The sequence below is a fragment of the Methanoculleus sp. genome, assembly GCF_036677455.1.
Classification (GTDB): domain Archaea; phylum Halobacteriota; class Methanomicrobia; order Methanomicrobiales; family Methanoculleaceae; genus Methanoculleus.
Genome location: NZ_JAVBWL010000007.1, coordinates 167,284 through 252,259, shown reverse-complemented (window position 1 = coordinate 252,259; position 84,976 = coordinate 167,284). Strand labels below are relative to the sequence as shown.

Below are 84,976 nucleotides of genomic sequence, written 5' to 3'. Positions count from 1 at the left end.
ATGCACGGTGATGCGGCAGAACCGGTCTCGCTCAGGGACGCTATAACGGCGGCGGAGGTCTCCCGCCGGGAAAAGAAGAAGAACCCGGCGGTGGCCGCGGGGCTCTCGTTTCTCTTCAACGGCCTTGGCCAGGCCTACAACGGCCAGTTCGCACGGGGCGTCCTGGTGCTGTTCGGGAGCCTCTTCGGCCTCTTCCTCCTGATCGTGCCGGGCGTGGCAGTCTGGCTCTGGGGCGTCTACGATGCCTACCGGACGGCGAAAGGAATGAACGAGGGGCTCGTCCCCTACCAGGAGACGAGTCCGCTCGCGATCATTGCGTTCGTCGTCGTCTGGGCGGTGACGATCTTCGTACTCTCGGCAGCGTCGGCGATGCTGCTCGTCGCGATGGGGCTGCAGGGGATGGTGTAGGCAATGCGGCGAAAGGAGAAGGAGATCACCGACCCGGCCCTCCTCTCCGCGGTCCTCCGCGAGGTGTTCGTCTGCAGGATCGGGCTTGCCGACGGCGATGAGCCCTACGTGGTGCCGGTGAACTTCGTCTACGCCGAAAGAAGCCTTTACCTCCATTCGGCATGCGAGGGGAGAAAGATCGATATCCTCGCGCGGAACAACCGGGTCTGCTTTGAGGCCGAGACCGGCGTGGAACTCGTGCGTGCCGAGAGGGCCTGCGACTTTTCGATGCGGTATATCTCCGTCATCGGGACCGGCACGGCGTCGTTCGTCACGAACCCGGGCGAGAAGAGCCGGGTCCTCGACCGGTTCATGGAGAAGTACGCCGGGGGCGGGGACTGGTCCTATCCCGGGGCGGCGCTCCGGGGGGTGGTCGTGATCCGCGTCGACGTGGAGACACTGACCGGGGAATCGTCCGGCTATACGGGAGAGGAGGTGCGTCGCTTTCTTGCCGGGGAGCCGGAGGGGTCGTGAGCGGCCGGACGTCATTCATATGTCACGGGGCAGCATCCCGATATCCTCTAAATCACCCGATTTTCAGACTTGTTAGCACAATACGAAATATTCATATTACCCGATCGACAACAGAAAACCCATGTTGCGTATCCCGGCGAACCGTCTCTTCTGCATCGCCCTCCTGCTCATGATCGTCCCGGTCGCCGTGTCCGGCGCATCGGTCGCCCGGACGCTCTCTACGACCGAGCCGGGGGCCGGGGAGGTCTTCGAGGTCTCGCTCTCGCTCGAAGGGATGGCCCTCGGCGGGGTGGTCGAGACCCTGCCTGCCGGCTACGCCTTCGCGGGGACCGACCACCCTGACGACCGGGTCCTCGTCCGGGGGCAGCAGGCCGGGTTTGCGGTGATGAACGAGACCCGGATCACCTACTCTGTCCGGGCCCCGGCAACCGGGAGCGGGGATCTCACCGGGACATGGGAGGACTTCCTCGGTGAGTCTGACGGCGCCGTCGCTGCCTCGCACGTCGCGGTGGACGGCATCGAGACCGTGGCGGAGAGCGGCGGAGCGTATCCCGCCCTCCCCGCGGCGCAGGAGGCCGCCTCACCGTTTGCGGCCGGAGCGGCGGTCGCCGGCCTCCTCATCGCGGCAGGGTGGGGTGGTCGCCGATGAGACGCTGGCCCCTCCTCGCCTTCGCGCTCCTCCTCCTGCTCGTCGCCGCCCCGGCGGCGGCAGAGAGTATCCCCGGCGACGCCGACGGCGACGGATTGCTCACTTCCGCAGAGTATGTCGGTGCAGCGCTCACCTACCTCGATTCGGCCTATATGGGCGGGGCGGGAGACCTCAGCCGGACCGATGTCCGGGACGCCGCCTGGGTCTACACCCACTGGGACGGGAAACCCCTCGAAGTCACCGACTCGACCGGGCAGACGGTGACCCTCTACCGTCCCCTGCGCCGGGTGGTGACCTTCAGCGGCGAGTCCCTTGAGACGCTGCGCTCGATAGGGTTTGATATGGAAAACGTCGTCGCCGTCGATAAATACAGCCACGGAAAGGAGACTTTCTTCCCCGAGTGCCGGGGTACGGTAAACGTCGGGTCGATCTGGTCCCCCGATATGGAGAAGGTTCTCACCGTCCGGCCGGACGCCGTCTTCCTCTACGCGACGATCAGCACCGCGGCATGCGACGATATCCAGAAGCGGCTCGAGGCGAGCAGCCCCGGCGTTCGGGTCTTCCGGTTCGACTGCTTCAAGCCCGCGACCTACCCGGGCGAGATCCGCACGATCGCCACGATCGCCGGCCGCGAGGACGAAGGCGAAGCGTTTGCGTCCTTCTACGAATCGACGATGGACCGGATCCGGGACGGCACGGCCGATATCCCGGACGATGAGAAGACCCGGGTCTACTTCGAGTACTGGTTCGATTACACGACTGTTGCGGCCAGTGCGGGGTACAACGAGAAGACCCGGATAGCCGGCGGAATGAACCCCTTCGCCACCGGGACCGCCGAGTATCCCGTCGTCGACCCCGAGGCAATCCTCGTCGCGGACCCGGAGGTCATCGTGAAACTGGCCGGGCAGGGCCTGGCCGCCGGCGGGTATGCCGGGCACGACATCGCCGCGCTCGACGCCACCCGGGCTGGCATGCTCGGCCGGCCCGGCTGGTCGGGCATCTCTGCGGTGAAGGACGACCGCGTCCACGTCATCCACTCCGACATCCTCGGCGGCGCCCAGCACTTCATCGGGACCGCCTATCTCGCGAAGTGGTTCTACCCCGACCGGTTCGCCGATCTCGACCCGCACGCCATCCACCAGCGATACCTCACCGAGTTCCAGGGTATCGACTTCGACCTCGCGTCGGAGGGGACGTTCGTCTACCCATGACCGGTGGAGCCATGGAACAGAACGTCGTCATCCAGACCGGGTATGCCCGGCTGAAGAAGACCCGGGCCCTCTTCATCGGCGGCCTCCTTGCCGCCCTCCTCATCCTCATCGGCGTCGCGGTCACGCTCGGGTCCGCCGACTTCACCGTGGGCGAGTCCTACCTCGCGATCCTGGCCGGCCTCTTCCCCGGGGTCTTCAGCGCCCCGGATCTCACGAAGACCATCATCTGGGACTACCGTCTCCACCGGGTGCTCTTCGCGGTCCTGGCCGGGTTCGGACTCGCTATAGCGGGCTCGGTGATGCAGGGCATCCTCCGGAACCCGCTCGCGAGCCCGTTCACCCTCGGGATCGCCTCGGCCGCCACCACCGGCGCCTCGATCGCGATCGTCCTCGGTGCCGGGGTCGTCGGTGGGGAATACCTCGTCATCGCGAACGCCTTCCTCTTCGCCCTGCTTGCCGCGCTCGCCATCTACGGGATGGCCCGCTACCGGGGGATCGGCTCTGAGACGATGGTCCTTGCCGGTATCGCCGTCATGTACCTCTTCTCGGCGGTGACGTCGCTCCTCCAGTACGTCGGCAGCGCAGAGCAGCTCCAGGCGGTGGTCTTCTGGACGTTCGGCTCGGTCGACAAGTCTACCTGGCCGAAACTCGGGATCGTCAGTCTCGTCCTCGCCTGCACCGTCCCCTACCTCCTCTACCGGGCCTGGGACCTCAACGCCCTCGCCGAAGGGGACGAGGTGGCGGCCAGTCTCGGGGTGCCCGTGGAGCGTTCGATGATCCTCTTCATGGTGATCGCCTCCCTGATCACCGCGGTGATCATCTGCTTCACCGGAACGATTGGGTTTATCGGGCTCGTCGCCCCGCACATCACCCGGATGGTCATCGGCGGGGATTTCCGCACGCTTCTCCCGGCTTCCGGCCTCGTGGGGGCGCTTCTCCTTCTTGCCGCCGACAGCATCGCGCGGAGCGTCCTTGCGCCGCAGATCCTCCCCGTCGGGATCGTGACCGCGTTCCTCGGCGTGCCGTTCTTCATCTACCTCTTTCTCCGGCGGAGGGATGCCTGATGACATCGCGGCTCTCGGTCGAAGACCTCTCGTTTGCCTACCGTGACCGGGAGGTGCTTCGTGGGATCACCTTCCCGGTCGCCGCCGGCGAGGTCCTCGGCCTCGTCGGGCCGAATGGGTGCGGGAAGACGACCCTCATCCGGTGTGTCGACGGCATGCTCACTCCGCGGGGGGGAAGAGTGCTTCTTTCGGGCCGGGAGATCCGCACGATGCACCGCCGCGAGGTCGCCCGGGCGATGGCCTACGTGCCGCAGTCGGCCGGGAACCATACGTCGTCGACGGTCTTTGAGACGGTTCTGATGGGGAGGCGGCCGTACCTGAACTGGACGGTGAGTCCTGAGGACGAGGAGAAGGTGGCGGAGGCGCTCGACCTCCTCGACCTCCGGGGCCTCGCCCTCCGGCAGGTCGGACAGCTCTCTGGCGGGGAGCGCCAGCGGGTGATGATCGCCCGGGCGCTTGTGCAGGAGACCGGGGTGATCCTCCTCGACGAACCGACGAGCAACCTGGATGTCTGCCACCAGATGGCCGCCATGGAGGTCCTCTCCGGGCTTGCTGAAGAGAGGGGGCTTGCCGTCGTCATCGCGCTCCATGACCTGAACCTCGCCGCCACCTACTGCCACCGCCTGCTCGTTCTCTCGGCCGGGTCGGTCTACGGCTACGGGGCGCCGGAAGAGGTGCTCACGGAGGAGATGCTCCGGACAGTCTACGGCATCAAGGCGGTCGTCAAACGGGACCTTTCGGCACCCTACATGGTCCCGGTCCGGTCAGGAAGGCTGGGGGAGGGGGTATAAGACCCCCTCTCATCCCTTCAGGATCGATAATGCTTTTTTTGATTCCATGACCGGGTGCATCTCCCCGTAGCCGAGGTCGCCCCAGGGAAGACTGAGCCTCATGAGGGCGACGGGATCGTCCGTCTCGATCAGCCGGAAGACCGTGTTCCCCACGAGGTCGACCCACTCGTTGATCACGGTCACCCCTTCCGGTATCTCCTCCCTGGCCCGCGCCTCCATGATCTCGGCCGTCTTCCCGGGCTCCCAGGTGAATATGTTTATGAACTGCATGCTCCTCCCCCCTCGTTGCCGCATCCCGACACACCAGGATAGACGGTCGACGTCATGATTCCGAAGTATAAAAATCTTGTGCAGGGCGGACCTACGCCGACCGCTCCTTCACGGCGGCACCGATGAACATGGCGGTGACGGCGGAGATCACGAGGAGCACGATCATGTTCTGGTCGGCCGTGCCCACGACCACGACGAGAAGGATGGCGGTCAGGGGTGCCCCGAGCGCCAGGGTGATGGCGGCGACCTCGATACAGAGCACGAAGATAGAGACCGGTATGCCCGGAAAGAGCAGGTTCAGGGCGAGCCCTACAAGCGTGGACGAGAAGATGACCGGGAAGATCGGGCCGCCGAGATACCCGCTCTTAAACGAGAGCGCAAGCAGGAGGATCTTCAGGATTGCCATGAAAAGAAGCATTTCAACCCCGAACCGGGCAGGGTCGGCGAGGATCCCGCCGATCTGTCCCTCCCCGGAGAAGAGTATTTCAGGGATGAAGTAGCCGATGCACGCGATGATCACCCCTGCGGCGAGGACCCTGAGGATGACCGCATCCCCAAACACCCTCTCCATGACCGATCCTGCGGCCTGCATGGAGAGCCCCATAAAGACCGCGAGCAGCGCCCCGAGGATGCCGAGGGCGACCGCGTAGAGGATGTAGGCGAGGTTCAGTCCGCCGATCGGCTCAAACGGGATGCTCCGGGCGAACGAGGGGAGCCCGAGGAGCAGGTAGAAGAGGTAGCCGATGGTGCCGGCGAGCAGGTTCCAGGTGAGGAGCCGGAAGGCGTCCTTACTGCCGCCGACCTGGAACTCGGTGGCGAATATCCCCGTGAAGAGGACGTTACCGACGATGCCGTTGAAGGCCGAGGCGAGGGCTGCGACGTCAAACCCGAGTGCGGCGGCCGGGGAGCCGATCTTCAGTCTATCCCGGGTGTAGGACGATATGTAGCCGATGAGGACGGTGATGACCCCTTCGGGGCCGACGCTTGCCCCGGAGAGGAGAGAGAAGAGCGAAGAGAGGAAGGCGCCGGGGAAGGTCCGATAGTCAGGTTTCTCACCCCCGCCCTTGAGCGACTCCGTGAACCCGCCGTGGATCACGGTCGGTGCGCGGAGGTATCTCCGGCAGAGGCCGACAAGGAGCGAGAACGTGAGGACACCGACGGGGATCGCCCAGCGGGGTGGTTTCAGGACGCCCTCCTCGAACCAGATGAGGTGGTTGAGCAGCCCGTAGATCTCCAGGTAGACGACGGTGAAGACAATGGCGACTATGGCGATGAGGACGACCTGCCATAGCCTGAGAGTTCCACCATCGGCCGGCGTTTCGCGCGGCGCCGGACCGCCTGCGGATGCGGGTATGGGAGGCACGATGCCGCCAGTTCATCCTTTTGCGTAATCATCCTTGCGGTTGCCCCCCCGGCGCTCTGCCCTGGCGGCGAGGAGGCAGGCTCCCGAGCCTGCCGGAAAGAGATGTTGCCGCCCGGGAAACTCTCCCGTTTCGGATTATCTCCGCCTGGGCCGCGTCTCGACCCGCTCCGTCGTGACGACCTCCGGCGGCGGGGTTTCCGTTTGCTTCACGGCCTCCACCTCCTCCCGGCTCGGCGGCGTCATGGCCCCGGCCGACTGGATCAGGCCAAAGTCCGCTTCCCGGGGCCAGTTGTCCTCGTCGAAGCCCTGCTCGTCGTCCAGCCGCTGTTTGTCGATGTTCACGACGAAGTTATCGTCCCCGGGACGGTAGATCACGGCCTCTGGCGGGACGGCGAATCGCTTTGCCCCCACACCGAGCATGCCCCCATACTTGAGCACCAGGTACTGCACCTTTCCCTCGGGGAAGGAGATTCGCATGTCCGATATCCCCCCGAGGTCGTCTCCCTGCGGGTTGATCACTTTTTTATCCAGGATATCGTCGGCCGACATAAACCACTCTTCCCCGGCTGTCCGTGTCCTGCGTTCCAGAACTACCTCTGAACGTTCCTGCATCTTCTTCATCTCCATCGCCTCCTGAGATCCGGATGGGTACCCCCGCCTCAGGTGGCGTGCAGTGAGTGCCGGGCCTCCTTAAAATGATTGTGCCCGTACGCAACAGATTCACCGAATCCGACCCTGCCTGATAGGGAGCAGGTGAACTCCTGAGGCCTTTTTCGAGAAGGTTAGTGCTTATTTGTTGAAAGGGGCCTGCTGCGGACTCAGGAACAAATGGATGGGATTATGTACTGCGTGCGTTAATCCCCTCTTCATGGAGCCTACTGTCAGACTGGATCTCACCACGATCCTCGAGGCAACAGGCGAGTTGCAACACTTTCTCGACCTGGGCGCTGCCCGCCTGCGGGCGAAAGGGCCGTTATCGGAAGAAGCATCCGAGGAGTTGATCTTCTCGCTGGCCGACGAACTTGAGGACCACCTCCGGGAGATGCGCAGTCGGCAGGGGTCCGCCAGCATCAGCGACCTCCGGACCTGGACCCGGGCCTGGATCGACGAGCGGCAGGAGGCGGGTCCGGAGGGACCTCGTAGAACCGCACCGTGACGAGGGCGGCTTCCCGACCCCATGATTTATCAGCCCCTGCGCCAATGCGGCCCCGATGCCTCACTTCGACCTCTTCTTCAAGACCGAAGCACTGCGGCAGAGGCTTGAACCGCACCTGCGGCTCATCCCGCCGCTCTTTGAGTTCACGGTTCGGACCGGCACCCCGGAAGTCCGCTACTTCGACCAGAAGGACCCGATGTGGAAAGGGTTCCCCTTCCCGGTCCCCGATGGGACCGTCTATGTCTTCGATGATGCGATCCCCGCCCGCGCCCTCGGGGGCGGGATGCAGAACCGAGCGAGCATCCGCGTCACGCGCGAGGATACGGATGATGAGGCGCTCATCCTCCGGATCTGGCACGAAATCCTGCACGCGATCGGGCAACCGGCAGATGATATGGCCAGACGGGCGGGCGAGTGGCAGAGTCTCTCCGAACGGGTGATGTGGGCAGCCTGGCAGTCGATCTCCCGGCCGGTCGACGTGCCGTTCTGGCACCGGAAGTTCTATTCGTGGCTGACGGAGCGGGCGGCGAGCGGGGCGGGAGGAAGGTAGATCCGCGGGCTCGCCGCCCCGGCGCTTCCGGAGGGGTGGGCGGCCGGAACGCGGCTATCGGGAACCAGCCTGCCGGCAAATCCTATATGCAGGCGAAACCAACCTAGAAGAATGAGATCTATCGCGATTTCATTCACAGTCATGCTTCTTCTTGGCCTGTCGCTGATCTCGGCCGGTTGCATGCAGAGCGGGTCCGGTGCCGCTCTCTCGACACCGGAGAACACCACCGTACCGGAGGTGCAGTACACCTCGAACGAGACGCTCGTCGCCTTCGTCGAGAGCGCGGTTGCCTATGTGAAAGAGAACGGCAAAGAGGCCGCACTTGCCGAGTTCAACGACCCGAACGGGTCATTCGTTCAAGGCGAGCTCTACATCTACGCGTACGACTTCAACGGCACCACCCTCGCCCACCCGGTCAACCCGGAGAAGGTCGGCGTCAACCGCTTAAACGAGACCGAGGGGGGCGTGGGGATCTTCCTTGCGGAGATGAACGATGCGGTCAGGAACGGGGACGGTTTCCACCGGATCGCATACATCAACCCCACGCGTGACCGGACGCTTGAGTCGAAACTAGCGTACGCGGTGCAGGTGGATGAGGACTGGTGGCTTGGCTCCGGAATATACACGGGACCCCTCGATCTGCCTGCGGCGGCCCTCGCCGGTTATCCGGAGATGATCGGGACCTGGAGAGCGGACGACGGAGCCGTGTACTTCCTGAACGAGACGGTCGAGAAGGTGCCCGCCGGCGAGAACACGTGGGTGGTCACCGCGCAGGACGGCCGGGTCATCAACGGGTTCAAGGTCTTCTCCCTGCCGGACGGAACGGTGAAGAACCAGACGTTTGTAGGCATATTTGATCCCAACAAAGAGACCATATCGTTCATCGACCAGCCGGGAGGGTGGGCGACGGGGTCCCTGGCCGATCCGGATACCCTCTTCATCGCCTGGACGAACCCGGGCGGTGATACGGCAACGGTGGCGGGCGCCCTGACCCTGCACCGGGACAATACCGCATAATATCCTCTAATTTTTGGTACAGCAAACCCGGGACCGGGCCCTTCAAAGTCTCCCTGTGGATACACCGTTCAGGTCTTCCCGCGTGCTCTCTATCGGGACGGCGGAGATCCCATCTCTTCATCCGGGCCCTCCGGCAGGATTGCACCGGATCTTCGATTCTCTGCATACTTCATTCTCTGTCCTCTCCAATATCGGACGTAATGCCCGAGCAAGCCCAAATTCCCGTAACGCTTCATTTATCCGGATTTTTCGGGAGTTTTCCCGCAATAGGCGGTGATACATTTCGAAATCCTCAAAATGCCGGAAGAAAATCTGTACTGGTTGACGGATGACCCTTGAACTCCTGATTATCCTGCTGTACCTCGCATCGATGCTTGCCATCGGTTTCATCGTCCAGCGCCGCGGCGGCGTCGAGACGTCGAAGGGGTACCTGGTCGCCAACAGAAATGTCGGCCCCCTCCTCATCGGCGGGACGCTGTTTGCCACATTCTGGGGCGGCGGGACGCTTCTTGGCGGCTCCGGTGCGGCCTACGGGGGGCACCTGCTCGCCACCATCGCGGACCCGTGGGCCTCGGGTATCACGCTCCTTCTGATGGCGGCCTTCTTCGTGACCATCTTGCGGCAGATGAAGATCGCGTCTCTCAGCGAGATGTATTACCTGCGGTACGGGGCGCGGGGAGCATATCTCGCCTCCTTCCTCTCCGTCCCCACGCTCATCTTCTGGACCTCGGTGCAGATCCTCGCCATCAGCAAGATCCTCACCGTCCTCGTCGGCCTTCCCGGCAACGAGAGCGCCTTCGTCGCGGGGCTGATCGTGATCACCTACACCTACCTCGGCGGCATGCTCGCCGTCATCATCACCGACAACATCCAGATGGTGCTCATCCTTCTCGGGCTCGTCGTCCTGATACCGACGGGCGTCGCATACGCCGGCGGGATGGATGTGATCGCGGCAAACACCCCGACCGACTTCTGGTCGATGCTCCCCAGCAACAACTCTCCGAGCGGCCTCGGCTGGACGGTCACCGGCGTCATGGCCTGGCTTGCCGCGTGGTGCGGCATGGGGCTCGGCAGCCTCGCGTCGCTCGACATCTCGCAGCGGGTCTTCTGCGTCCGTGACGACCGGACGGCAAGAAGAGGCCTTTTCCTCGGCGCCATACTGTACTGGGTTGCCGGCATCGGTCCGATCTTCATCGGCCTGCTCGGGATCGTGATGGTCAGCACCGGCCTGATCGACGGGGCTATTCTTGCCGAGGACCCCGAACTGCTCGTGCCTTTCCTTGCAAAGACGCTGCTCCCTCCCTGGATGATGGCCATCTTCATCGCTTCCCTGATGGCGGCGATCATGTCCACGGCGAGCTCCGCGATCTTCGCGGCGGCCGCTGCGATCTCGACCGTCTTCCTTCGCGGCTCGGTCTCCGACGGCGTCACGGACAATAAAGCCGTGCTACGGCTCACCCGATCGCTCGTCGTCGGTATCGGACTCTTCAGCATCGGGATCAGTTTCGTTGCGCCCGGCCTCTACGACCTGATGATCTTCGGGTTCACCCTGCTCTTCGCCTGCCTCTTCTGGGCGCTCGTCTGCGGGCTCTTCTGGAAGCGGGCGAACGCACCCGGCGCCATCGCCTCGATGGCGGGCGGCTTCCTCACGACGATCGCGGGAGCCGTCATCCTCTCGGTGCAGCGGGGAACGCTGACCCTCGTCCCTCCGGACAACGAGTGGACGATCTTCTTCACCTTCGGCCCGACGCTCGTCTCCGGGAGCGCGATGTATGTCGTCTCGATGCTGACGCAGAAGACGCATCCGCCCGTCCCGCTGAAGGATACGGACGGTGCCGTCCTCAAATGGCCGGAACTCGAGACGACGGGCGTCGTGACGGAGAGGGGGTATCCTGTGGCCGTTGCCCCGGCGGCGGCCGGCGAGGAGGAGTGAGGGTTTTTTCCTCGCTTTGTGGCCGCGACGATACCAAAACCCTTATTTTCGCAAATGCGGTACGCTCTCTGTGAAACACCTTCTCGTGACCCTTCTCCTGATCGCCTGTCTCGGAGCCGCCGGGTGCTCCGCCCCCGCCGGGACGGTGGTCCCCGATGCCGTATCGCAGGCCCCGGACGATGGATTCGCCCTCAACGAGTCCGTCCGGCCGGGCGACGACTTCTACGCTTACGTGAACGATGCATGGATTGCAGAGCACCCCATTCCGGCCGACAAACAGTATTACACGACCCTCACTGAGATCCAGGACCGGGTGGACGACGATCTCCATGCTCTTCTTCTGAACGCTTCGGCCCTCACGGCGCAGGACGCGAACCGGAACACGGCCCTCATCGGGCAGTTCTACCGATCCGCAATGGATACCGGGACGATCGAGCAGGAAGGGCTTGACGGGCTCTCCGAACTTCTTTCGGCGATCGATGCGATCGATTCCCGTACCGATCTGGCCGAAACCACGATCGTTCTCCTGGAAGAAGGGTTTTTTCCGGTATACTTCTACGGGGCGGGAGCCAACCCCGAGAACAGCACCGAGATGGTCCCCTACCTCTACCAGGGGGGGCTCGGCCTGCCGGACCGGGATTACTACCTCCGGAACGACACGGAGAGCCTCGAGATACAGGAGGCCTACCGGGAGCACATAGCCCGGGTGCTGGCGCTCGGCGGCGAACCGGACGAACAGGCTCGCGCCGGCGCGGACACTGTCTATGCGATGGAAGTGGCCCTTGCCGCGGCCCATCTCAGCGCGGTGGAGAACCGCGACCTGCAGAAGACCACGAACGTCTATACGCTTGCCGAACTCGAGGAGCGGTATCCCGCGATCGGGTGGGAGACCCTTGCCGCCATCCCGGGCTCCGGGCCGGTGAGCCGGGTGCACGTCTACCAGCCGGGCTACGCGGAGGGGCTCGGTACCCTGCTCGAGAAGGCCCCGGTCGAGGACTGGAAGGTTTACCTGCGCTACCGGCTCATCGACCAGGCGTCCCCCTACCTCAACGCATCGTTTGAAGAGGAACATTTCGCCTTCTACGAGACGACGCTCAACGGCGTCCCGGAGATGAAACCGCGGTGGCAGCGCGTCGTCAATACGGAGAGCGAACTCCTCGGTGACCTGGTGGGCCAGGCATACGTCGCCGAATACGTGGACCCCCGGACCCGCGATATGGCGTCGGATATCTTCCACGCCATCCGGGAGACTTTCGATGAGCGGCTCGCAGACCTCACCTGGATGAGCGAACCGACGAAGGCCGCGGCCCGCGAGAAGCTTGCCGCCATGGGGGAGAAGATCGCGTATCCCGACCAACGGACCGACTACACCAATCTGAACCTCTCCAACTCGTACATGGGCAACGTCCGCGCTGCTGAGGCCCACTCCTTCATCCACGGGCCTGAAGGGCTTGAACGGATAGGCGGGCCGGTCGACCGGGGTGTCTGGTTTATGCCCCCGCAGACGGTCAACGCCTACTACGACCCGGCCAGAAACGAGATGGTCTTCCCTGCGGGTATCCTCCAGCCGCCGATCTTCGATCCCGATAGAGACCCCGCTTTCAACTACGCGGCTCTCGGCTGGGTGATCGGGCACGAGATGACGCACGGCTTCGACGACATGGGCCGGCAGTATGATAAGGACGGGAACCTGAAGGACTGGTGGACAAAAGAGGATGCCGCGAACTTCAATAACCAGACGGCGCTGCTCGTGGCCGAGTACGATGCGTTCGAGGCCCTCCCCGGCCTCTACGTCAACGGGAACCTCACCCTCGGCGAGAACATCGCCGACTTCGGGGGCCTGACGCTCGCCTACCACGCCTGGAAGAAGACGGAGAACCTCTCGGACGGCCCCGAAGCGGACCGGCGGTTCTTCCTCGCGGCGCCGCGTATCTGGAGTGCGAACGACCGGGAGGACTCACTCCGGAACCAGGTGCTGACCGATCCCCATTCCCCGAAGAAGTTCCGGACAAACGGTGTCCTCTTCAACATCCCGGAGTTCTATGAGGCATTCCCGGAGATCCAGCCCGGCGATGCGCTCTATCGGGAGGCCCGGGAGAGGCCGGTCATCTGGTGAAGAAACCCCTTTTTTATGAATAATGCCGGAGAAATGATGATCAATGAAACTGCCGTACGGGAACCTGTTCGGGAGGAAGAGTGTGGCAGAGAACCCGGTGATCTCGCCGGGCGAGTTCTCGCAGAAGCTTGCATACTCCCGGGCCGAGGCGGAGCAGATCCTCAAGACGGCAGAGGACGACCTCGCGACCCTGAAGGGGGTGAAGTGGAGTCTTCGTTATACGTCGCCCATCCTCGGAGCGGCGGTCCTGCTCAATCTGGGGCTTTTACTCGCGTATACCCGGGAGTATTACCTCTACTGGATCATGGCGTCCTTCATATTCCTGATGATCAATCCCTTCCTCCTCCTGCTCCCGACCAACACCGGCGACCTGAAGTCCTACGTCAGGTACTTCAACGATCTCAGGAACCGCGAGAGGAAGAGCCTTGAAGCGATCATCTCATGGGAGAGTCTCGAGAGGAGCGCCGCCGTCCCTGCCGATGCGATAGAGATGCTCAGACAACTCACAGAGCAGAGGAGCTCTCTCTATGAACTCGGCTGGAACCTCTTCTTCATCAACTGCCAGCCCCTCGCCCCGGGCTTTCTCGTGCTCTTTGCCCTCTCCTCGGTCTTCGCACTTCTCGGCTGGATCCTGAACGGCGCGTTCGCGCCGTACTCCGCTGTGATCGTCGTCATCCAGTCCGCCGCCATCATCGTCTTCTACGGCGCGATCGTGTATGTACAGCCGTATTCGCGCGGCTTCTTTGCAGGGATTCTCGGTATGCAGTCACGCATCAAAGAGCGATATAACGAGGCCTGGAGCCAGGGGCTGAAGTACGCGCTCACTGTTGCCGTCGTGACCACTGTTGCCGGGATCATCTCCATCGCGGCGATCGTCCTCCCCGGGATGACCTACGCCAGTTTCATATCAGCCGAGGCCGAGACCGAGCTCGGGGCCGGTATGTTTGCCCTCATCTTTCTGACGCAGACGATCATCGTGCGGCACCTCCAGGGAGATTACAGCCGGTCGCTCGTTCATTCCCTCCTATCGTCCCGGATCGAGACGATTCGCGAGGAGGTGCTCCCGGCCCTTGAAGACCTCGCATCGGCGTCGCGGAGCGGCGCCGTGACCCCCGGGATGGCAGAAGACCTCGAGAGGATAACCCTGGACATGGCCCGATGCCGGGCGCTCAAGATCGACTATGCGTCGCTCTTCGGTTACTTCCCTGTCTGTATGGTGACGCCGGACGTCGGTGCCATCATGCGTGTCACCGAGACGGTGGCTGGCGACCGCGGAAGGATCAGGGCCGGCGAGGCGGCGGCGTAATCCCCGGGGTCGATAGGGGACGCCGCGTCACGGCAGTTCGGGACGCGCGGCCGAATTGATCCTGGAACCAGGTGATGGTCCCGGATATCCTTTGTTCTCATGGTTTCCGGGAATGAGTGAAAAACGGAATTTTGGGTCTCCGCGCACCGTCTAATTCTTTGTGGAACTCGAGTTCTTTCCGATGTTAAGGTAGACGAATATGGTGCTGATTGCCGTGATGATATAGCCTACAAGCAGCGCGGAGATTATAGTTCCTTCCCCGAGGCCTTCCAGGGTACCAAAGGAAACATACGAGATCAATCCCGCAGTGCAGCAGAGTGTCGTGTCGAAGGCAATCTTCGTGTATCCAAATTTTTTGCCGGCTTTATCTGCAATGATCTTCACAATTGCATCGGCGGGATAGACGAACGTCTTTGAAGAGACCTCCAGGTAGACCCCGAGGGCCAGGGCGACGCAGCCGGCGAGCAGCGTGACGATCTGTCCGGCATACACGGTAGGCTCAACGAAGAAGAGCAGGTGCATGCTGAGATCGATCGAGGCGCCGAGGAGCAGGCCCACGAAGATCTGGAGGATCTGTATCTTCGGGAAATCCTTTCCAAGTATCAGTATCTCGAGGAGTAAGAAGAAGACGCCGAGTAAGAAGGCGAATGTACCGATAGAGATGGGAAATATCAGGCAGAGGACGTACGGGATGCTCGAGATCGGCGATGTCCCGAGGTATGACTTTGTGATGAGGCTTATGCCGAAGCCCATGAAGAAGAGTCCGGCGACCAGGAGGGCATATTGTTTAATTGTTGTTCTGGTGATCATGGTTAAAGGTTTATATAAATGGGATTTGCGCGACGATATAGGTTGGCGGTGTCGGAGCCTTCACGGGGCTGTATCGGCCGCCCGGTCGACTGGTGGGGATACCCTTCCCGGCGCAGTCCGCTCCGTGGGTGTATCTTGAGCCGATCACGCCCTCGCGAGCGGGCCTGCGCTCCGAGGGAACAGTTCCGGTCGTGGGGTGGAGAGCACGGGTAAAGGGGGTCACGAGCAGCGAGACCCGGGAGGCACCATGCCGTCGGTCTCATCGAGCGGACCGGGACTGCCCCCGGGCCGGCGGAGCACGATGATGAGGGAAGGGGTCCGATCGTCGTGCCGCCGGGGATGCATGCTACCGCATGGAGGGAATAAGATAAACGATCCCCGGACACAGATCTCCCATACATCCACCATGTCGACGGAGATAAAATCTTCACCCCTGAAGACCACAGCGGGGGACGAAGCAGATGCAATCGTGCAGATGGCCCGGCGAATGGCGGCCGCAATGACGAAGGGCGAACTCGGATTGATCCTCGCCGGGGAAGTCGGCCGCTACTCGCTCGGTGATCTCCAGATCCTCGGGGGAAGGTTATACGCGGAGATGATCCGGTTGCCCGAGCCTTACCGGAGCAAGGTCCGCCCCTACATCACCGAGCAGTTATTCGGCGCTCACCACCAGCTTCTCGCCATGCATCGTTCGGGCAGATTCCTCTCCATGACCGAACCGATAACCGATCGTGAAACGTTCCTTAAGTTCTGCGACATGATCTCCGACGGGTGCTTCCGGTATGATGAAACCACAGAACGGATCCCATTTCGTTTTACGCCCCGGCACCGAGCCTTTTACTACCTGATCTCGGCTTTTACGATGTTCGTGCTCGACCGGCCGGGCCATCCGGTGGGGACGCCGTTTCCGGGAGGGTTCCGGGTCGAGGAGCGTAACGGTTCATTCTACTGTCTCATCCGCGACCATGAAAAGGAGGTCCCGTTCTCGATCTGCAACTTCTGCCCTGCCCTGCAGACCGAGGACGGGTAACTCCGGATCTCCTGTGCAGATGCAATCGCCCCATCCCCAAATCTCGATCGAAACCGGAGCAGAGTTGATCCCTGTATGAACTCATCACCCGTCGTTGACAGCATCCTCTCGGCGCGTTACTTCCGGAGAGGAGAAAAGACGTTCGAAGACATCTGCCGCCGCGTAGCATCGGCACTTGCCGATGAAGAGGCCGAGAAAGCCGCCTTTTTTGAGGCGATGACTTCCCTGAGGTTTCTTCCGAACTCCCCCACCCTCATGAACGCCGGAACCGAACTCGGGCAGCTCTCCGCCTGCTTCACCCTTCCGGTCCCGGACTCCATCGAGGGGATATTCGACGCCATAAAACTGGGGGCGATCATCCACAAGACCGGTGGTGGAACCGGATACAACTTCTCCCATATCCGGCCGGAAGGCTCTCCTGTCCGGTCAACCGACGGGGTTGCGTCAGGGCCGGTGTCTTTCATGCGGGTCTTCAACGCGGCAACCGATGCCATCAAACAGGGGGGGCGCCGTCGCGGGGCAAACATGGGGATCCTCAACGTCTGGCATCCCGACATCTTACCGTTCATCGCCGCAAAGCAGACAGAGGGTGAGCTCTCCAACTTCAACATCTCCGTGATGGTGAACGATGAGTTCATGAACCTTGTAGCGGCGTGTCGGTTCGATGAGGTCTGGCTCACCCGCCCCTACTTGGGCGTAGCGGTTACGGTCGGCCGGATCTGGACCGCCATCGTCGAAGGAATCTGGAAGAATGGCGAGCCTGGGATCCTCTTCTACGATGAGATAAACCGGCACAATCCTACCCCGCAACTCGGTGAGATCGATACGACAAATCCGTGTGGTGAACAGCCGCTTCTCCCCTATGAGAGTTGTGTCCTCGGGAGTATCAACCTGGCCGCCTGCATACGCGGGGGAGCACTCGACGAAGAGATGCTCGCGAGCACCGCCCGTATGGCCGTTCGGTTCCTCGATAAGGTCATCGACAGGAACGTCTACCCGATACCGCAGATCGAGGAGGCGACGAAGAGAACCCGGAAGATCGGTCTCGGTGTTATGGGCGTCCACGATGCCCTGCTCATGCTTGGCCTTGCGTACGATTCTGCTGAGGGAAGGGGCTGGTGCGAGCATACCATGCAGTTCATAACCGAAACGGCAGTCGACGAGTCGCACCGGCTCGCGGGAGAGCGAGGGACGTTCCCCGGGTGGAAGGGGAGCGTCTGGAAGGATTGTCCTGTCCGCAACGCCTCGATGACGACCATTGCCCCTACGGGAACCATATCGCTTCTTGCGGGCTGCTCCAGCGGCATAGAGCCGGTCTTTTCGTTTGCATACACCCGGAAAAATACAGTGGGGAAGACATTCATCATCGTGAACCCGGTCTTCCGGGACGCTCTTGTCCGGACTCTCGCGGAGATGAATCTTACCGGAGACGAGCAGGCAGAGAAAGAAGACGAGGTCATCGCCCACGTTCATGAGACCGGGACGATCCAGGATCTGCTCTGGCTCCCGCAAGAGTTTCGTGCGCTGTTCAAGACGGCTTTCGACATCTCCTGGCGGGATCATGTGCGGATGCAGGCAGTCTTCCAGAAGCATGTCCATGCCTCGATCAGTAAGACGATCAACATGCCCGGCTCCGCCACAAAAAACGACTGCGAAGAGGCGCTCCTCATGGCGTGGAACCTCGGGCTGAAGGGCATCACCATCTACCGGACGGGGAGCCGGGAGACGGTTGTTCTCGCCCTCAAAGAGCCCGCGAAGGTGAACTGCATCTCTGCCATCGAAAACCCTTCATCCGAAGGCCACTCGTGTGCCGATGTCGTCGGGCGGTGCATCGATCTCCCGGCAAAAAATCAGAGCATCACCACGTTGCAGGACCGGGAGATCGAAAAGACCGGAGAACAGCGGCTTTGTCCCGAATGCCGCGAACCGCTTGACTTCGGCGAGGGATGCAACCAGGGGATCTGCAAGCATTGCGGCTGGAGTGGGTGCAGTTGATGTACGCTCCGCCTATGAAGATCTGCAATCAATGTGGGTATATAAATCGGGATCCGACACCCTCGGGTCGAGGGTGGGAAGCCCCGCCCGAGAGCGCGGGGTAGTTCACTCGAAGCCTTCTTGGTTGGTACAACGATACGGGGAGATTTATAAGAAAGAAAAAAGAAATAGAACCAGCCAGAGACGTAGCGAGGTAACACTGTATGCCGACGAGCAAGAAACAAATGGAGAAACTGAATAAAGCGAAGAAGGCCAAGGCAGAAGAACTCGCGCAGCAGGCGGCTGCGGGTAGCGAGGCCGCCAAGAAGAAACTGAAGAAACTCGAGAAGAAGATCAAGTGAGCCGCCCGGGTTTTTCAACTGTTTTTATTTTTAAGTGTTAATCGAACGAACATTCTCTACAAGCCGCACTAGACTCGTATTCTGTATGAATCTAGCCGTTCTAAAGAGTCTTTGAACCTTCGCTACACCCGGATCAGGGCACTCACCTCGGGGTATCTGAACGACATCTCGGACTGGATGAGTGAGACAGCTTTCTTGGACAACCTCATTCACATTGAACCTGATTTTATCGCTGGTGATGGATGCATACCCTACCTCCTCATTTATAGTGCCTATCAGTATCTATCAAAATGTAACAAACTGATAGATACTGATAATACGGATCGAAGTGATAGATAAAGTTTAATCATGAAACCTCCCCGCACGCCGGAATACTCTCCGGCAGATATCGAAAAAGCCTGGGAGTATGCGGATACTAAAGAAGTAATCAACGCGGTTTTCAAATACAACCAACAATATCTGCACTGGGAAGAGTTGAAATGGCGCAAACTCCCGGTAGATCCCCTCTCTGTCTGGATACTGATGAAGACCTTCAGAGAGAGGAGTATGAAATACGTAACGTTCAATGATCTTCAGCTCAAATACAGTCTTCTGGATGATTTTCTCGAAAAACTTCATTTCCTTGACAAGTCGGCAGCGGGAAGCATCTCATCCGGCCTCGATTCACTGCCTCAGGATCGGAACCAGGTCATCATCAACTCTTTGATGGAAGAGGCGATTGCATCGAGTCAGATCGAGGGAGCCGCAGTCACGAGGACGATTGCAAAAAAGATGCTTCGTGAAAAGAGGAAACCCGCCACGAAAGACGAGAGGATGATCCTGAATAACTACATCACGATGAAGAGGATCACTCAGATAAAAGATGAAAATTTAACCCCGGAACTGATCTTAGAGATCCATAAGACCATCACCTGGGATACGCTTGAGGATCCGGGCGACGAAGGGAGATTCAGGGATAACAACGAGATCAGGGTCTTTGATATGCGGGGCAATGTCTTGCACACGCCCCCCGATTTCGCGTTGATCGAAGGACTCATTAAGAAACTCTGTGACTTTGCAAATAATGACGGCGGGCAGTTCATCCATCCTGTGATCAAAGGCATTATCCTGCATTTCTTGATCGGATATATACATCCGTTCAATGACGGAAACGGCCGGACTGCACGAAGTGTCTTTTACTGGTATATGCTCCGGAGGGATTACTGGCTTTTTAAATATATGGCGGTATCGAGAGCGATAAAAGACACGCAGGGGCAATATAACCTCGCCTACCAGTATACCGAGAGTGATGAGAACGATCTCACATATTTCATCCGCTACAACCTCGTAGCAGTAAAAACCGCGGTCGACAATATCCAGAAGTACATCGAGAAGAAGCAGAGCGAGAGCAAGCAGGCATTAATTATTCTTCGGCAGAGCGAAGGGCTCAGCCTTCGTCAGGCAGAGATCATCAAATCGCTCATAAAAAAACCGGATAAGCCGATCACGATCAAGGAGATCGTCGAGACATATCGTGTGGCGTATGGGACGGCGAGAAGCGATCTCTTCCATCTCGAAGAACTGGGGTATCTCGCGAAGCAGAAATCGGGCAGGGAGTACATCTTCATATTCAGGGGGTTGAAAGAGTGACCCCCTACACCTTCACCGAATCGGAAGTCGAAGAGGCCGCCCTTGCGTGGCTCGCCGGTTTCGGCTACCTGTTCCTCTCTGGGTCCAGTATTTCACTAAACTATTTGAGTCAGCCCTCAGAAGACCAAGCGACCCGAGGCGTGTTGGCGCTGCCGGGCGGTCCCAGGGGGATGAGTCCGCGTGTTGCAGCAATAGGTGCCTCATCAGATCTCGCCGCAGTGAAAAATCGTTGAACTACTCAGTTTCGGATATCGGCGGTTCCAGCCTGCTGATATCTTTCAGATACCTATGGTAATCAAAGTACATGGGAGTTGTATCTTGGACCTTCGCTCGCGCTCTCTTAAAGCCGAATTGCTCGTAAAAAGGTTCCCTCCCCGATTTCGCGTCCACGGTAATGATTCTGCAGCCAGTGTATTTTGATAGTTTTACCACGACACTGGTCGCTTTGGTGACCATATGCATGCCGATTCCTCTGCCTGTATAATCATCGTGTGTTGCAAGTCTTGCTATTTTTATCGCAGGGTACCTTCTGGCTTCAAATCTCCTGTCACCGTCTTCGCCCGTTATCGCATCTGCAAATATGCTGTCGTTTACCAACGTGAAATATCCAACCAGAGTACCGTGATAATAGGAAAGTCTTGTCGATGCCAATCTTTCCTGCTGGTAATACAGCGCATCGTCGCGGAGAAACTCATTCAAGTCATTATCCGAACATCGAAAAGAATGGAGATCCGATCCCTCCGAAAGGAAATCGAAGTACAGTTCGTTTAGAGGGATCTTCATACAATATATACTGCTAAAGTTGCTCTTTCTCGGCCAACCGAACCGCTACCCGCATCATTTCACGCCCACGTTGCGGCAGCTCTTCGTGGCCTTCCATATACCGGTGAAAACGCAATGCATCCTCCCCGGTCAATTCCAGTCCAAGTTCCAACGGTTTTGCCATGATTCCAACGCCTCCTCACGGGACAACTATGATATGGACAGTGGGTCGTTAGCTTGAAAAATATCATATTTTACCCACTGTTGACATGCCTACTGTTAGTTTTCGGGCATATATATGTTTTGAGTTGTCATAAAACTCGCGCCGATTATCGGCGCCGCTGGTGTTACAGGCATGGGTGCTAATTCTATAATTTATAGGTACTATCCATTCTTCCTTCAACATTCGATACAAATTGAGGGAAACCATCCATCTGTTGCAGAATCTCTTTCTGGAGGAGGAATTCAAGGTTGATTCTGTCATCTTTCAGGCCCGTTCCGGTAATGTACAGCGAATTCCCATTTTTAGCGACATGCAACGTATCCGGAGTGCAGTAAACCTTCACAACAGGTTCTGAAGGCACTTCAATCATTAGATTCTGTATGGGTACGTGTTCATCTAAGAGCATGAAGTTAAAATGTGCATTACTATCATCATATTCGAGTGGCGGATGGATAATAAACCTATATTGAACAGAATATGTTCCTTGATTGAAATTTTCCATCTTATACATCCCCACCTCGTTTTTCAATGCTAGACTACTTATTGCGTTGTGAACAGTTGATGGGATGGCTACAGTCGTTCGAACATCGCCCTTAAAATTTTTGGCGTATCCTATCGTGTCCTCTGGGCCGGAAACACTAACATGTTCGATGTATGGCTGGTTCAGGGATTCAAAAGAAAGTGGAACTCCCAGTACCGGAAAAGCATTCTGTAGACTCCTGGTTCCTTCACATTATAGGTATACGTTTCGATGAATGTGCCGTTCCAGAAGAGCTTCGCGTTGTACGTTTCAACGATTAGATTATCTTTACTCAGATCTTCACTAACAGAAATTTCATGATCACTACTCGTAACCGCGGTCGTCGAAGTAGGGTTCTCTAGACTGTGTGGAACCTCTACAGTATTCTGCGTACATCCACATGTTAATAGTACGATAAGAAGTGCCAGCAATATATATTGAGGGGCTACTCTCATAAATGACCAAAGTCCAAGCGAAGATATTAACTTTTCGAAAAATTACGGACCCATAGCAGCTTTTTCGGTAACATTTGCCCGGTGTTTTCTACTACTGTTTTAATAATTGGCATTAATACGATTCGTACTGTAAAATACGGCTTATCTCTTCTCGGTATTTTTCCTTGCTGCAATACATACTGTAATGCGGTATTTTCAAAATTCTGTAATCATCCGTGAGGTTTCTCACGAGGACCTCATGGACCACATTGCCAAAGGCGATAATAGTAGGGTCACGGGCACCTAAATGTTCTATTTCCTTCCGAAATAGTTCTACATTCTCTATCTCAAACTGTTTGTGTGTTCTCAAGTAACTCCTGACTTTTCCAGATACTTTCTGATCAAAATCTTTGATGATATCTGTCATGTATGCGCCCCAGAAGGGAGAATTCCTCAATGCATACCGGATCTTAAAATCCATCGCTTCAGGCCTTGGATCATGAAAATTTGCCAGTGGGTTTTGCATAGGCCCACGCGATATATTCAACCCGACCAGAATGATATCCGGGTTCACTTGCTCTAAGAGAGCGGGGTTGTGCTTTATATCAAAAACCCTCAGATCGCCCATATTAGATTTTGGCCTTTCCCCCGCATCAGCCCATATTGCCCAGCTAGAGCACCACCCATACTTCTCTTTGATGGATTCGAATTTTTCGTAACTAACCATACATGAGGACATGCCTGCTTCTGGTTGTTAATATTTGCCCTAATCCTTAGTGTCGCTCTGTGGAATTTAGCTCATAAAAAGTAATCGCCGCGCTGGGCTTGTTTGAGGGTGTCAAGAAAAAGCGGTTAAAAATTAAATAAGGTCCAAATCAGCCACCACAACGCAGCAATTTCTTTCACCATCCTTCACCAGTGCCCGGATCGCCTCCTGGAACATGAGCGGGATGCACTCGAGCGAAGGGCTGAGTTACGGGCTATCCCTGCGGATTGCCTTCCGGAAAAAGGTGGGTGGAGGTGGCACACGGGTAAGAAAGGTGTAGTTGACGTAATGCTACATGAAGAGTAGTGAGGCAGACAACAAATATGGCGACAATACCTGTCCCCACGGGTGCTCTGCAAAAAATTGCTAATGCGAGGAGAGGGATTCGAACCCGCGAACTCCTTCGAGAGTCGATCTTGAGTCGACCGCCTTTGACCGCTTGGCTACCCTCGCGCCTGTACTAATAGCACCTCCAAAGTAATGAGCTTGATGGCGGCCTGCCGCCGCTCACCCCTCATCCGGCACCTGCCGCCGGACGAACGCCCCGACCCGCTCGATCGCCGCCGCACCCTCAGGGAGGACTCCCGCAAACATCTGCCAGCAGTGAAACATCCCCTCCGCGTAGTCGAACGTCACGGGAACCCCCTGCAGTTCCGCGGTGCTCGCAAACGCGCGAATCCCGTCGATCAGCACCCCGCCGCCCCCTGCCTGGACCAGCAGCGGCGGCAACCCCTCAAGATCCGCGTAGAGCGGCGACGCCAGCGGGTCGACGGGGTCGTGGGCGGCCAGGTAGTCGTCCCGCATCTCGGCAAGGTACTCAGGGCTGAGCCAGTCCGTCTCCCGGTTGAAGATCACCGACTCCCCGAGGAAGAGCATATCGACCGCCGGAGAGAGCAGGACGCCTGCCGCCGGCATCGGAAGCCCTTCGTCCCGGGCGGCAAGAAGCATCGCAAGGACGAGCGTCCCCCCGGCCGATATCCCGACCGGCACCACTCGTCGAGGGGTGTAGCCCTCCCCGAGCAGGTGCCGGTAGACGGCAAGGCAGTCCTCCACCGCCGCCGGGAAAGGGTGCTCCGGCGCGAGCCGGTAGTCGACCGATATGACCTCGGCACGGCACGCATCCGCAAGCCGGGCGCAGATATCGAAGTATTCGGCCGTCGAGCCGCTCCTAAACCCCCCGCCGTGGAAGAAAAGGACCGTCCGATCGGCTCGTGTTGCAGGCGTCGTCAGCCGGTATGCGGGGATGCCCGGCAGCGGCTCCACCTCCGGCCGCCGGCGGTCGGCCGGGATAGGGACCCCGGCTTTCAGGGCAGCAAGAACCTCATCGACCTTCATCCTGTCTTCCTCACATGAAGTCCGCAAGCCCCAGTTGCCGTTCCGGGGGCTGGCCGAAGGTGGACTCGATCTGCATGAAGAGCACCTCCACCCGCTGCTTCGTATACTCCGATACCGCGTAGGTCGCGCAGATGTTGCGCGACATCTCCAGGTACTTCTTCACCGAGCCCTCGTGGACCGTCGGGATGACGTTCCCGCCGCAGCGGGTGCACTTCCCCGCAAGCGGCATCCGCCGGTACTTCGCGTTGCACTTCATGCACCGCACCTTCTGCTTCGAGAACGCGTTGAGATTGCCCTGGAGATCCCGGATGAAGTGGGTGTTCAAGACCCGCTCCGCAACGTCGTCGGCATCCACTGCCCGGATCCTCTCTGCGAGGTCGAGTTCCGCCTCGAGTTTATCGAGCATCGACCCGAGTTTTGTGTAGGTGGACTCGAGCGGCCCCGCCGAGATGTCCGAGGTCGGGTGGGTGAAGAGGAACCCCTCGACCTGAGCCGGGGTCCCGAGCCGCCGCTCCACCCGGTCGACGTATTTGTCGAGGTCCTTCGGGTGAGCGTAGGCGAGGCAGCCGTTGTAGACCTCGATCGGATAGTGGTCGCAGACATCGACGTTCAGGCTCTCCTTGTCGACCTCCGCCGGGTCAATCCGGGTGGTCAGGACGAGCGGTGCGTCCATCGTCCCCCCCCGCGTATCGGGGAGGTAGGCCCGGGAGAAGTTGATCAGCCCGTCGAGGAGGAGCATCACGCAGTCCTCGTCCCCGTCGCACTGCCCGCAGAAGATGCCGTTCGCGACAAGGGTGTGGTTATCCGCAACCGTCAGGCAGTAGACCCGGTCTTCGAGCGCCTGGACGGTCTCGCGGCTCGCGATCTCGTCGCTGATGACGAACCCTCCCTCCTCCACCGGGACCCGGTCACCGATCTTCACCTCGAGCGCCGGGATCTTGCGCAGGTAATCGGTATCCCAGACCAGCATCGCGTGGTCGGGGGTGACCGTGAGGACCTTCCCCCGCCTCGTCGAGAAGAGGATGAGGTGCTTAGGAGCCCGGTGGACCGAGACGGAGGTGACCTTCTTGATGCTGACCGACCCTCGCGGATCGATGCTTCTCACGTAGAACGGCTGCCGGGGGTCGGAGTAGAACGTCCCCACGTGGTCCAGCCCCGGTTTTGAGAGATCGAAACTCTCCACCACGAACTGCCGGATCGGCATCGTCGCCCACTCCCGGCCGTTATAGACGGTTATCTCTGTCTCGCCTGCAAAACAGTTCCGCCGTTTCGCCGCGTGGAAGAACGGGTGGCCGTACCCGACCGGGGCCTTCGAGAACCCGATCAACCGGACGAGGACCCCGGCACTGGTGTGCGGGGCGAGCCCCATCAGGAGCTGGCCCACGAGGTCGAGCGGTTTTTCCGCCCTGTAGAACGGTTCGAGCCCGTAGAACCTCACCAGAAGGTCGTCGACGAACTTCGCCACCCGGACCAGCCACTCGCCGCAGTCCTCCGATACCAAGATATCCTGGTGGCGGAGTTCCAGCACCTGGTCGGCGCTGGCGAGCTCCCGGCCGTAGATGTCGTGGGTGTAGCCGAGCTCCCGGAGCCTCTCGATCGGGACCCCGACCTCGTCCGGCCGGAAGTGGGTCAGAGGAAGGTCGATCATGTCGTAGCGGACAGTCCCGTCCTTGAAGACATAAAGATTCTGCAACGCCCGGAGGATGCCCTTCTCGATCGGCTCCACCGGCCGTTCGCGGGATATCAGCCCTTTCACGCCTTTCAAGAGCGATATCGACGATTCACGCACCCCAACCCGCTCGAGAGCCGCAGCATACTCGGTCTTGAGGTTGATCGAGACCTTCTGGAGGCAGACCGTCGGCACGTTGCATCGGGGGCAGAGGGCCTGCCCGACGTCCTTCCCGCACTTCGGGCAGCGGAAGACCGGAACCGTGTGCGCACCGCACTCGCAGAGGTTCCTGTAGGTGAAGGTGCCGCAGGCGGGGCAGCGCCGTTCGCCGACCTCCACCTCGACCACCCCGCCGTCCGTGTTGGACCGGGGCCGGGATGCGCAGGCCGCCTGGAACGACCGGCGCGAACCGCCGTCGTCCCCGATGGGGAAGAGCGAGTGGGGCGGCGGTTTCATCTCCCGCGGCTTCGACTTCCCCGGCCGTCCCATCCGGCCGCCGATCCGGGTGCCCGCCCTTGAGCGGACCAGAAAGCCCGAGAGGTGCATCACGAGGTCGAGCGAGTTCTCCATCGGGGCATCCCGCCACGCCGGCCTTCTCTCGAGGTGCAGTGTCAGGCCGAGGCAGGCGAGCAGCACCAGGTGCTCGTGGATGGCGATCCGGTCGCCCGAAAGAACGTGCGGCACCAGGAGTTCCTCGAGGATCGCCTTCACTTCCGGGGTATTCGGGAGCATCAGCACCCCGTCCTCGACCCTGCCGTCGGCGCTGACCCGGTCCGCGAGGAGGGCGATATCGGCCGGAGCGACGTCGTCCCACATGCAGGTGTAGTCGGGGTGGAGGGGAGCCCCGTCGAGCGCGAACTCGATCGCCTCGAGCTCATTCTCCGGGTGGCGGGGACCACCCTCGAGCATCCACCACTCCTCGCAGTAACTCGGGGGCATCAGCGGATGGTTGTTCTCCATGAACTCCCCGAAGCTGATCAGGATCTCCCCGACGTCCAGGATCTCATCCACCTGGCCGGCGAGTCGCCGGGCCTCCGCCGTGTCGTCGACCCGGAGCACCTCCCCACTCCGGAGTTTGACCGTCGGCCCCTGGATCGAGTCCACCGGCACGATTCCCGCCGCCTTCCCCGGCCGCTCGACCTTCATCTGGGTCCCGACCGCCAGGAAATCCCCGAGGATGTGCATCGTCGCCGGGTTCAGGCCGGCGGCCGCAAACCCGGTGTTCCTTGCCCGGCCGAGGCGGAGCCGGAACCCGCCCTTCCGCATCGGGTAGGAGAAGACCGGTCGGCCGCCGATCAGGTCGCGGATGTATTTGTCCTTCGGCTTGATCGCGGCGGATGGATCGTCGTCGCTCTTCGGGCCGCCGCTGATCATCTCCTCGATCCAGTCCCAGCCCTCCATCTTCATCTTACGGACGTTCTTTAAGATCTTCGGGGCCTTCAAAGCCAGCCCTTCCGCGACGACGAGCGCCATCCCGCCCCGGACGGTGTTCGTCTCCACCCGCTCCAGGTTCCGGTAGCCGCTCACCTCCTGCTGCTCGGTCGGCTCGCCGTCGATGCAGACCGGGCAGTTCTCGATGATCATCCGGAGCTCCTTCTCGCTCGGGAGGTACTGCAGGCTCATGATACCGTTGTACTGCCGGATCTCCTCGATGTAGCGTTCCACCTCTTCGGGGCGGGGGATGTAGCGGCCGATCCCGAGCGCCTGCCGCACGTAGTCGCCCACCAGCACCGAGAGTGCCTGCGCCGTCCCTCCGGCGCTCCGGATTGGCCCCGCGTAGTAGATCTTCAAGTACTCGGTCCCGTCGTCGTTCTTCCCCAGGTTGACTTTGCCGATCCCCTCCGTCGGGGCGGCCACCACCCCCTCGGTCAGGAGCGCCATCGCCCCCCGGATGGCGTGATCGAGGATCTCCTCTGTCGTGGTCTCGCCGAACTTCCGTGCCACGAAATCGTCGCCTATCTTGAGCGCCGCCTCTTCTCGGGACATCGTTTCTTCGAGTTCCCGGATCCGTGCCGCTATCCCCGGGTAGCCGAGGAGCGCCTCCACGCGGTCGGCGAGGTCGCTTGCTATCGGGATCTCGAGTTCAGTCCTCGGATCGAGTCCGCGGGTCCGTGCGGCAGCGGCGATCTCCATCGCGGAGTCAAGCCCGGCCTCGAGGTCTTCGAAGTACCGGGCAGTAGCGGGTGAGACCTCCATGCATGATGTATGGTCCCTTCACGCATTTAGAGGGCTCGCTCCGGGCCGACAGACCCTCTCTCCGGCGGATCCATTCGAGGCCGGATGGCTAGAGGATCCCGGCGATCTTGATTATTCGCTCCCGGATCCCCTCCGGCGGGAGCATCTCGTCCACCTTCCCGGTCTCGAACGCCGCACGGGGCATGGCGTGGATGGCGCAGGTCCGGAGGGTCTGTGCAAGGGTGGTGCCTCCGATAGCCTTGACATGGCGGATCCCCTCGACGCCGTCGCTCCCCATCCCCGAGAGGATCACCCCGACGAGCCGGTCGTTGCCGATCTGCTGAAGCGATCGCATGGCGACGTCGATCGAGGGCCGGACGAACCGGACCTTCTCGTCGTTGAAGAGGTGGATGGTCCGGTTCTCCAGGAGTTCCAGGTGAAGGTCGCCCGGGGCCACGTAAATGGTGCCGTGCTCCACCGTCTCGCCGTCCTCACCAACCTTGACGTTCATCCGGGAGATCTCGGCAAGATGCCTGCACAGCGCACTGTTGATGTGGTGCGGCATATGCTGGACGATGATGATGGTGGCGTCGATGAGGGGAAACCGTGAGAAGATCGTCTCCAGCGTTCGCGGGCCGCCGGTCGACGAACCGATGACCACGATCGTCCGTCTTTGGCTGGCGGTTTCGGGGTTCTCCATCTGTTCCCACCTCTCACGCGAGATAGTTGAGGTAGCCCTTCACGATGGTCACGATCTCGTCCGCTTCGAAGGGTTTCGTGATGTAATCGATGACGTGCTCCGTGAGCGGCTCCAGCTCCGAGTCGGGGACATCCTTTGCGGTGAGCATCGCAATGATATTCCCGTCGGCCAGGCCCCGGGCGATCATCTCCTCGATCGTCTCCCATCCGTCCTTTCCGGGCATCATGACATCCATCAGGATGACGCCTTTGAACCCCTTCTCCAGTTCTGCGATGCACGCGTCCCCGCTCTCCGCAGTGACGACATCGATCCCCTCCGGTTTAAAGAGTTCCTCCATCACCTCGTGGATGAAGACGTCGTCATCGACGACCATAATCTGCCGGCACGACACTTCCGCCACCTGTCTGGCACACGTGGTGCCTCTGGTAGTTCTCTCTCACCCGGGAGGGTTATAAGTCTATGGATTACGTTCACGGGGTTTCTATCGCTTCAAGAGAGAATAGGATGGTGGATCCCTCTCCTTCTCCGGCACTCTCAGCCCATATGCGGCCTTTGTGCCGCTCGATGATCCGCTTGCAGATGGCGAGGCCGAGGCCCGGGGATTCGAGGTCGTGCCGGGAAGGGTCGGCCTTGTAGAACTCGATGAACGCGCGCTCGAGCTGCTCACGGGTCATACCGATGCCGGTATCCCTGACCGCGACGATCACGACCCCTCCCTCCCGGGCGGCGTCGATACTGATGGTCCCGGTCCCGTTCTGCATGTACTTGACGGCGTTGGCGATCAGATTGTCGAAGATCTCGCCGAGGAGGACCCTGTCGGCCCGGACCGTGACCCCCGCCGGGACATTGTTCTCGAGGGTTATGGCTCTCGCTCTGAACGGGATCTCGTAGTTTCGCAGGACCTTGTTCAACTCGGCACGCAGGTTCAGCGGTTCGAGGTCGAGTTCGATGTACAGGGAGTTCATGCGGGCCAGTTTCAGGGTCTTCTCGACCAGGTCCTTCATGTAGGTGACGTTGTGGGCGGTGATCTCAAGGAGGCGCCTGAGCTCCGGGTCCTGTTCCCGTTGCAGGATCCGGGGCATGAGGGCGACCAGGGGGGTCAGGGGCGTCTTGAGGTCGTGACCGAGCTGCGATATGAACTCGTCCTTCTGGGTGAGGAGTTTCTCCACATCGGCGGTCCGTTCCCTGACCATCGCGTCGAGATCCTTGTTGACGACAGAGAGCTGGCTCCGCAGCACCTCGAGCTCCTGGTTCTTTGCCTGGAGATTTCCAGCAAATCCCTTGAGCGCCTCCTCCGCCTGCACCCGCTGGGTGATCGCAAACCCGAGCTGCAGCATCAAGCACGACCCGTCCGTATCGATGAACGGGTAGGCGTGGACCTCGTAGGTCTCTCCATTTGTGTGGTCCCACTCCCACCGTTGCGGGCTCCTGAGGGTAAAGACCAGCGCCCCGTGGCAGGGGGTGCATGGCCTGCGGGAACCCTGCTGCACCTCGTAGCAGGTCCGGCCCCCGGGGTCGCCGAAGGTCTCCCGGAACGCCCGGTTCGTGAACCGGAAGGTGTGGTCCTCCCTTTGCAGGGTGACGTAGGCAGGGAGGGTATCCAGGATCGAGATGAGTCGGCGGTGTTCGGCGTTCAGGGCCTCTTCCGCCTCTCTGTACCGGGTGATCTCAGAGACCTGGCAGGATATGACGCCGTCGTTACGGCAGAGCCCCGAGAGGGCGAACCAGTGGGAGGCGCCGTCCCGGCCGACAAACCGCGTCTCGACGGCTGTGGACCGCCCTCCCGGTATCGTCGTCGCAAAGAACCGTTCGCGGTCGTCAGCGTAAGGCCAGATCCTCGATACCGGCATGCCCTGAAGGTCCTCCCTCGCGTAGCCCAGGACCCCGGTGAAGGTCCGGTTTGCGTCCTTTATCATCCGGTCCTCGCGCCCCAGAAGGAGTGCGCCGCCGGGTACCGCTTCCAGGCCTTCCCGGCGGCAGGCTCTCTCCCGGGTCGAGTAGCCGATGGTTGCGGCGAGTGCCGCGAGCGCGATCATGGCAACGAAGGGAGGGAGTGCCACGAAGAGGGGCGCGGTCGGGTCGGGGTATGCGCGGAGCGATATGACGCCGAGCGCGGCGAGCCCGAGCACGGTGGCGGCGGCGATTCCCTTCTCGCGGTAGCGATAGCCGGCGAGTACGGCGAAGATGAAGAGGGGGGACCAGAAGAAGAAGCTGGTGCCCGGGGACTCTGTGAGGAGGGCGGCAATGGCTGCTGTAAGCGCAATGCCGGCAATCAGAGCCGCCCGGTTTCTTCCCGGACCCCCATCCCGCACGAACCGGGAGAGGGTCGTCGCCGTATCTTCTGCCATCAGACCGTATTGATCTGATGGCTACGGGATCATTTATTGTTCGCGGATTGTCCGCCGCACCGTTCGCCCTCAAGCGCCTCGGTGAGCGGGACGCCGCCCGTCTCCCCCATCTTCCAGAGGAGGAGGACGGCGCGCTCCTGCGTCTTCGGGTCCGGGCTCTTCATCAGGCGGAGGAGCGGCTCGACCGCCGGCTCGCCGATCCTGCAGAGGGCCATCGCGGCATACGGCTGGAGGTCCGGATCGGCGCTCTCGATGACGCCGACGAGGGGTTCAACGGCGGCGGCGCCGATCCCCGCGAGAGCAGCCGCGCCGTATCGCCGGAAGTCCCGGTCCTCTCCGGCACGCATTGCCGTGAGGAGGGGGTCGACTGCCCCTTCGCCGATCTGCATCAGCGCGCGGGCGGCATACCATCGGAGGTCGTTGTCGCCGGTGAGCATTGCGGCGATCAGCGGCTCGATCGCCGCCTCCCCCTTCGCCCCGAGTTCAGCGGCCGCCGCACGGCGCACCTCAAGAGGGCCCCGCCGGAGGTCGGCGATCAGGTCATCGATCCGGGTCTCGTCAGTCATGGACTTCAGGTTAACCTTCGCTGATGTTATGCCTTCCTGATGCTGCCAAGCGCCGCCCGGGCAGTATCGCGCACCTCTGCCTGCCCGTCGTCGAGCGACTCGATCAGGGCGTCGACCGAACCGGGGTCGCCGATCTCCCCGAGGGCGCTCACCGCTCCGGCACGGAGACGCCAGTCGCCATCATCGAGCGCCGCGATGAGCGAGTCGACGGCCGGTCGCCCGATCCGACCGAAGGCGGCGATTACCCCGGAACGGAGTTCCTCGTCGTCTGTCCGGAGCGCCGAAAGAAGGAAGGGGACGGCGGGTTCGCCGATATCCCCGAGCGCTCCTGCGGCCCGCTGCCGTACCCCCTCTTCAGGGTCTCGGAGGGCACCGATGAGGGCCGTAACGGCGCTCTCTCCTCTGATGCTCCCGAGCGCCAGCGCCGCTCCCCCCCGGACCCGTTCTTCCCCGTCGTGAAGGGCGGCGATGAGCACCTCTTGCGCGGCCTCGCCGATGGCCCCGAGCGCAAGGGCGGCCCTGCTCCGAACGTAGGCGTCCTCATCGTTGAGCGCCTCCACCAGCGCCGGAATGGCCTCCGGGTCGCCGATGTCGCCGAGAGCGACCGCGGCCATCCACCTGGCGTCGACGTCCTCGCTCTGGAGGCTCTCGATGAGGGGCTCGACGGCCGGTGAGCCCAGTTTGCCGAGCGCCTCCGTTGCCTTCCACCGGACACCGCTCTCCGGGTCATGGAGGAGGGCGGCGAGCGGCCCGACTGCGGCCGGGACACGGGCATCGCCGAGGCACCCGGCCGCCTGGTAACGTTTCTCCGGGTCGCGGCTTTCAAGCCGGGCGATCAACCGTCGCGTATCGCGGTCGCACGTGGGGGCTCCGGGACCGGGCTCGCCGATACGAAGGTGCAGGCCGCCCCGCCGCCTCTCCGAGACCTCGAAGAGGTATCCGAGGAGGTATCCGACGGCGACGAGCATCCCTGCGTTCACGATCGCCCCCGGACCGGGAGGTCCCGAGAGTAGGTATTCGACGGCGAGATGAAGCACGGCGAGCAGGATCCCCATGTATACTGCGCGCCTCTTGTACCAGAACGTGGCGAGGACGAGCACCAGATAGAAGAACGGGAGATACGGGACTTCGGTGCCGAAGAAGAGGCCCAGGAGAAGAGCGAGTGCCGTGACGAGGGCGATGATCGCAGGCCTGCCCCATACCGGCGAGCCTCCTGACGGACCTGCGGCGTTCATCCTAGAATGGAGATGCGGCCCACGCCCATAAAGAGTTTGTGTGGCGGTCTTCCCGCCTCAATGCTGCTCTGCAGCCACGGCTTTCGCCTTCCCGCCGCCGGCGTCCTTGAGTTTTGCAAGCGACGCCTCGATGAACGCAGGGATATCGTCAGGTTGCCTGCTCGAGACCAGGTTGCCGTCGACCACCACCTCGCGGTCGATATACTCCGCACCGGCGTTCTTGATGTCCTGGGCGACGGACTTCCAACCGGTGATCTTCCGGCCGCGGAGCACCTGTGCATTGATCAGGAGCTGGGGCGCGTGGCATATCGAGAGGACCGGTTTACCGCTCGTAACGAACTTCCGCACGAACTCCACGGGCGCGTCGTGGGCACGGAGTTTGTCGGGCGAGTAGCCGCCCGGTATGAAGAGCGCGTCGAAGTCGTCCACCGAGACGTCCGATGCGGCCCGGTCGATGGTGACCTCTGCCAACTCTCTCTTCCCGTGCACGGTCTCTCCTGCGGTGAGACCGACGTGGACGAGGTCATGACCCGCTTCCCGGAACGCCTTCGCGGGCTCCGTATACTCGACATCCTCAAACATATTCGTGATCAGGACTGCTATTCTGCTCATCACCATTCCTCCCCGGGCCCGGAGGCCCGACCCCCGGTCAGGGGGTTTTGAGTGATATAATGCTACCGGAGACACGGCAGGTCGGGTCCCATCTGCCCGTCCCGCCCACGGTTGCGGTCTTCGTCTTCTCGATGGAGTGCTCGCTATACTTTTTATAGCACGGCGCTGAACTGAATTTATATGGTCGTGCCGACCCGGAACCCGGAAGAGGTCCCGTTCACTGAAAGGGCCTCTCCGATAGACTGGTACACCCTCTCCGCAGAGGATATCGGGCAGAAACTCGGTACCGGCCCGTCCGGGCTCTCCATGGAAGAAGTCGAGGGGCGACTGCAGCGCTATGGGGAGAACGTCCTCCGTGAAGAGGCCCGGGAGACCCGCCTCCAGGTCTTCCTGCGGCAGTTCAAGAGCGTCCTGATCGCCATCCTGCTCATCGCGGTAGCAATCTCGTTCTTCGTCGGCGCATACATCGATGCCGTCGCTATCCTGATCATCGTCTTCTTGAACGCGCTCCTCGGGTTCTCGCAGGAGTGGCAGGCCGGCGAAGCGATCGAGGCGTTGAAGAAGATGCTCGTCCAGCACGCCGTGGTCATCCGCGACGGGAGACAGGAGGAGATCGACGCGTCGGGGATCGTGCCCGGGGATCTCGTCCTCCTTGATATGGGGGAGCGGGTGCCCGCCGACCTCGTCATCATCGAGGCGACCTCGCTCGAGGTGGACGAGGCGCCGCTGACGGGTGAGTCGTCGCCCGTGGACAAGGCGCCGGGGGTGCTCCCCTCCGGGACCCCCCTTGCCGAGCGGAGCAACATGGCGTTCTCGGGCACGACGGTCGTCAACGGACGCGGACAGGGTGTGGTCGTCGCCACCGGGATGGAGACGGAGTTCGGCAGGATAGCCGGCCTCTCCCAGCGAGTCGAGGACGAACCAACGCCCCTCGCCCGGCAGATGGACCGCCTCGGTCGCGACCTCGGGTTGATCGCGATCGCTATCGCGGTGATCGCGGTCGTCGTCGGTCTTCTGCAACAGCGGGAGTTCCTGGAGATGTTCCTCATCGGCGTCTCACTCGCGGTGGCGGTGATCCCGGAGGGGCTCCCGGCGGTCGTGACGCTCACGCTCGCCCTTGGCATCAAGAGCATGATGCGGAAGAACTGCCTGATCCGTCACCTTCCGGCATCGGAGACCCTCGGCGCGGTCTCGGTGGTCTGCACCGACAAGACGGGGACGCTCACCCGGAACGAGATGGCGGTCGTCCGGGTGAGGACGCCTGATGCCGAGGTCGCGGTGACCGGGACCGGCTACGCCCCGGAGGGAGAGTTCCTCGTTGAGGAAAAACCCATCGACCCCCTCGGGGAACCGGGGCTGCGGCAGTTCCTCCGCACCGTCCTCCTCTGCAACCACGCCACCCTCACTCTTGAGGAGGGGGGGTGGCGGATCCTCGGTACGCCGACCGAGGGGGCGCTCGTGGTCGCGGCGGCCAAAGCCGGCCTCTCCCGTGAGGATGCCCCGGAGGCAGCAGAAGAGTTCTCGTTCAACTCCACCCGGAAGCGGATGACGATCATCTACCCCGAAGAGAAAGGGGATGTCGCCCACGTGAAAGGGGCGCCGGAGGTTCTCCTCTCCCGTTCGTCCCGGGTGCTCCTTGAGGGATCGGTGGTGCCGCTCACGGAGGACCTTCGCGATTCCCTCCTCGCGGAGATCGAGGCGTATGCCTCCGGCGGGCTCCGGGTGCTCGGGGCGGCCTGCCGCCCGCTCCCCGCCGGTATCGAGTGGACCGAAGATGCGGTGGAGGAGGACCTTATCTTCCTTGGGTTTGCCGGGATCGTCGATCCCCCGCGCCCCGAGGCGGCGGAGGCGATACGACTCTCTCGGAGCGCCGGGATAGACGTGATCATGATCACGGGAGACAACCCGCTGACCGCCTACGCCATCGCCCGGGATCTCGGCCTGTCAAGTGAGGGGGCGCTGACCGGGGCCGATCTCGAGGCGATGACCGACGATGAGCTCGAAGCCCGCCTCCGGACGACGAAGGTCCTCTCCCGGGTCACGGCGGAGCACAAACTCCGGGTGATCGATGTCCTCTCCCGGGAGAAGGCGGTCATCGCCATGACCGGCGACGGCGTCAACGATGCTCCGGCGTTGAAGAAGGCGAGCATCGGGATCGCCATGGGCATCAAGGGGACGGATGTAGCGAAGGAGTCGAGCGACATGGTGCTCGTGGACGACAACTTCGCAAGCATCGTCGCCGGCGTCGAGGAGGGAAGGCGGGAGTACGACAACATCGCCCGGTTCACCCGCTACCTCCTCTCCTCCAACGTCGGGGAGCTCGTCGCGATCGTCGGCGGGCTTCTCCTCGGGCTGCCGCTGGTCCTCATCCCCATCCAGATCCTCTGGATCAACCTGGTCACCGACGGCCTCACCGCCATCGCGCTCGGTCTCGAGCCCGCCGAGCGGGACGTCATGCAGAGGCGGCCGCGGGACCCGGGCGAGTCCATCCTCACGCGGAACGCCTACCTCGTCATCCTCATCCTCGGGGTCTGGCTCGGTCTCCTGACCATCTATGTCTTCTCCGGCCTCTACGAGGTCGACATCGGCCGGGCACGGACGATGGCTTTTTCCGGCCTCGTCATCTTCGAGCTCTACAACGTGCTGAACTTCCGGTCGTTCCGGTTCCCCCTCCACGGGATCGGGTTCTTCACGAACCCCACCCTGATCCTCGCGATCCTCGGGACCCTCGCCCTCCAGGCCCTGGTGGTCTACGTCCCGATCCTGCAGATCTTCCTCGGGACGGCGCCGCTGGCCCTCGCCGACTGGGGCCTGCTCGCCCTGCTCGGCCTGCCGATACTGCTCGCGGGAGAGGCTTACAAGATTCTCAGGCTGCGGCTCGGGGAAGAGGCGCCCGCGTCGGCCTGAACGGCTCCTCCCTTCCACCGCACCCCTGCCGGTCCCTACCATTGAGCGGTGGAAGCACCGGACTCTTTCCTCCCGATGGGCGATAGATATCGGCATGATTATAGGCGGGTTATTCTAAACAGAATCCTACTATCGGTATTCAGGGATCCCATGACTGTCAGAACCTTTCATGCAGCACAGACCGCCACAGGTCGTCCCAGCCGTCACCGGGGTGACGAAAGATGATCGTCACCCCCGAACTGATCGCCGTCGTGGTCTTCATCATCACCTACGCGCTCATCATCGACGAGCGGATCCACCGAGCGGTGGTCGCGATGGTCGGCGCATCGGTCGTCGTCTTCCTCCACATCGTCCCCTGGGAGATGATCCCGGAGTACATCGACCTCGGGACCATCTTCCTCCTGATCGGGATGATGATCATCGTCAACACCGCCCGCGGTAGCGGTCTCTTCGAGTACATCGCCATCAAGACGGCGAAACTTGCAAATGGGAGCCCGATGCGGGTGCTGTTGCTCTTCTCGCTCGTGACCGCCATTACGAGCGCTTTCCTCGATAACGTCACGACGGTCCTCCTCATCACCCCGATGCTGCTCTACGTCGCAAGCGTCATGAAGACCGGCCCCATGCCCTTCCTCATCGCCGAGATCTTCGCCTCGAACATCGGCGGGGCGGCGACGCTCATCGGCGACCCCCCGAACATCATGATCGGCTCGGCCGCCGGCCTGACGTTCAACGAGTTCATCGTCAACATGGCGCCGATGATGGTGATCAACCTCGCCGTCGTCATGGGAATGCTCGCCCTTATCTACCGAAAGGACCTCCACGTCTCGCCCGACGAACGGGAGGGCATCGAGAAGACATTTGCGGAGTTGAAGGAGCGTGAGGCGATCCGGGACTGGCCGCTCTTCAAGAAGTCGGTCATCGTCATCGCCCTCGTCATCGGGATGTTCTTCGTCCACAACCAGCTCGGCCTCGAACCCGCCCTCGTCGCCCTGATCGGCGCGTCGATCCTCCTCTTCTGGAGCAGGCAGTCCCCGGAGGAGATCTTTGAGAAGATCGAGTGGCCGGCCCTCTTCTTCTTCGGCGGGCTCTTCGTCGTCGTCGGCGCCCTCGTCGAGACCGGCGTCATCGCGAGCGTCGCGGAGTTCGTGGTCGAGAACGTCCACTCGGAGGGAGAGGCCATCCTGATCATCGCCTGGTTCTCGGCGTTCGCCTCGGCCATCGTGGATAACATCCCCCTCACCGCCACCCTGATCCCCCTGATCCAGGGTATGAGCGGGGCGATGGACATCTACCCGCTCTGGTGGGCGCTCTCGCTCGGTGCATGCCTCGGCGGGAACGGCACGGTCATCGGCGCGTCGGCAAACGTCGTCGTGCTCGGGATAGCCGCACGGAACGGTTACAACATATCGTTCGTGGAGTTCCTGAAGATAGGGATGCTCGTCCTTCTGGTCACGGTCGCGATCGGGACGGGGTTCCTCTGGCTCAACTTCGTCATCCTTTAAGCCGCATCTACCCGGTCGGCGGGGTTCTGGGTTCCCGGGTCGCCTCGACCTCCTGAATCCGGCCGACCAGCCATTTGTACGCGGTCGCGGCCGCTTCCCGGGCCGAGGTGCTCGGGTCCTCCTTCCGCATCCGGTCGAGCGGCTCCTTCGCCTTCGGGTCGGCGATCGTCCCGAGGGAGAGGGCTGCCTCGGTCCGAACAAACTCGTCGGGGTCGCCAAGGGCCCGGATCAGCCCGTCAATGTCCCGGCCGTCGCGCATCGTGTTGATATCGTCCAGTGTCGTCATAACAATCCTGACGTGCACGTCCCCGGTGTATATATGCCTTTTCGGGAGGGCGCCGGCAGCTCATCCGCGCCCTCCCGGATCTCGCCGAAGCGCCCGGCGGGCCTACCTATCAAGGCGCCAGCCTTCCACACCCTTCTTCTCCGCAAGTTTCGCGGCAACCTGCGAGTGGGCAAGCGACGCGGCCCGCCGGACATTCATATCCGGGTCCGTGAACTTCAGGTGCTCCAGCACCTCGATCGCCCGTTCGTCGCCGACGGAGCCGAGGGCTTCGGCCGCCGTCAGCCGCATGATATCGTCCGGGTCTGACAATACCCCTATCAGCCCGTCGATATCCCGTCTCCGTCGCATCGTGTCGATATCCTTCCTCTGCGTCATAAGCATCCTCGTTTGCCAGATAAGACGCATCTACGGCACGTGGCATTAAGAATATTGCGGAGAGGCATCGCGCAGGAAGCTCCGGGCCGGCTTGCCAAAAAAAAGGTTAGTATGTCGCGAGATACCGATCGAGCTCCCAGGGGTGGACCGCCGTCCGGAAGGCATCCCATTCGGCGTTCGCAACATTCGTGAGCGCCTCGACGACGTGGGGGCCGAGCGCCTTGCAGATGAGGTCGTCGGCGAGCAGGGCCTGGTGGGCCTCGGCGAGGCTCGCGGGCAGGGTCTCGATCCCGTTGTGGTCCCGCTCGGTGGGCGTCATGTGGAAGATGTTCTTGTGAACATCGTGCGGGGGCTCGATCCGGTTCCGGACGCCCTCCATCCCGGCGGCCAGCATCGCGGTGAAGGCGAGGTAGGGGTTACAGGTGGGGTCGGGGCTCCGGAACTCGACCCGGGTGCTGTTGCCGCGGGGCGCCGGGACCCGGACCAGGGCCGACCGGTTGCTCGCGCTCCAGCTGATGTAGCAGGGGGCTTCGTAGCCGGGGACGAGCCGTTTGTAGGAGTTGACCGTCGGGTTCGCGACCCGGGTGATCGCCGGCGCGTGTTTGAGCAGCCCGCCGATGAAGTGCATGCAGGTCTCCGAGAGCTGAAGGGGTGCGTCGGGGTCGTAGAACGCGTTCTTCCCGTCTTTCGCGAGCGAGCAGTTGACGTGCATCCCGCTCCCGTTGATGCCGTAGATCGGCTTTGCCATGAACGACGCGTGCAGGCTGCGCATCAGCGCCATCGTCTTGGCTGCGAACTTGAAGGTGATGACGTTGTCGGCGGTGTGGAGCGCATCGCTGTACTTGAAATCGATCTCGTGCTGGCTCTCGGCGACCTCGTGGTGGGACGCCTCGATCTCGAACCCCATCTCGATGAGCGCGAGAATCGCCTCGCGCCGGAGATCCTCTGCGAGGTCGGTCGGCGCGAGGTCGAAATAGCCGCCGACGTCCTGGAACTGCGTCGTCGGTCGCCCGTCGACCATCCGGAAGAGGAAGAACTCCAGCTCCGGTCCGGTGTTGAAGACGTAGCCGTCTTTTGCGGCGTCCTCCATCGCCCGCCGGAGCACGTGGCGCGGGTCGCCCTCGAAGGGTTTGCCGTCAGGTTTGCAGACGTCGCAGATGAACCGGGCGACACTCTTCTCCCGGGGACGCCAGGGCAGGAGGGTGTAGGTGGAGAGGTCAGGTTTGAGGATCATGTCGGACTCCTCGATCCGGACAAACCCCTCGATCGATGACCCGTCGAACCCGATGCCGTCAGTGAGTGCTTTCCCGACCTGCTTCGCCGGGATAGCGACGTTCTTCGGCATGCCGAGGAGGTCGGTGAACTGCAGTCTGAGGAATCGGACTTTGTCCTGTTCGATTCTCTCGAGCATCGCCGAGATGTTGTCAGGTGACATATGGAAGGAAACTTCCTTCCAATAATATTTATACTTAGTGGATATATAGTGATCGGAGCGTTCCCCTACCCCCTGGAGGTGGAGGGGGCGGGTCGACCGTGATGGAAATGTGTGGCATAATTGGCGTAATGGATAGAACGCGCCGGACGATGGACGGTTCCGGCATCCGACAGGCCCTCTCCATGATGAACGAGCGTGGCAGCGGCGAGGGGGCGGGGTACGTCGCCTACGGCATCTACCCCGACTACAGCGACTGCTATGCCCTCCACGTCTTCTTCGACAACCCTCGCGAGAGCAAACCGGTCCTCGATGCGGCGCTTGCACAGTGGGGGACGGTCGAGCACGACGAGCCAATCCCCACCCGCGATCAGTTGCGTCTCCGGGCGGTCCACACGCCCTGGCGTTACTTCTTCAGACCCGACCGCTCCCTCGCACTGCCGGGGAGCGCGACCCCGGAAGACGACATCGTCAGCGCTCTCGTGATGCGGGTCAACGCCGCCCGCCAGGGCGCCCTCGTCTTCTCCTCCGGCAAGAACGTCGGCGTCTTCAAGGCCGGGGGCTGGCCCGAGGACGTGGCGGACTTCTACCGGATCGAGGACTACGAGGGCTACATCTGGCTCGCGCACAACCGTTATCCGACGAACACCCCCGGCTGGTGGGGCGGGGCGCACCCGTTCAATCTCCTCGACTGGAGCGTCGTCCACAACGGCGAGATCACCTCCTACGGGACCAACCGGCGCTACATCGAGAGCTTCGGCTACACCTGCACGATGTTCACGGACACCGAGGTCGTCGCTTACCTGATCGACCTCCTGGTGCGGCGGCACGAACTTGACGTCGACCTCGCCGTCCGGGCGCTCGCCCCTCCCTTCTGGAAGGAGATCGACCGGATGCCCGGAGCGGACCGGGAATGGAATTCCGCTATCCGGCTTGCCTACGCACCGGCGATGATGAACGGGCCGTTCGCCATCGTGGCCGCAAACCACGAGATGATGGTCGGGTTCACCGACCGGAGCAAGCTCCGGCCGATGGTCGTCGGCGAGTGCGGCGACCGCCTCTACATATCAAGCGAGGAGGCGGCGATCCGGGCGATAGAACCCTGCGTCGAGTCGATCAGGATGCCGGCCGCGGGAGAGCCGGTGATCGGGAGGGTCGTCGCATGATCGGAAGCCTCCCTCCCCGCTACCGGATCAGCATCGACCCTGTCCGATGCATGGAGTGCGGGCGGTGCATCGAGAACTGCTCCTACGGCGTCTACCGGCGGGACTACGACCGGATCCTGGTCAACTCCCGGAACTGCACCGCCTGTCACCGCTGCATCGCCTGCTGCCCCCGGGACGCGATCATACTCGAAGAGCAGCCCTGCGACTACCGGAGCCACCCGCTCTGGACCCGCGACGCCCGGGAAGCGATCTACAACCAGGCCCGGACGGGAAAGATCGTCCTCGCCGGGATGGGTAACGCCCTCGACTACCCGGTCATCTTCGACCGTCTGGTGCTCGACGCCTGCCAGGTCACGAACCCCAGCCTCGACCCGCTCCGCGAGCCGATCGAACTGGTGACCCATCTCGGCAAGAAGCCGGCGAGGCTCGATCTCCGGCGGCGGGAGGGCGGCGACGTCGAACTCCGGACGCGGCTCACCCCGAACCTCCGTCTCGAGACCCCGATCATGATCGGGCACATGAGCTACGGGGCGATCAGCCTCAACGCCCAGGTGGCCATGGCCCGGGCGGCGAAAGAGGCCGGGACGTTCATGGGCACCGGGGAAGGCGGTCTGCATTCGGCGATCTACCCCTACCAGGACCGGATGATCGTCCAGGTCGCCTCCGGGCGGTTCGGCGTGAACATCGATTACCTGGAGCGCGGCGCCGCGATCGAGATCAAGATCGGCCAGGGCGCAAAGCCCGGTATCGGCGGGCACCTCCCCGGCGAGAAGGTCTGCGAGGGGATCTCCAGGACGAGGATGATCCCGGAGGGGAGCGACGCGATCAGCCCGGCGCCGCACCACGACATCTACAGCATCGAGGACCTCGCCCAGCTCGTCCGGGGCCTCAAGGAGGCGACGGAGTGGAAGAAGCCGGTCTTCGTGAAGATCGCGGCTGTCCATAACGCGGCCGCGATCGCCGCCGGGATTGCGCGATCACCCGCCGACGCCGTCGTCATCGACGGGTTCCGGGGCGGGACGGGTGCGGCGCCGAAGGTCTTCCGCGACCATGTGGGCATCCCGATCGAGGCGGCGGTCGCGAGCGTCGATGCGAAACTCCGCGACCAGGGGATCCGGAACGATATCTCGGTCATCGCGAGCGGCGGCATCCGGGGGAGCGCCGATGTCGCGAAGGCGATCGCTCTCGGCGCCGATGCGGTCTACATCGGGACAGCAGCCCTTGTGGCGATGGGGTGCCGGGTCTGCGGGAACTGTTACCGGGGCCTCTGTCCCTGGGGGATCGCCACCCAGCGCCCGGACCTGGTTGAGCGCCTGGACCCGGATATCGCGGCAAAGCAGGTGGCGAACCTTATCCGTGCGTGGACGCTCGAACTCGCCGAACTGCTGGGCGCTGCCGGGATCAACAGCATCGAGAGCCTGCGGGGCAACCGTGACCGGCTCCGGGGGTATATGCTGGATGAGAGCCTGATGCAGGTGCTCGACGTCAGGCAGGTGGGGGCGTGAGGTCAGAGAGTGACGTGAAATCGCGGAAGAGTAACAATCAGGAGGCCATGATGCCGAGAAGGGTCACATGGAGAGATACGGCGCCGCCATCTGCCGGACGCCGGTTAGAGAGGCGGTCCTCCGCACCATCCGCACGGTCCTTGTGAGTTTCACCGAGATCGAGGCCGGGTACGTCTTCGGTTCGTTCTGCAGGGAGGATTTTGGCGACGTGGATGTAGCAGTCCTGGTCTTCGGGGCAGGATGATCCCGGGACATAGGGTTAATATAGTATCGCATATACCGGCCGTGCGCTCTGTCTGACCTGGGGCGGATGTTTCATCGTGCGTATGTCCCGCACACTGTGAAAATAGCCGGGTTGGATTGGAGCCAGTCAGAGGATGTGACAGATATGCAAAAAATGTTGCTGAGGGGCAGTATCCTGTTAAGTATTCTCATCGTCACGTGCGCATTCGCCGTGACGGCAGTGCCGGTGGGGCCGCCGCAGATCCCGGGAGGCCCCGTCGCTTCAGGCATGGAGAATATCATCATACCCGGGACGGTCCTGACATACGATGCGTCGATCTCCAGGATCACGACCGACCAGTATGGCATACCGAGCCAGTCCCCTGTCGCATCCTTCGACTGGGTCGTGAAGGTTGAGGAGGCGTCAGGAGGTCGCTATGCGGGAACTGCGGAGCTCATCCCGCGCAGCCACGCAATAACTGGCGGGGTGTACCGGTGGTCGTACACGGAGGGTCAGCAGAATCCCGATTGGTTTGGACCCCCGCTCTGGGTTGACCCGGGAGCCCCGGCAGAATCCGCGGGAACGTATGGAAAAGGTACCTGGCAACTCCTTGGGGACCCCATGGGCCTGAAGATGCCCAACCCCCTCACCGGCGTCGAACAATCCGTGAACCAGATGCAGACGACGGGCCCGGGGAGCCTGCGGTATATATCGTATGACACCGATTACGGGACAGTCCTCCTGTATACCGAGAAGACGGACCAGTACTTCATGTCCTTCTGGTTCCGGTCCCTGAATGAGGGCGGCCTGACCGGGCCGTTCGGAGGGATAGTCCCGTAACGCACCGGGTCATCCCGGCGCCTGCGGCGGACCGCCGATATCCCCGGGCGACTTCGCGAAAGGGCAATATACGGTTTAAGGGGAGGGGCGGGCGGCACGGAGCGCCGGCCCCCCTTCACGACGTCGCGACCTCGACGCACTCTTTCCGCGTCCCGATCCGGGCGAGCGCCCCGCACATCCCGGGAACGTAGGCGAGGGCTTTGCCCGAATCCACCATGATCGATGCGAACTCGTCCATCCGGGGCGAGACGACCATACAGGTGTCCGGGATCACCCGAGCGCCGCTCTTCTCGATAGCGGCGACGAGGTCCGGGTTCGCCTTTGCAACCCCGCGGGCCGCAAAGATGTAGAAGGGTTTTGTCGTCCTCTTCCCCTGGAGGAGGTCCGCGATCTCCCGGAGTTCGTCCGGCGAGCAGTGCGGGCACCCGACCGCGACCGCCTCGACCTCGGTCTCCACAAAGAGGTCCTCGACCTCGTCCGCGGTCACCGTCACCCGGTCGAGGTCATCGGTCTCAAACGAGAAGACCCGGGCTTCCGGGGTGATCTTATCGACGTGGAAGAGGGCGACCGCGCCGGTCGCCGCCATTGCGGCGCCGAGGGCCTTGAGACTGTCGCGGGCGGGCCGGATACCCGTGAATATCGGGATCCGGTTCCCGACCTTCTTGCCCGCCACGTGGCCGATCGCGCCCCAGTGGTCGGCGTGGAGGCCCTCCCCGCCCTCGACCTCGACGACGACCTGTGGCCGCCGGTTTGCGACGATATGGAGGCCGTAGTACGGCGTCTTCCCGATGATCGCCGCCGCAAGGGCGCTCGGCCCGCCTTCCCGGTTGGTCCGGGCGCCGAGGACCGAGTTCGCGTAGGCGACCGCCGAGGACTCCGACCAGGCCAGGTGCTCCCCGTACTCCGTGATGCGGAGGTAGTAGGGCGTGCAGGTGCACTCGAGTTTGATCCCGAGTTTCCGGTAGGCCTCGACGACCTCCGCCTGGTGGCCGGCGAACTCCTCGCCGATCCCGAACTCCTGCCACCCCTCCTGCGGCATCCCGATGGGGTTCAAGACCGTCGGGACCGCCACCCGGGCGTCGAGGCTCTGGAGCCAGGCGAGCCCCCACTTCCCTATGGTCTTGTAGGATGCACCGCTCACCTGGGCGCTCGCGATCGGGACGAGTTTCTCGGCCTCGTAGACCCCTCCGAGCGCGACCAGGATCTCCATCATCTTCTGGCGTGTCTCACCGAACTCTCCGGCGAGCACCCTCTCGTCATCCTTCTCCAGATACATGGTTATGGCCACTCCGCTCTCTTGAATTCGTGCTCCTTCCCCATAACCATCGTGGCATCGACCCCGACCTTCACGTTCGTCCCGTCGCCAAGGCGCGTCGGGTCGAGCGACGAGCCCCGGACGCCGGTGATGACCATGATGTCGGTATCGCCCCGGACCCGGGTCGCGATAGCGTATTCGACGTCGTGGGGATCGTGGATATCGATATCCTCGTCGACCACCACGACGTGCTTCAAGGAGGTGTGGGCGGCAAACGCCGCCATGATGGCGTTCTTCGCGTCACCTTGCGTGTTCTTCCTGATCTGCACCACCCCATGGAGGTAGCCGGCCCCGCCTTTTGTGAGGAGGACGTCTCTTGCCGTCGTCACCTCGTTGACCGCGCGGTAGATCTTCGGTTCATAGGGGGCTCCCATCAGGAGTTTGTGTTCGTCGCCGGCGGGCAGGATGCCGTGGTAGATGGGGTCCTCCTTGCAGTACATCCGGGTGAACTCGATCACGTGCTGCTGCCGCACCGGGTCGTAGGTCCCGGTGATATCGACGAACGGTCCTTCCGCCGCCGTCTCCGCACTGATGTAGCCTTCGAGGACGATCTCGGCGTCGGGAACCCGGACGCCGTTCTCACACTCATGGACGGCGAGTTCCCCGCCCATCAGTTCCGCCGCGTAGGCGAGTTCTTTCCCCTGCGGGACCCGGGTGCAGGCAGCAAACGTCACGAGCGGATGGGTGCCGACGGTGACGGCGACCGGGAGTTTCTCGCCCCGGGCCAGGGCTGCTTTCAGCAGCGTGTGGGTGTGCCTCCCCTCCACCAGGCGGGCGACGACCCTTCGGTCATCGAGAACCATCATCCGGTGAATGGAGGCGTTCTCGGCGCCGTCATAGCGCGAGAAGACGATCCCGGACGTGAAGTAGCGCCCGGCGTCCCCCGGGAAATGCTTCATGACCGGGAGGCGGGAGAGGTCGACAGGAACACCGCCCTTGAGCCGGCCCGCATCCACCACCCGACCGCTGTAGGTCGCGGCCGCGAGGTGTTTGACCAGGTCCTGCTCGTTTACGCCGAGCGCTGCGGCAAGCGACCGCCGGTCGGAGAGAAGGTTCATCACCGCACGGTGGCCGTCGAGGTCGTGGAAGAAGAGGATCTTCTCGGTCCGGCTCGAGAGCCGCGGTGCCTCGTAGATGGTCGAGCAGGTCCTCTCGATATCCTCGACCATGCCCTGTTCCCGCATCATCGCTATGAAATCACGCATCGTATCCATTCCATCGGGCTCCAAGGTTGTGCTCCACCCCCATGTGGTCGAGCACCCGGGCCACCACCATATCGACCAGGTCGTCGATGGTCTCCGGGTGCTGGTAGAAGGGGGGGCTTGCGACCATCACGGTCGCGCCGGCATCGTCGGCAGCAAGCATATTCTTCAGGTGAATCCGGGAGAGCGGCATCTCCCGGAGGAGGAGGAGGAGGGGGCGCCGCTCCTTGAGGCAGACGTCCGCGGCCCGTCCGATCAGGTTGTCGGCGAGGCCGTTGCTGACCCCTGCAAGCGTCTTCATACTGCAGGGTACGACCGCCATCCCGTCGTAGCGAAACGAGCCGCTCGCGATATCGGCCGCGAGGTTGCTGTTCTCGGCGTATATGGCGTCAAACCCGGTGAGGTCCACACCCTCGATCCCGGCGATCTGCCGGGCGGTCTCGGATATGACGATATGCACCGTTGCCTCTTCACAGAGCACCTCGAGCAGGCGACGTGCGTAGATGACCCCGCTTGCCCCGGTGACCCCGACAACGAATTCCTTCTTCATTGCTCTCCATCTCTTATGTCACTATGAGTTTATCCTGCTTTGTCGCCCGCTTCACCCGGAGGACCTCCATCGCCGCTTGTTCCACCGCGTGGCGGTGCTCTCGGGTGGTGTAGATGCCGAGGCGCCACTGCTGACGCCGGGTGTCGTTTAAGGTGTTGATGAGGGGCGAGACCTCCTCGATATCCACCATCGTGTGGCTGTTCCTGACCCGGACCTCCATCGAGAGGGTGCCCGGGAGCCGGGGGATGTCCACGAGGACCTCATCCCCCGGAACCCCCGCGGTCTCGGCGATGGCGAGCGCAAGGCTCCGTTCCCGGGCGGGACCCAGGTCCTGCTGGAGGGCCGCGGCGTTCACCCGGTCTTCGCCGACGTAGAGCGCCCGTTTGTAGAGGTCCCGGGCGTAGACCCGGCAGGCAAGGTCGCGGGTGATCGGGTGAGGCGAGTGCTTCAGCCGCTCCATGCAGGCGGCATCGTCCATCCCGACGAGTTCGTGCGCATCCGCACCCGGGACGTTCTGCACCTCCTCGCGGAGGGCGTGGACGAACATGCTCGTCGCGATCCTGCTCACGTGGTGGAAGTAGACCGCCGGGCGCATCAGGGTCCGGGCGATGAGGAGCGACTCGGCGGCGTTGATCCCGCCTTCGGAGAGAGCGATGCCGGACCCGGTGAGGATCGCGCACCGGATCAGCCGGTGGGCGTCGACCGTCCCGTAGGGCACGCCGGTGTAGTGGGCGTCCCGCATCAGGTAGTCCATCCGGTCGACGTCCAGGCTCCCGTGGATGATGCTTGCGAGGCGGTGCCTGCCTTCGACGACGGCGCAGACCTCGGCGGGATCGATCCCCTCCGCTTCGAGGGTTCCGGCGATCGTTCCCTCCCTGACGAGGCGGTCGATCTGGTGGTGGCTCCTCCCCGTGAACTCTTCCATCACCGGTTCGGTGACGTGGGAGAAGGGGCCGTGGCCGATGTCGTGGAGGAGGGCGGCCGTCGCAACAAGCCTCGTCTCGACGTCGTCAAGCCCGAGCTCGCTCGCCATGAGGCCCGATAGGTGCATCGTCCCGAGCGAGTGCTCAAAGCGGGTATGGTTTGCGCCGGGGTAGACGAGGTTCGCAAAGCCAAGCTGGGAGACGTGGCGGAGCCGCTGGACGACCTCTGAGTCCAGCAACCGGAGCGCGAGCGCATCCGCCTCGACGTAGCCGTGCACCGGATCTTTGATGATCTTCATCAGTTCCGTTAAGGTTCTTGATAGATAACTGATAAAGGTATGGAGCGATGATCACCTTCCTCTCGGGCGGAACCGGAACGCCCGCGCTCATCCGGGGCGCCCGGCAGATCCTCTACGACAGCGAGATCACCGTGATCGCGAATACCGCCGAGGATCTCCGGGTCTCAGGGAGCCACGCTGCGCCGGACATCGACACCGCCATCTTCCTCTTTGCGGGTATCCTCGATACCGGCCGGTGGTGGGGGATCAAGGGGGACACCTACGCCACCCACAACTACCTCCCGAAGGTGGCGGGCGGCGAACCCTTCCCGGTCGGCGACCGCGCCCGGGCCGTCCAGATCGCCCGGGCGGCCCTCCTCGAAAAGGGCTTCACCCTGACGGAGACGGTGCAGGCGCAGTCCCGGGCCCTCAGCATCGGGGCGACCATCCTCCCGGTGACCGACGACGATGCCGCCCTCTTTGTCGATACCGGCACCGAACGCCTGCCGCTCTATGAATACTGGATGGCCGCCGATGCCGCGACGGAAGTGCGGGAACTCATCCGCACGGCCTCCCGGCCGCCCGCGATCACGGACGAGGTGCGGGCGGCGGTCGAGGCGAGCGACGCCGTGGTGATCGGCCCGGGGAACCCCGCCCGGAGCATCCTCCCTATCCTCGACTGCGCCGGCATGCGCCGCCTCCTCCGCGATACGTTCGTCGTCGCGGTCTCTCCCTTCCGGGGGGGCGGTGCGCCGGACCCGAAGGACGCCGCCCTCATGTATGCCGTCGGCGAACCCCCGACCGCTCCCGCGGTCGCCCGGCTCTACGGGGATATCGTCGACGTCTTTGTCCAGGATATCCACGACCCCGATGGTGTCCCGGGTTCGCTCCGCCTGGAGACCCGCCTCCTGCACGAGCGGCAGGCAGAATCACTCGCCTGGGACATCATGGCGGTCATACGCCACGCGGTTTCGTGAGAAGGGAACCCACGTTTTCCGGCTCGATTAACAAAATTCATATACGGTTGCATATGATACGCTGATCAACCAATGATAACCTTCCTCTCGGGCGGAACCGGGACCCCGAAGCTCCTCCGCGGCATGCAGGAGTTGCTGGACGAGCGCGAGATCGCGGTCATCGTCAACACGGCCGAGGACACGTGGCTCTCCGGCAACCACCTCTCCCCCGACCTTGATACGGTCATGTACCTCTTTGCGGGTATCCTCGATACCGGCCGGTGGTGGGGGATCCGTGACGACACCTACATCACCCACGACCTCCTCGCGAGGCTCGGCGTCGAAGAGTTCATCGCCGTCGGGGACCAGGACCGGGCGGTCCACGTTGCGCGTGGGGAGATGCTCCGGGGCGGGATGCGGCTCACCGAGGCGACAGCGGCGCTCTGTGGAAAACTGGGCGTCAAGGCCACCGTCCTCCCGATGACCGACTCCGTCGTGACGACCTATGTCCGCACCCGCCGGGGCGAGATGCACTTCCAGGAGTACTGGGTGAAGCACCGGGGGGAGGTGGCGATCGAGGGCGTTTCGCGGCGGTTCCGGGAGCCGCCGGTCGCGACCGCCGAGGTTATCCGGGCGATCGAGGCGAGCGATGCCGTGGTGATCGGACCGAGCAACCCGGTCACGAGCATATCGCCGATCCTCGAGTGCGCCGGGGTGAGAGAGGCGCTCCGCCAGCAGCACGTCATCGCCATCAGCCCCTTCATCGGCGACGCGCCGGTCAGCGGCCCGGCGGCGGCCCTGATGCGGGCCTTCGGAAAAGAGGCCTCATCCGCCGGTACCTGTGGTCTCTACGAGGATTTTGTGGATCTCTTCATCCAGGACACCCGGGACCCGGTCGGGCTTCCAGGGGCTCTCCGCCTGGACACCCTCATGGTCAACCGGGGGAAGAGCCTGGATCTCGCCAGGAACATCCTGACGCTGGTCTACGGGTGCTGAAGAGCCCGCTTACTTTTCCTTCTGCCGGTAGTCCTGTATCGCCGCATGGAGCGCGTCCGCCGCGAGGTTCGAGCAGTGCATCTTCCGGGGGGGCAATCCCTCGAGTTCGGTCGCCACGTCGTCGCGGGTGATCTTCAGCGCTTCATCGAGCGTCTTTCCTCGTGCCATGTCGGTCACCATGCTGCTCGTGGCGATCGCCGATCCGCACCCGAACGTCCGGAACTTGATATCATCGATGACGTCGTCCTTGACTCTGATGAAGATCTCCATGATGTCCCCGCAGACGGGGTTGCCGACCTTGCCGTAACCGTCCGGGTTCTCGATCACCCCGACGTTGTGCGGGTTCATGAAGTGCTCCATCACCTTCTGGCTGTAGCCGATCTGGTCTGCCATGTTCTCTACCTATAACGGTGTAATAGCCCGCAGGCGTTTAACTTTTGGGGTTGAAGGGGCGAAGCGGGAAGTCCCCACCGTTCAGGGTGGGGATGACACGGAAACTTCCTGCGAAAGTTTCCTGTCAGGCACAACCGGTTAGGTTGTGCCGTGTACTTCAGATGGTGAACTACACCCTCTGGAGTAACCTTCGTGCTCTGTCACAGACAAAGAAACGAGGACGGAAGATCGGCAACCTCCGGTTCAAGAGCGCATCCCGGTACCGGACGCTCAATTACAATCAGTCCGGGTTCAAGATCGACCGTGAGCATAGTTCGATCACGTTCTCGAAGATCGGAATAATCCCCTTCGTCATGCATCGACCGTACTCGGGAGTTGTGAAAGGTGTCCTGATCACCCGTTCCGGTGGCAAATGGTACGTCATCATCCAGGCGGAGCAGGAAGTTTCCGAACCGAAGAGGGAGGGACGATCGGTTGGGATCGATCTCGGGTTGGATTCATTTGCGGTCGATAGCGATGGCGCAGTAATCGAGAACCCCCGGTTCTATGAGCACTCACGTGACCAGATCAAGAAGTTGCAGCAGAGCGTTGCTCGGAAGCAGCGTTTTTCGCAGAACTGGAAGAAGGCAAAAGGGAAACTTGAAAAGGCATATGACCATATCGCGAACCAGAAGAACGATTCCCTGCACAAACTTTCCCGTCGGTACGTTGACACCTATGCAACGATCTGTGGTGCAAGTATTGGCCATGAAGCAGGAAGCCCAGCCCTTCAGGGCGGGGTAGTTCACCTGTTTCTCCGGCGGCCCTGACGATCCGGGGCACCTCCTCCGGGCTGTTCCCGCGGCCGGGTCTCGCGACCATCGATCCGTGCGCCTCGTCGTGAGCGAGCCCGATGGCGACCGTGAGCACCCGCCGTCTGCGAGCCGGTGCATCCCGGCCTGATGAAGGGTGCCTGGCAGTAAGTCCCCCGGGCATCCACGTAGCCTTCGGTATCCATCCGATCACTTTGCTTCGACCGGGGCCACCCTTCCCTTGCGCATGATGATGGTCGTCACGCCCGAGGTGACATGCTCCTCCTCGATGGTATGCCCGCTCTCACCGGCCCAGGACCTGACCATCTCGACAAGGTCGGGTTTGTCGGTGGTCACCTGCAGAACCTGCCCCTCGCTCAGTGTCTCCATCTCCGTCTCGATCGAGAGCATGGGCGCCTGGCAGATGCCGACGCAGCTCACCGTTTTATCAGCGTACATCATGTTGATCACCTACTTCATCTTCCGGATGTAGAACCGCATGACCCCGTCATCTCGAACTTCACGATCTCGTGGACCACCCGGTTTGCCCGGCGCCGGATGTCCTCCTCTGCGGCAGGGCCGTCTCCTGTTCCGTCTCTCCACCTTCGTGGGTGCGTGGAAGTCCGGGTGCCTGACGTGTCAGCGTTACACTCCCGGTCACACCGGATCACGCACCCTCCCTTATAAGCATTCCCGGGGGAGGGGCGTCGATGGGAGGGGCGGGGCCGGGTGGGACCGAAGAGAGAGCAGGAGCCGTGCCCGGGTAGCGGGGCCCGTGAAGTCGCCCCGGGGACGGCCCCGGGCGTTCAGTGGGGCGGGGGCGGTGCCCGGAGATACCCGGCGGGAAGTGCTCCGGACCCCGCCCTCGAAGATGCGCCCCTGCGCCCGGGCCACCCGCGGGGTGCGCTCTCCCTCCTCACCACAAACCCGCAGACGGTCCCCGATATAGATGGTTCCGGTAGCGATCCCGGTTCGGGCCGCTTTAGAGGGGACGATCGGCAGGCTCAGGCTCAACCCCCGTCACTGCAATGCACCGGAGTTATCTGCATATTTTCTCGTATTTTACGATTTCTCCTCATTTTACTGGTCTAATGTTAAAAAAGGTCGAGATTTTGCTCTATTTTCAATTTGTGCTTGTTATCACCGAAAATCTTAAAAAAGTCAAACGATAAGAAGATCCTTAATGTTCGTTCCGACCAAGTGTTTCTTTACGAAAGGTGTGGGCGTCCACAAAGACAAACTGGCATCGTTTGAACTGGCTCTCAGGGAGGCGGGTATCGAGAAGTACAATCTGGTCTACGTCTCAAGTATCTTCCCCCCGAACTGCCAGCTGGTCTCGCCGGAGGAAGGCTTGAAGGAACTCTCCCCGGGCAGCATCGTCTACGTCGTCATGGCCCGCGCCGAGACCAACGAGCCGAGCAGGCTCGCTTCCGCCGCCATCGGCCACGCGATGCCGAAGGAGAGCAACACCTACGGCTACCTCTCCGAGCACCACGCCTTCGGCGAGACGGCGGAGGTCTCGGGCGAATACGCCGAGGACCTTGCCGCGACCATGCTTGCGACGACGCTCGGCATCGAGTTCGATCCCGACCAGGCGTGGCAGGAGCGGGAACAGATCTACAAGGCGAGCGGCCGGATCATCAACACGACCCACACCTGCCAGGCGGCGGAAGGGGTCATGGACGGCCGCTGGACGACGGTCATCGCCGCAGCAGTCTTCCTCTGATCCTGCCCCTCGCCGGGCACCTCGTTTTTTCTCGTATCGCACCAATCCGGCTCCCCGGCCGAAGCGCTCTCCGGCGTTCGAGCGCAAGACAAAATACCTCCCGGGGCCCACACTGTACCCAGGTTTTCAGCATGCGTATACCAATAGGGGCCGTAACCCCAACAACCGAATCTGCCGAGATCATCGGCTGGGTGCACGAGGTCCGCGATCTCGGAGGGCTCGCGTTCTTCCTGATCCGCGACCGGACCGGCATCATCCAGGTGACCATCCCGAAGAAGAAGGTCTCAGCGGAGATCCTGGAAGTCGCCCGGAACGTCTCAAAAGAGTCTGTGGTCAGGGTCCGGGGCAGGGTCAAAGCGATCGAGAAAGCCCCCGGCGGGCGCGAGATCGTCCCGGACGAACTTGAGATCATCAGCCTCGCAGAGAGCCCGCTCCCGCTCGACGTCGCCGAGAAGGTGCCCGCCGAGATGGACACCCGGCTTGATTCCCGGTTCCTGGACGCGAGAAAACCGCGCGTCCGCGCCATCTTCTTCATCCGCTCGGCGGTGACCTCTTCCGCGACCGCGTTCCTCGCTTCCCGGGGCTGCATCAACATCACCACCCCGAAGATCGTCGCCGCCGCGACCGAGGGCGGCACCGAACTCTTCCCGATCGCCTACTTCGAGAAGGAGGCGTTCCTGAACCAGAGCCCGCAGCTCTACAAGCAGATGATGATGGCTGCCGGGTTCGAGAGCGTCTTCGAGCTCGGCCCCATCTTCCGCGCCGAGGAGCACAACACCGTCCGGCACCTCAACGAGGCGACGAGCCTCGATGTCGAGGTCTCGTTTGCCGACCACAACGACGTTATGGAACTCCTCGAAGACCTGATCGTCCACGTCTACGACTACGTCGCAGAGCACTGTGCCGAGCACCTTGCCGAGCTCGGCGTCGACCTCAAGACCCCGGCACAGCCGTTCCCCCGGATACCGTATACGGAGGCGATCGAGATAGCAAACCGCACCATCGAGGAGAAACTCACCTTCGGCGACGACCTCTCCCCGGCGGCCGAGCGGGCGATCGGCGATACGGTCGGGCAGCACTACTTCATCGTCGACTGGCCGACCGATATCAGGCCTTACTACGCGATGCCCTACCCGGACAGGCCGGAGTTCTGCAAGGCGTTCGACATGATGCACCCCCGGATGGAGCTCTCCTCCGGGGCCCAGCGTATCCACGATTACGACCTCCTCGTGGAGCGGATCCGCGCGAAGGGCCTCTCCCCGGAGAGTTTCGAGTTCTACCTGAAGACATTCCGCTACGGCATGCCCCCGCACGCCGGGTGGGGGCTCGGCATCGAGCGCTTGGTGATGACGATGCTCGACCTCCAGAATATCCGCGAGGCGGTGCTCTTCCCGCGTGACCGGCACAGACTGACCCCATGATGCTCGTGAACAAATGTCTCCCGACCACCGTGGTCGGGAGTTACCCGGTGGTGAAAGGCTCCGGGCTTCTCGCCCGCATGGACCCGCTCAAGCACGCGGTAGAGACAGCGGTCGCCGACCAGATCAGTGCCGGGATCGATATCATCTCCGACGGCCAGGTCCGGGGCGACATGATCCGCGCCTTCACCTCCCACCTCGCCGGCATCCGCGGGTCGTCGGTCGTCGGGAAGGTCCAGCCTGCCCGGGGGCCCATAACGCTCGCGGACACGAGGTATGCCCTCTCACAGCACCCGCGGGTGAAGGGGATCCTCACCGGCCCGAGCACGCTTGCCTACGGGCTCTCGATCGAGACGACGTTCTACCGGAACAAGGACGAACTGGTCCAGGACCTTGCTCAGGTGCTCGCGGTCGAGGCGGGCCACCTCCAGGACGCCGGGGTCACGCTCCTACAGATCGACGAGCCGATCTTCTCCACGGGCGCGGCGAACCTTGCCGTCGGCCGCGAGGCGGTGAACGCGATCGCGGGGCAGCTCAAGGTCCCCGTCTGCCTCCACGTCTGCGGAAACCTCGGGGCAGTCATCGACGACGTCCTCAAGGCGAACGTTGCCGTATTCGACTTTGAGTTCGCGAACAACCCCGAAAATCTTGAGATCCTCTCCGAAAAGGACCTGCGCGGCCGAATGGTCGGCTACGGTTGCGTGGACTCCGCCGACCCCACTGTCGAGAGCGTCGAGACGATCGCGAAAAGGATCGAGGCAGGCATCGACGTCTTCTCGCCGGAGGCGATGCTCGTCGATCCCGACTGCGGCCTCCGGATGCAGACGCGGGATGCGGCACTCGGGAAACTGAAGAATATGGTTGTTGCGGCAGGGCTCGTCCGGGCCGGGCACCCGGACTGAGCCGTTAACCGTCCGACGGCGGGCCCCGGCCTAGACTACCCGTGAGGTCGTCGAGAGTTCAAGGCCTCGTGCGACGATGTGGTAGGGGATCACTCGCTGTGGGACGTCTGAGCCTTTGATCTTCTCGATGGCGAGCGTCCGCTCGACCTCATTGCCGTGGACCTGGTGCCTCAGGGTGATGAAGATGTCGGCGGCACGCATCATCCGCGCCTCCTCAAGGGGGCTGTGGAGACCGGTGTAGAGGAGGTGGACGATGGTTGCTCCCGAATCAACGACCTTGCGGGTGTCATGCAGGACAAAATCGGTGGCCGTGTCAACCCCCCAGACGGCGATCAGCGTGGAGAGGGAGTCCACGACGATCCGCTCTCCCTGCATCGCCCCGGCGAGCGTTGCGGCATCCATCCCCCGTGCGTCGATCATACCCTCGGCCGGTACGGCGTCGAGCATCAGGTAGGTGCCTCTTCCCGCCCGCCAGAACTGCTGTGCCAGGAGTTCAAGGCCGCTCAGGGGAGATCCGGAGATAACGACACGCGTCGCCAGCGGAAAACCCCCGTCGAGTGCAAGGTCAAGGCCCGCGATCCCTGTCGAACGTCTGGTGGTGTCTGCCACGTCTCTACCTCGGGTATCTCTCGGGACTATCTATGCACGGTCCTTTTCTTAAAACTACTCCTCGAGTACGGCCTTATGCACCGCCGGCGGTGCAGTACTCCTCCCGGAGGCGCTTCCTGAGGAGTTTCCACCCGTTCACCCGGGGGATCTCGCCGGTGAAGATGATCCGGCGGGGAACCTTGTAACCCGCGAGGCGTTCGCGGGCGAAGGCGATGATCTCATCAGGCGTCACACCGTCTCCGGAGGTGACCACCACGGCCACCGGCACCTCGCCCCGGTGCTCGTCGGCGCACCCGAAGACCGCCGCGTCACGGACGTCCGGGTGCTGGATGAGGACGTCCTCGACCTCGGTCGGGTAGACCTTCCAGCCCGACATGACGATCATGTCCTTCTTCCGGTCGGTGATGTAGAGCATTCCTTCGGTGTCCAGGTGGCCGACGTCGCCGGTCAGGAACCAGCCGTCGGGGAGGAATACGGCGCGAGTCTCTTCCGGCATCTGCCAGTAGCCGAGCGCGACCGCCGGCCCCCGGAGGGCGATCTCGCCGTCCTCGCCGGGCGGCAGTTCCCGTGCGGGATCGTTCGCATCGACGATCTTCACCTCGGAGAAACCGACCGGGGTGCCGACGCTCTTGAACTCGTCGGCGGTCGCGTAGTGTTCGGGGCGGATGGCGGTCCCGGTCCCGACGACGATCGTCTCGGAGAGGCCGTAGGCGTTGACGATCGGGACCCTGAACCGTTCGTTGAAGGGTTTCCAGACGCCGGGCGTCAGGGGGCCGCCGCCGCTGATCATCGCCCGGGCGGTGGCGAGCGCCGCCTCAGTCCCCGGCGGGGTCTGGATGAGGGAGTGGATCACCGGCGGCATGCCGGCGACGATCGTGGCCCGGTAGTCCCGGGCGAGGTCGAGGTAGCGGTCAAGGTCGAACCGTTCCATGACGACATAGGTCCCCCCGGCCCGGAGGGTGGCAAGCCCCCAGCTCACCCCGACGTGCCCCATCGGGTAGATCCCGAGGTAGACGTCGTCGGCGGTGATCCGGAGGACGTCACGCTCGGCATCCATCGCCGCGATCCAGTTCCCGTGGGTGAGCATGGCACCTTTGGGCTTTCCCGTGGTGCCGGAGGTGTACTGGATCTGGCAGAGGTCGTCGAACCGGCAGTGGGCGGCACGGAGGTCCGCCGGGGTCCGGAGGAGATCGGTCCAGGAGGTAGCGCCGTCGGCCTTCCCCCCGACAGCGATGACCTGCCGGAGCGCCGGAGCCCGGTCCCGGATGCGGCCGACGAGGGCCGCACCTTCTGTGTCGGTGATGACGGCGACGGCCCCCGCGTCGCGTACGGCGTAGAGGACCTCGCTTTCCCGGTAAACCCGGTTTGTCGGGACGGCGACGGCGCCGATACGCCAGAGGGCGAGGTAGCCGATGAGGTACTCCGCCGAACTGTCCAGGTAGATGCAGACCCGTTCCCCGCGCCCGATGCCGAGGTCGAGGAGGCCGTTTCCGACCCGGCAGACCCGGTCAAGGAGGTCGGCGCGGGTATAGGACTCTCCCCGGGAGGGGACGATGAGGGCGGTCTTGCTCGGATTGCAGGCGTTGGCATCGAGGAATGTGGTGCAGTTCGGCATGGGAGGGCTCCGCGCGGCATGCATGCGCTTTGATGTACGTTGTTGTATACAGTTCCGTAAATAGATTGTCCCGGGATGGATCGCGGGGCGGACTCCCGAAAGAGATCGCAAAACCCAAATCTCCTCGCGAAAAGAGGTTCATCTGATGATCGCTCTTCTTCGATACCTGGACCCGGCAAGGACCGGGCTGATCGCTCTCCTTCTGCTCACCGCTCTCACATCACCCGCGTGCGCCGGCCTCTATACCGACTCGTGCGGGATGGTCTGGACGGACGCCTCCCTCCCCTTTGAGCGGGAGAACGAGACGGCCTACAACGAGGAACTGATGGCGTCCTACGCGCCGATCATGGCGAACCTGACGGGAGAGGTCCCCGACTTCACCGATATGACCTGGAGCGATGCCTTCCGCGAGACGTGCGCCTACATGGAGGAGCGCTACGCCTTCACGGAGTGGCGCGGCGTCGACTGGGACGCGCTGTATGCGACCTACGCGCCGAAGATCGCGGATGCCGAGAAGAGCCGCGATGCCGCCGCGTATTACCGCACGCTCCGGGAGTTCTCCGACGCCATCCCGGACGGGCACGTCATGGTCGCCGCCCGCGATGATTTCGGGGCGAAGCATGCCGATATCGGTGGGGGTTACGGGCTTGCCGTCGCGAGGCTTGATTCCGGAGCGGTGATCGTGACCTACGTCGCGGAGGGGAGCGATGTGGAGCGGGCGGGGATCCGGTTCGGCGACGAGGTGGTCTCCTGGAACGGCCGGCCGGTCGGGGAGGCGATCAACGCGACCTCGATCATCTGGGCCCCGGTCAAGCCCTCGACCGCGGAAGGGATCCTCCTCCATAAGCAGCGGTTCCTGACCCGGGCGCCGGTCGGGACCGGGGCAACCATCGGGATTGCCGGCCCGGAGGACTCCGTCCCCTGCACGGTCAACCTGACCGCGGCGGACGATGGCTACGAGACCCTCGCCCGGACGAGCATCTTCCTCGGCCGCGAGGTGAACGACGGTGCGGCCGGGTCGTCGTCGGCGCTCAAAGCGATGATCGCGAACGAGACCGTGACCGCCCGGACCCTCCCCGGAGGCATCGCCTACGTCGCGGTCTACGAGGAGTCCTATGACGTCTACCAGCCCTTCAAGGCGGCGGTGGAGAACGCGATCGCGGACGGGGCGCCCGGCATCGTCATCGACCTCCGGTTCAACCGGGGCGGGGACGACAACCTGGCCGCCGCCTACGCCGGGTGGTTCGTGGACCGGCCGGTCTTCTACGAGTACGGCACCACCTACGACCCCGGGACCGGGGAGCAGGCGGTCCTCTGGGAGTCCTGGAGCAAGCCCCGACCCGACCGTTACGCGGGCCCGGTCGCCCTCCTCGTCAGCCCCTACACTATCAGCTCGGGCGAGGGCCTCCCGAAGGTCTTTCTCGAGACCGGGACGGGGACGATCGTCTCGTGGTACGGGACGAACGGGGCGTTCGGGATGGAGTCCCTCGGCCCGGTGCTCCCCCTCGGGGTCATGACGGCCTTCCCGACGGGTGCGTCGCTCGACGAGTACGGCAGGATCCAGGTGGACAGCAACGCGTCCCTGGCCGGCGGGGTCGCCCCGACGGTGCGGGTGCCGATGGATGAGGATACCCTGGCGCGAGCGATGGCCGGGGAGGACGTCCAGCTCGCCTACGCGGTCGACTGGATCTGGACGCAGGCGGAGGAGACGACCGCGGTGCCGACACAGGCGGCGGCACCAGGGTGGGCGGTCGTGCTCGGGGCGCTTGCGGTTGTTGCGGTCTGGTTCGGAAGGCGGTGATGGCGGGGGTAGCCCCCTCACCGCGATGCATAACAGAGACCGTTCAGCCCGCGCAAAAAAAGTTCTCCGGGGTCCCCCCCGGAAGGCTGCTCACTGGTATTCCGGCGGCTGGACGTCCTTCGGGAGTCCGCCCTTGAAGTGCTGCTGGATCTTCTGGTAGTACTGCCGCAGCCGCTCGTTCATCGTCGCGTGCACCTTCTCCTGTGCCCGGTCAAAGTGCGACTGATTCACGAAGGAGGCTTCCTCCCGCATGGCAAGCATGGCCGCCTCCCGGCCGAGCGCCTCGAGGTCCGATCCGACGAACCCCTCGGTATCGGTCGCGACCTTCTTGAGGAGCCGGTCCCGTGCGGGGTCGTCGAGGGTTATGTTCTGCTGGGCGAGGAGGTCGACGAGTTTCTTCCTCCGGAGATGGCGCCCGAGCCCCTCGTCTTCGCCTGCCGGAATCACGGCACGGTGGCCCCGCACATCCTCGACGCTCACACGGTGGTTCGCTCCCACGGCCAGGATCAGGTCCTCGATCCCGTTCTCGGTCAGCCCCTCCGTCATCTCCACGAGATCCTCGATCGTCGAGCCCTCGAGCGGCATATGCCGGGTGTGGATCGCGAGAATCCTCTCCCGGTCCTCCCGCCCGGGCTCGCCGATGTAGACGAGCCGGTCGAACCGCCCGGGACGGAGCAGCGCCGGGTCGACGATATCCGGCCGGTTCGTCGCTCCCATAACCACCACGCCCCGGAGTTCCTCGAGGCCGTCGATCTCGGTGAGGATCTGGTTCAAGACGCTCTCGATGACGTGCGACTCGCCGCCGCCGCCCCGGGCAGGGGCGAGGGCGTCCAGTTCATCGAAGAAGATGATGGACGGCGCCACCTGCCTGGCCTTCTTGAAGATCTCACGGACCGCCCGCTCGCTCTCGCCAACCCACTTCGAGAGGAGCTGGGGGCCCTTGACGGGGACGAAGTTCGCCCCGGTCTCGCTTGCGACCGCCTTCGCGATCAGGGTCTTCCCGGTCCCCGGCGGTCCGTAGAGGAGGACCCCCTTCGGCGGCTCGATCCCGAGGTTCTCGAACCGCTCCCGCTGGGTGAGCGGGTACTCTACCGCCTCGCGGATATCCTGCTTCGCCTCTTCAAGGCCGCCTACGTCCTCCCAGGCGGTGTGGGGCACCTCGAGGAGGATCTCCCGCATGGCGCTCGGGCCCACTTCGCGGAGCGCGTCGCGGAAGTCCCTGGTCTGCACCTCCATCTTCTCCAGGGTCTCCGGCGGGATCTCTTCGGCCTCCAGGTCGATCTCGGGGAGGTAACGCCTGAGCGCCTTGATCGCCGCCTCACGGGCGAGGGCGGCAAGGTCCGCCCCGACAAACCCGTGGGTCTGCTGGGCGATGGAGGTGATCGTCACATCGTCTGCGAGCGGCATGCCGCGGGTGTGGATGTGGAGCACCTGGGTCCGGTCGTCCTCAGACGGAACCCCGATCTCGATCTCCCGGTCGAACCGGCCGGGCCGGCGAAGGGCGGGATCGATGGCGTCGAGCCGGTTCGTGGCCCCGATCACCACGACCTGCCCCCGTTCCTCGAGCCCGTCCATCATCGTCAGGAGCTGGGCCACCACGCGCCGCTCAACCTCCCCGGTCACCTCCTCGCGCCGGGGGGCGATCGAGTCGAGCTCGTCGATGAAGATGATGGCAGGAGCATGCTGCCGTGCGTCCTCAAAGACCTCTCTGAGCCGCTGCTCGGACTCGCCGTAATACTTCGAGATCACCTCCGGCCCCGCTATAGAGATGAAGTGGGCGCCACTCTCGCTTGCGACCGCCTTCGCGATCAGGGTCTTTCCCGTCCCCGGCGGCCCGTAGAGGAGGACCCCCTTCGGGGGCTCGATCCCGAGCTTCCGGAAGATCTCCGGGTGGCGCATGGGGAGTTCGATCGTCTCGCGGACCCGCTGCAGTTCCCCCTTCAGGCCGCCGATATCTTCGTAGCTGATCCTTTTGACGCCCTCAAACCCGGCGGCCGGCTTCTCGGAGAACTCGATCTTCGTGTTCTTGGTGATGATGACCGCATTCTCCGGTTCGACCACCACGGCCTTGAACGCGACGAGCTGGGGCTGCATGAACGGGAGCCCCGCCTGGATCGGCACGGAATCGTTCTTCACGATCGGAAAGTCGATCAGTTTGTTGACGACGTTGCCGTAGTTGATGGGGAGCTGTTTGGGGAGGTCTTCCGGGGGTGCCAGCACCACCCGTTTCGCCTCGACCTCCTCGTCCAGCGTCTTTATCTTCACCCGGTCCCCGATGCTGGCGCCGGTGTTGAGCCGGGTAAAATTATCGATCCGGACCTTACCCTGGTGCCAGTCGTTCACCATGGCACGCCAGACCTTGGCCACGGTGCGACGCTTTCCCTCGATAGCAACGAGGTCTCCGGGGCTGAGCCTGAGCTGCAGCATGGTGTCTGGGTCAAGCCGTGCCTTGCCCGCCCCCTGATCCTCCGGATAAGCGCTATCTACCTTCAAGTATATCTCGGGCATTACCTCTAGTTCTTATATTTCGGGGATTTATAAGTACTGGAGGCGCATGAACACACTTCTCTTCGACCCGTTCAACGGGGCCGCGGGCGACATGATCATCGGTTCTCTCCTCGATCTGGGGGCGGATGAGGGGCTTGTGCGGGCAGCGATGCGTTCCGTCGTCGGCGAACCGACAATAGAACGGGTAGACCGTTCCGGCATCCGGGCCGTCCAGGTGAGAGCGCATGCTCCGGTCGATCATCGCACCCTCGAGGAGGTGCTCGACCGGGTGGCGGAAAGCGACGCTCCCGCCCCTGCACGGGAGATGGCCCGGCGGGTCTTTCTCCGGATACACCGGGCCGAGGAGAGCATTCACGGGATCGGGACACATTTTCACGAGGTGGGTGCGGACGACGCCATCGCTGATGTGGTGGGGGCCTGCACCGCCCTGTACTCCCTCTCCCCCGACGGGGTCGCCGTCCTCCCGGTCGCCCTCGGGAGGGGGTTTGCGGTCGGGTCACACGGCACCTTCCCGATCCCGGCTCCCGCGACCGTGGCGATCCTTGCCGCATCGGATCTCAAGACCGCCCCCGGTGAGGAGGAACGGGAGCTCTGCACCCCGACGGGGGCCGCTCTCCTCGCCGAGTTCTCGACGGTCCGGCCGGAGGACCTCGGTCCTGTGGGTATCCGGGCGGTCGGCTACGGGGCGGGGAGCAGGAACCCGCCGGGAAGGCCGAACGTCCTCCGGTCGATGCTCGTCGGGACGGAGGGTCGGGCTCACGGCGATCGGGTCGACATCCTCGAGACGAATGTCGACGACGTCACGGGGGAGGCCCTCGCCTACACGCTTGGCCGCCTGATGGAGGAAGGGGCACGGGACGCAAGTGCTACCCCCATCGTGATGAAGAAGGGGCGGAGCGGCCACCTCGTCCGGGTCGTCTGCCGTCCCGACGCGACCGACCGCCTCGTAGGGGCGATGGCCGCGGAACTCGGGACGCTCGGCATCCGCTGTATCCCGATGGTCCACCGGGCGGTCGCCGAGCGGACGATCGAACCGGTCACGGTGACGATCCGCGGCCGGGAGTACACGATCGACGTCAAGTGCGGCTGGTCGGGAGGGAGGATCACCTCCTTTAAGGCGGAGTATGAGCAGGCGGCGGCGTGCGCGAGAGACCTCGATATCCCGTTCCGGGAGGTTGCCGGAACGGTCGAAGCGGCGGCACGAGCACGCTTCATCGAGCGGGGTGTGCTCGCGCCATGAAACCGGAACGGGTCAGCACGGGGAGCCTGCCCCTCGACGACCTGCTGGGCGGCGGGCTTGAGCGGCGGACGATCACCCAGATCTACGGCGAACCCGCGAGCGGTAAGAGCACCCTCTGCCTGATGGCGGTGGTGGCCTCCCTCCGGGCGGGAAACTCGGTCATCTACATCGACACCGAAGGGTTCTCGGTGGAGCGGTTCAAGCAGATCGCCGGGGAGAACGCCGGTCAGCTCGCAAACCGGCTCTACCTCTTCGAGCCGATCGATTTTGCCCAGCAGGGGACGATGATAGCCGATGCGGAAGGACTGCTCCGGAAGAGCGACGGCGCCCCCGTCGACCTCCTGGTGATGGATTCGGCGACCGCCCTCTACCGGACCGAACTCGACCTCGGGCGGGAGGCGGTCCGGAAACTCTCGCACCACATGATCAGGCTTCTCGGCCTTGCGAAGAAGTACGACATCCCGGTCCTGATCACCAACCAGATCTATATGGATGTGGAGCGGGACCGGGTCGCAGGCCTCGGGGGGACGGCGCTTGAGCATATATCAAAAGCCATCATCCGGCTTGAAAAGAAGGACAGCATCCGGCGGGCGATGCTCCGGAAGCACCGGTCCCGGCCGGAAGGGCTCTCGTTTGATTTTGTGATCACCAAAAACGGTATCAGAACTGTATAAAACCCTCGAAGACCATCTCGGCGGGGCCTTCCATGGTGACGGCCTCGCCGAAGCGGATGACCAGCGGGCCGCCTTTTGTCTCGACCTGCACCGTCTCCCCGGCCTTGCCGAGGTGGCGGGCGACCGCCGCCGCCGCGGTTGCGCCGGTCCCACAGCTAAAGGTCTCATCCTCGACGCCGCGCTCGAACGTCCGGATCCGGAGCGTCCCGTCGCCGGCAACCTCGACGAAGTTGACGTTCGCGCCCTCGGGGAAGGTGGGGTGGTTCCGGATGGCCGGGCCGGCCGTGGCGATATCGACCGTGCCGATCTCTTTTACGAAGACCACGGCGTGGGGGACCCCGGTGTTTACGGCGTAGACGGTGAATCCCCGGATCTCCTCTTTGTATTCGCCGTTCCCGGTTGCCGGGATGGCGCTCCGCTCAAACGCAGGCGCCGGCATCGTGATCGTCGCGGTGAACTCGTCGTCCGTGTAGCCTGCCGAGACCCGGACGACCCCGGCCCCGGTCTCGATCGTGCAGGACTCCTTGACGTAGCCGGCGTCGTAGGCGTACTTCGCGAGGCACCGGATGCCGTTCCCGCACATCGCGGCCTCGCTCTCGTCGGGCTGGAAGAGCCTCATCCGGGCATCGGCTTTATCGGACGCCTGGAGGAAGAGGACCCCGTCGGCACCGATGCCGAACCTGCGGTCGCAGTAGAGTGCCGCGAACCCTCCCTTCATCTCCTCGGGGATGGCTTCCTGTTCGAATTCGTCGATCAGAATAAAGTCGTTGCCGTTTCCCTGCAGTTTGGTAAACCCGAGTTCCATATCCATAGTGTGGCCTCTCTATCGTAGGTATTGGGGGCGGCGGGTGATAAACGGTGGTGCCCGGGTGGATGGAGGCGGGGCCGCCGCTTCTGTCGCGGGTGGCCGTCGGCAGTCGCACCACTCCCGTCCGGGTTGTACTGGTGAACAGTTCCTGCCCTTGTGCAGTCACCGGGGCTCCTCTGGGTAGTTGTACCGATTTACCAGGAGGGCGTATCCGCCGTCGTCGGTCTGGATGACCGAGACGGCGCTGCCGATCAGCTCGAATGTGGTGTTCAGCTCCGTATTCCACTCCTGCATCCCATCAGAGTTGAGTTTCATGATGTGTGGGACGCCTACCTGGCCGGGGAGGATCAGAAACCGGGGTGCGGAACGGTACGTTATAGTGCCGTATACATATCCTCCAGCAGCCGTTCTGACGATCGGCATCGACGCATTGAGTGTTCTTTCCTCGATCACACTCCCGGCCCGGTCGAACACAACCTCCTCCAGCGTCACGTCGTTGTAGATGACGGCGCATCCGCCCCCCGGCGCCTCGTTCATGAAGGCGACGGTGTTGTACTGTGACGGGCTCCCGAGCGTCGCATCCCGGATCAGATCGCCCGAGGAATCCAGCCGGAGCAGCCACACATCGGAGCCGTTCCGATCCGGAAGATAGGTCGTGCCGCCCACCAGGTACTCGCCGTCGGATGTCTGGATGATGGTCTTTGCACCGTCCTGGTCGTCGGTCCCGTAGGTCTTGCGCCACTCTTCCGTCAGGTTTCGATCCCTTTTAAGCACAAGGAGGTCTTTGCCGTCGGCCCCGGCGGCGACAAATCCACCGTCGGCGGTCCCGATGACCGACCGCAGGGTGCTATCGGCCTCGGCGTCGCTCTCCAGGATCTTCCCCGCCGGATCGAGGAGCAGGGTCCCTGATTCACCCACTGCGACGATGATGCCCCTGTCGGTCTCAGCAACGGAGAAGATCGGGCCCCCTCCGCCGGTGGCGTTCCAGACGGAGGAACCGTTGCCGTCGAGTCTGAAGACCCCATAGGACTGGTCCTCGCGCCAGGGCAGGACCTCTCCGCCGACGATATACCCGCCGTCGGCGGTCTGGACGATGCTCGATGCGCTATCGTCGCCTCCGGTATCGATGACCGTCTGCCACTGCTCCGTCCCTCCAGCGTCGACCTTGAAGACCATGATGTCGCGGCCTACCCCATACTCCGGCACAAGGCATCCCACTGTGAGCACCATCAGAAGACTGAGTGTGGCCATCAGAATGCCGATTCCGTTAAATGCAGTTGGTTTCATATTCACGTTGTTCCAATGGGCTGCCCGTTTCACCTTTGCTCCAGGAATGAGCAGCAATTGAGTGCCGGGAACTCGGAATTGTTGCGCGGGTAGCCTGGACGTACCCGCGCTCTGCCACGCACCAGATGGTCACCAACGAAACGCCGATCATCAGGCAGCGACCCTGGAAGGTTGTGGATTTCCTCCCGTTGCATCACAGAGACTCATCCACCTTGAGGAATCCATTCGAGGACCCAGGATCAACTCCGGCGGGGAGGTGAATATCGTGAACTTCACCGGGATCTGCTCAATTCCCATCACCCTTGCCCGCTCATCGAGCATCGCATACACTGCCTCTATCGAGGAGACGTTCTCCGGCGGGGGCGGACCGTTCCAGATACTCACCCGGAGATACCCGTCGACGTCGTAGCCGAAACCGATGATGGACCCGTTGGGGTAGAGGTAGCGTTCTCGTATCTGCCCTCCCATGGCGGTGGCGAAGTCCGGGAGAGATACGCTTTTTCCGCCTTTCGAGCAGGGGAGCCCGCCGAGCGTGACGGTAAAGGGCTCTTGCTGGTTCAGGCTGGCTTTGAGGGGGTTAACGTCCAGTTCGGTGAATACTGATTGAGCGGATTGGAATTTTCCGGTGGACGTTGCCGGCTCCTGATCCCACAGATACAATCCCGTGACGAGGCTAACTACAAGGATGACAAACAGTATCGGGACCGAATAGTTACTCATGGGTGTACATCCTCAGCCTTGCAGGCGCAGCCTGCGGCACGTATAGTTGAGAACTCAACGTTCTTTTATACCTCTTTTCTGTTACGATCATCTACACATCAAGGCGTTTCGACCCTTTTGCCTCTGAAGCAGGTCGCAACCGGCCGGGGTCTATGGTGAGATGGTCGATAGGAGAGCCTGATAGGGGAGATCTGGTACCAGGGAGCCTCGCCTGCTGGTATTCGGCGGATTCCGGATAACCTCTCTCCCCAGGAGCTTCCTTTCACGGCCACGTCGTCAGCACCACGTAATACGCCCCCTCGTACTCCAGGTGCGGGTAGACCCATGTCTCCCGGTCGGGGCCGTAGGCGTCCTGGAGCGCTCTGCTCTCCGCGTACGAGACGTTCGTCCCCCCGATGAAACGCCGATCGCTGGAGCCCCACTCCCACGCTGACGGGTTCCGCTCCTCACCGCGGATGACCGCGTCGAGTGCCGGGTGGTCGGCAAAATCCTGCTCGGTCAGGGGGACGATCCTGTTCTCTCCCGGCTCCGCCTGCTCCATGACGTAGAGCATCGGCTGCCCGCCGGAACTCTCGTGAGCGTAGAGAGTGAGGGCGTCGGCGAGCATGAGGCCGAGCGCGATGGCGACGATGATCCCCGCTGTTTTGAGCAGGTTCCTGGATTTCGGATTTTTATCTTCTTCCATTCTCATTGCACCTGTTTCGACCCAATCTAGTGTATCAGGGTACGAATGTAGTAATACGCACCGTTGTACTCAAGGTACGGTGGATTTTTTGCATCGATACCGAACGACTCAATGAGTACAAGATGTTCTGTACCCGTTACCGGAGCTCTCCCAATCGTGCGTTCGTCGGGATCGTCATTGGGGCTGCCCTCCAGTTTCCACGGGTGGGGATCTCTGTTATCTCCCCGGATCACCGAATCGAGCGCCGGAAACTGTTCTAAATCCTGGTCGGTCAGGTGAATGATGGAGGCGTTTTCCAGATGCTCTCCCCTGACTTCCCGCACATCCAGATCCTGCGGAAGGCCATCGACTCCCGTGATCAGGGCAACGAGGGTGGTACATGTGAGCGCGACCGTCGCGACAAGGAGGGCAGCGCCGATGAACGCAAGGACTCCCATTATAATCAGACGTCTGTTGAATTTCGATTCCATATAACCGCCCTCATCTCCTTCATCGGATTCTGCCGGAAGGGGATCGTCCTATTTCCATACCAGTGGTTCCCATTCATTTTTCTAACACGCGTTTTGCTTCAGATTTCCGTACCCAAACCTACAGAGGCAGGATAATATCTTTTTCAACGGGAAGAGCGGTGCATTCATGGTCTCACAAGCCCGCTAAAGCAGAGATATTCAGCTTTCTTTCGAGTATAGTCGATGTGAGCGAAAATCGCCCTTCTCCAGGTTTGGGTGAGGAAAGCGATACGCTCATCAATCCCGAACCCATCTGCCCGGATTCTAGAGAGGTGCTATATGGTCTCCCAGCAGGATCCCAGACCGTCAGGATGAAGACAGCTATTTTCTCGTCGTTGGGCTCATCGTTCCGGATGTCCCTCCACGTAGCTGTGAAGGTGCTCCCTCCGATCCCGGTCTCAACGAAAGGAACCGGGTTAGAAAACGACATGTTTCTCCCGGGGTCGGCAGAAGCATCGCCGAGATAAAAGGTACCATGGGAGATATTGTCCAGAAAGACAATTCTGCCGCCCAAAGTGGTAGTATTCACCGCAACGTCCTCCCAAGCATACGACATCACATACGCCAGAGCACCGGCAAGACCTACCATCAAGACGATGACACACACTATTTTCCTGTTCATAATGACCACCACTGCGGTTCAAAAATAGTGCATCCATGCACTCCCTTTCAGGCAAAGTCAAGGTCGCCGATATAGGGACCCCCAACAGCCATCGTCGTATCAAACCAGTCGTGTGTCTCACACCACAGTTCATACTGGGCATCGCCGCTGCCCTGTGAATTGAAGGTCACGCTGATTGTACCGCTGGTCGCCCAGTCAACCCTTTTTTCGGTAGTGTGCGCCACGCCCAGGGCGTCCCATACCGTCAGACGGTAGATTGCCCCCTGGCCGTCATTGTCCCGGTCGTTAACATTGCTGTACGTCGCCGTGAAGGTGTTCTGCCCTGCCGGAGCAGTGACGGATCCCACACCGGCCACGTTTGCCGTATTGCCGTCGCCATCGGTAGACATGCTTCCCAGATGAGCTGTGGCCAGAATCCCGATGTCGCCCGTATTCTCCTCCACTGGCATTTCAGAATCGGCTTGAGCCGCAGAAACTGTCCCGGCGGATACCGATATAAAGAGCATCAGCACTGCCAGCATTGACAGAAGCCCGTTTCCTTTCTTCATCATCTGTTACCTCCGTTTTCGGTTCCCGGAGGCACACGCGCACTTTTAAGTCCGCAGAGTGCGTACACTCTCATTGCCTCCAGGCACGCGGGACGTTCACCCGACCATCGGCAAACCGGCTGGGTGAACCTCCGCACTGGTGCAGGCGCCGCCTGCGGCGCCCATAAGTGTTCACTTATCGGTTTTGAGATATACCTTTTCTGGGACAAACACCAATTCGACACGCGACTTTTCTGGAAAATAACAGGGATAACGCCCCGGGATCGCCATAGACAACACCGCCTGCATGAGACCCTCGCAGGAGAATTCCCTCTCAATAGGGGATGCAGGGCTGGTATGAGCAGTATTGTTCCAGCAGATTCGGTGCTGAAGTCCCCTCCTCGTGCGTTGCGCGCAGGCCGTCCCGGTACGCCCGCACCGCACTAATTTCTTCAGATATAGTGGCTCCAGGCACGGTACGGTCGTGTTGGTTCTCAAATATGTTTGTCTTCAGGAAAAGTGAGGGTAGAGACGAGAATAGAATTGGTGTTTGTCCCAGAAAACTCATAAAGTGCGGATCACAACTATCCATCATGGCATCAGCAAAGAGAAAATGTATGGCTTTTGCCCTGTTGCTCGTCGTATCCTTCCTTGCCGTGCCCCTCGTATCGGCAATGAAGTGATGGATACATGGTTCAGACGTTAGCCGTATACACTCCTTCGCGGGGGGAGACTCAGCGCGTTCTGCGGCAGCAGCGATGACCAGACGAATAATATCTGGATTCATGTAGACATCGACCCGAATAGAAGTTATGTGGGCCAGGATATGTGAACATTGGATGATGTATACGGCGAGAAAGTTTCATCAGAGAGATCATACACCTTCAACGTCTACCAGTATTAGGCCAGGCAGACTTCTCCGGCTGTTCACCCTCTCGGTCCTTTTTTTAGTGCTGCTGGTAACGGTTGCCGATGCCACCGAATATACGGTCCGGCCTTCAAGAAACGTCGGAAAAGAGCCCGGCATGTCCGCATCTGGCGAAAAGGTGCAGGAGATCGACCCGATCCCGCTCTGGCTCTTCCTGTTGCTGTCTGTCTTCCCCCAGCTGGCAGCGGCCCCGATCGAGACCCTCCTTCCCCTGAAGGCTGTCGGATACCTCGGGTATAAGCGGATTCGCAGGGATAATGCCCTCGACAACCCGCGGAGGCTTGAGCTCCTCAATTTCATCAAGGCAAATCCGGGGCTGCATTTCAGGGAGTTGCTGAGAAAGATGTCCGTAGCAAGAGGGACGCTTGACTACCACGTCAGGGTCATGGTCTCCGAGGGCCTTTTGAAGGCAGTGCCGGAGAAGGGAAGAATTCATTATTTTTCTGCCGATTCACGATACTCGGCCGAGGAGGAGACCCTTATTGTCGCGATGGAGAACGACAGCCTGAGAGGAATCATAACACGGATCTACCTGAAGCAGGGTGCACGCACCGATGAACTCGCAGAGGAATCGGGCCTCTCCAAAGCCACGGTATATAAGCACGTTAAGCACCTGGAAACCCTGGGGATTGTACGATCGGAGAGGACGGGGCGGTCTGTGCGGTATACCCTCACTGACAACTACTCCCGAATCCTGATGGAGCGTGCGCATACCCGCAGTCCCGAACTCATCAGCGTCCCGGCGGAGCATGCCGGGTGAGTCGGCCTTTCAAACGGGTGCCCGCATCACGGAAGGGTATTGGGGGCATGCCCTCGCCGTAAAGAACTTTTTGCGTTCCCTGTCTCCCTGGATTTGACGGCGATCGTCATAACGCCTGGTCCTCGTTGCGGCGAGCAGGTTCGCGCGCTCTGCCTGCAGCCGGTAGCCGGATGAAGTGCTGGAGTATCAGGCTCCGATGCCTCTAGGCCCGATCTTTTCCCTGAACCGGAGCCTTCGAGCGCCCGGATGAGTAGCTGATTGTCACAGAAAAGGTATATGGGGGGACGCCGACGTCTCCATCGGTGATACCGCGTACGGTATCCCGCGGGGGCCGGGGACCTCGATCGGCGTCGTGTCCCGGCTCCCACCACGTGCCCGGAGGGCAATAGGGCTGTTGGCATCCGGATGGGATAGCCGTTGGGGTTCCGCGGCCTTCCCGGGTAAGCATAAAGGAGGAATGGAACCATGAATTTGAAATCTCTTCCCGGAATCGTGACGGTGCTTCTCCTCCTGGCCTGTGCGGCAGCATCGGCGGGGTGTACCGGGACAAATGTGAGTGAGAACGAATCGGCTGCACCGGCATCGCCGGAGGCGACGGCGTCGCCCCGGGAGACACCGGCCCAATCGTCGCCGAACGGCCTGATCGGCGAGGAGGAAGCGCGTTCGCTTGCCATGACCGCACTAGAACAGGAGATCTCCGGGGCCCGGATCAAACGGGTGGCTGCCGAGCCGTATGATGTACAGAATTACGGAGACATCTGGCGGTTCCGGGTGAAAGCGGAAGATGACCCCGACCCGGAAGGCGATATCAGGGTATGGATCGATGCCCTTACTGGAGAGATGGTATATTTCCAGGATGGCCGCGACTATTTCCGGGCCACCGATCCCGCAATCACGCTCGACGAGGCGGAGAGGATTGCCGAGGCGTATCTTCGGGACCGAAACGAGAGTTCGGATGTCGTGAAGACCTTCGCCGTACTCTCTACAGCAGATACACCGCTCGGAGAGCGGAACGGGCCGTATCATTTCGTGTATCGGCGCTCGATCGACGATGTCCTCTGCCTGTATGATAAGATTACCCTTGAAATTGATTCAATCGACGGCCGCGTTGTTTCCTACTATAAAATCTGGAGAGTATCAGACAATGACACTATGGCCGATCCGGATCCTTCGATCACCGAGGACGCGGCGCAAGAGCGGGTTCTGGCGTATCTCAATGACACGTACGGCACGGACCCCGGCGACATCGCCACCCGGGCGACTGAGTTGCGGTGGTACGATCTGGCTGCACAGCACCGCCGGTCGCAAGAATCGATTACGCTGCCTCTAGCCTGGCGCATCGAGTTCGATGACGAGTGGTACCGGTCGCAGGATCCACCGCGAACAGCCGAAGTGTGGATCGACGCACATTCGGGGGAGGTTCTTAGTGCTGCATATAATCACCTGAGACGGTAGTGGTGCAGCAAAGCATGAGCAGCATAAAACCCTTGACTGCCGGTCTCGTAATCCTGGCGTTCATAGCGGGAGCCGGGGCCGGGTGTCTCCTTGCAACCCAGAGCGATCCCGCCACGGCAGGGGTTACGGATACGTGTCCAGCCGGGGTCACATCTCTCGATGCGCTGACCGTGGCGCTTCGCGACCCTGCGGTCCTTGACCTGCTGGACAGGAAGGATATCAGCACGATCGCGTTCTCAAGAGGTTCTTACAGCGAGAAGGACATGAATTACACCCAGATCCTCTTTCGCCCCCGGGATCCCGACCCCGACGACCGCATGACCGCCTCGATGATCGTCGTCCAGGTCAATGATTCCTGCATGGTCTACTCTGTTTATGAGACGTACCCGTCGTATATCCCCGAGGCTCCCCCGGAGACGTAGGATCTCAAATGAAACGAAGCCCCCGCACCCGAACCCTGCTCATCGCCATCCTCCTCCCGCTGGCCTACCTGGCGTACTGGCTCCTGCGGATGAGTTCATTTCCCCTCATCGCCGACATTGTGCTCGCCGGCGGCGTCATCGCCGCCCTGGCCCTGGGAATCGCTCTGCTCCGGAGGGGAACGGCGGTTCAGCGGCTCGCGGCCTCGGTCATCATCGGAGTCGTTCTCTGCGGCCTGATCTTTCTCGGCCTGAACGTCTGGGCCGGGTGGTACGAGCACCGTCCCGGCCTTGTCGGCTACGAAGTCACGGTAGATGGCCTTGAAGGCCGGACCGGAGGGCTCATGACGACGATCCTTGTTCCCCTCCCGGTGCAGGACGGGGAGGTGCTCATCCCGGCATCCGAACTTGAAAACCGGACGTTCGACGGCTGGACGACGACGATCGTCAGGACGAAGGATGGGGATATGCTTGCGTTCCAGAACCGGAACAACACCCTGACCGATATCCGGGCTCACTTCGAGCACTCTGAGGAGACCATAGAAGGGACGAAGCGCCTCCCGGTGGAACATTTCTTGCCGGTCCTCTCGACGACCGGCGATGACCGGTATGCAACGGTCATCTTCGTTGACGAGGGCATCAGCCCACCCGGAGAACTGAAGGTCTCCCTCACGCTGACGGCCGGGTCCGGCCTCTTCCACGGGATGGGGCAGGAGACCTACCAGACAGAGGTGCGTGAGACCGTTCCCGCCGGGACGACCGGGCGGATCGTCGTCGATGCGGCGGTCGGGAAGATACGTTGACCGTCCGGGCTGTGAGCGGGGACGGCAGGTGTTTCTCCGTCTCTCCCTCTCCCCTTAACTCCGCCATGACCTCCTCCAGGGTATACACCCTTCCGGCTCTGAGGTCCTCGAACGACCGTTCGATCTTCCGGAGCATCTCTTCATCGAGCGGCTCCTCATCGAACACCGTCCTCACCGCAGCTCCTCGATCTTCCACCCGAGATAATCCCGGATCACCGTGAACGCGAGCCCCGGCGGGATCGCCCCCTGCTCGGTGACGATCAGGTCGACGTACTCCGCGGGCGTCACGTCGAAGGCCGGGTTCCTGACCCGGACGAACGGAAGCCGCTCTGCCTCCTCGTGGGGGAGCACTTCATAGGGGTCCCGCTCCTCGATCTCGATCAGTTCGCCGAGGATCGTCCGGGGTGCAAACTTATAGGTCTCGGCCGCCACGATGACGTTCGTCCGGGCCTCGTGTGCGGCGTGAGCAATCTGGGCGGTCCCGATCTTGTTCACCACCGCGCCGTTCACCGCGATCGCGTCGGCACCGACGACGACCAGGTCGACGTCGTTGATGAAGTAGCGGACCGCCGAGTCGACAATATAGTTTGTGCGGATCCCGGCATCGTTCAGGGTCCTGATGGTGATGAGCCCCTGGCCCCGGGGCCGGACCTCTGTTGCGTAGACCTCGATCTCCTTGCCCTGCCGATGGGCCTCGAGGATGCACCCGAGCGCCGCCTCGGAGTTGCAGTGGGTCATGAGGACATCGCCGTCGGAGATGTGACGTGCCCCGATCGCCGCTATCCGCTCGATCGCGTGCTCCGAATGGTCGATGAACTCCGCTGCCCGGGCAAGGACGGCATCTCGCGCAACCTCCACGGACTCAAACGAGTCTAGAGCCCGCATCACGGAGCGCACCGCGTTCGGGAGCGAGACGGCGGTCGGACGGGTCGCGGTGAGGATATCGGCCGCATTCTGCATCTCTCGCTTGAACGTCCCGGGGTCGGATGTATCCAGAGTGCGGGCATGATCGGCCAGTGCCTCCACTGCTGCCCGGGCGATCCTGCCGGCGCCCCGGATCTCCATACTCTTTATGTTTGCTGCCGTCTCACTCAGTACCATAAGCTTCACTGAAAGAGACGACCAGAGACTAGATAGACCTATTGACGTGAGCGTGAATGTCGGTTGCCGTTGTTTTCGATAGTGCAGGCACACTCCTGCGGACCTACCGCGTAGCACGTGATCTCCTTCACGATCAGATGCTCTCCGAGGTCGAGACAACAACCCTCACCTTCGGGGACGAGGCACGGGTACTCGTCGTCCTCCACCTCCACTCCCGTGACGTCATCGAGGCGCCGGAAGACCAGCTCCTCTCGGAGTTCTTCCTCGAGCGGTCGGTCGGGTTCGGGGTGGCCTGTTCCCGGCGGGTCATCCCTGCCGAGGAGGTCGCGGAGATCCTCTACACCGACAAACATGCCCGCGTCGGCGATATGCAGGCCTGCATACGACAGGTCTGGAGCTGCTGCAAGAGAGAGTCAATCGTCACCATGAACAGCGGCGTGATCCTGAACATGGACCTCTCCCGCATCGAGTTCACGGTGACGACCGGCGGGAGGCCGTTTGACGGCGCGAGAGAGGCCGTCAGCGAGCTGCACCGGATGGGCGTCCCCGCATACATAGCATCCGGGGACCGGGTCGCAAAGCTCGAGCGGATGGGGGACTACCTCGGCATTCCCCGGGAACGAGTCTACGGTGTCGCGACCCCCTCGATGAAGGCCCGGATCGTGGAGGACCTCAAAGAGCAGTACGACCGGGTCGTCATGGTGGGGGATGCCATCAACGACCTGAACGCCTTCCGGAAGGCGGATCTCGCGGTGCTCACCGAACAGCAGTCCGACTGTAAACCCGATATCCTCTACACCACGGCGGACAGGGTGATCCACAACGTCAGCGAGGTACCCGGCCTCGTGGCGGAACTTCTCGCGGAAACCACGGAGAGCGGGAAAAGTGCAACAATATAAACCCTAATATGATCCCACGAGAAGATTAGTTTAACGAGGAGCTCAAGATGACCCCACTCATTACGGTAAAGGACCTCTGCATGGAGTTCAACGGGACCGTTGTGCTCAACGACATAAATTTCGAGGTGGCAGAGGGAGAGACGGTCGGCATCATCGGGAGAAGCGGGGCCGGCAAGACCGTTCTTATGCACCTCATGCGGGGTGTGGACCAGCCCCCGACACGAGGTTCGATCATCTATCACGTCACCGCCTGCGATGCGTGCGACTACATCGGTGTCCCGAGCGAGGCGGGGAAGCCGTGTCCCGCCTGCGGCGGCGAACTCAAGCCGGTGGATGTCGACTTCTGGGCGGAAGAGAGCGCGGGGATGAAACGGCGGCTCATGCGGAGGACCGCCATCATGTTCCAGCGGACCTTCGCCCTCTACGGCGACGACCGGGTGATCGAGAACATTCTGCGGGCGCTCGACGACGTCGGCTACCCGGCGGAGAAGGCGGTCAGCAGGGCCGCCGACCTGATCGACCAGGTCAGGCTCTCCCACCGGATGATGCACATCGCCCGGGACCTCTCCGGCGGCGAGAAGCAACGGGTGGTGCTCGCCCGGCAGCTCGCCAAAAACCCGTTCATGCTCTTTGCGGACGAACCGACCGGGACGCTCGACCCGGAGACCGCCACACTCGTTCACCGGATGCTCATCGAGAGTGCCGAGGCAAACGATATGGCGATGGTGATCACGTCGCACTTCTCTAATGTCATCGAGGATGTCGTCGACCGGGCCATCCTCCTTGAGAACGGTGAGATCAAAGAGATCGGGGCGCCGAACGAAGTCATCCGCCGGTTCATGGAGAACTACAGCGACACCGAGCAGCATGAGGCTGCAGAGGTCGGCGAGAAGATTCTTGTCGCCCGGGACGTGATCAAACGTTACCTCTCGGTCGACCGGGGCGTAGTCCGGGCGGTCAACGGGGTCTCATTCGAGGTCGCCGAGCAGGAGATCTTCGGGATCATCGGCAAGAGCGGTGCGGGTAAGACAACCCTCTCGCGGATCATATCCGGGATCCTCGAGCCCACCAGCGGCGAGATGAACATACGGATCGGGGAGGACTGGATCGATATGACCAAACCCGGGATCGAGAACCGCGGTCGGGCAAAAGGCTACATCGGCCTCCTCCACCAGGAGTACGACCTCTACCCGCATCGGACGGTGCTTGACAACCTCACCGATGCTATCGGCCTTGAATTCCCCAAAGAACTGGCGATGAGGAAGGCGATCATCACCCTCGGGATGGCCGGTTTTGCCCCCGAGAAGAGCCGGGAGATCCTGGACCGCTACCCGTCCCAGCTCTCCGAGGGCGAGAAACACCGGGTGGCGCTTGCCCAGGTTCTCATCCGCGAGCCCCTGCTCGTCGTCCTCGACGAGCCGACCGGCACGATGGATCCCATCACGAAGATCGACGTGAAGCACTCGATCCTCCATTCCCGCGAGGAGATGGACGAAACGTTCATCGTGGTCTCGCACGACATGGAGTTCGTGCGCGATATCTGCGACCGGGTCGCCCTCATGCGGGGTGGCAAGATCATCAAGATGGGCCCGACGGAGGAGGTGCTCGCTCACCTCACCGAGGACGAACGACGCGTGATGGGGGCAGGCGCCCCCTGAGGTGTGAAGGATGGAGATTCACCTGGACGGAGAACGTGTAGAAGTCCCGGCAGGTGCTCGGCTAGCGGATCTCCTCCCTGGACGGGACGAGCGGTGCAGCGTCGCCGTCATCCGCCCGGGCGTCGAGGAGGGTGCGGCGGAGTCGCAGGAGGTCAGGTTCGCCACCCCGGCCGGCGATATGGTCATTGAGACGGCGGAGTCGGCGCTGGTCTCCCGGCCGGACCTGGCCGGGCAGCTTCGTGCCCACTGGCAGGACCGCTACGCCGTCGCCTTCGGGCCGTTCGAGTCGGATATCAGGCCGGCACGGGAGCCGGGGCGGTATGAGCGCGGCGACGTGGTTCTCGGGTGCGGCGGCTACGACCCGTCCCGGTCCTACCTGATCTTCGTACGCATGCGGCATACCGCCGATTACGGCGCTCCGGCGGGCGGCGGCGTCATCGGCAGGGTCGTCACCGGCCGGGGGCTGGTCGACCGCATCGGCGACGGCGACCGGATCGCCGAGGTCGAGCGGATATTCAGGCGCGCCGACCGGTCGCATGCGGTCGTTACCCGCGATGCGGAATTCCTGCTCGAGGACGGGATGCAGGTCATCTCCTACGTGAAGGCGGAGGTGCAGGGCACCGGGAGCGATGGGATCGATACCGGGACCGCCCGGAGCGTCGAACATTTCCTCCTCTCCGTCCAGAGCGGCAGGTTCCCGGTGGACCGTTCTAGCAGCACCTACATCGCCGATACGCACCTCGTCCCGACGAAGGTCCCGGCGGAGTTCTCCGGGCCCCGGCTCGAGGGGACCATCACGGTCAGGACTGCCGGAAAATCCTCCGGAGCGGTCTACATCTACACACAGGGCGTATCGGCAAGCCCGGTGCATACCGTCGTCGGCCGGGTCCTTCACGGGCTTGAACTCGTCCGGTTTGCGGGTGAAGGCGACCTCCTCGCGGTCCGGGCCGAGCCGGAACGGTTCGATCTGGTCGGCCTCACCCTGGCGGAGGCAAGAGAGGTCGCCCTCCGGCGGGGGATCGCCTTCACCGCCGATGTGGACGAAGGCGACCGCGCCGTGGTCGGCCAGACCCCGGCAACGACACTCGAGGTGCTGGCCGCAGGAAAGGTCAACGTCGCAACGGAGCTCTCCAGTAACGTCGTCAACATCACCCTCGACGAGACTGCTGCACCCCGGTCGGTCACGATCTTCCGTGAGGTGACCGGGCTCAAGCACCATGCGGTCGGGAAGATGCCGCTCGCCTTCAGGTTCGAGGACGTCTTCCTCTTCAAGCCGAGGATCGGGAAGGGCGTCGGGATCATCCCGGAGAACACTCCCACGGGGGAAGTGCCGGCGTTCACCCTTGCGATGACGAACGATTCCCGGCGGGGTTCCGGCATGGTCGGCTTCCGCACGACACCGAACGCCGAGTTCGGCCCGACCTCCGAGCCGCTCACGGGTACAAACGTCATCGGGAAGGTGCTCTATCCGGGAGACCTTGCCGGTATGCGAGAAGGGAAAGCGGTGCACGTGAGGGAGGTGAGGTGATGGCCGAATACATCCCGAAATACGTGGGCACGGTGACCAAGTACGTCTTCGTCGAGTCACCGACGATGACCCCGGGCGAGCTCGCGCTCAGGGCCTACGAGGCGTCCGAGGGTGTCCTGATCAAGGAGACCTGCTTCGGGTTGCAGGTGACGGGTGAACCGGCGGCGGTCGACCGCCTCATCGAAGAGATCCGTTCCTTCGATCCCACCCACATCTTCGTCAAGGACCGCGGGTTCCCGCCCGGAGACCCGCGGCGGTGCCGGGCGAACCTCGGCGGAGCAAGGCCGGGCTACCTCGGTCACGAGCGCGAGTTCCGCATCCTCCGCTACATCACCCATGGCCTTGAGGAACTCGACCGGCGGGGCGAGGAGACGGAGGCGCCTGAAGAGGCACCTGAACGCGAGAAGAAACCCATGCTGGATATCAAACGATTACAAGAACTGATAGAGACAGAGGAGCCCTGAAGAGAATGGCAAAGGTGTTTATCTACCCTGCAACGAGCCTCATCCTCTCCGACCTGGTCGCCCGGTTCGGCCATAAACCGCTTGGTGCAGCCCTCGGCATCCGGGAGCGGATACAGACCGGCGGGGTCGACTCGCCGCCCCTGCAGATCACGCCCGAAGAGCCCAAGCGCGGCCTGAAATACGCAGCCGTCGAGGTGCCCTCAGGCGTCCGGGGCCGGATGGCGATCTACGGCCCGCTCATCGAGGAGGCCGAGGCCGCGATCATCGTCACCGAGGCCGACCTTGCGTTCGGGTGCATGGGATGCGCCCGTACCGACGAGTTGATCCTCTTCTCCCTGCGCCAGAGCGGTATTCCGATCCTGGAACTGGATTACCCCACGAACGAGGAGGAGGGCGTGCAGTTTGTTGCCGCCGTCAGGAATTTCCTCGCAGGCCTCCCGAAGGAGGGTGAAGCGTGAAGAAAGTGCGAATCGCCCAGCTCACCTGCGGCGCAGAGTACAGCGGCGTTCAGAAGGAGATCTACGATGCCGCCGAGGCGGTGGGCGCCGAGGTCTTCTTCCCCGACATCGCCCTCGCCGATGTTGAGCGAGCGGTCGATGCCTTCGGGCTGGATGTCAAGAGTGCCGACTTAAAACTGATGATAGCACGGGCCATGGCTCTCGTGGAGGGGAAGGTGGAAGCGGACGGGGTCTTCATCGGCACCTGCTTCCGGTGTGCCGAGGCGGCGATCGTCAGGAATGAACTCCGGCGGTATATCCCCGAACATTCGAAGCTCTCGGTGGTAAGTTACTCCTTCACCGAGCGGACGACCGCAGGCACCCTTCTCACGAGGATGGAGGCCCTGACCACCATCGCCCGCCGGAGAGCGCTCCTCGCCCGCGAGGAGCAGACCGGGATCACCATGGGCGTCGATTCGGGGTCGAGCACCACGAAGGCGGTCATCATGAAGGACAACAAGATCGTCGGAACCGGCTGGCTCCCGACGACCGAGGTGCTCAAGAGCGCCGAGGGCGCGGTCAACCAGGCGCTTGAGATGGCAGGGCTCACTCGTGAGGACATCCAGGCTATCGGGACCACCGGGTATGGGCGGTTCCTGATCGGAAAGCACCTTAAGGCCGACCTGATCCAGGAGGAACTGACGGTGAACTCAAAAGGCGCCGTCTACCTCGCCGACCACCAGCGGGGCGCCTCGACCGTCATCGATATCGGCGGCATGGACAACAAGGCGATCAGTGTCATCGACGGTATCCCGGGCACCTTCACGATGGGCGGGATCTGCGCCGGTGCGAGCGGCCGGTTCCTGGAGATGACCGCGAAGCGTCTCGGGGTGGATATCACCGAGCTCGGTCCCCTTGCCATGAAGGGCATGGGGAAGAACGTCCCGATGAACAGTTACTGCATCGTCTTCGGGACGCAGAGCCTGGTGAACGCGCTCGCGGCCGGCTCCTCTCCGGAAGATGTGGCGGCCGCGGCCTGCCACAGCGTCGCCGAACAGGTCTTTGAGCAGCAGTTGCAGGAGATCGATATCAAGGAGCCGGTGATCATGGTGGGCGGCACCTCGCTGATCGAAGGGTTGGTCCATGCGATGGGCCAGCTCCTGCAGACCGAGATCGTCGTCCCGCCCTACTCGCAGTACATCGGCGCGGTCGGCTCTGCCCTGCTTGCGTCCGGATTCGTCAAGGGAGAGTAGATGCCCCCGTTGAACTACTTCGTGGTCGAGTCACCCGATGCGACCGGAAAAGAGGCCTACGAGCGGATAGCGGCCGATGTTCTCCAGGACCTCGACCTGATCAAGGTGATCGACAGGCTGCACATCTACGTCGACCCGAAGGTGCCGATCTTCATCGCTGCTGGGCTGCTCCGCCATATGCCGCGGGCTATCCGTGTCAGCGACTTTGCAAACATCAACCCGGGCGAAAAGGGGATCGTGCTCGATATCGGCGACGAGACTTACCTTGCGCCGCTGCTCCAGAAACTCTGGGTCCTCTTCGGCAAAGAGAACGTCGAGCAGCCGGACCGGTTCACCGTCGTCCTCCCGGCGGGGCTGGCTGCGGAGGAGGTGCTTGAACAGATGGTGGTGACCGACCCGAGCGAGACGCTTCATAAGGACATCATCTACGCCCTGCAGTATATCGCTCCCGAGGGGTTCAAGGTCCGCCGCCAGTATATCCGGGACGAGAAGTTTTACTACGTGGCGAGTGAGGATACCCTGGAAGGCGACATCGTGGAGACGATGGTCGCGCCGATCTTCGAGAAGATGGGGGTGACACTGTGACGACGCTGGTTCCGGTGACCTACAAGGGAGGCGTCTACCGGCACGACGAGATCATGGACCTGATCGACGACCTCGGGGGCTACATCGTGCAGAAACACGTCATGGCCCAGGACGTCGTGCTCCAGTCGTTCGTGCCGCGGGACGATATCGAGCTGATCCGCCTGATCGCAAAACCGCTCGCCGGCGAGGTGACCGAGGCGCCCCTCGTCGGGACGGAGATCGCCGTGGTCAGCCCGAGCCTGGAGATCCATCACCTCCCGCACACCGCCTGCGACATCGCCGAGTACCTCCGGAGCGCCGGGGCGAAGACCAACATGGTCGGGCTTTCCAGGGGGTTCGGGAAGCGGATCGCAAACCTCAACGACGAGGAGCGGGACATCATCAACGAGCACGACCTGGCCGTCTACGCGCTCGGGAACTTTGAGGAGTGTATCCGGCAGAAGTTTCCGGCGCTCCGGCAGGGCGTCCACGTCCCGATCGTGGTGACCGGCGCCCCGGACCGCGAGACCCTTCTCCGGATCATCGACCCGCCCGTCGAGGGTTACGTCGGAGGGGTGGGGAGGATCATGCACCGGTTCAAGCGCCCGGAGGAGCTCGCGAAACTCGACGAGCTGGTGGACGAGGTCTCCCGCATCCTTGATGCCCGGCGTGACGCCCTTGCACGCGACCCGCTCTCGATCTTTCCGCCCCGCCTGATGGCGATCATCGAGGAGCGGATCCATGAGGTCAGCATGCTGACACACCCGACGCCGGTGACCGCCCAGATGGAGGGCCTCCGGGTGAAACTTCCCTATGACCCGTATGCCCCGGCAGTCCGGTCGCTTGAGGTCGCCGACGGGGTCACCGTGGGGGATATCGCCGACGTTACGCCGTCACGGATGCGCAATTACATATTGATACGAATTAAACCATTCTCGGATACCAGGATATTGGTGTAGCGATGGATTTTGAGAAGATTCTTGCAAGGGTTGCGGAGCGGGGGTCGGATGCCATAGCGGGGGAACTCCTCCGGGATATCGAGGCCGAATATGGCAGGGTTCCCCTGATTTTTGAGCGGATGTCTGAGCGGCCCGAGATCCTCATCTCGCACCTGTTGTATAAGGGCGCCGTCACCGAGACAAGCCAGCTCGAGCCGAAGGTGATCGAGCTGATCAGCCTTGCGGTGGGGGCCGCGCTGAAGTGCAGCCACTGCGTCGAGTACCATATGCAGTCGGCGATAGCGAAGGGCGCGACCCGGGCCGAGATCCTGGAAGTGATCCTGATCGCGGGGATGCTCGCGAACTCTGCGGTCCTCGCGGATGCCTACCGGGTGGTGGACGGTTCTGGCCCCTGCCCCTCCTGCGACATCAACGGCACGGGTCTCAACAAGACCTGTTCCGACGAGTGACCTGCCTCAGGTATCCGGAGCATGTGCGGTATTGCCGGGCAGTTTGTCCTGAACGGGGGGGAGGCGGACGCGGGCCTCGTCGGGGCCATGGCGGAGCGACTCTCCCACCGGGGTCCCGACGGTGAGGGGAGGTATTTCTCCGGTCCGGTCGGCCTTGCTCACCGGCGCCTCGCGATCATCGACCTCTCCGAAGAAGGCCGGCAGCCGATGGGGAGTGAGGATGGGTCGCTTCAGATCGTCTTTAACGGCGAGATATACAACTACCGCGAGCTCCGGGAAGAACTCTTCGCCGCCGGCCATCGTTTCGCTTCTGCAACCGATACGGAAGTGATCCTGCATGCCTACGAGGAGTGGGGGCGGGATTGCCTCGCCCGGTTCAACGGGATGTGGGCGTTCGCCCTCTGGGACGGCCGGCGCCGCGAACTCTTCTGCGCCCGGGACCGCCTGGGCGTCAAGCCGTTCTACTACACCACGGCTCGAGGGTCGTTCCTCTTTGCATCTGAGATCAAGGCGCTCCTCGTACACCCTGAGGTGGGCAGGGGCGCAAACGACCGAATGCTCATGACGTTCCTTGCCTGGGGGGTTGCGGACCATACCCCCGAGACGATGTACGACGGCGTCTTCCAGCTCCCGCCGGCCCACTCGCTCGTCGTCTCGGAGGGCGGCATAGGCGAACCGGAGCGTTACTGGGACGTCGTGATGAACGGCGCCTCGCGGGGAGCCGGCGATGACGAGGCCGCCCGCCGGGTCCGGGACCTCCTGACCGACGCGGTCCGGCTCAGGCTCAGGAGCGACGTCCCGGTCGGCACCTGCCTCTCGGGCGGCATCGACTCCTCGACGGTCACCGCCCTGATCAACGTTCTCCTCCGGGAGGAGGGTCCGGAGAGCGTCGGCGAGCGGCAGAAGACGTTCTCGGTTTGTTTCGACGATCCCCGGTTCGACGAGAGCAAGCATATCGATACGATGGTTGCGGCGACGGGGGTCGCGAGCCACCGGACCACCCCCGATACGAAGGGGCTCTGGGAGGATATCGAGAGGCTCCTCTTCATGCAGGACGAACCGTTTGCGTCCCTCTCGATCTATGCCCAGTACTGCGTGATGCGGCTTGCCGGAGACGAGGTGAAGGTGGTTCTCGACGGACAGGGGGCCGACGAGCAACTCGGGGGCTACATCGCCTACCAGGCGCCCTACATCCGGGGCCTTCTTCGGCGCCGGGAGTTTCTTGCTGCCCTCCGGGAGGGTATCGGGAGCGCGAGGCGTCATGGGTCCTTCTTCTCGTGGGCGGCCCGGCAGTCCCGGGTCCGGTCGAAGCGCCGCTGGCTCCTCCGGGGGGAGGCGCCGGCGGTTCTCCGGTATGCGGGATCGCTCGACGAGGTGCTGAAACGGGAGGTCACTGCCTCAAACCTCCCCCTCCTGCTGCACTGGGAGGACCGGAACTCGATGGCCTTCTCGATCGAGGCCCGGGTCCCGTTCCTTGACTACCGGCTGGTGGAGTACCTCGCAGGGCTCCCGCTCGACCAGAAGGTTCGCGGCGGCGTCACGAAGTACGTCCTCCGGCGGGCGATCCGTGGGCTGGTCCCGGAGGCTATCAGGTGCAGGATGGACAAGATGGGGTTCGTCACCCCCGAAGAGGCCTGGATGAAAGACGAACTCGCGCCCGAGATCCTCGCTCTCTTCTCCTCGCCGGAGTTTTCCCGGCGCCCCTACTGGGATGCGGACCAGGTGCTCCGGAACTACCGGGCATTCCTCGACGGGAAGAGTGAGTATTCCACCGAGTTCTGGCGGATAGCCTGTGCTGAGTTGTGGCTCCGACAGTTCGACTGAACGACGGCTCCCATCACTCTTTCTCTCCCGGGCAAACCCTTCCTTTCTCCCGGAGACCTCTTCCGGCATATACCGCGAGCAGGACGGAGAGGACGCCGGTGACGAAGATGCCGTCGAATATCCCTGCGCCTCCTATGGCGAGGACTGTCGCCTGGCCTCCGGCGAGCGCCGCAAGCACGTCCGGGTTTATGAGGTTGAGGATATCGGCGCCGAGCAGGGTACCCATGGTCCCGCCCGCGTAGGCAAGTCCGGGTGCGGTCTGGCAGCCGCGAGCGAGGAGGAGCCCTGTGATGGCGCCTGCGAGGGGTGCGATATAGAACGGCATGGTGATCCCGAGGCCGGGGACCGGCGTTGCGAAGACGTAGGCGACGAGCGATACGACGGCGACGGCGACGAGAATCTTGTAGCGCGAGACCCTGCCTCCGGCGACCGTTGCGGCGGTCACGATGATCGGGATGACGGCACCGCCGACGTTGACTGCGATGACCGCTTCTCCCACCGGTATGAGCGGTATATCGATCAGGCTGCCGAGGAGCGCGCCTGCGGTCACGAGCATCGCCTGGTAGAACCGGAGCCCGATCGATTCAAAGGCCCCTTCGGTGATGAGGAGCAGGTTGAATATGACCAGGGCCGGTATCAGGACGGCCAGGGCGATGAGGATATGCTCCGGGCTGAACGGAACCG

General features: G+C 62.4%; 82 protein-coding genes and 1 tRNA gene (1 of these 83 cut by a window edge). 45 read left to right on the top strand and 38 right to left on the bottom strand.

The genetic code is table 11. The annotated features are described in order from the left end of the window. The 6 genes from V6K60_RS02800 to V6K60_RS02775 all read left to right on the top strand — a co-directional run. Positions 1-408: hypothetical protein (locus tag V6K60_RS02800; protein WP_332448992.1), on the top strand; the 408-nt coding region annotated here is incomplete at its 5' end. 3 nt (positions 409-411) lie between these two features. Continuing rightward, a complete protein-coding gene (locus V6K60_RS02795; protein WP_332448991.1) occupies positions 412-921 on the top strand; it encodes a pyridoxamine 5'-phosphate oxidase family protein in 510 nt (169 codons plus the stop codon). A gap of 121 nt (positions 922-1,042) precedes the next feature. Further along, complete coding sequence (locus V6K60_RS02790) at positions 1,043-1,570, top strand: hypothetical protein (protein ID WP_332448990.1); 528 nt, start codon at positions 1,043-1,045, stop codon at positions 1,568-1,570. Then, entirely contained in the window at positions 1,567-2,781 is a 1,215-nt protein-coding gene (locus V6K60_RS02785) for an ABC transporter substrate-binding protein (RefSeq protein ID WP_332448989.1), read from the top strand. Before V6K60_RS02790 ends, V6K60_RS02785 begins: the two co-directional genes overlap by 4 nt. An 11-nt stretch (positions 2,782-2,792) precedes the next feature. Next, a complete protein-coding gene (locus V6K60_RS02780; RefSeq protein WP_332448988.1) occupies positions 2,793-3,845 on the top strand; it encodes a FecCD family ABC transporter permease in 1,053 nt (350 codons plus the stop codon). Next, positions 3,845-4,636 (top strand): ABC transporter ATP-binding protein, encoded by a 792-nt coding sequence (locus V6K60_RS02775; protein ID WP_332448987.1) that lies wholly within the window; start codon positions 3,845-3,847, stop codon positions 4,634-4,636. The genes V6K60_RS02780 and V6K60_RS02775 overlap by 1 nt, the downstream gene beginning before the upstream one ends. A 9-nt stretch (positions 4,637-4,645) precedes the next feature. Here the strand turns inward: V6K60_RS02775 and V6K60_RS02770 are convergent, their stop codons facing one another. The 3 genes from V6K60_RS02770 to V6K60_RS02760 form a co-directional block, all read right to left on the bottom strand. After that, positions 4,646-4,906: a DUF3303 domain-containing protein gene (locus tag V6K60_RS02770; protein WP_332448986.1), complete on the bottom strand. Its 261-nt coding sequence runs from the start codon at positions 4,904-4,906 to the stop codon at positions 4,646-4,648. Between the two features lie 91 nt (positions 4,907-4,997). Then, positions 4,998-6,269 carry a chloride channel protein gene (locus tag V6K60_RS02765; protein WP_332448985.1) on the bottom strand — a complete coding sequence of 424 codons (1,272 nt, stop codon included), beginning with the start codon at positions 6,267-6,269 and terminating at the stop codon, positions 4,998-5,000. A 135-nt stretch (positions 6,270-6,404) separates the two neighbouring features. Next, positions 6,405-6,890 (bottom strand): PRC-barrel domain-containing protein, encoded by a 486-nt coding sequence (locus V6K60_RS02760; RefSeq protein WP_332448984.1) that lies wholly within the window; start codon positions 6,888-6,890, stop codon positions 6,405-6,407. 247 nt (positions 6,891-7,137) lie between these two features. Here V6K60_RS02760 and V6K60_RS02755 point away from each other — a divergent pair, with 247 nt between their 5' ends. The 6 genes from V6K60_RS02755 (at position 7,138) to V6K60_RS02730 (ending at position 14,347) form a co-directional block, all read left to right on the top strand. Then, positions 7,138-7,425, top strand: coding sequence for a hypothetical protein (locus V6K60_RS02755; protein WP_332448983.1), 288 nt, complete (start codon positions 7,138-7,140; stop codon positions 7,423-7,425). 55 nt (positions 7,426-7,480) lie between these two features. Then, complete coding sequence (locus V6K60_RS02750; RefSeq protein ID WP_332448982.1) at positions 7,481-7,975, top strand: hypothetical protein; 495 nt, start codon at positions 7,481-7,483, stop codon at positions 7,973-7,975. A 111-nt stretch (positions 7,976-8,086) separates the two neighbouring features. Continuing rightward, a complete protein-coding gene (locus tag V6K60_RS02745) occupies positions 8,087-8,992 on the top strand; it encodes a cache domain-containing protein (RefSeq protein ID WP_332448981.1) in 906 nt (301 codons plus the stop codon). A 328-nt stretch (positions 8,993-9,320) separates the two neighbouring features. Next, positions 9,321-10,925 (top strand): sodium:solute symporter family protein, encoded by a 1,605-nt coding sequence (locus V6K60_RS02740; RefSeq protein ID WP_332448980.1) that lies wholly within the window; start codon positions 9,321-9,323, stop codon positions 10,923-10,925. 70 nt (positions 10,926-10,995) lie between these two features. After that, positions 10,996-13,041 carry a M13 family metallopeptidase gene (locus tag V6K60_RS02735; RefSeq protein ID WP_332448979.1) on the top strand — a complete coding sequence of 682 codons (2,046 nt, stop codon included), beginning with the start codon at positions 10,996-10,998 and terminating at the stop codon, positions 13,039-13,041. A gap of 43 nt (positions 13,042-13,084) precedes the next feature. Further along, positions 13,085-14,347, top strand: a complete 1,263-nt coding sequence (locus V6K60_RS02730; protein ID WP_332448978.1) for a hypothetical protein — start codon at positions 13,085-13,087, stop codon at positions 14,345-14,347. Positions 14,348-14,497: 150 nt separating this feature from the next. On the opposite strand, the gene V6K60_RS02725 is transcribed toward V6K60_RS02730, so the two are convergent. Beyond that, positions 14,498-15,157: a YczE/YyaS/YitT family protein gene (locus V6K60_RS02725; protein WP_332448977.1), complete on the bottom strand. Its 660-nt coding sequence runs from the start codon at positions 15,155-15,157 to the stop codon at positions 14,498-14,500. A 406-nt stretch (positions 15,158-15,563) separates the two neighbouring features. Here V6K60_RS02725 and V6K60_RS02720 point away from each other — a divergent pair, with 406 nt between their 5' ends. The 4 genes from V6K60_RS02720 to V6K60_RS02705 all read left to right on the top strand — a co-directional run bounded on the left by V6K60_RS02720 (position 15,564) and on the right by V6K60_RS02705 (position 20,152). Next, positions 15,564-16,187 (top strand): DUF2115 domain-containing protein, encoded by a 624-nt coding sequence (locus tag V6K60_RS02720; protein ID WP_332448976.1) that lies wholly within the window; start codon positions 15,564-15,566, stop codon positions 16,185-16,187. A gap of 75 nt (positions 16,188-16,262) precedes the next feature. Continuing rightward, positions 16,263-18,182, top strand: a complete 1,920-nt coding sequence (locus tag V6K60_RS02715) for an adenosylcobalamin-dependent ribonucleoside-diphosphate reductase (protein ID WP_332448975.1) — start codon at positions 16,263-16,265, stop codon at positions 18,180-18,182. 203 nt (positions 18,183-18,385) lie between these two features. Then, the gene (locus V6K60_RS02710; protein ID WP_332448974.1) at positions 18,386-18,523 is read left to right on the top strand and encodes a hypothetical protein; all 138 of its coding nucleotides are present in this window, start codon (positions 18,386-18,388) and stop codon (positions 18,521-18,523) included. 348 nt (positions 18,524-18,871) lie between these two features. Then, entirely contained in the window at positions 18,872-20,152 is a 1,281-nt protein-coding gene (locus V6K60_RS02705; RefSeq protein ID WP_332448973.1) for a Fic family protein, read from the top strand. Between the two features lie 234 nt (positions 20,153-20,386). On the opposite strand, the gene V6K60_RS02700 is transcribed toward V6K60_RS02705, so the two are convergent. The 13 genes from V6K60_RS02700 to V6K60_RS02640 form a co-directional block, all read right to left on the bottom strand. Next, positions 20,387-20,935 (bottom strand): GNAT family N-acetyltransferase, encoded by a 549-nt coding sequence (locus V6K60_RS02700; protein WP_332448972.1) that lies wholly within the window; start codon positions 20,933-20,935, stop codon positions 20,387-20,389. 13 nt (positions 20,936-20,948) lie between these two features. After that, on the bottom strand, positions 20,949-21,098 hold the full coding sequence (locus V6K60_RS02695) for a hypothetical protein (RefSeq protein WP_332448971.1): 150 nt from the start codon (positions 21,096-21,098) through the stop codon (positions 20,949-20,951). Positions 21,099-21,282: 184 nt separating this feature from the next. Continuing rightward, positions 21,283-21,789: a DUF2207 domain-containing protein gene (locus tag V6K60_RS02690; protein ID WP_332448996.1), complete on the bottom strand. Its 507-nt coding sequence runs from the start codon at positions 21,787-21,789 to the stop codon at positions 21,283-21,285. Between the two features lie 435 nt (positions 21,790-22,224). Next, positions 22,225-22,818, bottom strand: coding sequence for a hypothetical protein (locus tag V6K60_RS02685; protein ID WP_332448970.1), 594 nt, complete (start codon positions 22,816-22,818; stop codon positions 22,225-22,227). A 409-nt stretch (positions 22,819-23,227) separates the two neighbouring features. Beyond that, positions 23,228-23,310: transfer RNA gene (locus V6K60_RS02680), tRNA-Leu, on the bottom strand. 54 nt (positions 23,311-23,364) lie between these two features. After that, positions 23,365-24,192, bottom strand: coding sequence for an alpha/beta hydrolase (locus V6K60_RS02675; protein WP_332448969.1), 828 nt, complete (start codon positions 24,190-24,192; stop codon positions 23,365-23,367). Between the two features lie 10 nt (positions 24,193-24,202). Further along, a complete protein-coding gene (locus V6K60_RS02670) occupies positions 24,203-28,057 on the bottom strand; it encodes a DNA-directed DNA polymerase II large subunit (protein ID WP_332448968.1) in 3,855 nt (1,284 codons plus the stop codon). 88 nt (positions 28,058-28,145) lie between these two features. Next, positions 28,146-28,736 (bottom strand): CheB methylesterase domain-containing protein, encoded by a 591-nt coding sequence (locus V6K60_RS02665; RefSeq protein WP_332448967.1) that lies wholly within the window; start codon positions 28,734-28,736, stop codon positions 28,146-28,148. A gap of 13 nt (positions 28,737-28,749) precedes the next feature. Beyond that, positions 28,750-29,136, bottom strand: a complete 387-nt coding sequence (locus V6K60_RS02660; RefSeq protein ID WP_332448966.1) for a response regulator — start codon at positions 29,134-29,136, stop codon at positions 28,750-28,752. A 70-nt stretch (positions 29,137-29,206) separates the two neighbouring features. Next, positions 29,207-31,084, bottom strand: a complete 1,878-nt coding sequence (locus tag V6K60_RS02655; RefSeq protein WP_332448965.1) for a sensor histidine kinase — start codon at positions 31,082-31,084, stop codon at positions 29,207-29,209. Positions 31,085-31,113: 29 nt separating this feature from the next. Beyond that, positions 31,114-31,650 (bottom strand): HEAT repeat domain-containing protein, encoded by a 537-nt coding sequence (locus V6K60_RS02650; RefSeq protein WP_332448964.1) that lies wholly within the window; start codon positions 31,648-31,650, stop codon positions 31,114-31,116. Positions 31,651-31,676: 26 nt separating this feature from the next. Further along, a complete protein-coding gene (locus V6K60_RS02645; RefSeq protein ID WP_332448963.1) occupies positions 31,677-32,885 on the bottom strand; it encodes a HEAT repeat domain-containing protein in 1,209 nt (402 codons plus the stop codon). 57 nt (positions 32,886-32,942) lie between these two features. Next, positions 32,943-33,497: a type 1 glutamine amidotransferase domain-containing protein gene (locus tag V6K60_RS02640; protein ID WP_332448962.1), complete on the bottom strand. Its 555-nt coding sequence runs from the start codon at positions 33,495-33,497 to the stop codon at positions 32,943-32,945. Between the two features lie 180 nt (positions 33,498-33,677). Here V6K60_RS02640 and V6K60_RS02635 point away from each other — a divergent pair, with 180 nt between their 5' ends. Beyond that, positions 33,678-36,404 (top strand): cation-translocating P-type ATPase, encoded by a 2,727-nt coding sequence (locus tag V6K60_RS02635; RefSeq protein ID WP_332448961.1) that lies wholly within the window; start codon positions 33,678-33,680, stop codon positions 36,402-36,404. Between the two features lie 224 nt (positions 36,405-36,628). Continuing rightward, positions 36,629-37,909, top strand: a complete 1,281-nt coding sequence (locus V6K60_RS02630) for an SLC13 family permease (RefSeq protein WP_442919544.1) — start codon at positions 36,629-36,631, stop codon at positions 37,907-37,909. A 7-nt stretch (positions 37,910-37,916) separates the two neighbouring features. Here V6K60_RS02630 and V6K60_RS02625 read toward each other — a convergent pair whose 3' ends face one another. The 3 genes from V6K60_RS02625 to glnA all read right to left on the bottom strand — a co-directional run bounded on the left by V6K60_RS02625 (position 37,917) and on the right by glnA (position 40,005). Next, entirely contained in the window at positions 37,917-38,195 is a 279-nt protein-coding gene (locus V6K60_RS02625) for a HEAT repeat domain-containing protein (RefSeq protein ID WP_332448959.1), read from the bottom strand. A 102-nt stretch (positions 38,196-38,297) separates the two neighbouring features. Next, complete coding sequence (locus tag V6K60_RS02620) at positions 38,298-38,570, bottom strand: HEAT repeat domain-containing protein (RefSeq protein WP_332448958.1); 273 nt, start codon at positions 38,568-38,570, stop codon at positions 38,298-38,300. 106 nt (positions 38,571-38,676) lie between these two features. Next, complete coding sequence (gene glnA, locus V6K60_RS02615) at positions 38,677-40,005, bottom strand: type I glutamate--ammonia ligase (RefSeq protein WP_332448957.1); 1,329 nt, start codon at positions 40,003-40,005, stop codon at positions 38,677-38,679. A 107-nt stretch (positions 40,006-40,112) separates the two neighbouring features. Between glnA and V6K60_RS02610 the strand changes: the two genes are divergently transcribed. From V6K60_RS02610 to V6K60_RS02595, 4 genes are all read left to right on the top strand, one after another. Continuing rightward, the gene (locus V6K60_RS02610; RefSeq protein ID WP_332448955.1) at positions 40,113-41,168 is read left to right on the top strand and encodes a class II glutamine amidotransferase; all 1,056 of its coding nucleotides are present in this window, start codon (positions 40,113-40,115) and stop codon (positions 41,166-41,168) included. Next, positions 41,165-42,673: a glutamate synthase-related protein gene (locus tag V6K60_RS02605; RefSeq protein WP_332448954.1), complete on the top strand. Its 1,509-nt coding sequence runs from the start codon at positions 41,165-41,167 to the stop codon at positions 42,671-42,673. The genes V6K60_RS02610 and V6K60_RS02605 overlap by 4 nt, the downstream gene beginning before the upstream one ends. A gap of 67 nt (positions 42,674-42,740) precedes the next feature. Further along, positions 42,741-42,917, top strand: a complete 177-nt coding sequence (locus tag V6K60_RS02600; protein WP_332448953.1) for a hypothetical protein — start codon at positions 42,741-42,743, stop codon at positions 42,915-42,917. Between the two features lie 267 nt (positions 42,918-43,184). Continuing rightward, a complete protein-coding gene (locus V6K60_RS02595) occupies positions 43,185-43,736 on the top strand; it encodes a hypothetical protein (protein ID WP_332448952.1) in 552 nt (183 codons plus the stop codon). 115 nt (positions 43,737-43,851) lie between these two features. Here the strand turns inward: V6K60_RS02595 and V6K60_RS02590 are convergent, their stop codons facing one another. The 4 genes from V6K60_RS02590 to V6K60_RS02575 are packed head-to-tail and all read right to left on the bottom strand — an operon-like array spanning position 43,852 to position 48,025. Further along, positions 43,852-45,012 (bottom strand): aconitase X catalytic domain-containing protein, encoded by a 1,161-nt coding sequence (locus tag V6K60_RS02590; protein ID WP_332448951.1) that lies wholly within the window; start codon positions 45,010-45,012, stop codon positions 43,852-43,854. A gap of 2 nt (positions 45,013-45,014) precedes the next feature. After that, a complete protein-coding gene (locus V6K60_RS02585; RefSeq protein WP_332448950.1) occupies positions 45,015-46,256 on the bottom strand; it encodes a UbiD family decarboxylase in 1,242 nt (413 codons plus the stop codon). Further along, positions 46,249-46,803: a UbiX family flavin prenyltransferase gene (locus tag V6K60_RS02580; RefSeq protein WP_332448949.1), complete on the bottom strand. Its 555-nt coding sequence runs from the start codon at positions 46,801-46,803 to the stop codon at positions 46,249-46,251. Before V6K60_RS02580 ends, V6K60_RS02585 begins: the two co-directional genes overlap by 8 nt. Before the next feature lie 13 nt (positions 46,804-46,816). Then, complete coding sequence (locus V6K60_RS02575; RefSeq protein ID WP_332448948.1) at positions 46,817-48,025, bottom strand: HD domain-containing protein; 1,209 nt, start codon at positions 48,023-48,025, stop codon at positions 46,817-46,819. 47 nt (positions 48,026-48,072) lie between these two features. Between V6K60_RS02575 and V6K60_RS02570 the strand changes: the two genes are divergently transcribed. Together V6K60_RS02570 and cofD are read left to right on the top strand one after the other, a co-directional pair. Further along, a complete protein-coding gene (locus tag V6K60_RS02570) occupies positions 48,073-48,981 on the top strand; it encodes a 2-phospho-L-lactate transferase CofD family protein (RefSeq protein ID WP_332448947.1) in 909 nt (302 codons plus the stop codon). A gap of 72 nt (positions 48,982-49,053) precedes the next feature. Further along, positions 49,054-49,956 carry a 2-phospho-L-lactate transferase gene (gene cofD / locus V6K60_RS02565; protein WP_332448946.1) on the top strand — a complete coding sequence of 301 codons (903 nt, stop codon included), beginning with the start codon at positions 49,054-49,056 and terminating at the stop codon, positions 49,954-49,956. A 9-nt stretch (positions 49,957-49,965) separates the two neighbouring features. On the opposite strand, the gene nifU is transcribed toward cofD, so the two are convergent. After that, the gene (gene nifU, locus V6K60_RS02560; RefSeq protein WP_332448945.1) at positions 49,966-50,349 is read right to left on the bottom strand and encodes a Fe-S cluster assembly scaffold protein NifU; all 384 of its coding nucleotides are present in this window, start codon (positions 50,347-50,349) and stop codon (positions 49,966-49,968) included. Positions 50,350-50,510: 161 nt separating this feature from the next. Between nifU and V6K60_RS02555 the strand changes: the two genes are divergently transcribed. Next, a complete protein-coding gene (locus V6K60_RS02555) occupies positions 50,511-51,158 on the top strand; it encodes an RNA-guided endonuclease InsQ/TnpB family protein (RefSeq protein WP_332448944.1) in 648 nt (215 codons plus the stop codon). A 192-nt stretch (positions 51,159-51,350) separates the two neighbouring features. On the opposite strand, the gene V6K60_RS02550 is transcribed toward V6K60_RS02555, so the two are convergent. Then, entirely contained in the window at positions 51,351-51,602 is a 252-nt protein-coding gene (locus tag V6K60_RS02550; protein ID WP_332448943.1) for a sulfurtransferase TusA family protein, read from the bottom strand. Positions 51,603-52,323: 721 nt separating this feature from the next. Between V6K60_RS02550 and V6K60_RS02545 the strand changes: the two genes are divergently transcribed. From V6K60_RS02545 to V6K60_RS02535, 3 genes are all read left to right on the top strand, one after another. Then, positions 52,324-52,866, top strand: a complete 543-nt coding sequence (locus V6K60_RS02545) for a pyruvoyl-dependent arginine decarboxylase (protein WP_332448942.1) — start codon at positions 52,324-52,326, stop codon at positions 52,864-52,866. Between the two features lie 131 nt (positions 52,867-52,997). Then, positions 52,998-54,287 (top strand): aspartate--tRNA(Asn) ligase, encoded by a 1,290-nt coding sequence (gene aspS / locus V6K60_RS02540; protein WP_332448941.1) that lies wholly within the window; start codon positions 52,998-53,000, stop codon positions 54,285-54,287. Next, positions 54,284-55,186 (top strand): methionine synthase, encoded by a 903-nt coding sequence (locus V6K60_RS02535; protein ID WP_332448940.1) that lies wholly within the window; start codon positions 54,284-54,286, stop codon positions 55,184-55,186. Before aspS ends, V6K60_RS02535 begins: the two co-directional genes overlap by 4 nt. 30 nt (positions 55,187-55,216) lie before the next feature. Here V6K60_RS02535 and V6K60_RS02530 read toward each other — a convergent pair whose 3' ends face one another. Continuing rightward, a complete protein-coding gene (locus V6K60_RS02530; protein ID WP_332448939.1) occupies positions 55,217-55,795 on the bottom strand; it encodes an RAD55 family ATPase in 579 nt (192 codons plus the stop codon). Positions 55,796-55,868: 73 nt separating this feature from the next. Then, on the bottom strand, positions 55,869-57,410 hold the full coding sequence (locus V6K60_RS02525; RefSeq protein ID WP_332448938.1) for a class I adenylate-forming enzyme family protein: 1,542 nt from the start codon (positions 57,408-57,410) through the stop codon (positions 55,869-55,871). Between the two features lie 145 nt (positions 57,411-57,555). Here V6K60_RS02525 and V6K60_RS02520 point away from each other — a divergent pair, with 145 nt between their 5' ends. Continuing rightward, positions 57,556-59,211, top strand: a complete 1,656-nt coding sequence (locus tag V6K60_RS02520) for a S41 family peptidase (RefSeq protein WP_332448937.1) — start codon at positions 57,556-57,558, stop codon at positions 59,209-59,211. 90 nt (positions 59,212-59,301) lie between these two features. Here the strand turns inward: V6K60_RS02520 and V6K60_RS02515 are convergent, their stop codons facing one another. Beyond that, a complete protein-coding gene (locus V6K60_RS02515) occupies positions 59,302-61,719 on the bottom strand; it encodes a CDC48 family AAA ATPase (protein WP_332448936.1) in 2,418 nt (805 codons plus the stop codon). Between the two features lie 46 nt (positions 61,720-61,765). Here V6K60_RS02515 and larC point away from each other — a divergent pair, with 46 nt between their 5' ends. Both larC and radB read left to right on the top strand, forming a co-directional pair. Then, complete coding sequence (larC, locus tag V6K60_RS02510; protein ID WP_332448935.1) at positions 61,766-62,959, top strand: nickel pincer cofactor biosynthesis protein LarC; 1,194 nt, start codon at positions 61,766-61,768, stop codon at positions 62,957-62,959. Continuing rightward, complete coding sequence (radB, locus tag V6K60_RS02505) at positions 62,956-63,633, top strand: DNA repair and recombination protein RadB (RefSeq protein ID WP_332448934.1); 678 nt, start codon at positions 62,956-62,958, stop codon at positions 63,631-63,633. The genes larC and radB overlap by 4 nt, the downstream gene beginning before the upstream one ends. Here radB and dapF read toward each other — a convergent pair. The 7 genes from dapF to V6K60_RS02470 form a co-directional block, all read right to left on the bottom strand. After that, positions 63,620-64,438, bottom strand: coding sequence for a diaminopimelate epimerase (dapF, locus tag V6K60_RS02500; RefSeq protein ID WP_332448995.1), 819 nt, complete (start codon positions 64,436-64,438; stop codon positions 63,620-63,622). The two genes, radB and dapF, sit on opposite strands and share 14 nt — an antisense overlap. Positions 64,439-64,603: 165 nt before the next feature. After that, the gene (locus V6K60_RS02495; RefSeq protein ID WP_332448933.1) at positions 64,604-65,728 is read right to left on the bottom strand and encodes a hypothetical protein; all 1,125 of its coding nucleotides are present in this window, start codon (positions 65,726-65,728) and stop codon (positions 64,604-64,606) included. A 150-nt stretch (positions 65,729-65,878) separates the two neighbouring features. Next, positions 65,879-66,448 carry a hypothetical protein gene (locus tag V6K60_RS02490; protein WP_332448932.1) on the bottom strand — a complete coding sequence of 190 codons (570 nt, stop codon included), beginning with the start codon at positions 66,446-66,448 and terminating at the stop codon, positions 65,879-65,881. A gap of 262 nt (positions 66,449-66,710) precedes the next feature. After that, the gene (locus V6K60_RS02485) at positions 66,711-67,133 is read right to left on the bottom strand and encodes a hypothetical protein (RefSeq protein ID WP_332448931.1); all 423 of its coding nucleotides are present in this window, start codon (positions 67,131-67,133) and stop codon (positions 66,711-66,713) included. Positions 67,134-67,159: 26 nt separating this feature from the next. Then, positions 67,160-67,603 (bottom strand): hypothetical protein, encoded by a 444-nt coding sequence (locus V6K60_RS02480; protein ID WP_332448930.1) that lies wholly within the window; start codon positions 67,601-67,603, stop codon positions 67,160-67,162. Between the two features lie 172 nt (positions 67,604-67,775). Further along, entirely contained in the window at positions 67,776-68,264 is a 489-nt protein-coding gene (locus tag V6K60_RS02475) for a hypothetical protein (RefSeq protein ID WP_332448929.1), read from the bottom strand. A gap of 47 nt (positions 68,265-68,311) precedes the next feature. Beyond that, entirely contained in the window at positions 68,312-68,815 is a 504-nt protein-coding gene (locus V6K60_RS02470) for a hypothetical protein (protein ID WP_332448928.1), read from the bottom strand. Between the two features lie 815 nt (positions 68,816-69,630). Between V6K60_RS02470 and V6K60_RS02465 the strand changes: the two genes are divergently transcribed. From V6K60_RS02465 to V6K60_RS02450, 4 genes are all read left to right on the top strand, one after another. After that, a complete protein-coding gene (locus V6K60_RS02465; RefSeq protein WP_332448927.1) occupies positions 69,631-70,479 on the top strand; it encodes a winged helix-turn-helix transcriptional regulator in 849 nt (282 codons plus the stop codon). A gap of 672 nt (positions 70,480-71,151) precedes the next feature. Continuing rightward, the gene (locus V6K60_RS02460) at positions 71,152-71,934 is read left to right on the top strand and encodes a YcdB/YcdC domain-containing protein (RefSeq protein ID WP_332448926.1); all 783 of its coding nucleotides are present in this window, start codon (positions 71,152-71,154) and stop codon (positions 71,932-71,934) included. 14 nt (positions 71,935-71,948) lie between these two features. Beyond that, entirely contained in the window at positions 71,949-72,356 is a 408-nt protein-coding gene (locus V6K60_RS02455; protein WP_332448925.1) for a hypothetical protein, read from the top strand. A gap of 8 nt (positions 72,357-72,364) precedes the next feature. Then, the gene (locus V6K60_RS02450; RefSeq protein WP_332448924.1) at positions 72,365-73,156 is read left to right on the top strand and encodes a hypothetical protein; all 792 of its coding nucleotides are present in this window, start codon (positions 72,365-72,367) and stop codon (positions 73,154-73,156) included. A gap of 171 nt (positions 73,157-73,327) precedes the next feature. On the opposite strand, the gene V6K60_RS02445 is transcribed toward V6K60_RS02450, so the two are convergent. Beyond that, positions 73,328-74,257, bottom strand: coding sequence for a ribose 1,5-bisphosphate isomerase (locus V6K60_RS02445; protein WP_332448923.1), 930 nt, complete (start codon positions 74,255-74,257; stop codon positions 73,328-73,330). A gap of 56 nt (positions 74,258-74,313) precedes the next feature. On the opposite strand from V6K60_RS02445, the gene V6K60_RS02440 reads away from it, so the two are divergent. From V6K60_RS02440 to asnB, 10 genes are read left to right on the top strand one after another with little or no spacing between them, the layout of a single operon-like run. Beyond that, positions 74,314-75,156 (top strand): HAD family hydrolase, encoded by an 843-nt coding sequence (locus V6K60_RS02440; RefSeq protein WP_332448922.1) that lies wholly within the window; start codon positions 74,314-74,316, stop codon positions 75,154-75,156. Positions 75,157-75,203: 47 nt separating this feature from the next. Continuing rightward, a complete protein-coding gene (atwA, locus tag V6K60_RS02435) occupies positions 75,204-76,814 on the top strand; it encodes a methyl coenzyme M reductase system, component A2 (RefSeq protein WP_332448921.1) in 1,611 nt (536 codons plus the stop codon). Between the two features lie 10 nt (positions 76,815-76,824). Beyond that, positions 76,825-78,342: a methyl-coenzyme M reductase-associated protein Mmp3 gene (gene mmp3, locus V6K60_RS02430; RefSeq protein ID WP_332448920.1), complete on the top strand. Its 1,518-nt coding sequence runs from the start codon at positions 76,825-76,827 to the stop codon at positions 78,340-78,342. After that, the gene (locus V6K60_RS02425; protein WP_332448919.1) at positions 78,342-78,806 is read left to right on the top strand and encodes a methanogenesis marker 6 protein; all 465 of its coding nucleotides are present in this window, start codon (positions 78,342-78,344) and stop codon (positions 78,804-78,806) included. The genes mmp3 and V6K60_RS02425 overlap by 1 nt, the downstream gene beginning before the upstream one ends. 5 nt (positions 78,807-78,811) lie before the next feature. Then, positions 78,812-79,264 carry a methanogenesis marker 5 protein gene (locus tag V6K60_RS02420; RefSeq protein ID WP_332448918.1) on the top strand — a complete coding sequence of 151 codons (453 nt, stop codon included), beginning with the start codon at positions 78,812-78,814 and terminating at the stop codon, positions 79,262-79,264. Beyond that, positions 79,261-80,496 carry a methanogenesis marker 15 protein gene (locus tag V6K60_RS02415; RefSeq protein WP_332448917.1) on the top strand — a complete coding sequence of 412 codons (1,236 nt, stop codon included), beginning with the start codon at positions 79,261-79,263 and terminating at the stop codon, positions 80,494-80,496. Before V6K60_RS02420 ends, V6K60_RS02415 begins: the two co-directional genes overlap by 4 nt. Further along, positions 80,497-81,081: a methanogenesis marker 17 protein gene (locus V6K60_RS02410; RefSeq protein WP_332448916.1), complete on the top strand. Its 585-nt coding sequence runs from the start codon at positions 80,497-80,499 to the stop codon at positions 81,079-81,081. Continuing rightward, positions 81,078-82,019 (top strand): methanogenesis marker 7 protein, encoded by a 942-nt coding sequence (locus V6K60_RS02405; protein ID WP_332448915.1) that lies wholly within the window; start codon positions 81,078-81,080, stop codon positions 82,017-82,019. Before V6K60_RS02410 ends, V6K60_RS02405 begins: the two co-directional genes overlap by 4 nt. A 2-nt stretch (positions 82,020-82,021) precedes the next feature. Beyond that, complete coding sequence (locus tag V6K60_RS02400; RefSeq protein ID WP_332448914.1) at positions 82,022-82,468, top strand: carboxymuconolactone decarboxylase family protein; 447 nt, start codon at positions 82,022-82,024, stop codon at positions 82,466-82,468. Between the two features lie 21 nt (positions 82,469-82,489). Next, positions 82,490-84,292: an asparagine synthase (glutamine-hydrolyzing) gene (asnB, locus tag V6K60_RS02395; RefSeq protein WP_332448913.1), complete on the top strand. Its 1,803-nt coding sequence runs from the start codon at positions 82,490-82,492 to the stop codon at positions 84,290-84,292. A 13-nt stretch (positions 84,293-84,305) separates the two neighbouring features. On the opposite strand, the gene V6K60_RS02390 is transcribed toward asnB, so the two are convergent. Further along, positions 84,306-84,976, bottom strand: partial view of a DUF1614 domain-containing protein gene (locus V6K60_RS02390; RefSeq protein WP_332448912.1) — the 3' portion only. The gene runs 34 nt beyond the window's last position; only the last 671 of its 705 coding nucleotides appear in the window; its start codon lies beyond the right edge, outside the window; it ends in the stop codon at positions 84,306-84,308.

Coding starts and splice junctions, on each gene's coding strand:
- V6K60_RS02795 (WP_332448991.1), top strand. CDS start 412: ATGCGGCGAAAGGAGAAGGAGATCACCGACCCGGCCCTCCTCTCCGCG.
- V6K60_RS02790 (WP_332448990.1), top strand. CDS start 1,043: ATGTTGCGTATCCCGGCGAACCGTCTCTTCTGCATCGCCCTCCTGCTC.
- V6K60_RS02785 (WP_332448989.1), top strand. CDS start 1,567: ATGAGACGCTGGCCCCTCCTCGCCTTCGCGCTCCTCCTCCTGCTCGTC.
- V6K60_RS02780 (WP_332448988.1), top strand. CDS start 2,793: ATGGAACAGAACGTCGTCATCCAGACCGGGTATGCCCGGCTGAAGAAG.
- V6K60_RS02775 (WP_332448987.1), top strand. CDS start 3,845: ATGACATCGCGGCTCTCGGTCGAAGACCTCTCGTTTGCCTACCGTGAC.
- V6K60_RS02770 (WP_332448986.1), bottom strand. CDS start 4,906: ATGCAGTTCATAAACATATTCACCTGGGAGCCCGGGAAGACGGCCGAG.
- V6K60_RS02760 (WP_332448984.1), bottom strand. CDS start 6,890: ATGAAGAAGATGCAGGAACGTTCAGAGGTAGTTCTGGAACGCAGGACA.
- V6K60_RS02755 (WP_332448983.1), top strand. CDS start 7,138: ATGGAGCCTACTGTCAGACTGGATCTCACCACGATCCTCGAGGCAACA.
- V6K60_RS02750 (WP_332448982.1), top strand. CDS start 7,481: ATGCCTCACTTCGACCTCTTCTTCAAGACCGAAGCACTGCGGCAGAGG.
- V6K60_RS02745 (WP_332448981.1), top strand. CDS start 8,087: ATGAGATCTATCGCGATTTCATTCACAGTCATGCTTCTTCTTGGCCTG.
- V6K60_RS02740 (WP_332448980.1), top strand. CDS start 9,321: ATGACCCTTGAACTCCTGATTATCCTGCTGTACCTCGCATCGATGCTT.
- V6K60_RS02730 (WP_332448978.1), top strand. CDS start 13,085: ATGAAACTGCCGTACGGGAACCTGTTCGGGAGGAAGAGTGTGGCAGAG.
- V6K60_RS02725 (WP_332448977.1), bottom strand. CDS start 15,157: ATGATCACCAGAACAACAATTAAACAATATGCCCTCCTGGTCGCCGGA.
- V6K60_RS02720 (WP_332448976.1), top strand. CDS start 15,564: ATGTCGACGGAGATAAAATCTTCACCCCTGAAGACCACAGCGGGGGAC.
- V6K60_RS02715 (WP_332448975.1), top strand. CDS start 16,263: ATGAACTCATCACCCGTCGTTGACAGCATCCTCTCGGCGCGTTACTTC.
- V6K60_RS02710 (WP_332448974.1), top strand. CDS start 18,386: ATGCCGACGAGCAAGAAACAAATGGAGAAACTGAATAAAGCGAAGAAG.
- V6K60_RS02705 (WP_332448973.1), top strand. CDS start 18,872: ATGAAACCTCCCCGCACGCCGGAATACTCTCCGGCAGATATCGAAAAA.
- V6K60_RS02700 (WP_332448972.1), bottom strand. CDS start 20,935: ATGAAGATCCCTCTAAACGAACTGTACTTCGATTTCCTTTCGGAGGGA.
- V6K60_RS02695 (WP_332448971.1), bottom strand. CDS start 21,098: ATGGCAAAACCGTTGGAACTTGGACTGGAATTGACCGGGGAGGATGCA.
- V6K60_RS02685 (WP_332448970.1), bottom strand. CDS start 22,818: ATGGTTAGTTACGAAAAATTCGAATCCATCAAAGAGAAGTATGGGTGG.
- V6K60_RS02675 (WP_332448969.1), bottom strand. CDS start 24,192: ATGAAGGTCGATGAGGTTCTTGCTGCCCTGAAAGCCGGGGTCCCTATC.
- V6K60_RS02670 (WP_332448968.1), bottom strand. CDS start 28,057: ATGGAGGTCTCACCCGCTACTGCCCGGTACTTCGAAGACCTCGAGGCC.
- V6K60_RS02665 (WP_332448967.1), bottom strand. CDS start 28,736: ATGGAGAACCCCGAAACCGCCAGCCAAAGACGGACGATCGTGGTCATC.
- V6K60_RS02655 (WP_332448965.1), bottom strand. CDS start 31,084: ATGGCAGAAGATACGGCGACGACCCTCTCCCGGTTCGTGCGGGATGGG.
- V6K60_RS02650 (WP_332448964.1), bottom strand. CDS start 31,650: ATGACTGACGAGACCCGGATCGATGACCTGATCGCCGACCTCCGGCGG.
- V6K60_RS02645 (WP_332448963.1), bottom strand. CDS start 32,885: ATGAACGCCGCAGGTCCGTCAGGAGGCTCGCCGGTATGGGGCAGGCCT.
- V6K60_RS02640 (WP_332448962.1), bottom strand. CDS start 33,497: ATGAGCAGAATAGCAGTCCTGATCACGAATATGTTTGAGGATGTCGAG.
- V6K60_RS02635 (WP_332448961.1), top strand. CDS start 33,678: ATGGTCGTGCCGACCCGGAACCCGGAAGAGGTCCCGTTCACTGAAAGG.
- V6K60_RS02625 (WP_332448959.1), bottom strand. CDS start 38,195: ATGACGACACTGGACGATATCAACACGATGCGCGACGGCCGGGACATT.
- V6K60_RS02620 (WP_332448958.1), bottom strand. CDS start 38,570: ATGACGCAGAGGAAGGATATCGACACGATGCGACGGAGACGGGATATC.
- glnA (WP_332448957.1), bottom strand. CDS start 40,005: ATGTCACCTGACAACATCTCGGCGATGCTCGAGAGAATCGAACAGGAC.
- V6K60_RS02610 (WP_332448955.1), top strand. CDS start 40,113: ATGTGTGGCATAATTGGCGTAATGGATAGAACGCGCCGGACGATGGAC.
- V6K60_RS02605 (WP_332448954.1), top strand. CDS start 41,165: ATGATCGGAAGCCTCCCTCCCCGCTACCGGATCAGCATCGACCCTGTC.
- V6K60_RS02600 (WP_332448953.1), top strand. CDS start 42,741: ATGGAGAGATACGGCGCCGCCATCTGCCGGACGCCGGTTAGAGAGGCG.
- V6K60_RS02595 (WP_332448952.1), top strand. CDS start 43,185: ATGGAGAATATCATCATACCCGGGACGGTCCTGACATACGATGCGTCG.
- V6K60_RS02590 (WP_332448951.1), bottom strand. CDS start 45,012: ATGTATCTGGAGAAGGATGACGAGAGGGTGCTCGCCGGAGAGTTCGGT.
- V6K60_RS02585 (WP_332448950.1), bottom strand. CDS start 46,256: ATGCGTGATTTCATAGCGATGATGCGGGAACAGGGCATGGTCGAGGAT.
- V6K60_RS02580 (WP_332448949.1), bottom strand. CDS start 46,803: ATGAAGAAGGAATTCGTTGTCGGGGTCACCGGGGCAAGCGGGGTCATC.
- V6K60_RS02575 (WP_332448948.1), bottom strand. CDS start 48,025: ATGAAGATCATCAAAGATCCGGTGCACGGCTACGTCGAGGCGGATGCG.
- V6K60_RS02570 (WP_332448947.1), top strand. CDS start 48,073: ATGATCACCTTCCTCTCGGGCGGAACCGGAACGCCCGCGCTCATCCGG.
- cofD (WP_332448946.1), top strand. CDS start 49,054: ATGATAACCTTCCTCTCGGGCGGAACCGGGACCCCGAAGCTCCTCCGC.
- nifU (WP_332448945.1), bottom strand. CDS start 50,349: ATGGCAGACCAGATCGGCTACAGCCAGAAGGTGATGGAGCACTTCATG.
- V6K60_RS02555 (WP_332448944.1), top strand. CDS start 50,511: ATGGTGAACTACACCCTCTGGAGTAACCTTCGTGCTCTGTCACAGACA.
- V6K60_RS02550 (WP_332448943.1), bottom strand. CDS start 51,602: ATGATGTACGCTGATAAAACGGTGAGCTGCGTCGGCATCTGCCAGGCG.
- V6K60_RS02545 (WP_332448942.1), top strand. CDS start 52,324: ATGTTCGTTCCGACCAAGTGTTTCTTTACGAAAGGTGTGGGCGTCCAC.
- aspS (WP_332448941.1), top strand. CDS start 52,998: ATGCGTATACCAATAGGGGCCGTAACCCCAACAACCGAATCTGCCGAG.
- V6K60_RS02535 (WP_332448940.1), top strand. CDS start 54,284: ATGATGCTCGTGAACAAATGTCTCCCGACCACCGTGGTCGGGAGTTAC.
- V6K60_RS02525 (WP_332448938.1), bottom strand. CDS start 57,410: ATGCCGAACTGCACCACATTCCTCGATGCCAACGCCTGCAATCCGAGC.
- V6K60_RS02520 (WP_332448937.1), top strand. CDS start 57,556: ATGATCGCTCTTCTTCGATACCTGGACCCGGCAAGGACCGGGCTGATC.
- V6K60_RS02515 (WP_332448936.1), bottom strand. CDS start 61,719: ATGCCCGAGATATACTTGAAGGTAGATAGCGCTTATCCGGAGGATCAG.
- larC (WP_332448935.1), top strand. CDS start 61,766: ATGAACACACTTCTCTTCGACCCGTTCAACGGGGCCGCGGGCGACATG.
- radB (WP_332448934.1), top strand. CDS start 62,956: ATGAAACCGGAACGGGTCAGCACGGGGAGCCTGCCCCTCGACGACCTG.
- dapF (WP_332448995.1), bottom strand. CDS start 64,438: ATGGAACTCGGGTTTACCAAACTGCAGGGAAACGGCAACGACTTTATT.
- V6K60_RS02495 (WP_332448933.1), bottom strand. CDS start 65,728: ATGAAACCAACTGCATTTAACGGAATCGGCATTCTGATGGCCACACTC.
- V6K60_RS02490 (WP_332448932.1), bottom strand. CDS start 66,448: ATGAGTAACTATTCGGTCCCGATACTGTTTGTCATCCTTGTAGTTAGC.
- V6K60_RS02485 (WP_332448931.1), bottom strand. CDS start 67,133: ATGGAAGAAGATAAAAATCCGAAATCCAGGAACCTGCTCAAAACAGCG.
- V6K60_RS02480 (WP_332448930.1), bottom strand. CDS start 67,603: ATGGAATCGAAATTCAACAGACGTCTGATTATAATGGGAGTCCTTGCG.
- V6K60_RS02475 (WP_332448929.1), bottom strand. CDS start 68,264: ATGAACAGGAAAATAGTGTGTGTCATCGTCTTGATGGTAGGTCTTGCC.
- V6K60_RS02470 (WP_332448928.1), bottom strand. CDS start 68,815: ATGATGAAGAAAGGAAACGGGCTTCTGTCAATGCTGGCAGTGCTGATG.
- V6K60_RS02465 (WP_332448927.1), top strand. CDS start 69,631: ATGATGTATACGGCGAGAAAGTTTCATCAGAGAGATCATACACCTTCA.
- V6K60_RS02460 (WP_332448926.1), top strand. CDS start 71,152: ATGACCGCACTAGAACAGGAGATCTCCGGGGCCCGGATCAAACGGGTG.
- V6K60_RS02455 (WP_332448925.1), top strand. CDS start 71,949: ATGAGCAGCATAAAACCCTTGACTGCCGGTCTCGTAATCCTGGCGTTC.
- V6K60_RS02450 (WP_332448924.1), top strand. CDS start 72,365: ATGAAACGAAGCCCCCGCACCCGAACCCTGCTCATCGCCATCCTCCTC.
- V6K60_RS02445 (WP_332448923.1), bottom strand. CDS start 74,257: ATGGTACTGAGTGAGACGGCAGCAAACATAAAGAGTATGGAGATCCGG.
- V6K60_RS02440 (WP_332448922.1), top strand. CDS start 74,314: ATGTCGGTTGCCGTTGTTTTCGATAGTGCAGGCACACTCCTGCGGACC.
- atwA (WP_332448921.1), top strand. CDS start 75,204: ATGACCCCACTCATTACGGTAAAGGACCTCTGCATGGAGTTCAACGGG.
- mmp3 (WP_332448920.1), top strand. CDS start 76,825: ATGGAGATTCACCTGGACGGAGAACGTGTAGAAGTCCCGGCAGGTGCT.
- V6K60_RS02425 (WP_332448919.1), top strand. CDS start 78,342: ATGGCCGAATACATCCCGAAATACGTGGGCACGGTGACCAAGTACGTC.
- V6K60_RS02420 (WP_332448918.1), top strand. CDS start 78,812: ATGGCAAAGGTGTTTATCTACCCTGCAACGAGCCTCATCCTCTCCGAC.
- V6K60_RS02410 (WP_332448916.1), top strand. CDS start 80,497: ATGCCCCCGTTGAACTACTTCGTGGTCGAGTCACCCGATGCGACCGGA.
- V6K60_RS02400 (WP_332448914.1), top strand. CDS start 82,022: ATGGATTTTGAGAAGATTCTTGCAAGGGTTGCGGAGCGGGGGTCGGAT.
- asnB (WP_332448913.1), top strand. CDS start 82,490: ATGTGCGGTATTGCCGGGCAGTTTGTCCTGAACGGGGGGGAGGCGGAC.